At 63.5% G+C, this 111,038-nt stretch carries 116 protein-coding genes, 5 pseudogenes and 1 riboswitch (2 of these 122 running past the window's edge); of the genes and pseudogenes, 61 read left to right on the forward strand and 60 right to left on the reverse strand.

The features are described from left to right. Both E6P07_RS11540 and E6P07_RS11545 read right to left on the reverse strand, forming a co-directional pair. A protein-coding gene (locus tag E6P07_RS11540) for a type I secretion system permease/ATPase (RefSeq protein ID WP_246172837.1) crosses the window boundary here: on the reverse strand, nt 1-1,474 show its 5' portion. The gene continues 260 nt to the left of window position 1, outside the view; the window shows 1,474 of its 1,734 coding nt (coding positions 1-1,474); the start codon lies at nt 1,472-1,474; its stop codon lies off the left edge, out of view. A 203-nt stretch (nt 1,475-1,677) separates the two neighbouring features. Beyond that, entirely contained in the window at nt 1,678-2,487 is an 810-nt protein-coding gene (locus E6P07_RS11545) for a SapC family protein (protein WP_162008640.1), read from the reverse strand. 717 nt (nt 2,488-3,204) lie between these two features. Here E6P07_RS11545 and rfbB point away from each other — a divergent pair. The 4 genes from rfbB to rfbD are packed head-to-tail and all read left to right on the forward strand — an operon-like array spanning nt 3,205 to nt 6,632. After that, nucleotides 3,205-4,266 (forward strand): dTDP-glucose 4,6-dehydratase, encoded by a 1,062-nt coding sequence (gene rfbB / locus E6P07_RS11550; RefSeq protein WP_153975748.1) that lies wholly within the window; start codon nt 3,205-3,207, stop codon nt 4,264-4,266. Nucleotides 4,267-4,276: 10 nt separating this feature from the next. Continuing rightward, a complete protein-coding gene (gene rfbA, locus E6P07_RS11555) occupies nt 4,277-5,158 on the forward strand; it encodes a glucose-1-phosphate thymidylyltransferase RfbA (RefSeq protein WP_153976219.1) in 882 nt (293 codons plus the stop codon). Continuing rightward, nucleotides 5,158-5,727, forward strand: coding sequence for a dTDP-4-dehydrorhamnose 3,5-epimerase (gene rfbC, locus E6P07_RS11560; RefSeq protein ID WP_153975749.1), 570 nt, complete (start codon nt 5,158-5,160; stop codon nt 5,725-5,727). The genes rfbA and rfbC overlap by 1 nt, the downstream gene beginning before the upstream one ends. Continuing rightward, nucleotides 5,724-6,632, forward strand: a complete 909-nt coding sequence (gene rfbD / locus E6P07_RS11565; protein WP_153975750.1) for a dTDP-4-dehydrorhamnose reductase — start codon at nt 5,724-5,726, stop codon at nt 6,630-6,632. The genes rfbC and rfbD overlap by 4 nt, the downstream gene beginning before the upstream one ends. 180 nt (nt 6,633-6,812) lie before the next feature. Here rfbD and E6P07_RS11570 read toward each other — a convergent pair whose 3' ends face one another. From E6P07_RS11570 to E6P07_RS11580, 3 genes and pseudogenes are all read right to left on the reverse strand, one after another. Continuing rightward, entirely contained in the window at nt 6,813-6,977 is a 165-nt protein-coding gene (locus E6P07_RS11570; RefSeq protein WP_153975751.1) for a hypothetical protein, read from the reverse strand. Nucleotides 6,978-6,993: 16 nt separating this feature from the next. Beyond that, nucleotides 6,994-8,646, reverse strand: a complete 1,653-nt coding sequence (gene pgi / locus E6P07_RS11575) for a glucose-6-phosphate isomerase (RefSeq protein WP_153975752.1) — start codon at nt 8,644-8,646, stop codon at nt 6,994-6,996. A gap of 87 nt (nt 8,647-8,733) precedes the next feature. Beyond that, nucleotides 8,734-8,922, reverse strand: a pseudogene (locus tag E6P07_RS11580) (hypothetical protein); the annotation flags it as partial. An 88-nt stretch (nt 8,923-9,010) separates the two neighbouring features. Here E6P07_RS11580 and E6P07_RS11585 point away from each other — a divergent pair. Then, a pseudogene (locus E6P07_RS11585) lies at nt 9,011-10,369 on the forward strand (hypothetical protein); the annotation flags it as partial. A 191-nt stretch (nt 10,370-10,560) separates the two neighbouring features. Here the strand turns inward: E6P07_RS11585 and E6P07_RS14085 are convergent. The 22 genes and pseudogenes from E6P07_RS14085 to surE all read right to left on the reverse strand — a co-directional run bounded on the left by E6P07_RS14085 (nt 10,561) and on the right by surE (nt 30,653). Continuing rightward, nucleotides 10,561-10,836, reverse strand: coding sequence for a hypothetical protein (locus tag E6P07_RS14085; protein WP_343031231.1), 276 nt, complete (start codon nt 10,834-10,836; stop codon nt 10,561-10,563). Continuing rightward, nucleotides 10,805-11,260 (reverse strand): annotated as a pseudogene (locus tag E6P07_RS14030) (carboxysome shell carbonic anhydrase); the annotation flags it as partial. The pseudogene E6P07_RS14030 and the gene E6P07_RS14085, both read right to left, overlap by 32 nt. Nucleotides 11,261-11,390: 130 nt before the next feature. Next, nucleotides 11,391-11,756 (reverse strand): annotated as a pseudogene (locus E6P07_RS14035) (carboxysome shell carbonic anhydrase); the annotation flags it as partial. Next, nucleotides 11,756-12,238 (reverse strand): hypothetical protein, encoded by a 483-nt coding sequence (locus E6P07_RS13950; RefSeq protein ID WP_246172838.1) that lies wholly within the window; start codon nt 12,236-12,238, stop codon nt 11,756-11,758. The gene E6P07_RS13950 and the pseudogene E6P07_RS14035, both read right to left, overlap by 1 nt. A 60-nt stretch (nt 12,239-12,298) precedes the next feature. After that, the gene (locus E6P07_RS11595) at nt 12,299-13,801 is read right to left on the reverse strand and encodes a CsoS2 family carboxysome shell protein (protein ID WP_246172839.1); all 1,503 of its coding nucleotides are present in this window, start codon (nt 13,799-13,801) and stop codon (nt 12,299-12,301) included. Nucleotides 13,802-14,223: 422 nt separating this feature from the next. Beyond that, nucleotides 14,224-14,565 (reverse strand): ribulose bisphosphate carboxylase small subunit, encoded by a 342-nt coding sequence (locus E6P07_RS11600; protein WP_153975753.1) that lies wholly within the window; start codon nt 14,563-14,565, stop codon nt 14,224-14,226. Between the two features lie 39 nt (nt 14,566-14,604). Then, a complete protein-coding gene (locus E6P07_RS11605; protein ID WP_153975754.1) occupies nt 14,605-16,020 on the reverse strand; it encodes a form I ribulose bisphosphate carboxylase large subunit in 1,416 nt (471 codons plus the stop codon). Between the two features lie 537 nt (nt 16,021-16,557). Further along, entirely contained in the window at nt 16,558-18,171 is a 1,614-nt protein-coding gene (locus E6P07_RS11610) for an NAD+ synthase (RefSeq protein ID WP_153975755.1), read from the reverse strand. 64 nt (nt 18,172-18,235) lie between these two features. Then, nucleotides 18,236-19,165, reverse strand: coding sequence for a DHH family phosphoesterase (locus E6P07_RS11615; protein WP_153975756.1), 930 nt, complete (start codon nt 19,163-19,165; stop codon nt 18,236-18,238). Nucleotides 19,166-19,235: 70 nt separating this feature from the next. Continuing rightward, a complete protein-coding gene (locus tag E6P07_RS11620; protein WP_153975757.1) occupies nt 19,236-19,454 on the reverse strand; it encodes a DUF2835 domain-containing protein in 219 nt (72 codons plus the stop codon). A 49-nt stretch (nt 19,455-19,503) separates the two neighbouring features. Continuing rightward, nucleotides 19,504-19,791, reverse strand: a complete 288-nt coding sequence (locus E6P07_RS11625) for a PilZ domain-containing protein (RefSeq protein ID WP_153975758.1) — start codon at nt 19,789-19,791, stop codon at nt 19,504-19,506. Nucleotides 19,792-19,880: 89 nt separating this feature from the next. Then, nucleotides 19,881-20,072: a cbb3-type cytochrome oxidase assembly protein CcoS gene (ccoS, locus tag E6P07_RS11630; protein ID WP_153975759.1), complete on the reverse strand. Its 192-nt coding sequence runs from the start codon at nt 20,070-20,072 to the stop codon at nt 19,881-19,883. Nucleotides 20,073-20,086: 14 nt separating this feature from the next. Beyond that, nucleotides 20,087-22,618 (reverse strand): heavy metal translocating P-type ATPase, encoded by a 2,532-nt coding sequence (locus E6P07_RS11635; RefSeq protein WP_153975760.1) that lies wholly within the window; start codon nt 22,616-22,618, stop codon nt 20,087-20,089. Nucleotides 22,619-22,641: 23 nt separating this feature from the next. After that, entirely contained in the window at nt 22,642-23,169 is a 528-nt protein-coding gene (locus tag E6P07_RS11640) for a FixH family protein (RefSeq protein WP_153975761.1), read from the reverse strand. 37 nt (nt 23,170-23,206) lie between these two features. Continuing rightward, the gene (gene ccoG / locus E6P07_RS11645; protein ID WP_153975762.1) at nt 23,207-24,646 is read right to left on the reverse strand and encodes a cytochrome c oxidase accessory protein CcoG; all 1,440 of its coding nucleotides are present in this window, start codon (nt 24,644-24,646) and stop codon (nt 23,207-23,209) included. An 18-nt stretch (nt 24,647-24,664) separates the two neighbouring features. Continuing rightward, nucleotides 24,665-25,564 (reverse strand): cytochrome-c oxidase, cbb3-type subunit III, encoded by a 900-nt coding sequence (gene ccoP, locus E6P07_RS11650; RefSeq protein WP_153975763.1) that lies wholly within the window; start codon nt 25,562-25,564, stop codon nt 24,665-24,667. Further along, a complete protein-coding gene (locus tag E6P07_RS11655) occupies nt 25,551-25,763 on the reverse strand; it encodes a cbb3-type cytochrome c oxidase subunit 3 (protein ID WP_153975764.1) in 213 nt (70 codons plus the stop codon). The genes ccoP and E6P07_RS11655 overlap by 14 nt, the downstream gene beginning before the upstream one ends. Further along, complete coding sequence (gene ccoO / locus E6P07_RS11660; RefSeq protein WP_153975765.1) at nt 25,756-26,556, reverse strand: cytochrome-c oxidase, cbb3-type subunit II; 801 nt, start codon at nt 26,554-26,556, stop codon at nt 25,756-25,758. Before ccoO ends, E6P07_RS11655 begins: the two co-directional genes overlap by 8 nt. A gap of 15 nt (nt 26,557-26,571) precedes the next feature. Beyond that, nucleotides 26,572-28,005 carry a cytochrome-c oxidase, cbb3-type subunit I gene (gene ccoN, locus E6P07_RS11665; protein ID WP_153975766.1) on the reverse strand — a complete coding sequence of 478 codons (1,434 nt, stop codon included), beginning with the start codon at nt 28,003-28,005 and terminating at the stop codon, nt 26,572-26,574. Nucleotides 28,006-28,145: 140 nt separating this feature from the next. Further along, nucleotides 28,146-29,159 (reverse strand): RNA polymerase sigma factor RpoS, encoded by a 1,014-nt coding sequence (gene rpoS / locus E6P07_RS11670; protein ID WP_211363117.1) that lies wholly within the window; start codon nt 29,157-29,159, stop codon nt 28,146-28,148. A gap of 76 nt (nt 29,160-29,235) precedes the next feature. Next, nucleotides 29,236-29,904: a protein-L-isoaspartate(D-aspartate) O-methyltransferase gene (locus tag E6P07_RS11675; RefSeq protein WP_153975768.1), complete on the reverse strand. Its 669-nt coding sequence runs from the start codon at nt 29,902-29,904 to the stop codon at nt 29,236-29,238. Beyond that, nucleotides 29,904-30,653: a 5'/3'-nucleotidase SurE gene (surE, locus tag E6P07_RS11680; protein ID WP_153975769.1), complete on the reverse strand. Its 750-nt coding sequence runs from the start codon at nt 30,651-30,653 to the stop codon at nt 29,904-29,906. Before surE ends, E6P07_RS11675 begins: the two co-directional genes overlap by 1 nt. 137 nt (nt 30,654-30,790) lie before the next feature. Between surE and E6P07_RS11685 the strand changes: the two genes are divergently transcribed. Both E6P07_RS11685 and lgt read left to right on the forward strand, forming a co-directional pair. Further along, the gene (locus E6P07_RS11685; RefSeq protein ID WP_153975770.1) at nt 30,791-31,351 is read left to right on the forward strand and encodes a Smr/MutS family protein; all 561 of its coding nucleotides are present in this window, start codon (nt 30,791-30,793) and stop codon (nt 31,349-31,351) included. Nucleotides 31,352-31,477: 126 nt separating this feature from the next. Further along, entirely contained in the window at nt 31,478-32,305 is an 828-nt protein-coding gene (lgt, locus tag E6P07_RS11690) for a prolipoprotein diacylglyceryl transferase (protein WP_153975771.1), read from the forward strand. A 63-nt stretch (nt 32,306-32,368) separates the two neighbouring features. On the opposite strand, the gene rpsT is transcribed toward lgt, so the two are convergent. Continuing rightward, nucleotides 32,369-32,632, reverse strand: a complete 264-nt coding sequence (gene rpsT / locus E6P07_RS11695; RefSeq protein WP_153975772.1) for a 30S ribosomal protein S20 — start codon at nt 32,630-32,632, stop codon at nt 32,369-32,371. A 200-nt stretch (nt 32,633-32,832) separates the two neighbouring features. On the opposite strand from rpsT, the gene murJ reads away from it, so the two are divergent. Beyond that, nucleotides 32,833-34,368: a murein biosynthesis integral membrane protein MurJ gene (gene murJ, locus E6P07_RS11700; protein WP_153975773.1), complete on the forward strand. Its 1,536-nt coding sequence runs from the start codon at nt 32,833-32,835 to the stop codon at nt 34,366-34,368. A 52-nt stretch (nt 34,369-34,420) separates the two neighbouring features. Here murJ and parE read toward each other — a convergent pair whose 3' ends face one another. Continuing rightward, complete coding sequence (gene parE, locus E6P07_RS11705; protein WP_153975774.1) at nt 34,421-36,313, reverse strand: DNA topoisomerase IV subunit B; 1,893 nt, start codon at nt 36,311-36,313, stop codon at nt 34,421-34,423. Between the two features lie 133 nt (nt 36,314-36,446). On the opposite strand from parE, the gene E6P07_RS11710 reads away from it, so the two are divergent. The 5 genes from E6P07_RS11710 to cysZ all read left to right on the forward strand — a co-directional run bounded on the left by E6P07_RS11710 (nt 36,447) and on the right by cysZ (nt 40,561). Then, complete coding sequence (locus tag E6P07_RS11710; protein ID WP_153975775.1) at nt 36,447-36,689, forward strand: exodeoxyribonuclease VII small subunit; 243 nt, start codon at nt 36,447-36,449, stop codon at nt 36,687-36,689. Continuing rightward, nucleotides 36,682-37,575, forward strand: a complete 894-nt coding sequence (gene ispA / locus E6P07_RS11715; RefSeq protein ID WP_153975776.1) for a (2E,6E)-farnesyl diphosphate synthase — start codon at nt 36,682-36,684, stop codon at nt 37,573-37,575. The genes E6P07_RS11710 and ispA overlap by 8 nt, the downstream gene beginning before the upstream one ends. Before the next feature lie 91 nt (nt 37,576-37,666). Then, the gene (gene folE2 / locus E6P07_RS11720) at nt 37,667-38,518 is read left to right on the forward strand and encodes a GTP cyclohydrolase FolE2 (RefSeq protein WP_153975777.1); all 852 of its coding nucleotides are present in this window, start codon (nt 37,667-37,669) and stop codon (nt 38,516-38,518) included. Nucleotides 38,519-38,544: 26 nt separating this feature from the next. Further along, complete coding sequence (locus E6P07_RS11725) at nt 38,545-39,282, forward strand: alpha/beta fold hydrolase (RefSeq protein WP_246173012.1); 738 nt, start codon at nt 38,545-38,547, stop codon at nt 39,280-39,282. 82 nt (nt 39,283-39,364) lie between these two features. After that, nucleotides 39,365-40,561 carry a sulfate transporter CysZ gene (gene cysZ / locus E6P07_RS11730; RefSeq protein ID WP_153975779.1) on the forward strand — a complete coding sequence of 399 codons (1,197 nt, stop codon included), beginning with the start codon at nt 39,365-39,367 and terminating at the stop codon, nt 40,559-40,561. Here the strand turns inward: cysZ and E6P07_RS11735 are convergent. Then, complete coding sequence (locus E6P07_RS11735; RefSeq protein WP_153975780.1) at nt 40,542-41,273, reverse strand: class I SAM-dependent methyltransferase; 732 nt, start codon at nt 41,271-41,273, stop codon at nt 40,542-40,544. The genes cysZ and E6P07_RS11735 overlap by 20 nt on opposite strands. Nucleotides 41,274-41,365: 92 nt before the next feature. On the opposite strand from E6P07_RS11735, the gene E6P07_RS11740 reads away from it, so the two are divergent. After that, nucleotides 41,366-41,803: a phosphate-starvation-inducible PsiE family protein gene (locus tag E6P07_RS11740; protein ID WP_153975781.1), complete on the forward strand. Its 438-nt coding sequence runs from the start codon at nt 41,366-41,368 to the stop codon at nt 41,801-41,803. A gap of 31 nt (nt 41,804-41,834) precedes the next feature. Then, nucleotides 41,835-42,635: a sulfite exporter TauE/SafE family protein gene (locus E6P07_RS11745; protein ID WP_153975782.1), complete on the forward strand. Its 801-nt coding sequence runs from the start codon at nt 41,835-41,837 to the stop codon at nt 42,633-42,635. A gap of 12 nt (nt 42,636-42,647) precedes the next feature. Here E6P07_RS11745 and E6P07_RS11750 read toward each other — a convergent pair whose 3' ends face one another. Then, nucleotides 42,648-43,076 carry a hypothetical protein gene (locus E6P07_RS11750; RefSeq protein WP_153975783.1) on the reverse strand — a complete coding sequence of 143 codons (429 nt, stop codon included), beginning with the start codon at nt 43,074-43,076 and terminating at the stop codon, nt 42,648-42,650. Between the two features lie 604 nt (nt 43,077-43,680). Here E6P07_RS11750 and E6P07_RS13955 point away from each other — a divergent pair. From E6P07_RS13955 to E6P07_RS11775, 6 genes and pseudogenes are all read left to right on the forward strand, one after another. After that, a pseudogene (locus tag E6P07_RS13955) lies at nt 43,681-43,794 on the forward strand (molybdenum cofactor biosynthesis protein); the annotation flags it as partial. Next, a complete protein-coding gene (locus tag E6P07_RS11755; protein ID WP_425505135.1) occupies nt 43,794-45,047 on the forward strand; it encodes a molybdopterin molybdotransferase MoeA in 1,254 nt (417 codons plus the stop codon). The pseudogene E6P07_RS13955 and the gene E6P07_RS11755, both read left to right, overlap by 1 nt. 26 nt (nt 45,048-45,073) lie before the next feature. Then, on the forward strand, nt 45,074-45,328 hold the full coding sequence (gene moaD, locus E6P07_RS11760) for a molybdopterin converting factor subunit 1 (protein WP_153974628.1): 255 nt from the start codon (nt 45,074-45,076) through the stop codon (nt 45,326-45,328). A gap of 160 nt (nt 45,329-45,488) precedes the next feature. Continuing rightward, on the forward strand, nt 45,489-45,656 hold the full coding sequence (locus E6P07_RS13660) for a hypothetical protein (protein WP_170286771.1): 168 nt from the start codon (nt 45,489-45,491) through the stop codon (nt 45,654-45,656). Further along, nucleotides 45,641-45,946, forward strand: coding sequence for a type II toxin-antitoxin system RelE/ParE family toxin (locus E6P07_RS11770; protein WP_153974626.1), 306 nt, complete (start codon nt 45,641-45,643; stop codon nt 45,944-45,946). The genes E6P07_RS13660 and E6P07_RS11770 overlap by 16 nt, the downstream gene beginning before the upstream one ends. Nucleotides 45,947-46,838: 892 nt before the next feature. Next, nucleotides 46,839-47,174 (forward strand): flagellar protein FliT, encoded by a 336-nt coding sequence (locus E6P07_RS11775; RefSeq protein ID WP_153975785.1) that lies wholly within the window; start codon nt 46,839-46,841, stop codon nt 47,172-47,174. A 27-nt stretch (nt 47,175-47,201) separates the two neighbouring features. Here the strand turns inward: E6P07_RS11775 and E6P07_RS11780 are convergent, their stop codons facing one another. The 3 genes from E6P07_RS11780 to E6P07_RS11790 all read right to left on the reverse strand — a co-directional run bounded on the left by E6P07_RS11780 (nt 47,202) and on the right by E6P07_RS11790 (nt 51,090). Next, nucleotides 47,202-48,041: a competence/damage-inducible protein A gene (locus E6P07_RS11780; protein WP_153975786.1), complete on the reverse strand. Its 840-nt coding sequence runs from the start codon at nt 48,039-48,041 to the stop codon at nt 47,202-47,204. Then, on the reverse strand, nt 48,022-48,438 hold the full coding sequence (locus tag E6P07_RS11785) for a PaaI family thioesterase (protein WP_153975787.1): 417 nt from the start codon (nt 48,436-48,438) through the stop codon (nt 48,022-48,024). The genes E6P07_RS11780 and E6P07_RS11785 overlap by 20 nt, the downstream gene beginning before the upstream one ends. Before the next feature lie 273 nt (nt 48,439-48,711). Further along, on the reverse strand, nt 48,712-51,090 hold the full coding sequence (locus E6P07_RS11790; protein WP_153975788.1) for a DNA internalization-related competence protein ComEC/Rec2: 2,379 nt from the start codon (nt 51,088-51,090) through the stop codon (nt 48,712-48,714). A gap of 74 nt (nt 51,091-51,164) precedes the next feature. Between E6P07_RS11790 and E6P07_RS11795 the strand changes: the two genes are divergently transcribed. Beyond that, the gene (locus E6P07_RS11795) at nt 51,165-51,707 is read left to right on the forward strand and encodes a DUF2062 domain-containing protein (protein ID WP_246172840.1); all 543 of its coding nucleotides are present in this window, start codon (nt 51,165-51,167) and stop codon (nt 51,705-51,707) included. Here E6P07_RS11795 and lolD read toward each other — a convergent pair. The 3 genes from lolD to E6P07_RS11810 all read right to left on the reverse strand — a co-directional run bounded on the left by lolD (nt 51,650) and on the right by E6P07_RS11810 (nt 54,420). After that, nucleotides 51,650-52,351, reverse strand: coding sequence for a lipoprotein-releasing ABC transporter ATP-binding protein LolD (gene lolD / locus E6P07_RS11800; protein ID WP_153975790.1), 702 nt, complete (start codon nt 52,349-52,351; stop codon nt 51,650-51,652). The two genes, E6P07_RS11795 and lolD, sit on opposite strands and share 58 nt — an antisense overlap. After that, complete coding sequence (locus tag E6P07_RS11805) at nt 52,344-53,594, reverse strand: lipoprotein-releasing ABC transporter permease subunit (RefSeq protein ID WP_153976220.1); 1,251 nt, start codon at nt 53,592-53,594, stop codon at nt 52,344-52,346. The genes lolD and E6P07_RS11805 overlap by 8 nt, the downstream gene beginning before the upstream one ends. A gap of 241 nt (nt 53,595-53,835) precedes the next feature. Beyond that, entirely contained in the window at nt 53,836-54,420 is a 585-nt protein-coding gene (locus E6P07_RS11810) for an OmpA family protein (RefSeq protein ID WP_153975791.1), read from the reverse strand. Between the two features lie 435 nt (nt 54,421-54,855). Here E6P07_RS11810 and E6P07_RS11815 point away from each other — a divergent pair, with 435 nt between their 5' ends. Next, the gene (locus tag E6P07_RS11815) at nt 54,856-55,383 is read left to right on the forward strand and encodes a DUF7931 domain-containing protein (RefSeq protein WP_246172841.1); all 528 of its coding nucleotides are present in this window, start codon (nt 54,856-54,858) and stop codon (nt 55,381-55,383) included. 229 nt (nt 55,384-55,612) lie between these two features. On the opposite strand, the gene E6P07_RS11820 is transcribed toward E6P07_RS11815, so the two are convergent. Then, a complete protein-coding gene (locus E6P07_RS11820; RefSeq protein WP_153975792.1) occupies nt 55,613-56,407 on the reverse strand; it encodes a light harvesting protein subunit alpha in 795 nt (264 codons plus the stop codon). A 394-nt stretch (nt 56,408-56,801) separates the two neighbouring features. Between E6P07_RS11820 and ppsA the strand changes: the two genes are divergently transcribed. Next, complete coding sequence (ppsA, locus tag E6P07_RS11825) at nt 56,802-59,177, forward strand: phosphoenolpyruvate synthase (protein WP_153975793.1); 2,376 nt, start codon at nt 56,802-56,804, stop codon at nt 59,175-59,177. 373 nt (nt 59,178-59,550) lie between these two features. Here ppsA and pufA read toward each other — a convergent pair whose 3' ends face one another. The 5 genes from pufA to queC all read right to left on the reverse strand — a co-directional run bounded on the left by pufA (nt 59,551) and on the right by queC (nt 62,570). Then, entirely contained in the window at nt 59,551-59,709 is a 159-nt protein-coding gene (gene pufA, locus E6P07_RS11830; RefSeq protein WP_153975794.1) for a light-harvesting antenna LH1, alpha subunit, read from the reverse strand. Nucleotides 59,710-59,745: 36 nt separating this feature from the next. Beyond that, nucleotides 59,746-59,880: a light-harvesting antenna LH1, beta subunit gene (gene pufB, locus E6P07_RS11835; RefSeq protein WP_153976222.1), complete on the reverse strand. Its 135-nt coding sequence runs from the start codon at nt 59,878-59,880 to the stop codon at nt 59,746-59,748. 263 nt (nt 59,881-60,143) lie between these two features. Next, a complete protein-coding gene (queE, locus tag E6P07_RS11840) occupies nt 60,144-60,785 on the reverse strand; it encodes a 7-carboxy-7-deazaguanine synthase (protein ID WP_153976223.1) in 642 nt (213 codons plus the stop codon). 4 nt (nt 60,786-60,789) lie between these two features. Beyond that, nucleotides 60,790-61,875 (reverse strand): 6-pyruvoyl trahydropterin synthase family protein, encoded by a 1,086-nt coding sequence (locus E6P07_RS11845; RefSeq protein ID WP_153975795.1) that lies wholly within the window; start codon nt 61,873-61,875, stop codon nt 60,790-60,792. Further along, complete coding sequence (gene queC, locus E6P07_RS11850; RefSeq protein WP_153975796.1) at nt 61,872-62,570, reverse strand: 7-cyano-7-deazaguanine synthase QueC; 699 nt, start codon at nt 62,568-62,570, stop codon at nt 61,872-61,874. The genes E6P07_RS11845 and queC overlap by 4 nt, the downstream gene beginning before the upstream one ends. A gap of 95 nt (nt 62,571-62,665) precedes the next feature. On the opposite strand from queC, the gene E6P07_RS11855 reads away from it, so the two are divergent. Then, on the forward strand, nt 62,666-63,364 hold the full coding sequence (locus tag E6P07_RS11855) for a cytochrome b/b6 domain-containing protein (protein ID WP_153975797.1): 699 nt from the start codon (nt 62,666-62,668) through the stop codon (nt 63,362-63,364). A 59-nt stretch (nt 63,365-63,423) separates the two neighbouring features. Here E6P07_RS11855 and E6P07_RS11860 read toward each other — a convergent pair whose 3' ends face one another. Next, a complete protein-coding gene (locus E6P07_RS11860; RefSeq protein WP_153975798.1) occupies nt 63,424-63,888 on the reverse strand; it encodes a c-type cytochrome in 465 nt (154 codons plus the stop codon). 356 nt (nt 63,889-64,244) lie between these two features. Here E6P07_RS11860 and hypA point away from each other — a divergent pair, with 356 nt between their 5' ends. The 8 genes from hypA to E6P07_RS11900 all read left to right on the forward strand — a co-directional run bounded on the left by hypA (nt 64,245) and on the right by E6P07_RS11900 (nt 68,587). After that, entirely contained in the window at nt 64,245-64,595 is a 351-nt protein-coding gene (gene hypA / locus E6P07_RS11865) for a hydrogenase maturation nickel metallochaperone HypA (RefSeq protein ID WP_153975799.1), read from the forward strand. 36 nt (nt 64,596-64,631) lie between these two features. Further along, the gene (locus tag E6P07_RS11870) at nt 64,632-64,994 is read left to right on the forward strand and encodes a thioredoxin family protein (protein ID WP_153975800.1); all 363 of its coding nucleotides are present in this window, start codon (nt 64,632-64,634) and stop codon (nt 64,992-64,994) included. Beyond that, nucleotides 64,991-65,506 (forward strand): hypothetical protein, encoded by a 516-nt coding sequence (locus tag E6P07_RS11875; protein WP_153975801.1) that lies wholly within the window; start codon nt 64,991-64,993, stop codon nt 65,504-65,506. Before E6P07_RS11870 ends, E6P07_RS11875 begins: the two co-directional genes overlap by 4 nt. A gap of 93 nt (nt 65,507-65,599) precedes the next feature. Further along, a complete protein-coding gene (locus tag E6P07_RS11880; RefSeq protein ID WP_343031232.1) occupies nt 65,600-65,803 on the forward strand; it encodes a hypothetical protein in 204 nt (67 codons plus the stop codon). Further along, the gene (locus E6P07_RS11885) at nt 65,800-66,357 is read left to right on the forward strand and encodes an HPP family protein (RefSeq protein WP_153975802.1); all 558 of its coding nucleotides are present in this window, start codon (nt 65,800-65,802) and stop codon (nt 66,355-66,357) included. Before E6P07_RS11880 ends, E6P07_RS11885 begins: the two co-directional genes overlap by 4 nt. 55 nt (nt 66,358-66,412) lie before the next feature. Next, nucleotides 66,413-67,111 carry a Crp/Fnr family transcriptional regulator gene (locus E6P07_RS11890; protein ID WP_343031233.1) on the forward strand — a complete coding sequence of 233 codons (699 nt, stop codon included), beginning with the start codon at nt 66,413-66,415 and terminating at the stop codon, nt 67,109-67,111. Between the two features lie 128 nt (nt 67,112-67,239). Then, on the forward strand, nt 67,240-67,425 hold the full coding sequence (locus tag E6P07_RS11895) for a YgaP family membrane protein (RefSeq protein ID WP_153975803.1): 186 nt from the start codon (nt 67,240-67,242) through the stop codon (nt 67,423-67,425). 49 nt (nt 67,426-67,474) lie between these two features. Next, nucleotides 67,475-68,587: an SLAC1 anion channel family protein gene (locus tag E6P07_RS11900; RefSeq protein WP_153975804.1), complete on the forward strand. Its 1,113-nt coding sequence runs from the start codon at nt 67,475-67,477 to the stop codon at nt 68,585-68,587. Nucleotides 68,588-68,805: 218 nt separating this feature from the next. Here the strand turns inward: E6P07_RS11900 and E6P07_RS11905 are convergent, their stop codons facing one another. Then, nucleotides 68,806-69,153: a nitrous oxide-stimulated promoter family protein gene (locus E6P07_RS11905; protein WP_153975805.1), complete on the reverse strand. Its 348-nt coding sequence runs from the start codon at nt 69,151-69,153 to the stop codon at nt 68,806-68,808. 234 nt (nt 69,154-69,387) lie between these two features. Between E6P07_RS11905 and E6P07_RS11910 the strand changes: the two genes are divergently transcribed. From E6P07_RS11910 to E6P07_RS11955, 10 genes are all read left to right on the forward strand, one after another. Further along, a complete protein-coding gene (locus E6P07_RS11910) occupies nt 69,388-69,714 on the forward strand; it encodes a FeoA family protein (protein WP_153975806.1) in 327 nt (108 codons plus the stop codon). Beyond that, nucleotides 69,711-69,944, forward strand: coding sequence for a FeoA family protein (locus E6P07_RS11915; RefSeq protein WP_153975807.1), 234 nt, complete (start codon nt 69,711-69,713; stop codon nt 69,942-69,944). The genes E6P07_RS11910 and E6P07_RS11915 overlap by 4 nt, the downstream gene beginning before the upstream one ends. Further along, nucleotides 69,944-72,304: a Fe(2+) transporter permease subunit FeoB gene (gene feoB / locus E6P07_RS11920; RefSeq protein WP_153975808.1), complete on the forward strand. Its 2,361-nt coding sequence runs from the start codon at nt 69,944-69,946 to the stop codon at nt 72,302-72,304. The genes E6P07_RS11915 and feoB overlap by 1 nt, the downstream gene beginning before the upstream one ends. Further along, nucleotides 72,301-72,528, forward strand: a complete 228-nt coding sequence (locus tag E6P07_RS11925) for a FeoC-like transcriptional regulator (RefSeq protein WP_153975809.1) — start codon at nt 72,301-72,303, stop codon at nt 72,526-72,528. The genes feoB and E6P07_RS11925 overlap by 4 nt, the downstream gene beginning before the upstream one ends. Before the next feature lie 74 nt (nt 72,529-72,602). After that, complete coding sequence (locus E6P07_RS11930; protein WP_153975810.1) at nt 72,603-75,401, forward strand: monovalent cation/H+ antiporter subunit A; 2,799 nt, start codon at nt 72,603-72,605, stop codon at nt 75,399-75,401. Between the two features lies 1 nt (nt 75,402). Then, entirely contained in the window at nt 75,403-75,762 is a 360-nt protein-coding gene (locus E6P07_RS11935; protein WP_153975811.1) for a Na+/H+ antiporter subunit C, read from the forward strand. Next, nucleotides 75,759-77,276 (forward strand): monovalent cation/H+ antiporter subunit D, encoded by a 1,518-nt coding sequence (locus tag E6P07_RS11940; protein ID WP_153975812.1) that lies wholly within the window; start codon nt 75,759-75,761, stop codon nt 77,274-77,276. Before E6P07_RS11935 ends, E6P07_RS11940 begins: the two co-directional genes overlap by 4 nt. Beyond that, entirely contained in the window at nt 77,273-77,764 is a 492-nt protein-coding gene (locus tag E6P07_RS11945; RefSeq protein WP_153975813.1) for a Na+/H+ antiporter subunit E, read from the forward strand. Before E6P07_RS11940 ends, E6P07_RS11945 begins: the two co-directional genes overlap by 4 nt. Beyond that, complete coding sequence (locus E6P07_RS11950; RefSeq protein WP_153975814.1) at nt 77,758-78,027, forward strand: K+/H+ antiporter subunit F; 270 nt, start codon at nt 77,758-77,760, stop codon at nt 78,025-78,027. Before E6P07_RS11945 ends, E6P07_RS11950 begins: the two co-directional genes overlap by 7 nt. 8 nt (nt 78,028-78,035) lie before the next feature. Further along, nucleotides 78,036-78,437, forward strand: a complete 402-nt coding sequence (locus E6P07_RS11955; RefSeq protein ID WP_153975815.1) for a Na+/H+ antiporter subunit G — start codon at nt 78,036-78,038, stop codon at nt 78,435-78,437. Here E6P07_RS11955 and moaE read toward each other — a convergent pair. From moaE to groES, 11 genes are all read right to left on the reverse strand, one after another. Further along, nucleotides 78,370-78,819, reverse strand: a complete 450-nt coding sequence (gene moaE, locus E6P07_RS11960; protein WP_153975816.1) for a molybdopterin synthase catalytic subunit MoaE — start codon at nt 78,817-78,819, stop codon at nt 78,370-78,372. The genes E6P07_RS11955 and moaE overlap by 68 nt on opposite strands. A 184-nt stretch (nt 78,820-79,003) precedes the next feature. Continuing rightward, entirely contained in the window at nt 79,004-79,576 is a 573-nt protein-coding gene (locus tag E6P07_RS11965; RefSeq protein ID WP_153975817.1) for an NnrU family protein, read from the reverse strand. A 69-nt stretch (nt 79,577-79,645) separates the two neighbouring features. Next, nucleotides 79,646-80,149, reverse strand: a complete 504-nt coding sequence (locus E6P07_RS11970) for a SixA phosphatase family protein (protein WP_153975818.1) — start codon at nt 80,147-80,149, stop codon at nt 79,646-79,648. Nucleotides 80,150-80,279: 130 nt separating this feature from the next. After that, nucleotides 80,280-81,155 (reverse strand): fructosamine kinase family protein, encoded by an 876-nt coding sequence (locus tag E6P07_RS11975; RefSeq protein WP_153975819.1) that lies wholly within the window; start codon nt 81,153-81,155, stop codon nt 80,280-80,282. After that, a complete protein-coding gene (locus E6P07_RS11980) occupies nt 81,152-81,757 on the reverse strand; it encodes an HNH endonuclease (RefSeq protein ID WP_153975820.1) in 606 nt (201 codons plus the stop codon). The genes E6P07_RS11975 and E6P07_RS11980 overlap by 4 nt, the downstream gene beginning before the upstream one ends. Before the next feature lie 74 nt (nt 81,758-81,831). After that, entirely contained in the window at nt 81,832-82,593 is a 762-nt protein-coding gene (locus E6P07_RS11985; RefSeq protein ID WP_153975821.1) for an adenosylcobinamide-GDP ribazoletransferase, read from the reverse strand. Then, nucleotides 82,590-83,177: a histidine phosphatase family protein gene (locus E6P07_RS11990; protein ID WP_153976225.1), complete on the reverse strand. Its 588-nt coding sequence runs from the start codon at nt 83,175-83,177 to the stop codon at nt 82,590-82,592. Before E6P07_RS11990 ends, E6P07_RS11985 begins: the two co-directional genes overlap by 4 nt. A 30-nt stretch (nt 83,178-83,207) precedes the next feature. Beyond that, a complete protein-coding gene (gene cobT / locus E6P07_RS11995) occupies nt 83,208-84,269 on the reverse strand; it encodes a nicotinate-nucleotide--dimethylbenzimidazole phosphoribosyltransferase (RefSeq protein ID WP_153975822.1) in 1,062 nt (353 codons plus the stop codon). A gap of 9 nt (nt 84,270-84,278) precedes the next feature. After that, nucleotides 84,279-86,150 (reverse strand): TonB-dependent vitamin B12 receptor, encoded by a 1,872-nt coding sequence (gene btuB, locus E6P07_RS12000; RefSeq protein ID WP_153975823.1) that lies wholly within the window; start codon nt 86,148-86,150, stop codon nt 84,279-84,281. A gap of 170 nt (nt 86,151-86,320) precedes the next feature. After that, nucleotides 86,321-86,552: riboswitch (cobalamin riboswitch) on the reverse strand. A 121-nt stretch (nt 86,553-86,673) separates the two neighbouring features. Next, on the reverse strand, nt 86,674-88,308 hold the full coding sequence (gene groL / locus E6P07_RS12005; protein ID WP_153975824.1) for a chaperonin GroEL: 1,635 nt from the start codon (nt 88,306-88,308) through the stop codon (nt 86,674-86,676). A 62-nt stretch (nt 88,309-88,370) separates the two neighbouring features. Further along, nucleotides 88,371-88,658 carry a co-chaperone GroES gene (gene groES / locus E6P07_RS12010; protein WP_153975825.1) on the reverse strand — a complete coding sequence of 96 codons (288 nt, stop codon included), beginning with the start codon at nt 88,656-88,658 and terminating at the stop codon, nt 88,371-88,373. A gap of 195 nt (nt 88,659-88,853) precedes the next feature. Between groES and recJ the strand changes: the two genes are divergently transcribed. After that, the gene (recJ, locus tag E6P07_RS12015) at nt 88,854-90,599 is read left to right on the forward strand and encodes a single-stranded-DNA-specific exonuclease RecJ (RefSeq protein WP_153975826.1); all 1,746 of its coding nucleotides are present in this window, start codon (nt 88,854-88,856) and stop codon (nt 90,597-90,599) included. Nucleotides 90,600-90,657: 58 nt separating this feature from the next. Here recJ and E6P07_RS12020 read toward each other — a convergent pair whose 3' ends face one another. Together E6P07_RS12020 and tnpA are read right to left on the reverse strand one after the other, a co-directional pair. Continuing rightward, complete coding sequence (locus tag E6P07_RS12020; RefSeq protein WP_153975827.1) at nt 90,658-91,803, reverse strand: RNA-guided endonuclease InsQ/TnpB family protein; 1,146 nt, start codon at nt 91,801-91,803, stop codon at nt 90,658-90,660. Nucleotides 91,804-91,806: 3 nt separating this feature from the next. Then, entirely contained in the window at nt 91,807-92,220 is a 414-nt protein-coding gene (tnpA, locus tag E6P07_RS12025) for an IS200/IS605 family transposase (RefSeq protein ID WP_153975828.1), read from the reverse strand. A 73-nt stretch (nt 92,221-92,293) separates the two neighbouring features. Here tnpA and yjgA point away from each other — a divergent pair, with 73 nt between their 5' ends. The 13 genes from yjgA to rpmE all read left to right on the forward strand — a co-directional run bounded on the left by yjgA (nt 92,294) and on the right by rpmE (nt 105,899). Continuing rightward, complete coding sequence (gene yjgA / locus E6P07_RS12030; protein WP_246172843.1) at nt 92,294-92,797, forward strand: ribosome biogenesis factor YjgA; 504 nt, start codon at nt 92,294-92,296, stop codon at nt 92,795-92,797. 108 nt (nt 92,798-92,905) lie between these two features. Further along, a complete protein-coding gene (locus E6P07_RS12035; protein ID WP_153975830.1) occupies nt 92,906-93,325 on the forward strand; it encodes a DUF2384 domain-containing protein in 420 nt (139 codons plus the stop codon). An 84-nt stretch (nt 93,326-93,409) separates the two neighbouring features. After that, nucleotides 93,410-93,958 (forward strand): ATP-dependent protease subunit HslV, encoded by a 549-nt coding sequence (gene hslV, locus E6P07_RS12040; protein ID WP_153975831.1) that lies wholly within the window; start codon nt 93,410-93,412, stop codon nt 93,956-93,958. Nucleotides 93,959-94,054: 96 nt separating this feature from the next. Further along, nucleotides 94,055-95,383 (forward strand): ATP-dependent protease ATPase subunit HslU, encoded by a 1,329-nt coding sequence (gene hslU / locus E6P07_RS12045; RefSeq protein ID WP_153975832.1) that lies wholly within the window; start codon nt 94,055-94,057, stop codon nt 95,381-95,383. A 33-nt stretch (nt 95,384-95,416) separates the two neighbouring features. Beyond that, nucleotides 95,417-95,779 (forward strand): gamma-butyrobetaine hydroxylase family protein, encoded by a 363-nt coding sequence (locus E6P07_RS12050; protein WP_153975833.1) that lies wholly within the window; start codon nt 95,417-95,419, stop codon nt 95,777-95,779. Nucleotides 95,780-95,893: 114 nt separating this feature from the next. Beyond that, a complete protein-coding gene (gene ubiE, locus E6P07_RS12055; RefSeq protein WP_153975834.1) occupies nt 95,894-96,643 on the forward strand; it encodes a bifunctional demethylmenaquinone methyltransferase/2-methoxy-6-polyprenyl-1,4-benzoquinol methylase UbiE in 750 nt (249 codons plus the stop codon). Then, a complete protein-coding gene (locus E6P07_RS12060) occupies nt 96,640-97,284 on the forward strand; it encodes a ubiquinone biosynthesis accessory factor UbiJ (protein ID WP_153975835.1) in 645 nt (214 codons plus the stop codon). Before ubiE ends, E6P07_RS12060 begins: the two co-directional genes overlap by 4 nt. Beyond that, nucleotides 97,281-98,924 (forward strand): ubiquinone biosynthesis regulatory protein kinase UbiB, encoded by a 1,644-nt coding sequence (gene ubiB / locus E6P07_RS12065; RefSeq protein ID WP_153975836.1) that lies wholly within the window; start codon nt 97,281-97,283, stop codon nt 98,922-98,924. The genes E6P07_RS12060 and ubiB overlap by 4 nt, the downstream gene beginning before the upstream one ends. A 173-nt stretch (nt 98,925-99,097) precedes the next feature. After that, nucleotides 99,098-100,540: a putative nucleotidyltransferase substrate binding domain-containing protein gene (locus E6P07_RS12070; protein WP_153975837.1), complete on the forward strand. Its 1,443-nt coding sequence runs from the start codon at nt 99,098-99,100 to the stop codon at nt 100,538-100,540. A gap of 561 nt (nt 100,541-101,101) precedes the next feature. Continuing rightward, entirely contained in the window at nt 101,102-103,156 is a 2,055-nt protein-coding gene (gene uvrD / locus E6P07_RS12075; RefSeq protein WP_153975838.1) for a DNA helicase II, read from the forward strand. Between the two features lie 34 nt (nt 103,157-103,190). Then, nucleotides 103,191-104,387: a 30S ribosomal protein S1 gene (locus E6P07_RS12080; protein ID WP_153975839.1), complete on the forward strand. Its 1,197-nt coding sequence runs from the start codon at nt 103,191-103,193 to the stop codon at nt 104,385-104,387. A 25-nt stretch (nt 104,388-104,412) separates the two neighbouring features. Further along, the gene (gene hemW / locus E6P07_RS12085) at nt 104,413-105,585 is read left to right on the forward strand and encodes a radical SAM family heme chaperone HemW (protein ID WP_153975840.1); all 1,173 of its coding nucleotides are present in this window, start codon (nt 104,413-104,415) and stop codon (nt 105,583-105,585) included. A gap of 113 nt (nt 105,586-105,698) precedes the next feature. Then, a complete protein-coding gene (rpmE, locus tag E6P07_RS12090) occupies nt 105,699-105,899 on the forward strand; it encodes a 50S ribosomal protein L31 (protein WP_153975841.1) in 201 nt (66 codons plus the stop codon). A 45-nt stretch (nt 105,900-105,944) separates the two neighbouring features. Here the strand turns inward: rpmE and E6P07_RS12095 are convergent, their stop codons facing one another. After that, entirely contained in the window at nt 105,945-106,196 is a 252-nt protein-coding gene (locus E6P07_RS12095) for a hypothetical protein (protein WP_153975842.1), read from the reverse strand. A 56-nt stretch (nt 106,197-106,252) separates the two neighbouring features. Between E6P07_RS12095 and E6P07_RS12100 the strand changes: the two genes are divergently transcribed. After that, a complete protein-coding gene (locus E6P07_RS12100) occupies nt 106,253-107,515 on the forward strand; it encodes a malic enzyme-like NAD(P)-binding protein (RefSeq protein WP_153975843.1) in 1,263 nt (420 codons plus the stop codon). Between the two features lie 98 nt (nt 107,516-107,613). Continuing rightward, nucleotides 107,614-108,909, forward strand: a complete 1,296-nt coding sequence (locus tag E6P07_RS12105) for a citrate synthase (protein ID WP_153975844.1) — start codon at nt 107,614-107,616, stop codon at nt 108,907-108,909. A gap of 12 nt (nt 108,910-108,921) precedes the next feature. Here E6P07_RS12105 and E6P07_RS12110 read toward each other — a convergent pair whose 3' ends face one another. Then, nucleotides 108,922-109,530 (reverse strand): hypothetical protein, encoded by a 609-nt coding sequence (locus E6P07_RS12110; RefSeq protein WP_153975845.1) that lies wholly within the window; start codon nt 109,528-109,530, stop codon nt 108,922-108,924. Between the two features lie 290 nt (nt 109,531-109,820). Here E6P07_RS12110 and E6P07_RS12115 point away from each other — a divergent pair, with 290 nt between their 5' ends. Further along, nucleotides 109,821-110,882: a pilus assembly protein PilM gene (locus E6P07_RS12115; protein WP_153975846.1), complete on the forward strand. Its 1,062-nt coding sequence runs from the start codon at nt 109,821-109,823 to the stop codon at nt 110,880-110,882. Further along, nucleotides 110,882-111,038: the start of a PilN domain-containing protein gene (locus E6P07_RS12120; protein WP_153975847.1), read on the forward strand. The gene runs 428 nt beyond the window's last position; the window shows 157 of its 585 coding nt (coding positions 1-157); its start codon is at nt 110,882-110,884; the stop codon falls past the right edge of the window. Before E6P07_RS12115 ends, E6P07_RS12120 begins: the two co-directional genes overlap by 1 nt.

Here is a 111,038-nt window from a genome sequence, read left to right on the forward strand (position 1 = left end):
CGAGTACGACCAGTACCGGATTGCCGTACATGGCGCGCGCCAGGGCAATACGTTGACGCTGGCCGCCTGAGAGTACGGCACCGGCGTCGCCGATCGGGGTGTCATAGCCCTTCGGCAGGCGCAGAATCATCTCATGGACCTGGGCACGCTGGGCGGCATCGACCACTTTTTCGGGGTCGATCTCGCCGAAACGGGCGATGTTCTCGCTCACGGTGCCGTCGAACAGCTCGATGTCCTGGGGCAGATAGCCGATATAGGGGCCCAGTTCGTCGCGGTTCCAATGGCTGATGTCGGCACCGCTCAACCGCACCTTGCCGGCGGCCACCGGCCAGATGCCAAGCAGCACGCGCGCCAGGCTCGATTTGCCGGCGGCGCTCGGTCCGATGACACCGATGACCTCGCCGGGCGCGATCTCGAACTGCACACCACGCAACACAGGGATGTTCGACCCGGGCGGCGCGGCTACCACACCCTCGAGTGTGACCCGGCCATCGGGCGCGGGCAGGCTCATGTAGCGCGGACGCTCCGGGATGGCGTGCAGCAGGTCGTGCAGACGCTTGTAGGCCGAGCGCGCGGAAAGAAAGCCCTTCCAGCCGACGATGAGCTGATCGATCGGCGCCATTGCGCGGCCCATGATGATGGAGCCGGCGATCATGACACCCGCGGTGAATTCCTGCCGGATGACCAGATAGGCGCCCAGACCCAGGATTAACGACTGCATGGTAACGCGCAAGACCTTACTGGCATTGGACAGGAAGGCAGCGCGATCGCTGGCCAGGGTCTGGAGCCTGAGGACCTCGCGATGGCGCTCGAACCAACGCCGATGTACGCGCGGCAGCATGCCCATGGCCTCCAGTACCTCGACGTTGCGCAGGTTGCCCCCCAGGTATCCGCGTGCACCGATGGCCAGGGTGTTGGCCTTGGCGAGCGGCTGGCGGGTGGCAAGCTCGTTGGCGAGCGCAAGCCCAAACAGGATGAGGGCCCCGATCACCGAGAACCAACCGAGCCAGGGGTGCATGAGGAAGAGCACGGCGATATAGACCGGTATCCAGGGCACATCGAAGAAGGCAAAGAGACCGTTGCCAGTCAGGAACTGGCGCAGATTGGTGAGGTCCTCGATCGGCTGGACCCCGACACCACGTCCATCACGTAGCTTGGCATCGAAGATGGCGCCGAACAGACGCGGGTTGAGTTGCAGATCCAGACGCGCGCTGGTACGCACCAGGATGCGTGAGCGCATGACATCCAGAAGCCCCATGACCATAAAGAGCCCGATCATTAGGATGGTCAGCATGATGAGGGTCGACTCGCTGCTGCTGGCGAGCACCCGGTCATAGACCTGGAGCATGTAGATGGCCGGCGTCAGCATCAGCAGATTGATGAAGAGACTGAAAAAGCCGGCAAAAAGGAATGAATTGCGGCTCGCCTTGAGGGCTGTACGCAATTCGTCATCCGGGTGATGATTGGGTTTCACGGGTGGGTTGCCGAATGAGATCCTGTGGTCGGTACCATGAAACATCGCCCGGGAGTTTCACAAGACCCGGCGCTTAGCCCCCATCTTGATCACGCAAGGGGTGCGTCTCTGATACCTACTCGGTAAAGAGAGCGCCTGGATTGTACCCCAGACTAGGACCGACGCACCAGTATGCACGGATCGGTGTCGTCGCTGTTCAAGGGCTAATCCCAGTCAAACCTCAGGATGTCCTGATCCTCTAATGAAAATGAAAACGGAGGCGGCGTCCGGGCCGCGGTTTGAGCCGCGTTCGCCCGCAGATCGACCAGCCGCCCGAGCAGCCCGATGTGCTGCATCGCGAGCAGCTGACAATAGACCAGTGGCAGCCCTCCGGCACGGCGCAGTTCGATGAAGTGTGCGTCGGATAGCTGGTTGAGCGCGGATTCGTCGCTTCGAAACAGACCCTGGATCCGGCGTTCATTCTGGCCGACCCTGATCTGGATCGGCCAGGGTTGGATCAATCCCAACTGCGCCAGGAGGTCACAGATCCGGGTCGTATGTTGGCGACCAAGCTCGATCTGCTGTAGAAAGGCGAGGATCTGTCTCAGACCCTCGCTCGGCTCCCCCTTCTCATCAAAGAAGGACTCACCCTGACCGGCCTCGGTCAAGAGACCACTGTCTTCGTCCAGACAGAGCACCTGCTCCCCGGTTTGGGCATAAGCCAGGGCGAAGGGATGACCGCGCAGGGCCGAGGGGATATAGGCGCCGATCCAACGGCCATCGGGGGCGACAAAGAGGTTGGTGGTCGGTTCAAGACCGAGCACGGCCACCGGGACATAGTGCTCATCCTGTCGGATGAAGGCGATCGGCAGCGACATGGCCGCCTTGGGCAGCTCGGACGCGACGAGCGGCACCAAGGCGGTGTGCGCGGCGAAGGCGTAGGAGTCGAGACGTCTCCAGCCCTTACCGGCATGACGGTCGCGGGAGAGAGGGACGAGGTTTGGCATCAAGGTCAGTGCTGATGTTGGTTTCAAGCGCTCGCTTCCAGGGAGCGAGCGGTGCTTTATCCTAACATGACGCGGGGCGCTTACCCGATGGCTTGCCGTCCACCTGAACGGCTGCGGGTGACGCGGACGCCCATGCGGCAGCGCGGTTCTTCCAGGAGACTCTTGCCCGCCGCTCGGTCGCATTCGGACCGCGTCGCCCAAAAGTCCCCGGACGGGACCCTGAGCCATGGGCATGAGCCCTCGCGTTCAGCCAGCTTCGGGGAGGCCAGGATGCGCATCGGCCTGGAACAGCTATCGTGGGATCAGCTCGTACAGGCGAGTCGCACTGCAAAGCGCGAGGGTAAATGCGCATCCAGCCATGCATCGTCTTCTGCCGCCATACACCCGTGCAAGGCCGCACTTTCTCCACCGGCCCCCGTCGCCAGGGGCCGAGGGACTATTAACCCGGCCGCCAAAAAGACGTGGATCGCTCTTGAAGACTTCCCCCGCCAACGCATCCGGTAGGAGCGGCTTTAGCCGCGATTTTGGCGGTTGAGGCGGGAGAGACGCATGAATCGCACCTTACGGCGCTCCTCCATCGTGCTTTGATCAAGGTGCCTTTTCTGGTGCGAAGCCTCAACGGCATCCATCATCCGTGCGACGGCATGAACGCTCTGCCTTACCCCATTGTTGCATAGAACCTGTCAAAGATACTCTATCCCTCCACCTTGACGATTCTTAGAAAAGATTTAGATCGGGACTTCCATGCAAACCCTCTTGGTTACGGGCGGGGCCGGCTTCATCGGCGGCAACTTCGTCCATTACATCCTCGCCCACTCCGAGGTGCGGGTGGTCAACCTCGACCTTCTGACCTACGCTGGCAATCTGGATACCCTCGCCGACCTCTCCGACAATCCGCGTCACATCTTCGTCCAAGGCGACATCGCCGACGGTGCGCTGGTCGGGCGCCTGCTGCGCGAGTATGAGGTCGAGGCCGTGGTCAACTTTGCCGCCGAAAGCCATGTCGATCGTTCGATCGATGGCCCGGCGGCCTTCATCCAGACCAATGTGGTCGGTACCTTCACCCTGCTCGAATGCGCGCGTGACTACTGGTCTAGGCTCGCCCCGGCGGCACGCGCGGCCTTCCGCTTCCTGCACGTCTCGACCGACGAGGTCTATGGCTCGCTCGGCCCGACCGGGCGCTTCACCGAGACGACGCCCTATGCGCCCAACTCGCCCTATGCCGCCTCCAAGGCCGCCTCGGATCACCTGGTGCGCGCTTGGTTCCACACCTATGGGCTGCCGGCGCTCATCACCAACTGTTCCAACAACTACGGCCCCTATCAGTTCCCCGAGAAGCTGATCCCGCTGATGATCCTCAAGGCCCAGGCCGGTGAGCCGCTGCCGATCTATGGCGACGGGGGCAATGTGCGCGACTGGCTGTTTGTGGGCGATCACTGCCGTGCCCTTGCGCGCGTGCTGGAGACCGGGACGCCCGGAGAGGTCTACAACATCGGCGGCAACAGCGAGCGGACCAATCTCGAGGTCGTCGATACCCTGTGCGCCCTACTCGATGAGCGTCTGCCCGACTCGCCATACCGTCCGCATGCCCAACTCAAGACCTTTGTCCCTGACCGGCCCGGGCACGACCGTCGCTATGCCATCGACGCCGGCAAGATCCGGCGTGAACTGGGTTGGGAACCGACCGAGACCTTCGAGTCCGGGCTTGCACGTACGGTCGATTGGTATCTGACCCATCGCGACTGGTGCCGGCAGGTGATGGAGGGCCGCTATCGCGGCGAGCGCCTGGGTCGGGGGGGTGTCTAGAATGACACAGATGACACGCAAGGGGATCATCCTCGCCGGCGGCTCGGGCACCCGGCTCTATCCAGTGACCCGGGCGTTCAGCAAGCAGCTGTTGCCGGTCTATGACAAGCCGATGATCTACTATCCGCTCGCGACCCTGATGCTGGCCGGGATGCGCGAGATCCTGATCATCACCACCCCCCATGACGCCCCCCTGTTCCAGACGCTGCTCGGCGACGGGTCGCAGTGGGGGCTTGCCCTTAGCTATGCCGTCCAGCCTGAGCCGGGCGGATTGGCCCAGGCCTTTCTGATCGGGCGGGCCTTTCTGGCCGGGGCGCCCTCCTGTCTGATCCTGGGCGACAACATCTTCTACGGCCATGGACTGGTCGAGCAGCTCAAGGAGGCCGCGGCGCATAAGACCGGCGCGACCGTGTTCGGCTACTATGTCTCCGACCCTGAACGCTATGGCGTGGCCGAGTTCGACGCCTCGGGGCGGGTGCTCGGCATCGAGGAAAAGCCGCGCCATCCCAAGTCCAACTGGGCCGTGACCGGACTCTATTTCTACGACGGGCGCGCCCCGGACCTGGCGGCTGAGCTCAGACCCTCGGCGCGCGGCGAACTCGAGATCACGGATCTCAACAACCGTTATCTCAGCGAGGGCGCCTTGTCCCTGATCCGCATCGGTCGCGGCATCGCCTGGCTCGATACCGGGACCCACGACTCCTTGATGGAGGCTGCACACTTCATCGAGACCATCGAGAAACGTCAGGGTCTCAAGATCTGCTGCCCAGAAGAGATCGCCTATGCGAACGGCTGGATCGATGCCGAGCGGCTGCGCGCCCTGGGCGAGTCCTTGGGCAAGAGCAGCTACGGCCAGTATCTGCTGAGCCTGTTACAGCGGGGGCAGATCTGATGAACGTCATCGCGACCGCCATCCCCGGCGTGCTCATCCTAGAACCCAGGGTCTGGGGCGACGAGCGCGGCTATTTTCTGGAGCTTTATCGCGCCAACGGGTATGCCGAACTCGGTATCCCGACACCGCTGGTCCAGGACAACCTGTCATTCTCGCGGCGCGGCGTCCTGCGCGGGCTGCACGTCCAGCATCCGCGCGCCCAGGGCAAGCTGGTCCAGGTGTTGGCCGGCGAGGTGTTCGACGTGGCGGTAGACATCCGGCGTGGCTCGCCCCATTTCGGACACTGGGTGGGCGTGAGGCTCTCGGGTGAGAACAAACGCCAATTGTGGATCCCGCCTGGGTTTGCCCACGGCTTTCTCGTCACCGGCGAGAGCGCGCTCTTCGTCTACAAGAACACCGACTATTACAGCCCGGAGACCGAGTTCAGCCTGCGTTGGGACGACCCGGATCTGGGCATCGACTGGCCGCTCGCCGGGGTGACCCCCGAGCTGTCGGCCAAGGATCGCGACGCGGCCTGTCTGCGCGACATCCCGCTCGATCGGCTCCCCAGCCTGGAGGATTATCCATGACCCCCAAGATTCAGGCCGACCGCCGGCCCACACTCCTGCTGATCGGCGCCAATGGTCAGGTCGGTTGGGAACTGCGCCGCACGCTTGCCAGCGTCGGCGAGGTGATCGCCGCCTCACTGGAGGGCGAGTATGGCCCGACTATCGATCTGATGGACCCCCAGGCCCTGGCCCGTCTGATCGAGGACAGCCGTCCGGACGCCCTGATCAACGCGGCGGCCTACACCGCGGTCGACAAGGCCGAGCGCGACCGCGCCACCGCCCAGCGCGTCAATGCCGAGGCGGTCGGCGAGATGGGTGCGCTCCTGGCCGAGCGCGGCACCCCGATCATCCATTACTCGACCGATTTCGTGTTCTCTGGCACCCTAGGCCGCCCCTATACCGAGGACGACCAACCGGACCCGCTCAATGTCTATGGTGAAACCAAGCTCGATGGCGAGCGCGCCTTGCGCGACTCGGGCGCCCGGGCCTTGATCTTCCGCACCAGTTGGGTCTATGGGGCGCGGGGTCAGAACTTTCTGCTCACCATGCGCCGGCTGTTCCAAGAACGCGAGGAACTGCGGGTGGTGGACGACCAGATCGGTTCACCGACCTGGAGCCGGATGCTGGCCGAGGTCACGGCCCAGGTGCTCTATCGCGTGCTGAGCGGCGACCTGGATCTGGATCGGATCGGCGGTCTCTATCACCTGACCGGCAGTGGTCAGATCAGTTGGTACGGCTTCGCCCAGGCCATCCTGGAGGCGACTGGTGCCCGGACCCGACTCATCCCCATCCCCTCGTCCGAATATCAGGCCCCGGCCAGGCGCCCGGCCTTCTCGGTCCTCGACAATACCCGTTTTGAGGAGACCTTCGGGCTCAGGATGCCGGATTGGCGTCTGTCGCTGGCCCAGTGCCTCGAAGAGCTCTAGGCGCCGCCACCTCCGGTCCAGTACTTCCTCTCGCAGCGCATGCGGCAACACGCTTGCCCGTCCCCTCTCCCGCGGGCGGGAGATGGCCGGGGTGAGGGTGTCAAACCGACCACAGGCTTTCCGCGGGTGGATAGACGCCCTCATCCCAACCCTTCTCCCGCCGGCGGGAGAAGGGCTTGCTCAGATGGCCGGCGGCGGCACATCCTGAAAATCACGGATCCTCAGCCCAGGCGTGCCGCCGAAGGCGGCCTCTGCAAGGGTTGGCTCCAGGGCAGCGGCGGCCTCGATCATCTGTTCGAGGGGGCGGTCTTCTCCAACTTGTCTGGAACAGATCGAGCCGTGCACCAGCGTGATCCCCTCCTCAAGCCCTGCGCTGACGGATGAAGCGCTCCAGCAGCGCGTGCGTCGAGGCGTCGTGATTGGACGTGACCTTACCGGACTGGATCTCGGCCAGGATGACGTTGGCCAGCTGTTTGCCAAGCTCCACCCCCCATTGGTCGAACGAATTGATGCCCCAGACCACGCCTTGGGTGAAGATGCGATGTTCATAGAGGGCGATCAGGGCGCCGAGCGTATGCGGGGTGAGGCGCTCCATCAGTAGGGTATTGGTCGGGCGGTTGCCCGGAAAGGTGCGATGCTGGGCCAGCCAGCGCGCCCGCTCTTCGTCCATGCCAGCGGCGAGGAGCTCGTTCAGGGCCTCGTCATAGGTGCGACCGCGCATCAGGGCCTCGGTCTGGGCAAAAAAGTTGGCCATGAGCTTGAGGTGATGATCGCCGAGTTCATGGTGGCTATGGACCGCACCGATAAAGTCGGCTGGGATGAGCTGCGTGCCCTGATGGATGAGCTGATAAAAGGCATGCTGACCGTCGGTGCCCGGCTCGCCCCAGACCACAGGCCCAGTGGCATACTGGACGGCCAGGCCTTCGCGCGTCACCCCCTTGCCGTTGCTCTCCATGTCGAGCTGCTGCAGATAGGCCGGGAAATAGCGTAATGATTGGTCATAGGGCAGAATGGAGTGGGTCCGCGCCCCGGCAAAGTTGGTATGCCAGATCCCGATCAGGCCCAGCAGCACTGGCATGTTTTCCCGCAACTCGGCGCTGCGAAAATGCTCGTCCATGGCGTGCGCCCCTTCCAAGAGCTCGATGAAGCGGTCGAAGCCGACGGCGAGCGCGATCGGCAACCCGATCGCCGACCAGAGTGAGTAACGCCCCCCAACCCAGTCCCAGAATTCGAACATATTGGCCGGATCGATCCCGAAGGCGGCGACCTTCTCGGCATTGGTCGAGACCGCGACGAAATGGCGCGCCACCGACGACGAATCCACAAGCGCGGTGAGCAGCCAGTCGCGGGCACTCCCGGCATTGGTCAGGGTCTCCTGGGTGCTGAAGGTCTTGGAGGCGACGATGAAGAGGGTGCGAGCCGGATTCAGCCCGCGCAGGGTCTCGACCAGATGGGTGCCATCGATGTTGGAGACAAAGTGCACCCGCAGGTTCTCGCTCTGATAGGGCGCAAGCGCCGTGCACACCATCTTGGGTCCAAGGTTGGAACCCCCGATACCGATGTTGACCACATCCGTGATGCGCTCGCCGGTATGGCCGCGCCAGTCGCCCGAGCGCACCCGCCCGACGAAGGTCTCCATCCGCGTCAGCACGCCTTTGACCTGGGGCATCACGTCCTCGCCCTCGACCTGGATCGGGCGCGTGGAACGGTTGCGCAGCGCAATGTGCAATACGGCGCGCCCCTCGGTGGTGTTGATCGGCTCACCGGCGAACATCCGGTCGATCCAACCCCGGAGATCCACCGCCTCGGCCAGCTCGATCAGCAGGTCCAGGGTCTCCTGGGTGATGAGATTCTTCGAGTAATCCAGATACAGCCCTGCCGCCGCCAGGCTCATGGCCGCCGCGCGCTTGGGATCAGCGTCGAACAGGGCGCGCAGGTGCTGGCCGCGCATCGACTCCCAATGCCGTTGGAGCGCCTGCCACTGGGGTGTCTGGTTCACGAGCACGGGCGACATAAGGGTTCGAGCCTCCTCAAATCGGGGATCACGGGATGGAGGCGCATTTGACCATATTCGCGCGCAATTCTCAGCTATCGCCTCAGCTCATGGACGGTCAAGGTGCTGAATGCGGCGTTGCCGATTGTGCGGATTCTTCAGCCTGCGGGTCTTTTCCACCAGGTGGTGGGTGGAGAGATTGTTGTTGTAGCGCGGCACCAGATGCAGCGGAACCCAGATGACCTCGTGAGACTCATCGTTGCCCGGGATGGGCAGGCGGTCGTCGATCTCGATCACCTGAATCCGTGTTCGTTTGTCATAGATCAAGCATAACTTGTTGATTATTTGCGAGAATACTGCATCGCAACTCTTCACCCAACTGAACATGCCGAAATTTGGGGTGTGCCAGACAGGCAAGCTGAACCTGACCTCCACCTTCGGCCTGGCACTCATCGGCCAGTGTTGGGAGGCGGCGCACGTCGATCGGGTGGTCGTTCCTCGGCTGCGGGTCTTGCAGGGGATGAGGGGCCCAGATCTGGTGGAGGCGATGGTGGGGCGGCTGAGTCTGGGCAAGGGTGACTTTGAAGCCGTCGGGCCGTTTCGGACGGTTCGCTCCTTTAAGGGGGCATTGTGGCTGTCGAGGGTGCTCTTTAGGGTCTGGATGCGGCGGCGGTTCGATGCCCAGGCCAGCGAGTTGCGGGCGTTGTCGGGTGGGTTGTCGGTGCGGTTGCTGAGGCGCAGCGAGGCTGCGATCGTGCCGTATGAGGGGTCTGTGGGCTTCGAGGGCGACACTTTTGTTATGGACAGTGGCGATACGCGGGGTGAGGAGGTGGGCCGCAGTTGTCAAGGCGTCGATGGCTAGTGTCCGATCGCCGGCTCTTTGGGCCAGGGGGGTTGGGACGTTGGTCTGGAGTTGCGGGTCGGCGCTTGGCGTTGCGCCTGCGAGGTGGTGTGTTGCTACGGGCGTGCCTTTGCTCGGGGGGGCGTTTGGTCGGGCCGGCGGTGGCTGTTTTGATGGTCGAGGGGAGGGGCTGTGACGGGGTGCGGTTGGTGTTTGCTCAGGTCGTCGAGCGGGGGGTGTGGGTCGCTGGAGGGCGGGGCGCTGGGGTTTAGCACGCGGTGGGATCCGCGTAGGCGGGATGCCTCGGCTTGGGTGGATTAGGCTGAGGCGGTCGGGGTCTTTTAGGGGATTCGGCCGGGTAGGGGCGGTGGGCGGTTTGAGCTTGAGGTCGATCGGGTGTGGGGCGAGGAGGGGCGTTGCTTTCGTCTGTTCGTCGAGGTGGGCGAACGCGGCGGCGATCGGAGGGGCTGGTCTCTCTTGGCGTCGGGGTTCGAACTCGAGGGTTGGTGGATCGGCCGCGGCTTGCCGGCCAAGGCGGTGATCGGGTCTGACGTCGATCGCGGTATGCATGGGCCGTTCTGTGCGGGGATTGAGCCTGATTTTGAGGTGGGGCGGCTGCACTCGGGCCAGTTCGATATCCACGATTGGGTGCTGCATTTGGGGGCGTTTGCCTGTCGCTGTCTGCGTCTGTTGGGGCGGTTGGGGCTGACGGGGGAGGTTGCACCGATCCGTCATGCGGCCGAGGGGGGGCGGCTGAAGACGGTGTTGCAGGGGGTTATGTGCTGGGCGGCGGGGTTTGTGGTGCTTGCGAGGGAGCGGGTGCTGGTCTGTGGCCGCCGCTTTGTCGGTTACGTTGAGGTGTTCGTCGTGCTGCAGGGGTGGCTTGTGTGCGCTGCTTTGCCATGGGTGCGGCGCGGCGGTTGCTCTTGGCCGAGACGCTCGGTTTCGCGCCAGTGGAAGGCCGGGGCTCGTCCCGGAGCAGGAAAATGACGTAACGCCGTCCCGCCAGTGCCGACTTTCGAAGCCAAAAGGCAGTGCGCCGCCCCGGGAAAGACCATCGGCAGACAGAAATTTCGGGCTGTCAGGCGGATATTTCATGCCAGACAGCTCACAGGAGAGGTTTCAGCTTTGATGACCACGGATTCAGGATTGTGATAATCACGCACATAGTCGAGCTGCGAGATGTTGTGCTCGATCAGACGCGCCATCAGACGCTGCATCCCGGGTGCAGGCGCAAGACCGCCGTCGCTCGGGCGGGCCAAGCGCTCTCGGATCAGGGCACGCCGCCGATTCAGGATCGAGCCGTGCCGTCTCGCGCTGGAGCGCTCCGGCATCGACGAAACGATCCAGATCGGCATCACCGCGCGCATCGGGTAGGTGCAGACGCAACCGATCGGTGTCGGTATCGATGCCGGCCAGCAAGATCTCGATCGAGGCACCACAGCAGTAGGTGTTTTCGACCGCCTCGCGGAAGGCGCGCAGACGCTCGCGCCCGGCAGCGGCTGACTGACGGGTGTCACTGCCGTGGGCCGCGCAGCCGTGATGCTCGGGGTCGCCGCTGCTGTAGTGATAGATCACCACCTTGAGATAGCGGGTCTGGGCATCGGCGGTGTTGGGTACAGCCTCCCGGAAGCGTCTGAGTTCCACCTCTGACCAGCGTTCGAGTGCCTCCTCGATGTCGAAGAGGGCGCCGGCATTGGCGCGGCGCCGAAGGGCGCCCATAGGCAGCCGCAACACATAGCGGATGGCATGGGCCAGACGTCCATCCGAACAGGTCGTGACGTTCATGGGCATGGAAACCGCAGTCGATCAGAAAGCGGCCGAACGCCTCGGACTGGCCGCGATCATCGAGCGGGTCGGTTGTGAAGTAGTCATCGCTCAGGGTGCGCACGGTCTCAAAGATGGCATGTGCAAAGAGCGCACGCCGGTCGAGTCCGGCGACCCAGGCATCGGCCAGCAAGGACTCAGGCAGCCCAAAGCCGAGCATCCGATGGGCCTCGGCCTGCGCCCAGTCCTCGAAACCAGCATCCGGGACGCGGGCCGCGATGGATTTGAGCACCGGAACGATACGGTCGAAAGAGCCTTTGACCCGCTGCTCATAGGCCCACAGCCGCTGGTTCTCGTCCAGGCGGGTGAGCGGATGCGTCTCGGGCCGAGCACCCCGGCGCATCTCCGCCGCCTCAGGCTGGATCTGCACACCAGGACGGTTGGTCCAGGAGGTCGAACGGACGCGCCGGCGTGATTGGGGCTTGATGCGCATGGCGATGGTTCCGGATCCCAGTGTGTTCATCAACCGCGCGCCCCACCCGAGAGGGTGACGAGGGCGCCACGCTCGGTGCTGCCGCTACTCCCCGTGATCCGGGTCTCGGGTTTAGGGCGATCTTGCCACTGGGCAGTGCGAAACAGCCGTGCCCCAGCGAAGGCCGCGGCGGGCGAACCGCGCCAGGTCGGATTGCGCCCCTGCACCGACTGACCCTCAGTGCCCGTGACGCGCTCGTTGCGGCCCCAGTCGTCGCCCGTGATGCGTAGCCGGCCGTCCATCCCCTCGCCAGTGATCCGGGGGCGGGCCGAGGTGGAAGGATCCTGACCAGACACCTCCCCTTGGGACGGCTCTGGCTGGGACACGAGGTCGCCCGCCCGAGCCTGGCCCCCGACGCGACCCTCCTCGGCCCGACGGGCGCGAAAACTCTCGGTGCCTGTGACCCGATCACCGCCCAGGTTGAAGGGACCTGTGATACGGCTGCGTGCCTGGTCGTACTGGGTACCGGTCACGCTGGGCCTTGGACGCTGGGATTGAGCGGTGCGCGCCGGGGTCTCGATACTGAAGCCACTCTACCGACCGCCGCCGAGCGGCTGCGGAAAGTCGTCGCTACCCGGTGTGGCCGCAAACTCCTCGGTAAACGCATCAGTGCCACAGTGGGCGAAGAGATCGTCTCCCCCCAGATAGGGGGTGCCGGTCACGGGCTGACAGGCACCCTTGGAATCACCCGTCGTGACCCCGCCGACCCCAGGCTGGGTGCCGGTGAGACCAAAGCCCGGGGTGGAGCGACCCACAGGCATCCGCTCGGCGACCTGGCGGGCCATCTCTGGACCACAGTCAGCGGCGACCTGCTCGGAGCCTAGATAGGTGGTGCCTGTGACGATCTCGCAGCGCCCAGCCTCGTTGCCGGTGACCCGCGCCTTGCCTGCGACCAGGGTTCCGGTCACTGTCTGACCGCGCCAGGTGGTATCGAGTCCGACCTTGAGCGGGCCGACCGGCTCGGGTCGGGTCTTGCAGAAACTGTCGAAGTGCTCCAAGCCGAGATACTCATTGCCCGTTATCCGTTGACAGGAACCTGGTTCGACACCGGTCAAGGCCGGGGTGCGTCCGACCAGCGAGCCAGTGACGGCGCGTCCAGCCAGGGTCTGAGTCTGGCCGACCTTGGACGGCGCCCCCTCGGGACCAGGCGCGGTGTAGGGCGTTCCGGTGAGCTGGCGCCCGGCACCGGCCTCGTCGCCTGTGACCTTGGCACTACGCCCGACCTGATCGCCGGTGACGGTCTGGCCCCCACTGGTGACAGCAACCGCGCTTTGACGGTTGGGTGCAGGTTCGAGCCTGATGCTGCAGAACTCCTGAAATATCTCGGCACCCAGATATTCGGTCCCCGTAATCTGGCGACAGGCACCGGCCTCGTCGCCCGTGGTGCGCCAGCTGCGCCCAACCAGGGTGCCCGTCAGGGTCTGGCCCGAGGCCGTGGTGCTGACGCCGACCTTGGATGGCAGCGCATTGGGTGTGCGCCGGATGCGTCCCGTGGGTCGCGGTCCTGAATCGCCGCACTTGCCATGCTCGCAGCGCGCCTCGCGCACCCGCTTGGCGATCTCGCGCGAGCTGACACCTGCATTGCGCAGCAGATGGGTTGTCACCGCCTGGCTGGAGCGTCCGCTCACTGAATCAACGCCAGTCTTGCCGCGTTCGGCCAGGGCAACACGGCGCGCCATCGATACCATGCGTCCACGCGAGGGGGCCTTGGCCAGGGTCGGACCACCGCGTGGGCGACTGTTACGTTGCCGCCGGTCATTGAGCGGATTGAGCGTTGCGCGCCGCTCGGTGCCGGGCTGCAACACATTGTCCGCTTGAGCCGCGGTCACGTCGAATCGCGTATTCTGGGGTACAACCGGCTCCAAACCAGCGATGGCACGACGCCGGGCGATCGCAGCCTCGCGCCCGACCAATCCGCGCAGATCGGGCTGATCCGCCGGTGCCGGACGCCCATCGCCTAGAAGTCCGCGGGTGAGCGTCGCGCCGCGCGATCGAGCGCCGGCGCCCTTCCGCCTGGTTGACGGAACGCCGGTCACGTTCGGGCTTGGGTTGACTCTCACACCGTGCCGGTGTGGGCTCCGCGGCACTCGGACGCTCGCGGAGCGTCATGGGTGCCGCTTCGCCGGACGGAACACGCTGGGCGTTCCGCCTGTTCGGCCCCGTGTTCGCGACCGATTCAGGGTCTGGTCGCCCCGTTTTACCTCCGTTGGCGATGGCGCGGCGTTTGGCGATAGAGGCCGCGCGCCCCGTCAACTGTCGTTCTTGATCAGCCATGTCCGTGCCTGCCTCTTCGTGGATCGCTGCTGACTGCTGTCCAGGCTCTCTGGGGCCGATGACGCTCGCCTTGGTGGCCGGCCGTGCGCCGCTGGGCAAGGCATTGCCCAGCCGACGCATCCAACCCGATCCTTAAGTCCGCAACGGCCCATCCGGAGCGCACCCCTCGCCCACGCACCCGCACTCAGCGGGCGCGGTGCACGAGGAAGGAATGCCCCTTGGTCTGGGCATAGTTGTCGTAGCCGACCAGCCGGACATGGTGATCCGGGTAGCTGCGTCGGCAGGCCTCGATCTCGGCCATGATCACGTTCGGATCCTGTTCGCCGAAGAAGGGCAGCTTCCACATCGGCCAGTAGTACTCGAAGGCACGGCTCGGATGCTCGTGCTCCAACGAGGCGTTCCAGCCGTTGTCAAGGATGTAGAGGATCTGCTCCAGGATCTCCTCGCGCGTCAGCGGGGGGAGATAAGAGAAGGTCTCATAGCGACCGATGGTGGCGTGATCGCCCATGCTGCTCGCGGTACTCATGGTGTCGGCTTCCTCATCACAAACGATGGATGGCGGGCTTTAGGCGGCATCGAGCTTGTCGACGACGTCGAACTCAAACTTGATCTCCTTCCAGGTCTCCATGGCAGCGGCCAGTTCGGGGCTGTGACGCGCCGCCGCCGTGAGGATCTCCCGAGCATTCTTCTCGACCTCGACCCCCTCGTTGCGCGCCTTGACGCAGGCCTCCAGCGCCACGCGGTTGGCCGCCGCGCCGGCCGCGTTGCCCCAGGGATGGCCCTGGGTGCCGCCACCGAATTGGAACACCGCGTCGTCACCGAAGATCGAGAGCAGCGCTGGGACATGCCAGACATGGATACCGCCCGAGGCCACCGCCATCACGCCTGGCATGCCACCCCAGTCTTGATCGAAGAAGACACCGCGCGAGCGGTCCTCAGGGATGAAGGATTCGCGCAGCAGATCGACGAAACCGAGCGTCGATTGCCGGTCGCCCTCCAGCTTGCCGACCACGGTGCCAGTGTGCAGATGGTCCCCACCCGACAGACGCAGACACTTGGCCAGGACCCGGAAATGGATCCCGTGCTTGGGGTTGCGGTCGATGACGGCGTGCATGGCGCGATGGATGTGCAGCAACATGCCGTTGTCACGACACCAGTTGGCCAGGGTGGTGTTGGCCGTGAAGCCAGCCGTGAGGAAATCGTGCATGATGATGGGCGAGCCGAGCTCCTTGGCAAACTTGGCACGCTTGATCATCTCTTCACAGCTCGGCGCGGTGACGTTTAGGTAGTGACCCTTGCGCTCGCCGGTCTCTTCCTGGGCCTTGCGTACCGCCTCCATGACGAACTCGAAGCGGTTCTGCCAACGCATGAAGGGCTGGGAGTTGACGTTCTCGTCGTCCTTGGTGAAGTCGAGCCCGCCGCGCAGACACTCGTAGACCGCGCGCCCATAGTTCTTGGCCGACAGACCCAGTTTGGGTTTGATGGTACAGCCCAAGAGCGGACGACCATATTTCTCCAGACGATCGCGCTCGACCTGGATGCCATTGGGCGGGCCACCGCAGGTCTTCACATAATGCAATGGGAAACGGATGTCTTCCAGACGCAGGGCACGCACCGCCTTGAAGCCGAACACATTCCCTACCAAGGAGGTGAGCACGTTGACGACCGAGCCCTCCTCGAACAGATCGAGCGGATAGGCGACGAAGGCATAGAAGCTCTCCTTGTCACCCGGAACATCCTCGATGCGGTAGGCGCGGCCCTTGTAGTAATCGAGATCGGTCAAGAGGTCTGACCAGACCGTGGTCCAGGTGCCGGTCGAGGACTCGGCGGCGACGGCGGCCGCAGCCTCCTCGCGCGACACCTTGGGTTGTGGCGTGACCTTAAAACAGGCCAACAGGTCGGAATCGAGGGGCACATAGTCCGGGGTCCAGTAGGTGAAGGCATAGTCTTTGACGCCGGCTTCATACGTCTTCGTGCTCATGATTTACTCCGTTCGATGGGTTCGGCCCGAGATTGCGGAGACGATAAATGGGTCAAATCCCCGATACCAATCAATTAAAAGAATGTTATCCATCGATAAAAGTCGATGGACTGGGCTGAGGATGGACGACGAACCCGGTTCGCGGAGCGGGTCGGCGGGTTTGGAGGGGCGCCTTGAGGCGCGATGGTGGCGATTGCTTCCGACTCGACCGCCGGTATCGCGGCTAAGGCCGCATCCGACGGGATGCGTTGGTGGGGTAGGAGCGCCGTAAGGCGCGATCCACATCTTTGATTGAGGGCCGGGTTTAGTAAACAACCCTCGACTGAAGTCGAAGGCTTTATTGTGAGACGCAGCAAACATGGTTGACCGCATCCCCAACATTAGGCGTGTTTACAGCCGCCCTTGGCAGCGGGGCTCCGCTGCCAATCCGGGCCAGGTTTCGACTGGCGTTGCAGTCTGCGTGCGCCCGGAGACCACACTTGCGGTGCATTATACACCACATGGCGCACTTCGCGCGCCCGCCATTCCTCCCGCGACTCAAGTCGCGGGTTTCCTTGCGGAGGGTCTATGAAAACCGCTGGTGATCGGATAGCGTCGATCGCGCCCGAAAGAGCGGCGCGAGATCCGCACTCCAGGCGGGGCCTGACGGCGTTTGTACTCGTTGCGATCGACCAGCCGCGCTACGCGCCGGACCACATCGGGCGGATAGCCGCGCGCCACGATCGCGTCCACACCCTCGTCGTCTTCGATATAGTGCTTGAGGATGGCGTCGAGCAGGTCATAGGGCGGTAGGCTGTCCTGATCGGTTTGATTCGGGCGCAGCTCGGCCGAGGGCGGGCGGGCGATCACCCGCTCGGGGATCACAGGCGCGCAGCCATTGCGATACCCTGCAAGTCGATAGACCAGGGTCTTGGGGACGTCCTTGAGCGGGGCAAAACCACCGGCCATGTCGCCATAGAGTGTGGCATAGCCAACCGCCATCTCGCTCTTGTTCCCAGTGGTCAGCAAGATACGCCCGGACTTGTTGCTGATGGCCATGAGGATGAGTCCGCGACAACGCGCCTGGATGTTCTCCTCGGTGACGTCCGCGGGTTGACCGGCGAAGACGGGTTCGAGCAGATCGAGAAAGGTGCGGAAGGCCGGCTCAATCGGGATGATCCGGCTTGCGACACCAAGACGCCTGGTCTGCTCCAGGGCGTCCTCGATGCTCATGCTGGCGGTATAGCGCGAGGGCATGAGCACGGCCTCGACGCGCTCGGCGCCGAGCGCATCCACGGCAACCGTCAGGGTCAGGGCCGAGTCGATACCACCGGACAGACCCAGCACAGCCCCATCGAAGCCGTTCTTCTGCACATAGTCGCGCACACCCAGCACCAGGGCCTCGTAGATCGTCTCCTCCTCACCAGGCCAGTCGGCGAGCGGTTCGGCATCGGCTGTGTTCGGGACCCCATCGGCATCGAGCTCGAGGGCGAGCGTCGTTTCGGTAAACGCACGCGCGCGGTGTGTGATCCGGCCATCTGGTGCGACGACAAAGGAGGCGCCGTCGAACACCAATTCATCCTGACCGCCGACCAGATTGGCATAGAGGATGGTGAGTCCATGGGTGCGGGCGCGCTGGGTCACCAGGGACTCGCGCTCGGCGATCTTGCCGGCGTGGAAGGGTGAGGCGTTGAGATTGAGCAACACCTGAGCGCCGGCCGCGGCGGCCTCGCGGGTCGGTCCCTCCCACCAGATGTCCTCACAGATACTCAAACCGAAACGCAGACCAAGGTGCTCGAATAGGACAGCGGTCGCGCCGGGTTGGAAGTAGCGTTTTTCGTCGAAGACGCTGTAGTTGGGCAGATGCTGCTTGGCATATTCGGCGATCAGGGCGCCGTCGCGGATCACACCGGCGACATTGAACAGACCGCCGACCGAGGCACGCGGATAACCCAGGACCAGGGTGAGGCCCCGCACCTCGGACTGGAGACGCGCCACCGCCGTCTCGACCCGGGCGATGAACTCGGGACGCAACAGCAGATCCTCGGGCGGATAGCCGGTTAGAACCAGCTCAGGACAGAGCAATAGATCGATGCCCTGGACCCTGGCCTGTTGGGCGGCTGAAATCAGGCGCTCGGTGTTGCCAGCCACGTCGCCGACTAAGGGATTCATTTGAAGGATTGCGCTATGACAGGACACTTCGATCGCTCCAGGGATCGCCTGAGTTCTCGATGACTCAACCGTCGGCCGTGATCCGCGCGATCAGCTCGCCCAAGACCTGGTCGGCGTGCTCGTTGTCGACCTGACAGGTGCCGGCGGCCTGATGCCCGCCGCCGCCGTATTCCAGCATCAGCGCGCCGATATTGGTCTTGGAACTGCGGTCTAAGATGGATTTGCCGACGGCAAAGACCGTGTTCTGGCGCTTGAGGCCCCAGAGGACATGGATCGAGATGTTGCACTGCGGAAAGAGCGCATAGATCATGAAGCGATTTCCGGCCCAGATGGTCTCCTCGCCGCGCAGGTCCAGCACCACCAGATTGTCGTGGACGGTGGCGCAGCGTCGAATCTGTTCCTTGCATGGCTCCTCGTGCTCGAAATAGAGCTCGACCCGCTCGCGCACATCCGGCAGGGCCAGGATCTGATCGATGGTGTGATCCCGACAGTAGTCGATCAGGTCCATCATCAGGTTGTAGTTGGAGATCCGAAACTCGCGGAAGCGTCCAAGCCCGGTGCGCGCATCCATCAAAAAGTTCAGCAACACCCAGCCCGTGGGGTGCAATACCTCCTCGAGCTCGAACTGGGCCGAGTCGCCCTTGTCCACCGCCTCCATCATCTCGTCCCAGACGAGTGGAAAGGTGTCGTGTCCGCCGTAATAACGCCAGACCACACGCGCCGCCGAGGGCGCCTCTGGATCGATGATGTGATTGTCGTGCCGGCCGGTGCGCAGGGTCTCGGACAGATGGTGATCGAAGGCCAGATGCACGCCCTCGACATAGGGGAGATTGGTGGTGATGTCGCGCCCGCTGATCGCGATCTTGCCGTCCTGCATGTCCTTGGGATGGACGAAGAGGATCTCGTCGATCAGGTCCAGGTGCTTGAGCAGGACGGCGCACACCAGACCATCGAAGTCACTGCGCGTGACAAGACGGAACTTTTGCTCAGACATGAATCTCTCCGGCTGGATTGGATGGCAGTCGATCTGATGGGCATGATAGGTCATTCGGGTCGAGTCGGCCTCAATGTCGCTCCAAGGCGACCAGCCGATTGTTCTCATCGATGGCGGCGCGAAACCGGCCCTGGATGCCGGCGTGGGTGACGAATTGGCGTAGGTTGATGGCTGGAATCGACAGCGTGCGCCCATCCTGGGTACGCACCACCACGCGCGCGGCCGCACCCTGGTAATAACGCAGATACTCGGTGCTGGGGATGTTCAGGCTGAAATGGAAGTAACGCATGTTTTTGGGGCGGTGGTGGACGGCAGGGGCGCGCGCAAGTCCGCGCCCACTATTGCGACAGGAACTCGACCGCGATCAACTGCCCATCCGCGTCCTGGTCTATCCGGGTCACACGCGCGCGCCGACGCAGCGGCTCGATCCTCGGGCTCGGGCTGTTGATCAGGATCTCCAGCTCCTCGTCATCTGCGATCGCCTGCTCGGAGCGAAAGGCGCATCCGGAGGCACTCAGGTTGATCAGACCGGCAAGCATGGACTCGCCCGTCGCCAGACGGGTGACGGTGATGTCGGTCTTGGTATCCAGGCGTCTGAATCCACGACGTTCGTCATTGGTGAGCATGTGGTACCCCCGCGTGCGCAATGTCTCAAGACAAGCGTGTGCCGGATCATAGCGCCAATGCCGGATTCCAGGAATGCCTGGGACTGTGTTCAGGTATCCGACCTGTCGTCGGACTCGAGAGGTGGGTGCTCGGTGTCGATTTCGTCCTCATCGAGCAGCAGACGCTGCCCGTCGCCTTCCAGGTCGTCGAACTGACCGCTGCGCGCGGCCCAGAACAGCACGGCGACCGCCGCAAGCCCTAGGGTCAGCATGCCGGGGATCAGGCCGTAGATGACTTCCATCGAGAGGTGGCTCGCTAGGATGGGATTGGAGCCGCCGGTGAATCCGAGACCGATCGGATCGGGGGCAAGCGCTCACCGGACGACTTGAAGAGCGCGCCGAGCCGTGCCGAGTTGCCGATCACCGCCAGACTGCTCAGCGGCATGGAGATGGCCGCGATCAGGGGGGTGACGACGCCGGCCATGGCCAGAGGCACCATGATCAGATTATAAAGGATCGAAAGGGCGATGTTCTGGCGGATGACGGCCAGGGTACGGCGCGCGAGCTCGATCGCCTCCAGCACCCGCTCTAACGCGCTCGACATGAGCACGATGTCGGCGCCGGCGATCGAGACATCCGTGCCGCTGCCCATGGCGATGCCGACATCGGCACGCACCAGGGCCGGGGCGTCGTTGACGCCGTCGCCCACCATCGCGACCGGTTGGCCAGTGCGCTGAAGCTCGGTGATGACACGGGCCTTGTCCTCGGGCAGGACCTCGGCGATCAATTCGACCGGGCCGAGGCGGCGGGCGATGCGCTCGGCGGCGGCGCGGCGGTCGCCCGTCAGCAGGGTGACGCGAAGCCCCCGATCGAACAGACGCGCGACCACGGCCTCGGCCCCCGGACGCAGACGATCCTCCACACCCAGCCTTAGGCGCAGACGACCATCGATCGCACCAAGGATTCGTCCGTCCGGCGCGGCGGTCGACTCGGGCTCCGATGGTAAGGCGATACCCTGACGTGCAAGCCATTCCGCGCGCCCGATGGCGACGGCACGCCCCGCGACCCGCCCGGCGATGCCCAGGCCCGGCTCGACCTCGACCGCCTCCACCCTCAACCCACCGGGGTCGATCCCGGCTTGCTCGCACAGCCTCAACACCGCCCTGGCCGCCGGATGCTCCGACAGCCGCTCCAGTGCGCCGATCAACCGCAAATCGGCACGCTGGTCCTCGCTCAGGACCGGCGAATCGGGGTCGAGCCTGCGCCACTCGGCCTCGGCCCCGGCGATCGCCACCACCACCGGGCGCCCCTCGGTCAGGGTGCCGGTCTTGTCGAAGACCAGATGCCGGATGCTCGACAATCGCTCCAGCACGGCCCCATTCTTGATCAGGATGCCGCGCGCCGCGCCCAGGCCCGAGGCGACCGCGACCGCCATGGGCGTGGCCAGACCGAAGGCACAGGGACAGGTGATGATGAGCACGGCAGTGGCCGCGGTCAGGGCGCGCTCCAGATCGACCTGGACCCAGAGCACGAAGGTCAGGGCCGCCAACCCCAGGGTCGCGGCGACGAACCAGGGTACGCTGCGGTCGGCCAGACGTTGGATGGGCGCACGGCTGGCCTGTGCCTCCTCGACCAGCCGGATGATGCGTCCGAGCCTGGTCGCGGCAAGCAGCCCCGTGATCCGGACGCAGAGCACCCCTGCCCCATTGATGGTGCCGGCCGAGACCCGATCGCCAAGGGTCTTGGGCACCGGACGCGACTCGCCGGTCAGCATGGACTCATCGACGCTGCTCTGTCCATCCAGGATCTCGCCATCGACCGGGATGCGCTCGCCGGGGCGCACCAGCACCCAGTCACCGATGGCGAGTGCGCGGATCGGCACCAGCTCCTCACCGCCGTCGTCCTGGAGTCGGGTGGCGACCCTGGGTTGGAGATCGAACAACCGCTGGGTCGCGGCCACCGCGCGCCGGCGCGAACCGGCCTCCAGATAGCGCCCGACCAGGATCACGAACAGAAAATTGACCACTGTGTCCCAGTAGACCGCGCCGCGCTCGGGGCCACCGAGCGTCACATAGAGCGAATAGCCATAGGTGACACTGACCCCGATGGCGATCGGCAGATCCATGCTCAGATGACCCGAGCGCAGACCCGACCAGGCGCCACGGTAGAAGGGCGCGCCCGAATAGAGGATGGTTGGCGTGGCGAGCAGGAAGCCGAGCCAGTGGAAGAGCGCGCGGAACTCACCCTGATCCGCCCCGCTGTAGAGCGCGATCGAGACCCACAGCAGGTTCATCATGGCGAATCCGGCCCAGGCGAGCCGGAACAGCAGGGCGCGATTCTCGCGCGCGAGGGCGCCCTCGGCAGCGTCCGGGTCGAAGGGTGTAGCGGCATAGCCCAGATCCGCGAGCCGGCGCAGGATGCGCGAGAGCGGCAGCCGGCCATTGTCCCAACGCACCCGCAACCGGCGTCCGGTGAGATTGACCCGCGCCTCCGCGACGCCCGGGAGCGACTGGAGTCCGCGCTCGATCAGCCAGACACAGGCCGCACAGTGGATGCCCTCGACCAGCAGGTTGATCTCGCGGTCCTCGCCAGCAACGTCGGTGAATTCCTCCTGCACCGCGTCCAGATCGAAGAGGCTGAGATCCTTGGGCGGCTCGGGCGGTGGGGCGAGCAAGAGGCCTTCAGGGGTGCGGCGGTAGAAGCCCTCCAGCCCGGCGGCATGGATGGCCAGACAGACCGACTTGCAGCCGGTGCAGCAGAAGGCGCGCTCGGCGCCGGCGACCTCAGCCGTCTCGCGCGCGCCGGCGGCGATCGGCAGACCGCAGTGGAAACAGGACCCCTCATCCACCAACAGGACCCCTCATCCACCGTCTAGGGGGCCCCGACCCTGAGGCGTTCACTGATGCTGAACTCGTCTGCGCCCAGACGCGCGACGATCAGGGTGTCCCAGACGCCGATCAGCGGAAAGGCGGTCTCGACCCCATAGCGCCCGCGCCCCTCGCGGTTCATGGTCAGGCTGAAGTCGCGCGCGGCATCCGAAGGCCGGTAGGCATGGAAGGTGACGGCCTCGGGATCGACCGGCTGACCGGCGCGATCGACGAAGAAGACACGGATGGACGCGGTCTGACCGACCTGCAGCGACGCCGGGATGTCGGCCCGGATCAGCCAGCCTGGATCGCGTGCCTGACGGGTCAGGACGGTTCGCTCATAGTTTCGCCCACGCTCGTAGTAGTCGGCATTGACCAGACCCGGATTGGTCGCAAAGGCCAGATAGACCATGACCAGATTGACACCCAGCACTAGGGCGACGAGCCCGATCCAGCCGAGCACCCACGGATTGCGCAGGGCCGCGTTGGGCTGGAGATGGACCCGGAGACGGGTTTGGATGGGGGTCATCATCGACGCTAGACCTCGTGTTGCTGTGCGTTTCTGCCCCTCAGTCAGAGCGCGGTTCAGGGCCGACGAAGACGCTCTCGCGCTCGGTCACGGCCAGCTCACCCGTAGCACGTTCGGCCTCGATCCGGAAGACGATCGGCTGCTGCTCGGCTTCGAGCGCCTCACGCGGGATCCGCACGAACACGGTCGCCGGCGTCACGCCGCCCGGCCTCGCCTCGATCGGCGGCTCGGCACCGACGAGCCTCAAGTCGTCATGCCCCTTGGCGCGAATCCTCACTGCCAGCGGCTCATGGGTCTTGTTGAGGATCTTGAGGGTGTATTTGTTCTGGATCGAACCATCGCTCTGGAGCACGAACAGCGGCGCACGCTCATGCAACACCCGCAGTTCGAGCGGGTCGAGCGCGGTCAGGCCATGGAGGATGCCGAACAGCGACAGCCCCAGGATGAGGACATAGACCCAGATCCTTGGGCGCAGCCACAACCCCCGGGTCGAGCGACCCTCCAGCTCGTCGAGCGAGGCATAGCGGATGAGTCCGCGCGGACGACCGATCTTGTCCATGACCTGATCACAGGCATCGATGCAAAGCGCACAGGTGATGCAGCCCTCCTGCTGACCGCGCCGGATATCGACCCCGGTCGGACAGACGGCCACGCACTGATTGCAATCGATGCAATCGCCTGTGGTGCGCGTCCCCTCGTCCGTCCGCCTGAGCCGAGCGCGCGGTTCGCCACGCCGCCCATCATAGGTCGGCACGATGGTCGAGCGGTCGAGCATCACGCCCTGGATGCGCGCATAGGGACAGAGCCAGAAACAGGTCTGCTCGCGTAGGAATCCAGCCAGGACATAGGTCCCGACCGTGAAGAGCGCGACCGTGACATAGGCCGCGCCATTGGCCTGACCGGTGAAGAAGGTCCGCCACAGCGTCGGCGCATCGGTGAACCAGGCCACGAAGCTAAATCCGGTCAGAACGCCGATCAGGAGCCAGAGACCATGCTTGATCGTGCGAACTTTGAGCTTCTCCAGGGACATCGGCGCCGCGTCGAGCTTACGCCGTGCCGCCGGCGGACCCTCCAGCCGCTCCTCGATCCAGGTGAAGACATCGGTCCAGACCGTCTGGAAACAGAAGAACCCGCACCAGACCCGCCCGGCGAGCGCCGTCATCACCGCCAGCAGGATGGCGAAGAACAGCAGCAGCAGCGACAGCATCCAGAAGTCCTGCGGCAGCACCGTGACCGAGAACAGGTGGTATTGACGGTTGGGGATGTCAAACAGCACCGCCTGCCGACCGTCCCAACGCAGATAGGGGCCGAGCAGATAGATCAGCCACACCGAGGCCAGGGCCCACTTGATGGTCCGCCAGCGCCCCGGGATGCGTTTGGCATGGATGGTCTGGCCGCCGGCATTGACGTGCCAGTCGTCGGCCTCGGCGTAGAGCGCGTCGACTGAGACCGGCGCGGTCGATTCAGGAGGGGTGTTCAATTGGACCACACCCGGACGTCACCTCCCGCCGCCGAGCGAGTGGACATAGACGACCAGCTTCTTGATGTCCTGTGCACTGAGCTTGCCGGCAGGTTGGGCAAAGGCGGGCATCACGGCGCTACGGCTCTCGGGGACGTCCTTCTGGTTGACGCCATAGAGGATGGTGTGACGCGCACTCTCGAAACCGCCTGGCTCGAAGCGCCAGATGCCGTCGCGCAGATTGGCCGCACCCACGCCGATGAAGTCGCCATTGGGCAGATCGACCACATGCCCATTGGCGGTCTGACCATGACAGGCCACGCAGCCCTTGGAGCGGAATAGGTTCCAGCCGGCCTCGCTCCCACCCTCGCCGCCGGTCTCGGCCATCGCCACCACCCAGTGGGCGAGCGTATCGACCTCGGCCTCGGTGAGCATGGTCTGGTGCGCCGGCATCAACGACTGACGCCCGCCCGTGATGGTCTCGGTGAGCTTGGCGGTGGTACCACCATAGAGCCAGTCGTCGTCGGCAAGCACCGGATAGCCCGGATTGCCCTGCCCGCCGCTGCCGTGACAGGCGGCGCAGTTGTCGCCGAACAGCACCTTGGCCGAGGCCAGGGTGTATTGCTTCAACCCAGGATCGGCCAGGATCTGATCGGCGCTGAGGTCGCGAATCCGATCCTCGAACTCGGCGCGCTTGGCCTCGATGCGTGCGAGGCCCTGCTCGTACTCCTTGATCTGGGTCCAGCCGAGCAGTCCGCGATTGGGCCCCTCGCCGAGCGGCCAGGTCGGATAGAGGATCGAGTAACCGATGACCCAGAGGATCGACAGCCAGAACCCCTGCATCCACCAGCGCGGCGGTGGATTCTTCAGCTCGCGGATGTTGTCGTCCCAGACATGCCCGGTGTTGTTCTCGCCTGGAAAGGGGTTAGGATCGGCCATCGCGCTCTCCGGAGGGCGGATCGTCCTCGAATGGGATGTGCTTCCTGGATTCGAGCGACTCCCGGTTCTTGGGACGAAAGACCTGAAAATAGGCCAGGATCATCAGCAAGAAGATGACGACGGTCAGGAGGGTGCCGATCCAGTCATTGACCGTCATCGCCTCCCAATCGGTCGCGAAATACTCGGCGAGTCTATTCACGATAGGCCTTGGCGTCATCGAGCTTGACCATGGTACCGAGCACCTGGAGATAGGCGACCAGGGCATCCATCTCGGTCTTGCCCTCGAGCAGGAACTCGGCCGCCGCGATGTCGGCGTCGGTGTAGGGCACGCCGATGCGCCGCAGGCCTTCCATGTGGCGCTGCATCCGCGAGCCGGTACCTGCCGGCCAGAGCGTGAAGCCGAACACCCGCAGCGACATGTCCGGATCAGCCGCCGTCTCGTCGAGCCAGGGATAGCTGGGCATGACCGACTCGGGTACAAGCGAGCGCGGATCACGTAGATGCCGGCGCTGCCAGTCGTCTGAATACTTGCCACCGACCCGCGCCAGATCCGGGCCGGTGCGCTTCGAGCCCCATTGGAAGGGGTGATCGAACATGGACTCGGAGGCGAGCGAATAGTGACCGTAGCGCTCTTTCTCGTCGCGGAAGGGCCGGATCATCTGCGAATGGCAGAGATAGCAGCCCTCGCGTTGATAGATGTCGCGTCCGGCCAGCTCCAGCGCTGTATAGGGCCGGACCCCATCGCCTGGCCTCCAGTTCCACTGGACCTTGCCGGTCTCATCCCGGGTGACGATGGGTTCCTGGCCCGCCTTGTCCCAGACGATCTCGGGGAAGGCATGGTGCTCCATCGTGCCCTTCAGATAGAAGAGCGGCACGATCTCGACCAGCCCACCGACCGAGAGCACCAGGGCGGTGACGATCAGCAGGCCCCAGATGTTGACCTCCAGCCATTCCTGGACGCCCTTGACGCAAACCCTGGCCCTGTCGCTCATGCTTGGTCCCTCGCTTCAGGCCAGGGCCGGGAGGGCGCGCGCCTGTTGCAGACGACCCTCGACGATGGATTTGCGCACGGTCATGAGCACATTGAACAGCATCACCGCCGCACCGAACAGGAACAACCCGCCACCGAGGGCGCGCATGGCGTAGTAGGGATGCATGGCATCGACCGACTCGACGAAGGTATAGGCCAGGGTGCCGTACTCGTCATAGGCGCGCCACATCAGACCCTGCATGATCCCCGACACCCACATGGCGACGATGTAGATCGCGGTGCCGATGGTTGCGGTCCAGAAATGCAGATTGATCAGGCGCTCAGAGAACATCTCGGTGTGATAGAGCCGCGTCATCAGATGGTAGATGGCCCCGATCGAGATCCCGGCCACCCAGCCGAGTGCACCCGAGTGCACATGGCCGATGGTCCAGTCGGTGTAATGCGAGAGGGCGTTGACGCTCTTGAGCGCCATGACCGGCCCCTCGAAGGTCGACATGGCATAGAAGGCGAGCGCCATGATCAGGAAGCGCAGCACATAGTCCGTGCGCAGCCGATCCCAGGCACCCGAGAGCGTCATCATGCCATTCACAGCCCCACCCCAGGACGGGATGATCATGGCGAGCGAGATCGCCGCCCCCAGCGAGCCGGTCCAGTCCGGCAGCGCCGTGTATTGCAGATGATGCGCACCGAGCCAGACATAGCCGAACATCAGGGCCCAGAAGTGGATCACCGACAGTCGGTAGGAATAGACCGGGCGCCCGGCCTGCTTGGGGACGAAGTAGTACATGATGCCGAGGAAGCCGGCGGTCAGATAGAAGCCGACCGCGTTGTGCCCCCACCACCACTGGATCATGGCGTCCTGCACCCCAGAGAAGATCGAGTAGGACTTAAAGAGCCCGACCGGGATCGCCAGGCTGTTTACGACATGCAGATAGGTGATCATGATCATCATGCCGAGGAAGAACCAGTTCGACACATAGATGTGCGAGGACTTGCGGTTGGCGATGGTCATGATGAAGTTGATCGTGAAGGAGAGCCAGACGACGGCGATCAGGATATCGATCGGCCACTCCAGCTCGGCGTATTCTTTCGATTGGGTCAGACCCAGGGGCAGCGTCAACACCGCGAGCAGGATGACCGCGTTCCAGCCCCAGAAGGTAAAGCGCGCCAGCGTGTCGCTCCAGAGTCGCACCCCACAAGTGCGCTGGACCGAGTAGAAGGCGGTGGCCATCAGGGTACAGCCGCCGAAGGCAAAGATGACGGTGTTGGTGTGCAGCGGACGCAGTCGTCCGAAGGAGAGATAGGGGCTGTCGAAGTTCAGGGCCGGCCAGGCCAGTTCCGCGGCGATATAGACACCGAAGGCCGCGCCCAGCACCAGATAGACCACGGCCATGATCGTGAACCAGCGCACGATCTCGAAGTTGTACTTCTGCTCCAGACTGGTCTGCATGGACCCTCCAGAAACCATTGGATACAGCCTTGAGGCAAGGAGGCCATCCGGCCTGGAATCGGCGCGTATCGAACCGGCGGCACCGATCGGTGAATCTCAATGGATCGCGCGCAGAAAGTCAACCCGCGAATCATCAAGGTCTATTTGAAGAACGACTCGACCGAAAACCCTTCGCTTTTGAGGATATCGCGCAGTCGGCGCAGCGCATCCATCTGGATCTGACGCACCCGCTCACGGGTGACGCCCAGCTCACGCGCCACGCTTTCGAGCGTCGAGTTCTCGTAGCCGTGCAGACCGAAGCGCCGCTCGATCACCTCGCGCTGCTTGTCGTTGAGCAGACCGAGCCAATGCTCGATGTTGACCTGGATGTCCTCGTCCTGGATGCGCTCGGTGGGGTCGCTTGACCCATCGTCCTGGAGCATGTCGAGCAACGGCTTGTCGGCGTCCTTGCTATAGGGCGTATCGACCGAGGTGATGCGCTCGTTGAGGCCCAGTATGCGCTTGACCTCGTTGATCGGACGGTCGAGCAACTGGGCGATGTCCTCGGAGGTCGGATCGTGGTCCAGGCTCTGCGCGAGCTGGCGCGCGGCCTTGAGATAGAGGTTGATCTCCTTGACCACATGGATCGGCAGACGCACGGTGCGCGTCTGGTTCATGATGGCGCGCTCGATGGTCTGACGGATCCACCAGGTCGCATAGGTCGAGAAACGAAAGCCACGCTCGGGGTCGAACTTCTCGACCGCTCGGATCAACCCAAGATTGCCCTCCTCGATCAGGTCCAACAACGGTAGGCCGCGATTGAGATAACGGCGTGCGATCTTGACTACCAGCCGCAGGTTACTCACGATCATGCGTTGCCGCGCCGCGTTGTCGCCGGCCTGGGCGCGGCGGGCGAGCTGGATCTCTTCCTCGGCGGTCAGGAGCCTGGACTCGCCGATCTCATTGAGATAGATCCGGGTCGCATCGAAATCGGCCTCGGCCGCGTCGATGGGGTGTTCTCCGGAAAGGCTCGACAAGTCGCCGTCGAGCCCATTGAGATCATCGTCCGAACCATCGGGCAGGATGGAACCCAAATCCTCGTCCAGCGACGACAAGGACTCGCTGTCGATCTCGGGTAGATTATCGGGGATCTCGCGGTCTTTGGCGCTCGACATCCACATCCTCCGCAACGGGACGAAGCTAGACGATGATACGGTTTTTACTCAGGCGAGGCGTCCAGGGGCAAGCTTCTCAAGCGACCCCGGCCAGCAGGGGGACGAAGCTGGCCGGTTCCAGGATCTCGTGACCAAAACCGCCGCGCGCCAGCCGCACCAACCGTACCAGGTGTTGGCGCGGCCCCTCACCGATCGGCAGCACCATGAGGCCGCCAGGCGCAAGCTGTTCGGCGAGTGCGCGCGGGATGCCGCGCGGGGCGGCCGTCAAGATGATGGCCTGATAGGGCGCGTACTCGGGCCAACCCTGAGCACCGTCGCCGTGGCGATAGCGCACATTGCGTATCTTCAGCGCATCGAGCCGTTCCTGGGCGCGTTCAAACAGATCGCCGACGCGCTCGACGGTATAGACACGCCGCACCAGTGAGGCAAGCACGGCGGTCTGGAATCCCGAGCCGGTGCCGATCTCAAGCACGGTATCGGGTGTACCATGCTCCAGCAATGCCTGAGTCATGCGCGCCACGGTATAGGGCTGAGAGAGGGTCTGGCCATGTCCGATCGGCAACGCCAAATCCTCGTAGGCACGACTGGCGAGCGCCTCGTCGACGAACAGATGACGCGGCAGCGTGCGCATCACGCGCAACACCTCGGACGAGTCGATCCCAGCATCGATCAAACGCTGGATCAGACGCTCGCGGGCGCGTCTGGAGGTCATACCGATGCCCGGATCGAGCGTGGTCAGGGTCATCAAAGACACCCGGTCAGCCAGGAACCAAGCGACTCCAGAACAGAATGACGGGTTAGATCGATCTGAAGCGGGGTGATCGAAACGAACCCTGAGCGCACGGCGTCGAAATCCGTGCCCGGACCCGCGTCCTGCTCGGGACCGGCCGGACCGATCCAGTAGATGGTCTGGCCGCGCGGATCGCGCGCCTCGACCACGGACTCGGCCTTGTGCCGATGTCCCAGCCGCGTGGCCTTGAACCCCTGGAGCTCGGCATAGGGCCGATCCGGGACATTGACGTTAAGGATGATGCTGGATTCGAGCGGATCGCAACACAGACGCTCGACCAATCGAACCGCCACGCGCGCGGCGGTGTCGAGGTGCCGGGGCGCGCTCGTGGTCATAGAGATTGCAATCGAGGGCAGTCCCAAGAACCGCCCCTCGGTGGCGGCGGCCACTGTCCCGGAGTAAAGCACGTCGTCGCCCAAATTCGGCCCATGATTGATGCCGGAGACCACGATGTCTGGGTCGATCGCTGGTAATCCGGTGAGCGCCAGGTGCACACAGTCGGTCGGCGTGCCGTCAACCTGGATGAAGCCGTTGGGCATGCGCCGAGCGCGCAGGGGTCGGTCGAGCGTAAGTGAGTTGCTCGCTCCGCTGCGGTCGCGATCCGGGGCCACGACCACCACCTCGCCTAAGGCCGTCAGGGCCCCGGCCAACACGATCAAACCGGGTGACTGATAGCCGTCATCATTGCTGACAAGGATTTGCATTGTTTCTTTGAGCGACTCTTGATGGCCCTAGGGATCATACTCTAAGGACTTCGATCGGACATCCCGACAGTGTCGACCGACCTGGGGACGGCTATACTCGCGTTCCAAGCCTGCCCAGACAGCCCCGGATCCAGCTCATGAAAACCAGACTCCAGGACGCCGACCGCCAGCTCTTCCGTAAACAGGTCGAGGATGCCGAGCCGTTGTCGTTCGAGAGTTCCGAACCCTTTCGCCGTCGTCCACCGCCGGTACCGCGTCCACGCCCGATCGAAGCGCCGGTGGGTGACGAGCGCATCGCGCTCGCCGAATCCGAGGTCGAGACCCACGACTATCTGTTCTTCGCACGTCCAGGCGTCCAGAACAGGGTACTCGCCGATCTTCAGCGCGGGGCCTTTCCGATCGGATTGGAGGTCGACCTGCACGGACTCCAGGTCGAGCACGCGCGCCAGATCCTGGCCGAATTCCTCAGCGAATGTCTGCATCGGCGGGTGCGTTGCGCGCGCATCATCCATGGCAAGGGCCTTGGCTCCAGCGGACGCGCCCCCGTGCTCAAACGCAAGGTCAACTATTGGCTCAGGCTTTATGATCAGGTGTTGGCCTTCTGCTCGGCGACCAGCCGCGACGGCGGAACCGGGGCGGTCTATGTGCTGCTGCGTAACCCCAACAAGAACAAAGCATCCAGGGCACGCCTGGACTGAGCGGAGACGCTGACCCTGCCTGTGGCCTCGACGTATCGATGAGGCCGCTGACCCTAAGCTGCCGGACCTCGACTTCGCCGCCCTGGTCCGCTTCTTTGCCACCACGCCGTGATATCATCCGCGACCATGCTGACCTATCCCGACATCGACCCCATCGCCCTTACCCTTGGCCCGCTCAGGGTCCATTGGTATGGGCTCATGTATCTGATCGGCTTCATACTGGCCTGGTGGCTCGGGCGCTGGCGCGCGCACCGCCCCGAATCCGGCTGGACGGCGGAGATGGTCGATGACCTCATCTTCTATGGTGTCCTCGGCGTCATCGTCGGCGGGCGGCTCGGCTATATGCTGTTCTATGGCTTCGATCGCATCCTGGACAACCCGCTGAATCTGTTCAAGGTCTGGGAGGGCGGTATGTCCTTCCACGGCGGACTGATCGGCGTCATAGTGACGATTTGGTTGTTTGCCCGCCGTCATGATCGCCACTTCTTCCAGGTCTCGGATTTTCTCGCGCCCCTAGTGCCGCCCGGGCTACTGGCCGGAAGGATCGGCAATTTCATCAATGGTGAGCTCTGGGGGCATCGCACCGAGCTGCCCTGGGGCGTCCGGCTCCCCTGCGAGCGTTTTCCGCGTCAGTGTCTCGATCAGCCGCCCGACAGCCTGCTGAGTCCGGCCGTGCATGCCTCTCAGCTCTACGAGGCCGCGCTCGAAGGGCTAGCGCTGTTCGTCATCCTCTGGATCTTCTCCAGCCGTCCACGTCCGACGATGGCGGTTTCGGGTCTCTTCCTGCTCGGCTACGGCGTGTTCCGCTTCCTGGTCGAGTTCGTGCGCGAACCCGATGCGCATATCGGCTATCTGGCCTTCGGATGGCTGACCATGGGACAGCTCCTGTCGCTGCCGATGGTGGTGGGGGGCGGGCTGCTGCTCGTCCTGGCCTATCGTCCACGAGCCACCTGAATGGCTCGACGACCGAGCAGACACAAAAAACCGGCCTCAAGCCGGTTTTTTGTGTCTTCACGATCAGGGCATGGCCTTGATGTGGGCGTTCAGACGGCTCTTGTGGCGTGCGGCCTTGTTGGCATGGATCAGGCCCTTGCGTGCGGCGCGGTCGATGCGCGGCACGGCCTCTTTGAACGCCTGAACGGCCGCTTCCTTGTCCTCGGCATGGATCGCCTTGATCACCTTCTTGATGAAGGTGCGAAGGGCGCTGCGCTGAGCCATGTTACGCTGACGACGGGCTTCCGCCTGACGGGCGCGCTTGCGCGCTTGAGGTGAGTTAGCCAACTGAGTCTCCTGAGAAATTCGATGTCTGACGCGGTCGATTGTATCTAAAACCAGGAAACCGCGTTGAGGGCCGGACGCCAATTATTAAGCGGGCCATACCGAACGCAGTCTTTGAAGAGTTGAAGTATTTCTGAGCGGATCGCGATTGTCAATTACAATTGGCGTTTTTCTTAATCTTTAAGTCGCCTTATTTAAGATCCATGGCCTCGCTGATCGCCTCGTTTGCCAAGGTGGGGGGCGGAACACTGTCGTCGCGTATGCTGGGATTCGTGCGGGATCTGACCATTGCGCGTGTGTTCGGTGCCGATGCCGCGAGCGATGCCTTCTTCGTCGCCTTCAAGATCCCCAACTTCGCCCGCCGGTTGTTTGCCGAGGGCGCACTGTCGATGGCACTGGTGCCAGTGCTCAACGAGCATCGCCAGCGACAGGGGCTGCCGGCGCTCAAGTCCTTCGTCGATGACCTAACGGGTACACTGGCCGCTGCACTGCTGCTGATCACCGGACTCGGGATTCTGGCCGCACCGCTGCTGATCCTGGTCTTTGCGCCTGGCTTTGGCGCAGACACCGATCAGCTCGCGCTGGCCACGACGCTGCTGCGGCTCACCCTGCCCTATGTGTTCTTCGTCACGCTCACTGCGCTGGCTGCTGCCGTACTCAATACTTACGAGCGTTTTGGGGTGCCGGCCTTCACGCCGGCGCTGCTCAACATCGTCCTGATCAGTTGTGCGCTGTGGTTGGCACCCTTGCTGGAGATGCCAATCCTGGCGCTGGCCTGGGGCGTGCTCGTGGCCGGACTGGTGCAACTGGTGTTTCAGCTGCCCTTTTTGGCGCAAATCGGGTTGTTACCGCGACCGCGCTTCAAACCACGCGACCCAGGTGTGATCCTCGTCTTCCGACGTCTGGGGCCAGGGGTACTGGGCGTGTCCGTGGGCCAGATCAGCCTACTGCTCGATACCCTGCTCGCCTCGGTGCTTGTGACCGGCAGTATCTCCTGGCTCTATTACTCAGATCGGCTCATGGAACTGCCGCTCGGCCTACTGGGCGTGGCCTTGGGCACGGTGATCCTGCCGCGTCTATCGCAACGTGAGGCGGCGCAGGATCCCGAACGCTTCTCAGAGACGCTGGACTGGGCCTTGCGGTGGGCACTGCTGCTCGGCCTGCCGGCGGCAGTCGGACTGCTGGTGCTGGCCGAGCCGGTGATGGCGACGCTGTTTTTATCGTCCGAATTCGGCGCGGAGGATGTCACCCGGGCGGCGCACTCGCTCATGGCCTATGCGCTCGGTATCCCCGCCTTTCTGGCGATCAAGGTGCTGGTGCCCGGCTATTACGCCCGACAGGACGTGCGCACGCCGGTGCGACTGGCGCTGATCGCGCTCGGTGTCGGGCTGGTGGTGCATCTGTTGGTCATGGTGCCGATGGGACATGCCGGGCTGGCGCTTGCAACGGCCTTGACGGCGGCGCTCAATGCCGTCCTGCTGCTGCGTGGACTGAAGCGCTCGGGCATCTATCGGCGCCACCCAGGCTGGGCACGCCTGCTCGGTCAGACATCGCTCGCCAGTCTGAGTATGGGCCTGATACTCCATTGGGGTGTTGGAGCAAGGTCTGATTGGCTTCAGACGAACACCTGGACGCAGGTTCTGGATCTGACAGGCTGGATTCTAGCGGGTGGATTGGTTTATTTGATGCTTTTGCTCATCACCGGACTAAGACCAGGTGATCTGAGCGAGTGTGTCTGATGGTCAGACACCCTGTCCATTCCACGAGGCCTCTCCATCGAATCGCACCGGGTCAAGACACCTCGGCCAGATCCCCTTTCTCCTGCAACCAGGCCCGCCGATCCGCCGCGCGCTTCTTGGCCAGCAGGCGATCGAGCAGCTCGTCGGTTGCATACGCATCCTCGAGTGTGAGCTGCACCAGCCGGCGCGTATCTGGATGGATGGTGGTCTCGCGTAGCTGGGCCGGGTTCATCTCGCCCAACCCTTTGAAGCGTTGTACATTGACCCGGCCCTGGATCTTCTCGGCAGCGATGCGGTCGAGGATGCCCCGCTTTTCGTCGTCATCGAGCGCGTAATAGACCTGTTTGCCGACATCGATGCGATAGAGCGGCGGCATGGCGACATAGACATGCCCCTCGGCGACCAGGCGTCGGAAGTGCTTGACGAAGAGCGCACACAGCAGGGTGGCGATATGGGCCCCGTCCGAGTCGGCATCGGCCAGGATACAGATCTTGCCGAAGCGTAGTCGGCTCAGATCATCGCTGCCCGGATCGACCCCGATGGCCACGGCGATATCTTGGACCTCCTGGGAGGCCAATACCTCCTCCGGTGCGACCTCCCAAGTATTGAGGATCTTGCCCCTGAGCGGCAGGATGGCCTGGAACTCGCGGTCGCGCGCCTGCTTGGCCGAGCCGCCGGCCGAATCGCCCTCGACCAGGAACAACTCGGTACGCTCGGGATCGGTCGCGGTACAGTCGGCGAGCTTGCCGGGGAGCGCCGGACCGCCCTGAGTCGGCTTCTTGCGCGTGACCATCCGCTCGGTCCTTAGTCGCGCCTGGGCGGCGCTGATCGCCAGCTCGGCGATGCGCTCGCCCTCGGCCACATGCTGGTTGAGCCACAGGCTGAGCGAGTCCTTGATCACACCCGAGACGAAGGCCGCACACTCGCGCGAAGACAGCCGTTCCTTGGTCTGACCGGAGAACTGGGGGTCGAGCAGCTTGACCGAAAGGATGTAACTGACACGGCCCCAGACATCCTCCGGTGCCAGCTTGACCCCGCGCGGTAGCAGATTACGGAACTCGCAGAACTCGCGCACCGCCTCGGTCAGCCCGCTGCGCAGACCATTGACATGGGTGCCGCCCTGAATCGTTGGGATCAGATTGACATAGCTCTCGGCGATGGGTTCACCCCCCTCGGGGAGCCAGACCAGCGCCCAGCTCACCGCCTCGGTGCGTCCCTCCAGGTCGCCGACGAAGGGCGTGCTCGGCAAGGTCTCGACCCCGTTCAATGATTGGAGCAGATAGCCCTGGAGCCCGTCCTGATAGCACCACACCTGCTCCTCGCCGCTGGTCTCATCGCGAAAACGCACCTCCAGCCCCGGACAGAGCACGGCCTTGGCCTGGAGCAGATGGGTCAGTGAACGCACGGCGAATTTGGGTGAGTCAAAATACCTGGAATCGGGCCAGAACCTCAGCCGGGTGCCGGTATCATGGCGCTTGACCGTGCCGACGATATCCAGATCGCTGACCTTGTTACCATCCCTGAAGGCCATGTTGTATTCCTGGCCGCCGCGCTTGACCCAGACCTCCAGATGGCGCGAGAGGGCATTGACGACCGAGACCCCTACCCCGTGCAGACCGCCCGAGAAGCGGTAGTGGTCCGAGTTGAACTTGCCGCCGGCGTGGAGCTTGGTCAGGATGACCTCGACTCCAGGGCGCCCCTCCTGCGGATGGATGTCGACCGGCATCCCGCGTCCGTCGTCCTCGACCTCCAGCGAGCCGTCGGCATGGAGCGTCACCGAAATGCGCTTGGCATGGCCGGCCAGGGCCTCATCGACACTGTTGTCGATGACCTCCTGAGCCAGATGGTTGGGACGGCTGGTGTCGGTGTACATCCCGGGGCGCTTGCGCACCGGGTCGAGTCCCTGGAGGACCTCGATGGCTGAGGCATCGTACTGGCCGGTCATGGACGCGTGGATCTTTACTTATGCAAGAGACGGGATGGGTTGAATCCAACTGGGGTTGCCGGAGCGCTCGCCCCGGTTTGACCGTTCAGGCGGGCTAAGGTACCGTACCTGTAAACCCGGATTCAAACCCCCGATGAAACAACCCAAGACCCCGCCCCAACCCTCGTTCGAGCAGTCACTGACCGAGCTGGAAGCCATCGTCGATGCCCTGGAGCAGGGCGAGATGACGCTTGAGGACTCGCTTGCGGCCTTCGAACGCGGCATCGGTCTGACTCGCCTCTGTCAACAGGCGCTGGAGGCCGCCGAACAACGGGTGCGGATCCTCACCGACCCCCGGCCAGACGCCGAGCCAGAGCCATTCGACGCCCATGACTGATCACACCCTGGATGAATTTCGCACGCGCTGCACCGCGCGCGTCGAGAGCGCGCTCGACCAGATCCTTCCGCCTGTGAGCGTGCAGCCGTCGCGCCTGCACGAGGCCATGCGCTATACGGTGCTGGCGGGGGGCAAGCGGATCCGCCCGCTGCTCGCCTATGCCGCCGGCGAGGCGCTCGGACTCAAGACCGCCCTGCTCGACTCCCCGGCCTGCGCCCTCGAGATGATCCATGCCTATTCGCTGATCCACGACGATCTGCCGGCCATGGACGACGACGACCTGCGTCGTGGTCGTCCGACCTGTCATCGCGCCTTCGACGAGGCCACGGCGATCCTGGCCGGCGATGCCCTCCAGACCCTGGCCTTCCAAACCCTGGCCGAGGCACCTGGGCTGAGCGCCGAGGCGCGCGTCGCCATGGTCGGGGCACTCGCCCGTGCCAGCGGGGCACGCGGCATGGTCGGCGGTCAAGCGATGGACCTCGAGGCCGAGGGCAGACCGCTCGATCTGGTGCAGTTGGAGAATATCCATATCCACAAGACCGGGGCACTGATTCGCGCCTCGGTGCAGATGGGCGTGTTGGCGTATGGCGGACTCGACGCCGACCGGGCCGATCGCTTGGATCATTACGCCAAGTGTCTAGGGCTGGCGTTCCAGATCCAGGATGACGTACTCGATGTCGAGGGTGACACCGCCCAGATTGGCAAGACCGCCGGGCGCGACCAGGCGCTCAACAAGGCCACCTATCCGGCCCTGGTCGGTCTGGCCGAGGCCAAGGCCATGGCCCATCAGCTCATCACCGAGGCCATCGAGTCGGTCGCCATCTTCGGCGAACGTGCCCAGCCGTTGACCTGGATCGCCAAGGCACTCCTGGGGCGTAAGAATTGACCACTCGAACACCCTGCAGGGTCCGACTTGTCCAAGCCACTTGCTGCCCCTACCTAGCGGCCATCCGTATCACGACGATGACACAACCCTCATGGACTCACTGATCAACTCGCTTGCTTCGACCATCAAAGGCCGCGAGATCGCAGACGTCCAGCGTAGCCTGGATACCCGTCACATCGCCATCGACAAGGTTGGAATCAAGGATATCCGCCATCCGGTGCGGGTGCTCGACCGCAGCGGTACCGAACAACATACGGTGGCGACCTTCAACATGTACGTCTATCTCCCACATGACTTCAAGGGTACGCACATGTCGCGCTTCGTGGAGATCCTCAATCGCCACGAGCGCGAGATCAGCGTCTCGACCTTCAAGGTCATGCTCAGCGAGATGACCGAGCGTCTGGAGTCCGAGGCCGGCCACATCGAGATGCGCTTTCCCTTCTTTATCAACAAGAAGGCGCCGGTCTCGGGTGTCGAGAGCCTGCTCGACTATGAGGTCACTTTCATCGGCGAGATCCGCCATGGTCAGCCGCACATGGAGCTTAGGGTCACTGTGCCCGTCACCAGCCTCTGTCCCTGCTCCAAGGAGATCTCGGACTTCGGCGCCCACAATCAGCGCTCGCACGTCACGGTCCAGGTGCGCATGGAGCGCTTCATGTGGCTCGAAGAGCTGATCGAGCTGATCGAGCGCGAGGCCTCCTGTGAACTCTATGGCCTACTCAAGCGCCCGGATGAGAAGTTCGTCACCGAGCGCGCCTACAACAACCCCAAGTTTGTCGAGGACATCGTGCGCGACGTGGCCAAGCGGCTGAACGCAGACGATCGCATCCTCGCCTATCGGGTCGAGGCCGAGAACTTCGAATCGATCCACAACCATTCGGCCTATGCCATGATCGAGCGCGACAAGGCCACCGAGCTCAGCCCCTTGGGTACCGCGCCCTGAGTCCGGACGAACCCCGTTGTCTGCTGCTGCACGGCTTTACCGGCGGCGGGGCCGACTGGTCGAGCGTCTTTCCTGAGGATCCGGAGCGGCTGGCGGTCGATCTGCCGGGGCATCTGACGTGTCCGGGTCCAACCGGCGAGTATCTCGATGTGATCCGGGCACTGCTCGACAGGCTGCCGACGAGCATCGACCGGGTCATCGGCTACTCGCTCGGCGGACGGATCGCGCTCAGCCTGATCCAGCTCGCGCCCGAGCGTTTTCGTTTGGCCGCAATCATCTCGGCCCATCCCGGATTGCTTGACCCAGACCTGCGCAAACAGCGGCGCTCGGACGATCAGGTCTGGATCCGGCTGCTGCGCGACCAGGGCATCGAAGCCTTCGTTGCGGCCTGGGAGCACCAGCCGCTGTTTAAGACCCAGGCGCGGCTTGCGCCCGAGATCCTGGCACGCCAGCGCGCGCGGCGTCTGAGTCACAGCCCCGAAGGACTGGCCAGTGCGCTCGAGCGGCTCGGACTGGGCGAGATGCCCGCCACCTGGGAGGCGCTTGCGCGCTATCAAGGTCGGCTCGACTGGATCGTCGGCGGCGAGGATCGGCGCTTCCAGACAATCGCGCACGCGGTCGTGGCACATCGTCCCGCCACCCGACTCCATGTCCTGAAGGGTGTCGGCCACAATCCGCTGCTAGAGGCCCCCGAACGGCTGCGCGCCTGTCTGGAACGCTCGCTCCAACCGACGCCAGACGCGCACAGGATCTCGATCGCTTAGAATCACCAAACTCCTTTGCGCCCTGCGCATCGTCGCAGTTCAAATCCCCCAACCAACGCCTAACCTGTTTGCACTAAATCCTATGTCCAACCATCCCATCGCCGGGGTCGGTTATCTCTTGCAGGGCCTGAGCCTCATCGCCCGCCCCGGCATCAAGCGTTTCGTCCTCGTCCCGTTGCTACTGAATCTGCTGATCTTCTCGGCGGCCATCTATGTCGGCATCGGTCAATTCGAGGGACTGATGCAGCTCATGGAATCCAGACTGCCCACCTGGCTGGGATGGCTTGACTGGATCATCTGGCCGCTGTTCATCCTGCTGTTGTTCATCATCGTCTTCTATACCTTCGGTCTGGTCGCCAATCTGATCGCTGCGCCCTTCAATGGGCTGCTGGCCGAGAAGGTCGAGTTGCTGCTCACCGGGCGCCCCATCGCCCAGGAAGGCGATTACGCCCGCCTCCTGGCCGAGCTGGGTCCGACCCTGCTCGATGAGCTACGCAAGCTCGCCTATGCCCTGCTGTGGGCGATCCCCTTTCTACTGCTGCTGCTGATACCCTTGGTCGGGCCTGTACTCTGGTTCCTCTATACGGCCTGGATGCTGGCAGTCGAGTACAGCGACTATCCGATGGGCAATCACGGTCTCAGGTTCGCCGAGATGCGCCGGCGGCTAAGCGAGCGGCGCTGGCTGAGCCTGGGCTTCGGCGCGGCAGTGGCTGGGATGTCGATGGTGCCGGTGCTCAATTTTCTGCTGATGCCGGTCGCGGTGGCGGGTGCCACGGCCATGTGGGTGCGTGAATTCCGCTCGCCCAATGGGTATCAGGGGCCGCATCAGTCGCGGGTGGCCACACACTACATCCTGCTGACCATCGACCATCTCTCAGGATACATGGACGGCGAGATCCGCGCCGGGCCGCTTGCCGGGCGCACGCTCGCGGCAACCGAGACCAGCGAACTGCTCGGTCTGCTCGATCTCTGCTATCGCACCGACGCCGAGTCGGCCGAGGCCCTGGAGGTCTATCTGACCCACGAGCGCGGTCAGCGCATTCAGGGGCCGAGGCCACACCCGGGGCACGCAGGCGCGCCGCCGCCATCCGATCGACCTGGTATGGACGAAAACGAGGCGCGCGCCATCCTGGGGCTTGCGCCCGAGGCGGGTGCAGACGAGATCCAGGCCGCCCATCGGCGCCTGATCCAACGTCTCCACCCGGATCGCGGCGGCTCGGACTATCTGGCCGCCAAGGTCAACGAGGCCAAGCGGGTGCTCATGGCGTCGCGTCTCTGACGCGCAGCAGATCGACGCGATGCGGCTTGAGGAACCGCGCGCCCTCTGGGGTCAGGTGACCCTCGAAGGCGGCGCGGACCTCGGCCAGACGCGCCGCATCGAGATCGTGCTCGGTGTGGGTGACCTGGATGAAGCGCTCGGCGAAGGCCTCCCAGCTCGGATAGACGCCCTCCGATTGGTAGAATACCTGATGCTCCCAGCGGAACTGCCCCCGGGCGACCGCGCGCTCGATCGCGGCATAGGCCGCGGCGCGCACCAGGCGCTCATCATGGATGAGGCGCATGACGGCATTGAACGCCCCCCAATACACGGGTTCCGAGATATAGACATAGCCACCCGGCACCAGCACCCGCCGGATTTCAGCGAGGGCCTGATCCATGAGCGCGACCGGGACATGGTGCAGCGACTTGAACAAAAACACGCCGTCATAGGTCGCATCCGGGTCGGCGATCGACTCGGCGCCGCCGAACCGAAACTCGACATTGGGCAGGTCGCGAATGGCGAGATTCTTCTGATGCTGGATGCGATCGACCTCGGTCGCCGTCACCTGGCGTGCACCCAGCCGGGTCGCGAGCAGCCGCGTCATCCAGGCGGCGCCACAGCCCAGTTCCAGCACTCGGCGTCCCTTGACCTCGACCAGCTCCTCGACCACCTGGATCTCGTCGCAGGTGCGATAGGCACTGGGGTCGGTCTCGATCATCTGTCTCGACATGATGGCCTCGTCCAATTCTGAATTTCAGGGATACGACACCTTATTCGATGCTTATCGCACTGATCCATCCCTTATCTCTAGGAACCCAAGCCATGCATACACCGGATTCGCCTGATTCGCGTTTGGACAGAGGACTCTCGGCCCTTTTTATCTATATCGAAAAGCTGGTACTGGTCATCGTCGGTGGGCTTGCACTGATCGGGATCGGTCAGTCGATATGGGGGATCTTTCAGCTCCGCGAGATTCGGCTGGCGGATTTGCTGATGATCTTCATCTTCATCGAGATCATGGCGATGGCCAATGTCTATTTCCTCCGGCGCAGCGTCCCCTTCACCTACCCGATGTTCATCGCCGTCACCGCGCTCTCGCGTCTGATCGTGCTCCAGGGCAAGGGGAGCTCCCAGGGGCTGCTCTATGAAAGCTCGGCGATCCTGATCATCAGCCTCGCCATCCTCATCATCCGCTTCAGTCAGCAGTTCAGCACCGATACCCTGCAACGGCGCGAGGCTCAGGAGGATCATCACGAATGATCGCCATCCTGGTCCATGAAGGCGGCCCGGGGTGACCGTGATCGAACTCAGCGCCTATCTGGCAGTGGGCGCGGTCTCCGGCGTGCTGGCCGGGCTCTTCGGCATCGGCGGCGGGGCCGTCATGGTCCCGGCCCTGATCCTGCTCTTTGGCGCGTTCGGTCATGGCGGCGACTGGCTGGCCCATCTGGCGGTCGGGACCTCGCTGGCGACCATCCTCGGCACCGGCGCGGCCTCCATGCTCGCGCACCAGCGACGCGGCGGGGTGCGCTGGGACCTGGTCCGACCCCTGGCCCCTGGCATCGTCCTCGGTGCCCTGGCCGGGGCGGGTCTGGCCGGATGGCTCTCTGGTCCCTGGCTGCAACGGGTCTTTGCGCTCTTTCTCGCCACGGTCGGGGTGCGTCTGCTGCGGGGGGCGGCGACCGCCAGCCACGGCTCGCGCCCACTGCCAGGGCCACTGGGACTGGCGGGCGTGGGTGGGGTGATCGGACTGCTGTCGTCGCTGGTCGGCATCGGCGGCGGGACACTCACGGTCCCCTTCTTGACCAGCCGCGGCCTCGAGATGCGTCAGGCGGTTGGCACCTCGGCGGCGTGTGGACTGCCGATCGCTGCGGCGGGCGCGCTGGGTTTTGCCCTGGTCGGCTGGGGGCGAAGCGGGCTGCCGGACCTAAGCAGCGGTTTCGTCTACTGGCCCGCGGTACTGGCCATGCTGCTTGCCAGCCTTCCGTCCGCCCCGCTTGGCGCCCAGCTCGCACACCGCCTTCCGGTGCCCCACCTCAAGCGGCTGTTTGGCCTGCTTGTGCTCCTGATCGCGGGGCGTTTGGGCTTCTCCTGAGACGCTCGCCGGCTAGCGAGCCGTGCTCGGATTCAGGACCAGACGGCGATAGAGGTAGAGCTGGCCATTGCGGTCGCGCAGGGCCAATCGCCCCTGATCCAGGGCAAACTCGAAGGTTTGGGTAAAGTTCTCGGCGCGGTTACTCAGCTCGACCCGATCGCTCCAGACCCGGATCTCGCCCTCGATATAGCCCCGACAGGCCGCATAGAGACGATAAAACCCACCCTGGACGATCAGGAGTCCACCCTGATTGTCCTCCCAGACCCCCTCCAACACCGAGCCCGCCCAGGGGCTGGTCGCCGCGGCACCAGGCATCTGGCCCAGCATCCCCCAGGACGGCATCCCCATCGGGGCGGGCGGCGCGACCGGCGCTGGACTGCGCGGCTCGACCTGACCCGTAAACCCCATGCTCTCCATCATGCGCGCGATGGCGTGCGCCATGGCCTCAGCCGCCGTCTGCTGAGCAGTGGCCGGTTGGAATAAAAGTCTGCCTAGGAGCAGACTCAGGACCAAGATCGGGCGCAGGCGGAAATGGCGAATAGATGATCGGACGCGAATGGCTGACATGAGGTGCTGCCGGGCACACGACCCAGGGTCGTGCCTTTGGGTGAGGACTGGACACAGTGTCCCACGAACAACGCAGTTTAACAGAGCCGGGAATCCAGACTTAAAATCCTGCCAGGCTTATTGCGTCCTTCGAGGACGATATGGGTTTCCTGGCCAAGTACGATGAGCGCTATCGGTCGGCGTGGGGCCGGGTCGAACCAGGACCATCCAGTCCCTTGATCCTACGTCTGCAGGGTATTATTAAGGCTGCCTATAAAGACCATCGGGCCAAAAGGCTGCACCACGCCTCGAGCAGTCTTCCTGGAAGGCGTGAACGCTAGAACGCTTTCAAGCCCTGGCCCTGTCAAGGTAGATCTCGGAGGAGCGGGTCGGGTGATTTGTTAGGGGCGCCGTAAGGCGCGATTCATGCGTCTCTCCCGCCTCAACCGCCAAGATCGCGGCCAAAGCCGCATCCTACCGGATGCGTTGGCGGGGGAGGTCTTCAGGAGCGATCCGCGTCTTTTTGGTGGACGGGTTAATAAAACCCCAACTGGACATCCGCACCCGGCCTTGCAATTTCGCTCAACTCATCCCGCGTTTATTGGAACGATGATGGATCGACCCAACGACTGTGCACCGGTTGCAACTGGCGGCAAGACCCTGACCAAGGACCAGGCGGTCGCCATTCTGACGGCGCGTGTCTCACCCATCGCCGGCACCGAGACCCTGCCGCTCGAAGCGGCGCTTGGTCGGGTGCTGGCCGAACCCGTGGTGAGCACCCTGGATGTGCCCGGCTGGGACAACAGCGCCATGGACGGCTATGCCATCCGGCACGCCGATCTGAGCGCGCACGACGGTTGTCTTGCGGTCGCTCAGCGCATCCCGGCCGGCGCGGTCGGCAAACCGCTGGCCCCCGGCACGGCGGCACGGATCTTCACCGGTGCGCCTGTGCCTGAGGGCGCGGATACCGTGGTCGAACAGGAGGTGTGCGAGGCGTCCGACGGACAGGTGCGGATTCCGCTCGAGATCAAGGCCGGCGCCAATATCCGCCGCGCGGGCGAGGACATCCGGGCTGGCGCCGAGGTCATCGCATCCGGCACGCGGTTGACGCCGGCGCATCTAGGTCTGGCGGCTTCGGTCGGCGTGGCGAGGCTCGTCGTTCATCGGCGGCTGCGGGTGGCGCTGCTCTCCAGCGGCGACGAGCTGGCGTTGCCCGGCGAACCGCTGAAGCCCGGCCAGATCTATAACTCCAACCGTTTCGTCCTCATGGGGCTATTGCAGACCTGGGGCTGTGAGGTGGTGGATCTCGGCATCGTCGCCGACGATCTCGAATCGACCGTTGCGGCCATGGCCCGCGGCGCACGCGAGGCCGATCTGATCATCGCCAGCGGCGGGGTCTCGGTCGGCGAGGAGGATCACCTCAAGCCCGCCGTCGAGCGACTCGGTCGGATCGAGTTCCATCAGGTGAAGATCCGCCCCGGCAAGCCGCTCGTCTTTGGCGAGGTCCAGGGCAGGCCGCTGCTCGGCTGTCCTGGCAATCCGGTCTCGCTCTTTGTCACCGCCGTGCTGTTTGCGCGCCCCTTGATCCTCCGGATGCAGGGCGTGGCGGGCGAGCTAGAGGTGCGACCGCTTCGGATCCGCGCCGGTTTCGACTGGCCGCGCCCAGACCGGCGGCTCGAATTCCAGCGTGCGCGTCTGGAACGCGGGGCCGATGGCGAGCTGGAGGTCGCGGTCTATCCCAGCCGCTCCTCGGCGGTGCTGTCCTCGGTCGCCTGGGCCGATGGCCTGGTCCAGCTCCAGCCGGGACAGGTCATCGCGCGCGGTGACCCGGTCGAGTTCCTGCCCTTTGCCGAGCTGTTCTATTGATCGCACCAAGCTTCAAAGAGGACACCATGATTCGGATCCGCTATTTTGCCCGGCTGCGTGAACGGCTCGCGACCAGCGAAGAACAGCTCGACTGGTCGGCGCAGACCGCGACCGTCGCCGCACTGCGCCGGCAGCTGTGTGCGCGGGGTGGCGTCTGGGCGGAGATGCTCGGCGCCGATGCGATCGTTCTTGCCGCCGTGGAACAGGATCTGGCCCACCCCGAGACGCCGATCCTGGACGGACAGGAGGTCGCCTTCTTCCCGCCGGTCACCGGTGGCTGAGACCATTGGGCTGACTCACACCTACGACGATCCACAACCCTAGGGTCCTTGGCTTATGGAGATTCCCGACGACCTTCGCCCTGGTGTTCGCGCCCCCCTGTCTCCGCCTGTCGCGGCGACGACGGCACGAACACCAACCGCGCGCCATGCCAAGCAGATCGTGACCGAACTGCTGCGCCAATTGCCCGACGACTGCACCCTGGAAGACATCCAGTATCACCTCTATCGGCTGGAGAAGGCCGAACGTGGACGTGAGGACATCGCCCAGGGGCGCGGTTATCTCAACGACGAAGCCAGGCAGCGGCTGGATCGATGGCTGGAGAGCTGATCTGGTCGCGCGCCGCGCTCGACGACCTCGAGGCCATCGCCGCCTTCGTCGCCCGGGATTCGGCCATCCAGGCCCGGCGGCTGGTCGAGCAGGTCTTTCAGGGGGCTGAGCGGTTGCTGGTCCGGCCCAGGCTGGATCAGCCGCGCGCGCTGGGCCAAAGGGACGAGACCCGCGACTACAGCGTCCAGGGTCTGCGCGTGCTCTATGAGCGACAGGGCGATGACGTGCATCTCCTTGGCATCATGATCGGGGCACACGCGACCGAGGCGAAATCCATGCTTGCCCCCTGAGCGCAAGAAAGGGAACTCGAACACCGCGATCCTTCCTCGGCCTGAAGGCCGAGGCTTGTTGCGCAACGGGTCATAAAAATTGTCCAGCGTCTTGCTGCCGATGGAACGGGCAGCGCTGCGGGAACCGAGTGCAACCCCGCCTAGCAAGACTTCCTGCCGACGGCACAAAACGGAATTTACGGAAAGAACGATACCCAACTAGGGGCTTTGGGATGTGAGCGTTAAAAGACTTGATTCAAGCCCTAAGTTCGATATTATCGAGCGCGGCTGACACGGCCACTCTGACCCCGAAATCTGTTGTATTTTTGGTCAAAACTTGACCTAACTTTTTTGCCGACTCTCTGTGTATGCTTGAGCTTGTCTATCAGATTGATTTTTCAAGCAAAAGTTATCCACAAGGGGTTCGCATCGAGACCCGCTTTTGAGGGGATTAAGACAAGTCTAAGCCCATGTGACGGTGTTTTTCTAAAGTTCGCATCGAGACCCGCTTTTGAGGGGATTAAGACTTCGGCAGCGTGGTCGCATTCGCCGCTGTTTCCGGTTCGCATCGAGACCCGCTTTTGAGGGGATTAAGACTGGATGCCATAAATTAGATCCAGAGCCACGCTTGAGTTCGCATCGAGACCCGCTTTTGAGGGGATTAAGACTCGAGCGTCGTGCGCTGACTGGCCGAAATCACAGCGGTAGGAGCGGCTTCAGGCGCGATAACAACGCCCGCCGCCGGTTTGACCGCCCCAATCGCGGCTAAAGCCACTCCTACCGCCGCCCCTCTGGTAACGCGCCATGGCGGCAAGAGTGCCTTTGAGCGCGATGCACATCTTTTTTTAGGACCGGGTTAATAATCTTGGTAGCTGAACCTGTGACCAATTTGCGTCAGGTGTGAGCGTCTTTGATGGCCAATCTGGAACAACTCATCACTGACCTGGTCGCGGCGACGGATCAGATGAAGCTTGCCGCTCAGGGCGAGGACTGGGACATGGTCGAGCGCCTGCAAAAGCGCCGCCGCGTCCTGATCGAGTCGCTCGTCGAGCGCGCCGAGCAGGAACCCATCACCGCAGCCGATGCCGAGCGTCTGCGCGCCGTGCGCCGGCAGGAGGCGCACGTGGCCGCCCTTGCCGGGGCACAGCGGCAGGCGTTGAGCACGGCACTCGCCGAACTCCAGGGTGAGGGCCCTATCGACAGGCTCAGCCGGATGCAGCGCGCCTATCGCGACAGCGGGCATTCCTGAGCCGCGCCCCGAGGGTGGGGCCGAGGTTCAGTCCCCCGAGGTTCCATCGATCGGCGCCTCGACATACTCGATCGCGGCTGCGTCGAGTGCCTGACGCAGCTCGCCTATGGCCGCGTCCAGTCCATCGCGCCCGCGAAAGCCGAGCCGGATGTGTGGATCCTCGCCCATGTGCGGCAGACTGAAGTGCTTGAGTTCGGGATATTCCAGGGTCAGACGGCGCATCAGCGGGATCAACTGGCTCTCGGGCACGCCACGCACCAGTAGCGCCGCCTCGCGCACTTGGGCACAGCGCCCGAAGTGCCGATCCAGCACCCATTCGGCCATCGGCCAGGCCATCTTCGGGAATCCGGGCAGGAACCAGTGCCGAGCCAGACTGAACCCCGGCATCCGGTTGATCGGATTGGGCACCAGATCTGCCCCCGCCGGCAGATCGGCCATGAGGATGCGATACGGATAGGCCGACGCGCCAAAGACACCTTCGATCAGCTGGACCGCCTCGGGATGGCGCACCAGTTCGACATGGGCCGCCGCCGCTGCACACGCACGGGTGTGGTCGTCCGGGGTCGCACCGATGCCGCCGCAGACGAACACAGGCTCGGGCCGCCCCATCGAGACGCGCAGATGGGCCGTTAGCACGTCCGGATCGTCGGGGAGCATCCAGTAGCGGGCCAGGGTATGGCCGCGCTCGCCGATCAGGCGCTTGAAGGCGGGCAGATGCGCGTCGACGCGCGCGCCATTGAGCACTTCGTCACCGATGACGATCAGACCGAAGGCGACCGGCTCGCGGGCTTCGGTCTCGGTTTTCACCTCGTCTAGCGGCTCAGGTTTGGCGTCGGGCGTATATCCGTCAATGACCGATGTAGTCATCGAGCGTCTCCTGTTTGCGATAGACGGTCCCCTGCATCAGTGCTACCACTTGACTGGCCTCGTCACTGACCCGGATGACATAGGTCGCGAGCTTGGGATTGATCGACACCTCCTCGGCCTCGGCGATCAGCGGCCCGCGCCGAACCGCCCTCAGGAAGGACACCGAAACATTCACGCCGAGCGCGACCGTGCCATGCGAGTTGGAGGCAACCGCGAACACCAGGTCGGCCAGACTGAAGATGGCCGCCCCGTGCGCCACGCCGACGGCGTTCAGATGCCGGTCGTCGATCATCAACCGGGCGCGCGCCCGCCCCGGCCCGACCTCCAACAGTTCGATGCCGACATGGGCGGCGAAACGATCGTTACGGAAAAAGTCCTGGATCTGGCTTGGGTTCATGGGATGGTCAGATCACTCTCATATACGCCAAAAGCGATAGACGAGGGCGCCTATCATTTTTCAACTGAGTCCGCTCAGGGTCGGTATTGGCTTGATGCAGACCAATGGATGTTGATCGCCCAGTACAGTACAAAAAAATAGCCTCCCCTGCCTCACCTAGGACAGCGCGCAATGGCCACCCTGGCGCCGCCCGGGCCGGTCCCGGCGGCCAAGGTCGGCGAACTCAAGGGCGCTTGGGCCGGATCTGCTCTTTCTCGACGTGAACCTCAGGCATCAGCGCGATGCATCCTCTGGCCTGGCTTCGATCCCGAGTGCGCGAGCGCGTTCGGGAAGGGGCTGCGGGCGATGCGTCCACAGCCGCTCGGCCCGGCTGCGCCAACCGTGCGGCGCTTCGATCCAACCCGCTGGTCCCAGTTTGAAGCGGATGGCGCCGTCGATCGCCGTGTTCAGGGTGCGGATCCCGCGCGCCGCGACGCGGTCGCGTACCCTGGGCGCCGGATGACCGAACGGATTGGCGTATCCGGAGGAAAACAGCACCCATTCGGGTCGCACCTGATCCAGCAGTCGCTCCGAGGTGGAGGTCGCGCTCCCGTGATGACCGGCGACCAGGACCGCGACCCGCCACCCGGCACCCAAACGCTCGACCAGTCGTTCTTCCGTCCGACTCCCCACATCCCCGGTCAGCAGGATGGATCGCTCACCGGTGCGGATCTCCAGGACACAGGACGCCTCGTTGTCTGCAAGACCGGACTCGAGTTCAGCGGCGCTCGGGTGCAGCAGCCGAAAGTCCACACCGGACCAGGTCCATCCTTCACCGGCTAGACAGGGTTGGGCACCGGCCAGCCCCAATCGCCCCGGTTCGCCGCTGAGCAGGGTCAAAGCGGGCAGACGTGCCAAGAGACCCGCGGCGCCTCCGGCATGATCTCGATCGCTATGGCTGAGGATGAACCGGTCGATGCGCTCGATGCCACGCGACTGGAGAAAGGGCGCAACGACCATGGCCCCGGTGTCGAACCCTCCTCGATAGCTCGGCCCTGCGTCATAGACCAGGACGCCGCCCTGGGTCTCGACCACGGCGGCCTGTCCCTGTCCTACATCGAGCAGACTGAACCAGACCTCCCCCCAACCCGGTGACTCGGGGCGCGCGGCCAGCAGCGGCAGCATCAGGACCAGACCCTGTCTGCGCCCCGGCAGACCGGGTGGTGCCAGGAGCAGCACCGCACCCAACAGGGCCGAGGCCCAGACCCAGGTCGGGCGCGCGGGGAGGTGAATCACAGACCAAGGCTGGGCAGCGGCCCAGCTCAGCCCCTTGAGACACCAATCGAGTCCGACGGCGATCAGGCGCAACGGGAGCTCGGATCCGGGGACCGGGATCAGGCTCAGCAGACCCGTGAACAACACCGACGGCAGGATCAGCACGCTGAACAGGGGGACAGCTACGAGATTGACCAGGGGGGCGATCAGCGACGCCCGACCGAAAAATACAAACAGCAGCGGAAACAGCCCCAGGCCGACCGCCCATTGTGCCCGTCCCCACCGGGTCCAGAGAGTACGGCTCGGCAGACGCTGACCAAGATGGAGCAGCAGCACGGCGACGGCAGCAAACGACAACCAGAAACCATAGGACAGCACGGCCCCGGGATCCCAGACCAGTACACCGAACAGCGCCAGCATCAGGGCCTGAGAAGGCCGCAGCGTACGCTGCCAGAACACCGCACCTAACACCACCGCGAGCATGATGAGCGCGCGCTGGGTCGAGACCGCGAATCCGGCCAGTGCCGCATAACAGAAGGCGGCGAACAGGCCGGCGATGGCCGCCGCGCGTGGCGCGGCCAGAAACAGGGTCAGACGCGCGCTCAGCGACCAGATCCAGCGCGCCAGCCAGAAGCCCCCACCGGCGACCAACCCCACATGCAGCCCCGAGATGGCCACCAGATGATTGGTGCCGGTCCGGGTAAAGGTCTCCCAGGTCGCGCGCTCCAGTGCACCGCGCTCGCCAAGGGTCAGGGCTTGGACCAGACCGAGTTGCGGTGAACCCTCCAGGACCCGGGCCAGATGGTCGGCCAGCCGCTGGCGCAGACGGGTCAGCCAATAGGCCCCAGGCCCCGCGTCCAGACGTTCGAACGCCTCGCGACCGCGCGGAGAGCCGGTCGCTGCGATGCCCTGCGTAAACAGCCAGCGCTCATTGTCGAAACCGCCCGGATTCAGCAGACCGTGACGCGGCTTGAGTCGGACCTGGATCCGCCAGCGCTCGCCGGCCTCAAGCCGAGGACAATCCCGATAACAGGTGAGCAAGACCCGATTGCTGAAATCCAGTTCGATCCCGCGCTCATCCCAGGTGCGCTCGACCTGGAACAAAAAACGAGTGCGTCTCTCCTCGATGCTCGGAATCGAGGTCACCCAACCCTCGATCACCAGCGGGAGACGTGCCAAGGTGTCCGGGAAGGACGCCTCTAGCCGTTGGTCGGCCTGGAGCCAGGCCCAGGAGAAACCGAGGCCGCCGAACAAGACCCAGCGCAGAGCCGGTCTAAGCCAGGCCAGGACGGCAGAGGCGAACAGGACCAGCACCAAGACCCAGGCCGGCGGCAGCATGGGCAGCAGATACAGCCCACCGACACCCAGCGCGAAGCCTAATCCGACTTCAAGCCACATCCCTTAAGACTCGCCCTCGGACGTATACTCGTGACTATCCCCTGACCGTGAGGCTGTGACATGTGAGAAATTGGTTGAAACGCTATACCCCGACCCAAACAGAGATCCAAGGCCATCGCTGGCTGAGACTCTTCGGTACCCTTTTGCACGATCCCAATCTCTGGCATCTGAACCGGCGCTCGGTCTCAGGCGGGGTGGCGATCGGTCTGTTCGTGATGTATCTGCCGCCACTCGGACAGATGTTCATCGCCGCTGCCCTCGCCATCTGGTTGAGGGTCAATCTACCGATCGCGGTCGCCCTGGTCTGGATCACCAATCCGGTGACCATTCCACCGATGTACTATTTCGCCTATATGATCGGGTGCTGGGTACTCGGTCTCCCGCCCCGTGGTTTCGATCCAGCCTTCTGGCTGGATTGGCATCATTGGCTCGAGATCCTCGAACCCATGCTGATCGGCTGTCTGATCTGTGCGAGCGTCTGCGCACTCGTCGGCTACACGACGGTCCGGATCCTCTGGCGCTGGCGCGTGGCGCGCCAAGTCAAGCAGCGCCAGGCGCGCTATCGTGCGCTGTTTGAGGCGTTGGACAAGACCCCGTCGTCAAGTCGCCAGACCTGATCCATGCGTCTGGCGAGTTCGGGATCATGAGTGACGATCATCAGACTGGTGCCGATCTCGCGGTTGAGTTCGAGCATGAGCTCATAGACCGCGGCCGCCGTGTGCCGATCGAGGTTTCCGGTCGGCTCGTCGGCGAGCAGACAGGCCGGGCGCGTCACCAGGGCGCGGGCAACCGCTGCACGCTGGCGCTCCCCCCCTGAGAGTTCGCCCGGCTTGTGCGAACCTCGATGCCCCAGACCGACACGCTCCAGCAACTGCGCGGCGCGCGCCCGGGCCTCGGCGGGTCTGGCAGCACCGATCAGCAATGGCATGGCGACGTTTTCTAGCGCCGTAAACTCAGGCAGTAGATGGTGAAACTGATAGACGAAGCCTAAGTGACGGTTGCGCAACCGACTGAGCCTCGACTCATCGAGTCGCCCGATGTCCTCGCCGCCCCAGTAGATGGTCCCGGACGTCGGACGCTCCAGTCCGCCGATGGCATGGAGCAGCGTACTCTTACCCGAGCCGGAGACGCCGACGATGGCGATGCGCTCGCCGGCCTGGACCCGGAAGCTCACACCCTTGAGCACCTCCACCTCCTGCGGTCCTTGCCGGAAGGTCTGGAACAGATCTTTGGCCTCCAGTACCGGCGTCGGCTCATTCATAGCGCAGCGCCTCTGCCGGTTGGGTCTTGGCCGCGCGCCAGGCCGGATAGAGGGTCGCCAGGACCGACATCAGAAAGGCCCCACCACCGATGCCGATCACATCGCCCGGATGGACGTCGGACGGCAACGCGCTGATATAGTAGATGTCGGGATCGAGGAAATGGATACCGAACAAGGCTTCGATCCCGGTCACCACGGGTTCGACGTTGAACGCCAGGAGCACGCCTGCGACCATGCCGACGAGGGTGCCGATCAGGCCGATGGCCGTACCCTGGACCATGAAGATCCCCATCACCTCTAGAGGTGACATCCCGAGCGTGCGCATCACCGCGATGTCGGATTGTTTGTCTGTGACGACCATCACCAGGGTCGAGACGATGTTGAACGCCGCGACCGCCACGATCAGAAACAGGATGATCCCCATCATCCGTTTCTCCATCGCCAAGGCGCTGAAGAAATTGCTGTGGACCTGGGTCCAGTCGACTAGACGATAGACGCCGCCGAGCTCATAGGCAATCTCGCGCGCCAGACGCGGCGCCTGCCACAGGTCGTCGAGCTTGAGCCGCACCCCGCCGATGGCCTCGCCTAGGCCCATCAGGCGGGCGCCATCGGCCAGATGGATGAAGGCGGCGTTGCGGTCATAGTCAGCCATGCCGACGGCAAAGAGCCCGCTGATCGTGAAGCGCTTGAGACGCGGCATGATCCCAATCGGTGTCGAGCTGACCTGGGGCGTGACCAGGGTCACCTGGTCGCCCGGCCCCACCCCGAGATAGTTGGCCAGATCCTGACCTAGGATGATGTTGAATTCGCCATCGATCAGGTCATCGACCGAGCCGCTGATCATGTGTTGACGCAGATCCGCGACCTCATCCTCCTCGACCGGCTCGATGGCGCGTACCACGGCCCCACTCACCCGAGCGCCGCTGGCTAGCATCCCCTGGATCTCGACGAAGGGTGCAGCACCGACCACATGGGGGTTGGCGCGTACCTGCTCCAAGACCGCACGCCAGTCGGCGATGCCGCCACCATAGGGATCAGACAGTGTGGCATGCGAGGCCATGGCCAGGATGCGCCCCTGGATCTCCTTATGGAACCCGTTCATCACCGACAACACGACGATGAGGGCGACAATACCCAAGGCGATCCCGACCATCGAGGTGCCCGAGATGAAGGAGATGAAGTGATTGCGACGCTTGGTACGGGTGTAGCGAAGGCCGATGTAGAGAGGCAATGGATGGAACATAGAGGCGGCATTAAACCACAGGCGGAGGGTGGCCTGCATACGATCAAGAAAAAGGGTCGATCACGTACCAACATGACCGACCCTACCCTAAGCCCCAGTCGGGGGGATGAGGCTCAGTGAACCTGAAAGATTAGATGAGTAGGGCCTGGATCATAGCGATCCCTGCACACTGCCCTGGCTGAGTGACTGCCGGGCACACCGTCTGGCCCGACGATATGCCCGATCGAGGATTGAAGTACCGTCAGTATTCGGCCTTGATTCGAACGCGACGCTGCTGGACGGAGTAGATGTCAACGCCAGGCAGCATCTCGGACTTGCCACGACTCTCGACCGAGACGATGTCCTGAGGCGAGATCCCGCGGCTGATCATATAGTCTTGAACGGCCTGGGCGCGACGCAGACCGAGCTGGTAGTTGTAGGCCTCGGAACCCTTGGCATCGGTGTGACCTGTCAGCGAGATTCGCTCGCGCACGTCGGATTTCTTGACCTGCTCGATGTAGTCGTCGAGACGGCGCAGTTCGCTATCGTTAACGACGTTCTCGATCCGGTACTTATCGAACTCGAAATTCAGACGAACCGTGAACTCCTTGGGGGCCGGTGCCGCTTTAGGGGCGGCGACACAGGGCTCCAGATCGCCCGGACCATGCAGGCTCTGCCAGCACTCGCCGGAGCCGCTCACCCAGGCCGTGCCCTTGGGCTGGGCCGACCAGAAGTGCTCCATGTTGTAGTCCTTGGCGCACACCGTCGCCGGACTGGATAAAACCGCAGCCACCGCCAGTGGGGCAGCCAGTGCGGTCAGGCGTTTGAACAGAGATTGTTTGCGCATCTTTTTGCTTCCTGTTGAGGTGTGGAGATGATCGAATTGGGGAACCCATGGTCTAGCCAAACTGGGTCAGTTGCAAAGATCGCTCATGAACCCTAATGCTAAACCATCTTTCCGCCTCGGGAATCTCGCTAGCGAAATGAGCGTCGCGCGAGCGCGACTCACCCGAACCGCGCGCCTTGACACAGACATTTTAGCCCACAAAAGGAGCAAAAGTGCAACTTTTTTATGAACTCGCGACATATTTACAACGCCAGGAATAAGAACGCAACACTATTTGCCACTAGACTAAGCCGTGATTGTATGAGATGGGTTTTCATCACATCCCCTTCGTTGCATATCTGCGACAAACAGACTCGTCGCGATTGCGCACTGTCCATTTCCGGCGCTCGATCTGTATGTATCCGGCATCACTCCTGATCCTAAGGCGCACCAAACATGACTATGTCTGGAGACATCGACCGTCGGATGTTTAGGCTCGGCCAAGATGCGGGACGCCGGACGCTCGCGCGTAGTCCAGAGATCGCCGCCATCAGCGCAGACATGGCTGCCCAGGCCCGACGCGAGCTGCTGATCCATGACCCCAGGCTCGAAGCCGCGCTCTATGATCAGATCCCCTTCCTGGAGGCCGTGCGGCGTTTGGCGCTGGCGCGTCCAGGATTCTGTGTGCGCGTTCTGTTGTTTGACCCGCGTGCCGCAACTCAGGTCGGCCATCGGCTCATCGAGCTGGCGCGCCGCCTGACCTCGCGCGTCACCATCCGGCGCGTCGCCGACGAGGATCAGGAGCGTCTCGATGCCTTCCTCATCGTCGACGAGACCGGCTATGTCCATCGCCCTTTGGCCGAGCGCATGGAGGCGATCGCCGACTATGCCAACCCGCGGGACGCGCGTCGGATGCGGCAGGACTTCGAGCGGCTCTGGGAGCGCGGAAGCGTCGACGCCGAACTGCGTCAACTGTTCATCTGAACACAGTCGCTAGCGTCGGATTGAAACGCCGTTGGGATGGGGCAGCCAGGGCTCATCCAGCGAGAGAGGCCGGAGTTCAGGGACGGGAAAGTCTGGGTATGGATGTATCGAGACTCGGCCAGTCGGCGAGTTTAGGAGGTTGCGGCCTAGATCGTCCGATGGTCGGGATGGATAATGGCAACGGGCGCGCGGGTCGCGCGTCTCGAAACGCACGACCCGTAAAATGGGCCTACTTCGGCGAGGGCAGCGGTGCCATATGCAGCATCCAGGGGGGCATCGGACGTTTGATGGGGGCCGGTTCAGCCACAGGCGCGGCCTCTTCGACCGCCGGGACCGCCTCAGCGACCGGTGCAGTCTCTTCGACCGCCGGGGCCACCTCAGCGACCGGCGCGGCCTCTTCGACCGCCGGGGCCACCTCAGCGACCGGTGCAGTCTCTTCGACCGCCGGGGCCACCTCAGCGACCGGTGCAGTCTCTTCGACCGCCGGGGCCACCTCAGCGACCGGTGCAGTCTCTTCGACCGCCGGGGCCACCTCAGCGACCGGTGCAGTCTCTTCGACCGCCGGGGCCACCTCAGCGACCGGTGCAGTCTCTTCGACCGCCGGGGCCACCTCAGCGACCGGCGCGGCCTCTTCGACCGCCGGGACCGCCTCAGCGACCGGTGCAGTCTCTTCGACCGCCGGGGCCACCTCAGCGACCGGCGCGGCCTCTTCGACCGCCGGGGCCTCTTCAGCGACCGGAACGCTCGACTCGACGACAGGTGCTGTCTCAGCCGTTGGTTCATTCACGGCTGCGGCTGGCGGAGCAGGCGGTTTAGCCAGTGTTACTGTCCCGATCGGGGCGACATTGGCGGCGACCTGACTCGGTGGCAGCGGCGGTACATCACCATAGAGCGCCTCGGTGGAGACCACATAGAAGGCTCCCACCGCGACGATGATCGACATGCCCCGCACGATGAGTTGGCTGTTGTCGCTAACTCCCAGCATGGCCCGCAGCGACGCAAGGCCTGGCAACTCTTCACTCATTGGGATCCTCCTCTCGGTTCAAGTATCGACTGGATCGGTTTGGATACGGCTAGGCACGTCTAGGCTGCCTGAACAGACCCGTTGGTTCAAGACAAGAGTTCGGTGGCAAGATCGGGATCACACCCAGGGCGCGAACGGTGTCCACCGATTCAGCCTGGCTCAATGCTCAGGATTGATGGACTCTCGGGACGAGCATCATCCGGCTGGGGTATATTTTCTAGATTATGACGTGGTCATTGCAACCAATGATCACCCGCTCAGGGCGACTCGGCTCAATCTCCAACCCTGGCTCATACCAGCTCGCCCGCACGGATGGTTCCAGCCCCCCAGACCGCACCGCCCGGATACCCTGAATGAAACCCAGACCTTATCCACAGACCGGAGTAGCACAACGATGACCGACTACGTCCGCTGGCTCAGTGACCTCGGGATGGACGATGTCCCCGTCGTCGGAGGCAAGAACGCCTCTCTCGGCGAGATGATCCAGAACCTGACCCATCTCGGCGTGAACGTTCCGGGCGGCTTCGCCACCACGTCCGACGCCTATCGCGAGTTCTTGGCTCAGGATGGGCTCGATGAGCGTATCCAGGACGTGCTCGATGGATTGGACGTGGACGATGTCGCCGCGCTGGCCGAGGCCGGGGCCCGGATCCGCGGTTGGGTGATGCAGCAATCCTTCCCGGCAGGACTGGATGCTGCCATCGACGAGGCCTATGCCAAGCTGACCGCCGAGGCCGGGACCGATGATGTCTCCTGGGCTGTGCGTTCCTCGGCAACGGCCGAGGATCTACCTGACGCCTCTTTTGCTGGTCAGCAGGAGACCTTCCTCAACGTCCATGGGCTCGACACCATCAAGCACCGGGTCAAGGAGGTCTTTGCCTCGCTGTTCAACGACCGCGCCATCGCCTATCGCGTGCACCAAGGGTTCGAACATCGGCATGTTGCCCTATCGGCCGGCATCCAGCGCATGGTGCGCAGCGATCTGGCGGCCTCGGGCGTCATGTTCACGCTCGACACTGAATCGGGCTTTCGCGACGCGGTCTTCATCACCGCGAGCTATGGTCTGGGCGAGCTGGTGGTCCAGGGCGCCGTCAACCCGGACGAGTTCTATGTCCACAAACCGACCCTTCTGGCCGGACGTCCGGCGATCCTGCGCCGCACCCTCGGCGACAAGGCCAGCCGTCTCGTCTATAGCGATCCGGGTGAGGCAACGCCGGTCAAGACCGAACCCGTTCCAGAGGAGCTGCGCCAGCGCTTCTGTCTCACCGACGCCGAGGTCCAGGCGTTGGCCAAACAGGCGCTCCTGATCGAGCAGCACTATGGCCGGCCGATGGACATCGAGTGGGCCAAGGACGGGATCGACGGCAAGCTCTATATCGTCCAGGCGCGTCCCGAGACGGTCCAGAGCCGCATCGGCACCGTCATCGAGCGCTACATCCTCAAGGGCAGGGGGCCGGTGCTCACCAGCGGACGCAGTATCGGCAACCGTATCGGCGCGGGTGTCGCGCGCATCGTCACGGGCATCGCCGACATGAGCAAGGTCCAGCCGGGCGACGTGCTCGTCACCGACATGACCGATCCCGATTGGGAGCCGATCATGAAGCGCGCGGCGGCGATCGTCACCAACCGCGGGGGTAGGACATGCCATGCGGCCATCATCGCCCGCGAGCTGGGCGTTCCCGCTGTCGTCGGCTGTAACGATGCCACCGCCAAGATCGTCGACGGCCAGCCCGTCACCGTGAGCTGTGCCGAGGGCGACACCGGCTTCATCTACGACGGCCGGCTCGAGTTCGAGTACAAGACCATCGAACTCTCGGCCATGCCCGAGATCCCGGTCAAGATCATGATGAATGTCGCTAACCCAGACCGCGCCTTTGCCTTCGCGAGCCTCCCCAATGCCGGCATCGGTCTGGCGCGGCTGGAATTCATCATCAACACCATGATCGGGATCCATCCCAAGGCACTGCTCGAGTTCGACCAGTTGCCGGCAGACCTCAAGGCCGAGATCGCCCCGCGCATCGCCGCCTATGCCAACCCGCGCGAGTTCTATATCGCCAAGCTCGCCGAGGGCATCGCCACGCTCGCCGCCGCCTTCGCGCCCAAGCCGGTCATCGTGCGCCTGTCGGATTTTAAGTCCAACGAATACGCCAACCTGATCGGCGGGCCGCGCTATGAGCCGGAGGAAGAAAACCCGATGATCGGCTTCCGCGGTGCCGGACGCTATGTGGCCGAGAATTTCCGCGACTGCTTCGAGCTGGAGTGCGAGGCACTCAAGCGCGTGCGCAACGACATGGGCCTGACCAATGTCGAGATCATGATCCCCTTCGTGCGCACCCTGGGTCAGGCCAAGGCCGTGACCGAGGCGCTGGCCGCGCAGGGCTTAGCGCGAGGCAAGGATGGGCTGCGTCTGATCATGATGTGCGAACTGCCGTCCAACGCGGTACTGGCCGAGGAGTTCCTGGAATATTTCGACGGCTTCTCGATCGGCTCCAACGACATGACCCAGCTCACGCTCGGTCTGGACCGCGATTCGGGCCTGGTGGCCGAGTATTTCGACGAGCGCGACCCGGCGGTCAAGAAGATGCTGTCGATGGCGATCGCCGCCTGCCGCGCCCAGGGCAAGTATGTCGGTATCTGCGGCCAGGGACCCTCGGACCACAAGGACCTCGCCGACTGGCTCGTCAAACAGGGCATCAGCAGCCTCTCGCTCAATCCTGACACCGTGATCGACACCTGGCTCTATCTGGCCGAGCAGGCCAACACGCTCTGATCCAAGACTGGCTTCCGTAAAAGACCAAAATCCCCCGTCTGGGGGATTTTTTATGGGCTCATCTTTAACAGAGCTTCAGGCGTCGAAGGAGGACAGGACGCGATACCACCAGCACGGTTGCATCGCGAGCCGTGCGAGCCCAGCAGAGGGCAAAACGTCCCAGGGGCGCCTGGGACGCGCGTTGCGCGCAGGCGCGAGTCAGTCTGACGGACTGACGATCGCTCGTCTTGTTTCCATAAGGTGCGCGGCGACGGGATCCAGTCAGTTTTCTGCTGCGCTCCAGCGCAAGCCCAAACAAAAACGGCACCGATCGCCAAGCGATCGATGCCGTTTGATTTTCGGCGCGCTGGGATCTTACTCCTAGATCCGAGTCTTACTTCCAGCCGAGGCCGACCGAGAAGACAACCGCGTGGACGGCGATGGCCAGGACCAGCAGGGCATAGAAGATGGGCATCAACCAGGTAGCCGGGTTCACGACCAGCCAGATCTTCCAATCGTCTTCGGGGTTACGCGGCTTTGCGACGTTGCTCATTGCCTTGACTCTGTATAAGTGAGGTTTAAAACCGCTTTACCACCAAGGATTGGCGGCGATGACGAGCAGGTGAGCCAGGGCGGCCAGGCCGACGAACGCGGTGTAGGTCACCTTGAACTGCTCATGGAATTCTTTGGCTTGCTGATCGGTAAGGCCGGAAAGACTTGCCATGGACTTGGTCTCCATTGTGGGTTTAGCGCTGCTGCCCTTGGTTTGGGCAGCGGCAGCTGGTTTCTTTGGTTCAGCCACTGATGACTCCGAAGGAAATCGAGTACTACCGCCTTCGTGACGCGCGGATGGGGCGCGAATACTACATCGACACCGCCTCGGCTTCACTCGAACGGCTGGTGCTTGGTTCGAAGGGGTCTTCTGCTGCTCGGGCGATGTCATCTTAGCTTGACACCAGATAATGTCAACAGGGATTTACAAAAAACTTAGGGGATACCCAGCCATTTGTGGGTCTGGACGCTCAGACGCCAGTGCGGATGGGCCTTGCAGTAAGCCACGGCCAGGCGCGTGTTATGGGCGCGCTGCGGTCCATCCAGGGGTTGTAGAAAGAAATACCGAAAGTCCAGACCAAAGAAACGCTCCGGGTCAAGTCCAGGCTGCGGGTAGACCAGTTTGAGTTCATCACCTCGGGTCAGTCGCAGTGGGGCATCGACCTTGGGGCTGACACAGACCCAGTCGAGACCCGGGGGAGCGGGACGGGTGCCATTGGTCTCGACTGCGACCTCGAAGCCTTGCCGATGTAGGGCGTCGATCAGCGGCACGTCGAGTTGCAGCAGGGGCTCACCCCCGGTACAGACGACATAGGGACGCCCGCTCGCGTCCGCCGCACGCGACCAGAGGGCGCGGAGGTGGTTGGCCAAGGCCTCTGGTGTGGGATAGCGTCCGCCACCCTCGCCATCCGTGCCGCGAAAATCGGTGTCGCAAAAGCGACAGCGGGCCCACGCACGATCCTGCTCGCGCCCCGACCAGAGGTTACAACCGGCAAAGCGGCAGAATACGGCCGCACGTCCGGTTTGGGCGCCTTCCCCTTGTAGACTGTAAAAGCTCTCCTTGACGAGATACCCCATGCGTTCAGACCGGCAGTGCCGGACCCAGCTTACCCCAACACAGCGAAACACCATGATCTGGCGTCGGGTATAGATCGATACGATCCAGCTCGGGCAGATCCGTTTGGATGTGCTCGCGGATCCAACGGGCCAGACCCCCAGGGTCGGCGGACTCCACACCATCGAGCAGATCGAGCCGGTGATGATCGAGCCGGACATAGAGCGGTTGGAACAGGCGCTTGACCTCGCCATAGTCGAGCGTCCAGCCGAGCACCTGGTCCAGCGGCGCGGTCAGATGCAGTCGCAGCAGATAGCTGTGTCCATGCAGACGCCGCCGTGCGTCGCCGGCGGGGGCGTGTCTCAGACAGAGCGCGGCCTCGAAGCGCTGCTCCTTCCAGATCCGGTAGTGGAGTCCATCGAAGTGACAGCCGGCGGTCGCGGTCTCCTGGACCGTAACCCAGGACAGCCCCGGCAGCTCGGAGGCAAGCCGCACCCAGATCCAGCGTGCCAAGAGTTCGCTGGTCGGATTCTCCAGGCCAGGGATGTCGTTGAGACAGGTCTGATGCAGCTCGGCATGCAGCGGCGCCCAGAGCGCGGCGAGCTGGTCGCCGTCGACGCCCCTGTCGTCTCGATCCTGATCGGCGTGGAGGATGACCTCGAAACCATGGCCGTGCATTCGCCCGCAAGGGTGACCTGGGGGGACATTCGGCAGCCGATGGGCCGACTCAAAGCGAAACCGACGCCAGAGATGGGCATGACCTACCCCATCAAGATCCACCCCCTGGTCGTGTCTGCTCTGGATCCCGACGCAGGCGCGGCCGGGCAACGCGAGCCGGTCGCGTACCCAGCGCGCCAGGTTCTCGTCGCTCGGGGTCGGCAGGAGGGTATTGAGATCGCGATGGTCGAGCGGCTCGATACAGTGCGCGAGCGCGGCCTTGAGCGCATCCTCCTCCACCCCAGGGCTGGCCCAGCCAGCAGGCAGCTCGGCACGTAACCGGACCAGGAAGCCGTGACCATGGAGACGCCGTGCAGGATGTCCCTCGGGCAGGTTCGGGAGCCGTCGCGCCGCCTCGAAGTGGGCCAGGGCGAGATGAAAGACTCTGGCGGTCATAAGTCGCCCCCGAAGCGGGCCAGGAGCGGATCGGCGACCCCGGCCTCGGCAAACCCCTTGGCGCGCAATCGACAGGAATCACAGAGCCCGCAGGGCCGACCGTCGGGGCCAGGGTCATAGCAACTACTGGTCAGGCTGTAATCGACCCCGAGCGCAAGCCCGGTCCGGATGATCTCGGCCTTGGTCATCTCGATCAATGGGGCATGGATACGATAACACTGGCGTCCCTCGACACCGGCGGCTGTGGCTAGATTCGCCAAGCGCTCGAAGGCGGCGATGTATTCAGGTCTACAGTCCGGATAGCCGGAATAATCGAGCGCATTGACCCCGATGAAGATGTCGCCCGAGCCCAATGACTCAGCCCAGGCGAGTGCACAGGAGAGAAAGATGGTATTGCGTGCGGGGACATACGTCAGGGGGATCCCTAGGCCCATCTCGGCTGGATCGCGCCCCTTGGGGACCGGTAGATCCGAGGTCAAGGCCGAACCGCCGAACCGACGTAGATCGATCTCGGCGATCACATGCTCGACCACACCCTGAGAGTGAGCGATGCGCGAGGCAGACTCCAGCTCGATCGCATGGCGCTGACCATAGCGGATGGATAGGGCATGGGGCGCGAAGCCCTGGGCGCGGGCGATGGCGAGCGCCGTGGCCGAATCCAGTCCGCCGCTTAAGAGCACGATGGCGGGTTTCATCGCCCGACCCCGCGCACCGAAACGCGCCCCGACTTGGCGGCGCTCGATGGATTGAGCGACACTTGCAGCCCCATCCTCTCTTTGGTCACTGAATGATGCAGGCACATCGAATCAAACTCTGGGATCTTCCGACCCGTCTCTTTCACTGGTTGCTGGTCTTGCTGGTGGCGCTGGCCTTCGCGACTGGTCTGACGGGCGGCAGTTGGATCGGCTGGCATGGCTGGATCGGGCTGGCGATCCTTGGATTGATCGTCTTCCGGATCGTCTGGGGCTTCATCGGTTCGACCTATGTCCGTTTCAGTCAGTTCATACCTGGTCCTCACACCATCCTCAGCTATCTGCGCGGACGCTGGCACGGCATGGGGCACAATCCATTGGGTGGGATCTCGGTGCTGGTCCTGCTGACCTTGCTGCTGGTCCAGGGTCTGACCGGACTCTTTGCCAACGATGATATCGCCTTCTCAGGACCGCTCAGGTCGCTGGTCTCTAGCGAGACGAGCCGCTGGCTCAGCGGTCTGCACCGTCAGTCGATCTGGATCATCGGTGGTTTTGTCGCCTTGCATATCGCCGCGATACTGTTTCACACCTGGGTGCGCGGCGACAACCTGATTTGGCCCATGATCACCGGCTACAAGATGACACAGGAGCCGCTCGCCCACTCGGCCCGCGGCGGTGGACCCTTGGCCCTGGTCCTGGCGTTGGCGATCACAGCCGGCGCGGTCTGGATCGCCGCTGGCGGGCTGCTGCCACCACAGCCTCCCCCACCGCCAGCAGGCAGTGTACTGGATTGGTGAGAACCACGACAGGCCGCCCAGTTCCTAGGGCGGCTGTCTTTTAGGCCCTCGACGAGGGATCAGTCGGCCCGGTACTTTTGATGGCACGCCTTGCAGGCGGCGCCGACGTCGGCGAAGGCGGATTTGACGGCATTGGCCTCGCCGGTGGCAGCGGCCGCGGCGAGCGCATTGGCCGCGGTGCCCAAGTCACGCGCGAGCTTGCCAACGTCTTCCAGGTTCTGGAACAGCTCGGGCTTCGCGCGGGTCTTGACCGCTCCGACGTTCTTGTCGGTTCCCGGACCATAGAGCGCACCCATACCCGAGTTGGCGATGGCAGCAACGACATTGGCAGCGGCCCTGACCTGGTCGGCGTTATATTCGCCTTCCAGGTTGGCCTTGATCTTGCCCATATTCCAGGCCATGAACGCATAGCCGGCCTGGCGAGTCTCGATCTGCTCCTCTGGGCTGAGATCGGCAGCGAGGGCAAGGCTGGCGAGGCCGAGGGCCATGAGACCGGCGGCGGTGCTGGCGTACAGGTGTTTCATCAGACATTCTCCATTGGTTGATGGATCGGATAGGGTTGGAAAGGCTTGAATCCGACGCCCTGTTTTTCCGGAGTGCGCAGGTCGGGGCGACACCGGGCCGATTCAAGTCGAAAACCGGCAAGGGCGTCGGCCATGTGGCACGGCTGGCGCACAAAAGTTCCAGCTCGACTACCCTGACTGGAGGCTCGGGACAGCCCCAACACGCCAAGTAAGGATGGTTAAGCCGATCGATCACGCGACACGATTTCTGGCCAGGATCAAAAACCGGATCCTGGTGTGGTGTTTGACGGTGAGGCGTTGGCACCCAGGCGACATCGGTCTAGACTGCCCGCAACCAGGATGATTGCGAACAAAACATGCACGAACTCTCACTCTGTCAGGCGCTCATCGATCAGGTGACCGACATCGCCCGTGAGCACGGGGCGAGTCGTGTCGATCGCATCCGGCTCAAGGTCGGTCCGCTGTCGGGCGTCGAGCCGCTGCTGCTCCAGCAGGCCTATCCGCTGGTCGCCGCCGGTACCCTGGCTGAGGGTGCCGAACTCGTCATCGAGCCGTCCGAGATCCGGGTGCGCTGCAACCTCTGTGGCGCAGAGACCCAGGCGCTTCCGAACCGGTTGCTGTGCAAGGCCTGCGGCGCCTTCCAGACCCGACTGGTCAGCGGCGACGAACTGCTGCTCGAAAACCTCGAACTCAGGATCCCCGATTGATTTCAGGCTTTTTGCATACTCAAGGGTAACAGCCTCATGTCGTCGTCCGCGCCGCCCCATCCGCCCATCTTCGAGGTCCACTACGAGGACTTTCAAACCCAGGTCATTGCGGCCTCGTCCGAGCAGCCGATCCTGGTCGATTTCTGGGCCGACTGGTGCGGTCCCTGTCACGCGCTCACGCCGCATCTGAAGCGCGTCGTCGAGGAACACGCCGGGCGTCTGCGACTGGCCAAGGTCGAGGTCGACGCGGGCGAAAACATGCGTCTGGCCGGACACTATCGGGTGCGCGGCTTCCCGACCGTGATCCTGTTCCAACACGGCGAGGAACGCGGCCGGTTCAGTGGCGCGCGTTCGCGTATCCAGATCAACAACTGGCTCCAGGAGCATCTGCCAGAATGAGCATCAAACCCCGTGTCTCGCGTCGACTCGCGTCCATCTTCGCCGCCCTCTGTATCGGCGTCACCGGTTCGGCCCAAGCCCTTTCGCTCGTCGTCGAGGACGGCGAGATCGCGGGCGTGTCCGGGCTGGACATCCAGGGCCGACTGTACGATGTGACCTTCAGGGATGGTGCCTTCAATGCCATCTATCCGTCCGAACTCAGTGGATACGGACCGCTGGCGCGCGCCCTCGCCCAGGCGCTGCTCGCCACTAAACTGCCCATCCAGGCTGTGCCCGGCCGGCGGACCGATCTGCGACCACGCGGCTGCCAGTCGACCGATTCCTGCACGATTTTGATCCCGGAGCATTCCGACGGCACGGCCCCGAATGCACGCATGACGCACACGGTCGAAGTCATCTATACCAAGGATCGGTTCAGTAAGGTTCCCGAACCGCTCTGGCCGTTCGATGCCGACACCGACACCCAGTCCATGCCGGATATGCTGTATGCCGTCATCACCCCAGCACACTAGCCGCGCTCGGGCGACTTGATCCGGGTCAAGGTCCGAAGTGGCCTCGGTACCCTAGTCTCCAACCTGGATATAACCCGCACTAGGAGTGCCACCATGAACCCGGATGACGAAACGCCGTCCGCTTTGGACGAACTCGAACTCTCCGACGCCGATATCCTAGAGGCAATGCGCGAGATCCCCGGCTATCTCGATATCAGCACGGACGACTTCCGCGCCATCTATCACCTGGCCTATCGCCGGGCCCGCGAACGGCTCTTGAGTGGATCGGGTAAGACGCCGGGAGAGGGCCCCCGATGAACCTTGGCGCGCCTGGACATTATTTCGGCAAGATGCGCGGCATCACCCGCGGTAGCCCGCCGCGGGTGAACGGAGCCGAGATCCTCTGGTCCTGGGTCGGTGCCTTCCTGGGGATCGCCGCTGTGGCCTGCATCCATCGCTGGTTCCTCGCCGACACGGATCTGAGGCTGCTCATTGGCTCGCTCGGCGCCTCAGCGGTGCTGGTCTATGGTGCAGCGCGCAGTCCGTTGGCCCAGCCGCGCAATCTGATCGGCGGGCATGTGCTCTCGGCGCTGGTCGGCGTGACCTGTTGGCAGTGGCTCGGCTTCGTACCCTGGCTGGCGGCGGCGGCCGCAGTGGCCACGGCCATCGCGCTCATGCATCTGAGCCGAACCCTCCATCCGCCCGGCGGCGCGACGGCCTTGATCGCCGTCATCGGTTCGGACCAGGTGCACGCCATGGGCTATCTGTTCGTGGTCGTGCCGGCGCTGATCGGGCCGCTGGTGCTGTTGCTGGTGGCGCTCATCGTCAACAACATCCCCTCTGACCGGCGCTATCCCGAGTTCTGGTTCTGACGTCTCAGGCGAGCGTCCCGATGGCGTATGATGGCGTCTCATTCCAAGCGCCGCCATGCCGCTGTCTATGATCGCCGATCCCGATCGACGCCTCCGGATCCTGAAAGGCTTCGACTTTCTGCGCGCCGCCTCGTCCGAGTTCCAGCGCGAGTTCTTCGCCCGGGTCATGCACGTGCGTCTGCCCGCCGGGCAGGCCATCTGCCAGGCAGGCGCCTACTGCGCGCATTTGCCGCTGGTGCTCGCAGGCAGGGCACGGGTCTATCAGCTCGGTGAAAACGGGCGCGAGATTACCCTATACCGCGTGCATTCGGGCGAGGGCTGTGTGCTCACCGCCTCCTGTCTGCTCAGCGCGCGTCCCTTTCCGGCGTTTGCGGTCTGCGAGACCGAGGTCGAGGCCGTGGTCGTGCAGCCAGCGAGCGTGCGCCTCTGGCTGGGGAACTGCGAGCCCTGGCGCGAATATCTGTTCGGTCTCATCGCCAGCCGGCTGGTCGAGGTCTTCGGTGTGCTCGATGCCGTGCTGTTCCAGCGGCTCGACCAGCGTCTGATCGAGCATCTGCTGCGCCAGGCCGAGCACCTGGGCTCGGATGCGATCCAGGCGACCCATCAGATGCTGGCCGCCGAGCTGGGATCCTCGCGCGAAGTGATCAGCCGGTTGCTCAAGGGGTTGGAGGAACAGGGTCTGCTGCGGGCGCGGCGCGGCTGGATCGAGCTGCTCGATCGGGATGCGCTGCGACGCCGCGCACTGGACGAGTGACGCCGGAAACGACGCCGGCGTCAGTGTGACAAAGTCACCGACAGGGTCGGCGCCGACCCGTAGAGTGCGTTTCACAGTCAACGTCCAAGCGGCCTCCCGCCGCCCGCACTCGAACGGAGATCCTTAGTATGACCCAGAACCTCGGTACACTCGATCGCACCATCCGTGTCCTCATCGGCCTGGCCCTGGCCTTCTGGGCACTGAACACCCAGAACTGGCTGCTCGGCGCCCTGGCCCTGATCCCACTCGGCACCGCCCTGATCGGCTGGTGTCCGCTCTACCTGCCCCTGAAGCTCTCGACCAAGCGGGCCTAATTTATTCGTACACCCGCCCCACCCGGGACGGGTGTAATTCGGAGTCATCATGGAGAACATGTCTCACACTGAAACTCGGCTCGCCAATTTCCCCATCTCCTTCTTTTCGATGATCATGGGGCTGTCGGGTCTGACCATCGGCTGGGAGAAGGTCCAGGTGCTCCTTGGCCTGGATCTTGGACTCACGCCCTGGCTGCTGGGCACGACGGCCAGTCTCTTCGCTCTGCTCGTACTCATCTATCTGCTCAAGCTGTTACTGCATCGTGCATCTGTGGTGCGCGAGCTGCGCCATCCGGTCAAGATCAATTTCTTCCCGACCCTCTCGATGAGCCTGCTGTTGCTGGCCATCGCCTTTCTCCCAGTCTCGGCATCCGTCAGCGCCCCGCTATGGATGATCGGCAGCGGGCTGCATCTGCTGTTTACGCTCTATATCGTCAGCGTCTGGATCCATCACGAGCACTTCCAGATCCACCATATGAATCCGGCCTGGTTCATCCCAGCGGTCGGCAATGTCTTGGTACCCATCGCCGGTGTGCCCTTGGGCTATGGCGATCTGTCCTGGTTCTTCTTCAGCATCGGCATCCTGTTCTGGCTGATCCTGCTGGTGATCGTCTTCAACCGGGTACTCTTCCATCATCCGCTCGAAGCGCACCTGATGCCGACCCTCTTCATCCTGATCGCCCCGCCGGCCGTCGGCTTCATCGCCTATCTGAAGCTGGTCGGCGAGATCGACAGCTTCGGGCGCATCCTCTATTTCGCCGGACTCTTTTTGACGCTCCTGCTCTTTACCCAGATCCCGCGCTTCTTGGGGCTGCGTTTCTTTCTGTCTTGGTGGGCCTATTCCTTCCCCCTCGCCGCGATCGGGATCGCGAGCCTGACCCTGTTCGACAAGACCAAGCAGGCGTTCTATCTCCAACTCGGGACCGGATTGGTCGCGCTGCTGAGCGGGGTCGTGGTGGTTCTGTTGGTGCAGACAGCCATAGCGATCTGGCGCCGGGCGATCTGTGTCGCCGACCACGGACCGGCGCCGGCGGCACAACCGACGCATCCACCGCGCCTCTTCATCCCCTGGCTGATCGTCTTCGCCTTGCTGCTCGCCTTCGCCGCCGGGGTATGGTTGGCGATGTCTTTCGCACCGCCCTTGACATCCTCATTGGACTGAAGACCGGGGATTCCTAAGGCGCTCAGGGGTGGCTTAATACCGCCCCTGAGTCGATTCGGTGGGTTTTGGGGCCGAGCACTCCATGACAGTGCGTCTCTCCACAGGTGTGACTTCCAGCCTGCCCCGCCGTCGGCCGCCTTGGGTCTCGGCGGCAGAGACATTGCGCCCCAAACGACAAGGCGTGTCGCGCACAGGGTCAAGTCGATGTAAGACAGAGTTCACTCCGTACCCTTGTGTCGCAAGAGCCTGGGCACGGGTCGCCAGGTGTCGATCAGATGCCACAGGCTCAGGATCGGATGGGGTAAGATCATCCGCGGTCCGGCATAACGCATCACGGCCCGCACCCGCTCGCGCTGGATCGCCGAGTAGCAGTGCACCTCGCAACGGTTGCAGGCCGGTTTTTTCTCCTGGAAGGGACAGCGATCCAGCCGGCGCCGGGCGTAGTCGAGCAGTCTGGCGCAGTCCTCGCACAACTCCCGTCGTCCGCCGTGATGGTCTCGACAATAGATCGCCAGCATGGCGGCGATGGTCTTCTGCTCGCGTTCGAGTCGTTGTCCGGATGGCATCGAGATTCCTCGTATTGTGTCTTTGGCCACCGATGATCAAAGAACGAGTCTTGGTTGATTCACGACGACCAGCCTTGATCGAGGTCAAGCCACGCACGTTGCTTCAGCACTCATGCTCATCTCCCCGACCTTGTCGCACATACCCGATCTCGATGGCAAATGAGAAGTCATTGCATTCATGAGGGAGCTCACCTAGAATAAGAATTATTCTTGTTATTTCTTGAGGCATTGAACATGGATCTTGCGCCCTCACTGCATCCGGGCGATCTCAGCGATCCCCTCGACCCGGCAACTCGGGTTGATCATCGCGAGAACCAACCAGCCGTAACCAACAGCTTCCCGCTGGTGCTGGCCAGAGAGGGCCAGCGGGTGCGCATCCGGACCCTGCACGGCGGCAAGGGTCTGGCCAGGCGTCTGACCGAACTGGGCCTGAATCCGGGCACCGAGGTGCGCGTCGTAGCGCGTCAGGGCGGCGCTCTAGTCCTCGCGCGCGGTGAGACCCGCCTGGCGCTCGGGGGTGGGATGGCGGTCAAGATCCTGGTGGAGGCAGTCGAGGCATGAACGCGACCCTCAAGGACTTCAAGGCCGGTGACCAGGGGCGCGTACTCGGGTTTCGTGCCGCCGGCGGAGCCTATCGACACAAGCTCTTGGCGATGGGATTGACGCCTGGTGTCGCCCTGGAGGTGATCCGGGTCGCCCCCTTGGGTGATCCGGTCGAGATCCGGGTGCGTGGCACCGCGGTCAGTCTGCGCCGCGATGAGGCGGCGGTGCTCGAAGTGGAGCGCATCTGATGACTCAGCCCCTCTCAAAACCGCACTACTGCATCGGTGTCGTCGGCAACCCCAACTGCGGCAAGACCACGCTTTTCAATGCCCTGACCGGCGCGCGCCAGCAGGTCGGCAACTGGCCGGGGGTCACGGTCGAGCGCAAGACTGGAGGCTATCGCTTCGGCGCGGCCGAGTTCAGCCTGGTCGATCTACCCGGCACCTATTCGCTCGACGTCTCCGACCCCGCGGTCGCGCTCGACGAGCGCATCGCGCGCGACTTCGTCTATGCCCGCGAGGCCGATGTCATCCTCAACATACTCGATGCCTCCAGCCTGGAGCGCCATCTCTATCTGACCACCCAGCTGATCGAGATGGGCCGCCCGCTGGTGCTGGCGCTCAACATGATGGACATGGCCGAGTCACGCGGGCTCCGGATCGATGTCGCCGCGCTCTCCAAACGGCTCGGCTGTCCGGTAGTACCCCTGGTGGCGTCTAAAGGCCAGGGGGTGGCACAACTCAAACAGGTCCTGCTCGAACAGGCCCAGCATGCCAGCGTGCCCTCGGTCCAGATCCCGTTCGGGCCCAGGCTAGAGGCGGCGATCAGCGCGCTCGAACCGCGTCTGCGTCCGATCGCCGAGGCACAGGGTGATTCCGTGCGCTGGCTGGCGGCACGGTTGCTGGAAGGCGACGATCTGGCGCTCCGGCTGGCCGGCCCGGTGGTGGGCCGGGACGAGGTCCGCGCCCTACTCGGCGATCTGGCCGACGACGTCGATATCCTGTTCGCCGACGCGCGCTATGGCTTTGCGCACGCCCTCACCCAGGCGACGGTGAAGACATCCGGCCAAGCGTCGCGCTCGCTCTCCGACCGGGTCGACCGGATTGTGCTCAATCGAGTGTTTGGCATCCCGATCTTTCTTGCCGTGATGTATCTGATGTTCATGTTCACCATCAACATCGGCGGGGCCTTCATCGATTTCTTTGATCTCGCTGCCAGGGCCCTCTTTGTCGAGGGTGCGTCCGAGCTTTTGGGTCGGATCGGTACGCCCGAGTGGCTAATCATCGTCATCGCCAAGGGGCTCGGGGGCGGGGTGCAGGTGGTTTCGACCTTCATCCCCATCATTGCCTTTCTGTATCTGTTCATGTCGGTGCTGGAGGACTCGGGCTATATGGCGCGCGCGGCCTTTGTCATGGATCGCTTCATGCGGGCGATTGGGCTGCCGGGCAAGTCGTTTGTGCCCCTCTTGGTGGGTTTTGGCTGCAATGTGCCGGCGATCATGGCGAGTCGTACCCTGGAGAATCCACGTGATCGGGTCTTGACGGTGCTGATGACGCCCTTCATGTCGTGCGGGGCGCGGCTGCCGGTCTATGCACTCTTCGCGGCGGCCTTCTTCAGCGCCGGCGGTCAAGACGTGGTGTTTGCGCTCTATCTGATCGGCCTCCTCGCGGCGGTGCTGACCGGCTTCATCCTCAAGCACACCCTGCTCAAGGGTCAGGTCATGCCCTTCGTGATGGAACTGCCGCCTTATCATCTGCCCACCCTCAAGGGCGTGCTGCAGCGCACCCGGGACCGCACCAAGGGTTTCGTCGTGCGCGCGGGGGCCGTGATCGTGCCCATGGTGCTGGTGCTCAACCTGCTCAATACCACGGGCACCGACGGCAGCTTCGGCAACGAGGACACTGAGCAGTCGGTGCTCGCCGCCATCGGGCGCACCCTCGCCCCGGCCTTTACGCCCATGGGTCTGGACGCCGAGAACTGGCCGGCGACGGTTGGCATCTTCACTGGCCTCCTGGCCAAGGAGGCCGTAGTCGGTACGCTGGATGCGACCTATTCGCGTCTGGCCGCCGCCGAGTCCGGTGAGGGGCCCAGCGCCGAAGAGGAGGGGCCCTACAGCCTGAGTGCCGGCTTGAGCGAGGCCGTGGCGACCATCCCGGTCAATCTAGCCGATGCCTTGGGCCACTGGGCCGATCCACTGGGTCTGGGCGACGTTGCTGAGACCGCTGATCCCGAGGCCGCGGCGGAGAGACTAGAGGTCGGCAGCGGCACCTTCGGAGCCATGGCCGCGCGCTTCGATGGGCAGGCCGGGGCCTTTGCCTATCTCCTGTTCATCCTGCTCTATTCGCCCTGTGTCGCCGCGATCGGCGCCATCCAGCGCGAGATTGGCACCGGCTGGGCGGCCTTTGCGGTGCTCTGGACCACAGGACTGGGCTATGGCACAGCGACTGTGTTCTATCAGGCCGCGATCTTCAACCGTGATCCAGTCAACGCCTCGATCTGGATCGGCGTGATGTCCGGGCTGCTACTTGCCGTCGTCATCGGGATGCGTCTCTGGGCGCGGCGCGAGTCGGTGCCCGTCAAGCTGGCGACTGAGAGGGGGCTGTCATGATCCTCAGTGAACTCTCGCGCTATCTGCGCGACCACCGCCGCGCCGCCGTGCGCGATCTGGCCTATCACTTCGATGCCGAGCCGGACGCGCTGCGTGGGATGCTGGAAACACTGGAGCGCAAGGGTCAGGTGCGGAGGCTCCCGGCCAATACGCCCTGCACCGGCTGTCGTCAGTGCGATCCGACGACGATCGCGATCTATGAGTGGGTGGAGTCGCTGGACTAAGCAAGACCCTCTCGGGGCGCGACCCCTGGATTCGACTTGCCATCGCGCCGTTCCGCTGGCAGAGTCGCGAGATTATGAATCTATCGCTCGTCGTACTCCTGCCCTTCGTCGGTGCGGTTCTAGCTGGCTGGGTGTCACACCTTGGCCGCATGAAGTCTGCCTGGACGGCCGGGGCTGTGACCCTTCTGGCGCTGCTCTGTCTGGCACCCTTGGCCCCGCTGCCCTTCAGCGGTCAGACCCTGGTGTGGCGCCTGGGGTGGATCCACCAGATCGGGCTCGATCTGGTGTTCCGGCTCGATGGCCTGGGACTGCTGTTTGCGTCCATGATCCTGGGCATCGGGCTTTTGGTCATCCTCTATGCCCGCTACTACCTGCCCGAGCGCGATGGACTCGGGCGATTCTATGCCTATCTGTTGTTCTTTATGGGTGCGATGCTCGGCATCGTGCTGTCGGAGAACCTGATCCTGATGCTGATCTTCTGGGAGCTGACGAGTCTGTCGTCCTTCCTGCTGATCAGCTATTCCTACCGCAAGCCGGAGAGCCGGCGCGGGGCGCGCCTGGCGCTCGCGGTCACCGGTCTGGGTGGACTGGCGCTGCTCGGTGGCCTGTTGCTGCTCGGCAAGCTGGCCGGCAGCTACGACCTCTCGGTGATCCTGACCCAGGGCGAGGCGGTGCGCGCCGACCCGCTCTATCCCCCGATGCTGGTGCTGATCCTGATTGGGGCCTTCACCAAGTCGGCCCAGTTTCCCTTCCATTTCTGGCTTCCGCACGCCATGGCCGCACCGACCCCGGTCTCGGCCTATCTGCATTCGGCAACCATGGTCAAGGCCGGGGTCTTTCTCCTGGCCAGATTGTTCCCGGTGCTCGCCGGCACGCCGGAATGGACCTGGCTGGTGATCGGCGCCGGTCTGGCGACCCTCTTGATCGGGGCCGGGATCGCGCTCTTTAAGCATGACCTCAAGGGGCTCCTGGCCTATTCGACCGTCAGCCATCTGGGACTGATCACGCTCCTGTTCGGACTCGGCACCCCGCTGGCGGCGGTCGCGGGCGTCTTTCACATCTTCAATCACGCCACCTTCAAGGCGTCGCTGTTCATGGCCGCCGGGATCATCGACCACGAATGCGGCACGCGCGACATGCGCCGTATCAACGGACTCTGGAGGTTCATGCCCTATACCGCAACCCTGGCCATGGTCGCGGCGGCCTCGATGGCGGGTGTACCGCTGTTCAATGGCTTTTTGTCCAAGGAGATGTTCTTTGCCGAGACCGCGGATTTTGCGACCGGCTTCGAATACGGCTGGCTGTTGCCGGCCTTGGTGGTGCTCGCGGGGGTGATGGCGGTGGCCTATTCGTTGCGCTTCATCCACGATGTCTTCTTCAATGGTGAGCCGATCGATCTGCCGCGCACCCCGCACGAGCCGCCGTTCTGGATGAAGGCGCCGGTGGCGGTATTGGTGGCCATCTGTCTCTTGGTCGGCATCCTCCCGGCGCTTACGGTCGATCCGATTCTGCGCACGACCGTGACCAGCGTCCTCCAGGCCCCGGCGCCTGAGTTCGATCTGGCCATCTGGCACGGGTTTGGGCTGCCGGTGGTCATGAGTCTGACGGCCTTGGTCGGGGGCGTTTTGGTCTATGGGGCGCGTCGACCGCTGTTTCGGCTCGCGACGCGCCTGGAGGGGCGGCTCGAGGCGCGGGCCCTGTATGACGGGCTGCTGGCCGAGCTCACCCTGTTTGCAGCCTGGCTCACCCGGCGGCTGGATCCCGGCTCGCTGCCGTGGCGGGTGCTGGTGCTGCTGCTGACGGTGTTGGTGTTCGGCGTGCTCGGATCCATCGGTTCCGGCTCGCCGCTAACCGGGACGCGCGCCCTGTTGCCGGTCGATGGCGTCAGCCTGACCCTGACCGCCGGGCTGATCCTGGTGACCCTGGTGACGGTCGCGCTGCATCGACGCCGGTTCACGGCGCTGGTCGTGGTCGGGGCGCTCGGGTTGCTGGTGGCGCTGATCTTCGTCAAGTTCTCGGCACCCGATCTGGCACTGACCCAGCTCTCAGTGGAGATCGTGACCATCGTGCTGCTGCTGCTTGCACTCTATTTCCTGCCCCAACGCGGGCCGGATGAGTCGAGTACCGCGCGGCGTTGGCATGATGGTATGGTCGCGGGTCTGGCCGGACTCGGCGCCGGTGTCCTGACCTGGGCTATCCTCACCCGCCCGTTGGAGTCGATCTCGGACTACTTCATCGCCAACAGTCTGCCAGGTGGAGGTGGGGCGAACGTGGTCAACGTCATCCTGGTCGATTTTCGTGGCTTCGACACCCTGGGCGAGATCACGGTGCTGGCGCTCGCCGGACTCGGCATCCATGCCATGCTCTATGGCCTGCGGCTACCTGGGATGACCCAGGATGCCGATGGTCGTCGCTGGAACTGGGACGTCCATCCGGCAATCATGGCGGCGCTGGCGCGACTGCTGCTGCCGTTGGCGCTCTTGGTGTCGGTCTTCATCTTCCTGCGCGGACACAACGCGCCGGGCGGCGGTTTCATCGCCGGGCTGATCACGGCGGTGGCGCTCATCATGCAGTATCTGGCCAATGGCGTGGCCTGGACCCATCGGCGGTTGTCAAACAACATGTTGCCTTTGATCGGCGCGGGTCTGCTGATCGCGACCCTGACCGGGCTGGGGAGCCTGGTGTTCGGCTATCCCTTCCTGACCTCAAGCTTCACTCATCTCAACTGGCCGATCATTGGCGACCTCGAGCTGGCCACAGCCATGTTGTTCGACCTGGGTGTCTATCTGGTGGTGGTCAGTACAACGCTCCTGATCCTGATTCATCTAGGTCTGATGCATCGCGCCACCCATCCCGGCGAGGAATCGGCCTGACATGGAGGCCCTGATGAGTCTGATCATTGGTGTGCTAACCGCCGGTGGCGTCTATCTGCTGCTGCGCGCGCGCACCTTCTCGGTGGTCCTGGGGCTGGCCCTGCTGACCTATGCGGTCAATCTGTTCCTGTTTGCCAGCGGTCGCCTGACGATCGGCGCGCCACCGATCCTCGCCCCTGGGGTGAGTCGCTCTACCGATCCCCTGCCCCAGGCGCTGGTGCTCACGGCCATCGTCATCAGCTTCGCCATGACCGCCTTCGTCATCATGCTCGCGCTCAGAGCGCGAGCCGAGCTGGGCAATGATCATGTCGACGGTCGCGATCCTGATGATGTCAGGAACCGCGAGGGATCGGAGGCATGAATCACCTCGTGATCGCCCCCTTACTCCTGCCGCTGCTGGTCGGGACCCTGTTGCTGGTGTCGCGCCGGACGCTGTCGCTCGCCGCGCGCCGTAGCCTGAGTCTGGCCGCGATCTTTGGCCAGATCCTGTTTGCGATCGAGCTGGGGTTCTTGGTCGGGGACGGCACCATCCTCACCTATCACCTCGGCCACTGGCCTGCGCCCTGGGGCATCGTGCTGGTGGCCGACCGGCTGGCGGTATGGATGCTGTTGGTCACCTCACTGCTGGCCGGCTGCGCCCTGCTGCACGCCATGCACGGCACCGACCAATGCAGCCGCCATTTCCATCCGCTGTTCCAGCTCCAGTTGTTCGGTCTCAACGGCGCCTTCCTGACCGGGGATCTGTTCAACCTATTCGTCTTCTTCGAGATCCTGCTGCTGGCCTCCTATGGCCTGCTGGTGCATGGTGGCGGGGCGGCGCGGGTACGCGCTGGGCTCCAGTTCGTCGTCATCAATCTGGTCGGCTCGACGCTGTTTCTGTTCGCGGCCGGGGCCTTCTATGGTCTGGTCGGCACGCTCAATCTGGCCGATCTGGCGCTCAAGGTCGCGCGACTACCGCCCGAGGCTCTGGGACCGGCGCAGGTGGCGGCACTGCTGTTGCTGATGGTGTTCGCGCTCAAGGCGGCCCTGGTGCCGCTACATCTGTGGCTGCCCTCGGCCTATGCCGCGACCTCGGCGCCGGTGGCGGCGCTGTTTGCGATCATGACCAAGGTCGGTGCCTATGCCCTGCTGCGGGTCGAGACCTTGATGTTCGGCAAGCAAGCGGGTATCCTGGCCGGTCTCTATACCACCTGGCTCCTACCGCTGGGCCTGCTGACCCTGGTGCTCGGCGCCTTGGGGGCATTGGCGGCAACCGAGCTGCGCCTGCAGGTCGCCTATCTGGTGGTGGTCTCGGTTGGACTGCTGATTTCGGCCTTCGGGCTCGGGACGGCGGATGGGATCGCGGCCGGACTCTATTATCTGGTCCATACCACCTTCGCGACGGCGGCCTTCTTTCTGGTCGCCGATCTCATCCTGCGCACGCGCGGCTGGGCCGCCGATCGACTGGTGCCCGGACCGGCGCTGCCCAATGCAGGGCTGCTCGGCGGGCTGTTCTTCGTCACGGCGCTGCTGGTGGCGGGTCTGCCGCCGCTCTCGGGCTTTGTCGGCAAGGTCCTCATCCTGCGCGCGGCACTTGAGCAGCCGGTCTGGCCCTGGATCCTGGGGGTGGTGCTGATCGGCGGTCTGCTCGGGCTCATCGCCTTGGCGCGCTCGGGCAGCCTGCTCTTTTTCAATGTCCGGGGCGGGGGCGCCAGCGCCCATCTTGAGGCGGGCGCAACCCTGCCGACCCTTGGGCTGCTTTCGCTCTGTCTTGCGCTCCTGATCGGCTCGGGTCCGGTGTTCGATCTGGCCCGGGCGACGGCCGACCAGCTGCTCGATCCCTCGGATTATATTCATGCCGTGCTCAGGCCGATTGGAACCGGGTTTGAACCATGAAACGCTGGCTGCCGCATCCGCTCCTCACCCTGCTGCTCGCCCTGATCTGGATGGTGCTGACCAACAGCCTCACGCCCGGCTCACTCCTGCTCGGGCTGGGGCTCGGTTGGCTCATCCCCATCTTCACCCGGCCCTTCTGGCCGGATCCGCTGCCCGTGCGTCGTCCGCTGACCCTGATGCGCTTTCTGATCCTGGTGGGCTATGACATCCTGGTTGCCAACCTCGCTGTGGCCTGGCTGATCCTGCGCGGACCCCGTCACATCCGCCCGGCGTTCGTGATGGTGCCGCTCGAGCTGCGCTCAGAGCTCGCCATCAGTCTGCTCGCCAACATGGTCTCGTTGACACCGGGGACAGTGTCATCCTGGCTGAGTCCGGACCGGCGCATCCTGGTGGTCCAGGGGTTGAATGTGGCCGATCCCGAGGCCCTGGTCGACACCATCAAGCGCCGTTACGAGGCACCGATCCGCGAGGTCTTCGAGCCATGCTGAACATCGCGCTCTCTATCGCCTTTGCCCTGGTCACGGGCGCCCTCGGCCTGACCTTCTGGCGTCTGTTGACCGGACCAGACGATCCAGACCGCATCCTGGCCCTCGACACCCTCTATGTGAACACGATCGCACTCCTGGTGCTCCTGGGGATCCATCTGGACTCGGCGCTCTATTTCGAGGCCGCGATCCTGATCGCCATGATGGGGTTCATTGGCACCGTCGCCCTGTGTAAATATCTGCTGCGCGGCGACATCATCGAATAGGTGGCACCATGCTGGAGATCGCGCTTGCCCTCCTGGTCCTGATCGGGGCCGGTTTCACCTTCATCGGCTCGCTGGGTCTGGTGAGGATGCCGGACTTCTTCACCCGCCTGCATGGCCCGACCAAGGCCACGACCCTCGGCGTCGGGAGCCTTTTGATTGCCTCCATGCTCCATTTCAGCGCCCAGGGCCAGGGGCTGAGCCTGCACGAGGTGCTGGTGACCCTGTTTCTCTTCATCACCGCACCGGTGAGCGCGCACCTGCTGTCCAAGGCGGCGCTGCATCTGCGCACCCGATCGCTGGCCGAGCCGCCGCCGCTGATCGATTCAGCCGATCAGGTCGCACTCACCAGCGACGCGCCGCTTCCTCATCCGTCGCCCGCGCCTCGACCCAGCGCTCACCCGCCTCCGTGACCTCCTTCTTCCAGAAGGGGGCACGGGTCTTGAGGGAGTCGATCAGGAACTCACAGGCGCGAAAGGCCTCACCCCGGTGTCGGCTCGCGACCCCAACGAAGACGATGGGGTCGAGTGGTTCCAGCGTCCCGACCCGATGCACGAGGCGCACGCCCTCCAGCGTCCAGCGTTCACTGGCCTCCGCCACGAGCGCGCCGAGTGCCTTCTCGGTCATACCCGGATAGTGCTCCAGGGTCATCCGCACGACACCCATTCCGGCGTTGAGATCGCGCATCAGCCCGACGAAGGTGACGAGCGCGCCGACCCTGGGGTTGTCTCGGCACAGCGCCTCCTGCTCGGCGTGGATATCGAAAGGCTCGGTTTGAACTCGGACTAGACGCATGGCATTGACATCCTCCCCGGCCTTCCGGACGGAGATTCTTAAGGCGCCTTGAGGCATTGATCCACCCCTTAAGTCGCTTGCGGTGGGTTCCTGGACCGAAGGCCTCACGGCAGCTCCTCTCCACAGGCGTGATTCCCGGCGCGCCCGATCCCGCCCCAAACGGCAAGGCTTGGCGCGCCCAGGGTCAACCGATCGGCGCCACACCTAGCATGGCGCGATGCAGCCAGAACATGAACAGCAGATAGAACCCCAGTCCACCGACAATAGCGATGGCATCGTTGATCGGACCCGGCGGTGCGCCCTGGACCGGCGGCGCGGTGCGATACCTGAGCGAGATCCGATCCGCCACTGCCCAGACGAGAAAGGCGCCAAACAGCAGCACGTCCGCCAGCATCCCGTTGGCGAGCAGATGGGCAAAGGCCCAGATCTTGACGGCGCCGAGCATCGGATGCTTGACGGCGTCCTGGATACGCCCCGGCAGATAGGCAGCGAACAGCAGCGGAAAGACAGGGAGCATCAAGAGCAGCGTGATGTGTCTGAGCCAGGTCGGCGGCTCGTAGAGCACGACCGGCGCGAGTCGAGCCTGACCATAGCCCTGGAGGATCAGAACGAAGCCGATCAGCGAGATCAGAGCATAGACGGCCTGCCAGGGCACGACTCCGAAGCGGGCAACGACCGTGGCGCGCAGGTTGGGCTTGAAGATCGAGATCGAGTGTGTCCCGAGAAAGAGGAGAAGTCCAAGGATGAGGACGACCATTGGGTGGATCCTTGAGTGGAAACGAAGACCGGGATTGTAGGTATCCAGGCGGACGTTTCAACGTGGATTTCAACGTGGACGGGTGATCGAGATCAGGTGCGCACTGCCCGGATCAAGTCGGCTCCAGTCATCTGGCATCTCCAGACGCGCGACCGTGGCCGTGGGTAGGAGCTTGCCGTCGGCGGATCGCTCGATCTCTTCGCCGACCAGATACAGCAGCAGCTCTTCTAGTCCTGGATTGTGCCCGACCAACAGCACGATCGCGGCCTCGTTCGGACAGCGGGCGAGTACATCGAGCAGGTTCGTAACGCCGGCCTCATAGATCTCGGCGTCCCAGACAATGCGTCTCTTCTTGAAATCCAGACGTTTGCAGACCTTGATCGCGGTTTGACGCGCGCGCGTCGCCGGGGAACTCACCACATGGTCGGGCACCAGCCCCTCGCGATAGAGCCAGGAACCGACCTTAGGCGCGTCGTTTTTGCCGCGCTTGGCCAACGGACGCTCAAAATCACTCGCCACGTCTGAATCCCAGTCCGATTTGGCATGACGCAGTAACAACAGCTCGCGTGGCATGTGAAAAAATGGATCGGTGTATCTCAAGGGAGGGATGTAAACGCCGGGTCTCGCGCCGGCAATGGGTCGCGAGATTGGACATCATTCGGATGAAGCGCGTTTTTAACACATTTGTAATCTTTGCGTCACCTCAAGCTGTCTCGGCGAGCAACCGTTCGATCATGGATTGCGACTGTTGGAGATAACCGCCACCAAAGAGATTCAGATGATTGAGGACGTGATAGAGGTTATAGAGGATGCGGCGCACGGCATAGGCGGGATCGAGCGGCCAGGTCTCGCGATAGGCGGCCTGGAAGCGGGCGTCAAAGCCACCAAAGAGTTCGGTCATGGCCAGATCGGCCTCGCGGTCGCCATGATAGACAGCTGGATCGAAGATGACCGGCTCACCTTCAGGTGTCGCGCCGATGTTGCCGCCCCAGAGGTCGCCGTGCAGAAGCGATGGGGGCGGGTGATGGCCGATGAGTGTCTCGAGCCTGGACAGGAGGCGCTCACCGTCCGACTGGAGGCGCCCGCGATAGCCATTGGCGGCGGCGAGTTTGAGCTGCGGGCCCAATCGACACTCGCGCCAAAAGCTGACCCAATCGTCATGGGGCGTGTTGAGCTGGTGGGTGGAGCCGATGGTGTTGTCACGATGCCAGCCGAAGCGTTCGGCGGTGGCGCGATGTAGCTGGGCCAATTGACGCCCGGCGCGTTCGCTGTCGAGCCGTCCGCTCAGATCCAGACGCTCCATGGCTAGGAAGCTCGTGTCGCCGGCGAGCCCGACACAGATCGGCTCGGGCACCCGGATGGCCCGCGCCGCAGCCAATGCCGCGAGTCCCTCGGACTCGGCCTCGAACATGTCGAGCCGCTCTGGGGTATTGAGTTTGACGAAGTAGGCGCGTTGATCGTCCTCAACGACAACGGCGCGATTGATACAGCCGCCACCAACCGGACGCTGTCGCTGGATCTTGAAAGGCTTGCCTGTCGCCGCGCTGATGCGCTCGGCGATGAGATCCCAGCGCGTCATGCACGCCCTCCCTCTACGAGACGCCGCAGCAGGGGACTGGAACGTGGGAAGTGCGCGCGCAGGAACTCCATCTGGTCGGCCAGGACATGGCGTCCCATCAGATAGACATACTCGGCATGGGTCGGAGTGAAGGGCACGGCGAGCAGTTCCATCCCGGCATCCTCGGGCGTGCGGCCAGCCTTGTAATTATTGCAACGCACGCAAGCCGTGACGACGTTGCTCCAGACATCCGCCCCACCCTGGCTGATGGGGCGGACATGGTCGCGCGAGAGCTGGCGCCCCGGGAAGCGCTGACCGCAGTAAAGACACATGTGGTCGTCGCGCTGAAAGAGTGTGCGGTTGGAGAGCGGGGGTGAGTAGTCGGCGCGCCGCTGTTCGAGCGCGTGATGCAGGCCGTGAGTGGCGATGATGGAGTGGATCCGAAGTTGGCTCTGACGGCGCGTGCCGGCGTTGATGCCGCCGCGCAGCAAGAAGAGCGGATCGCCACAGGAATAGGCCACCTGACCGAGGACATGGAGTCGCGCGGCGTCGCGATAGTCGATCCACTCCAGCGGCATACCCGCTAGATCCGTTCGCAGTACCTGTTGAGTCAGTGCAGACATAGTGGTGGATACGGCTCGGAATATCTGGCCATCATACAGGCTCGCCCGGGTCGTGCAACCGCCCTCGACCAGGCTCAGCTGTCGAATGTCTCGACGCCAACGAGCGCACAGAGGGCCAGCGCCAGGGTCTCGGTCAGCTCGACCAGGGCGCCAGCGGTATCACCGGTGAAGCCAGAGATCCGCGCGAGCATGGCGCGCCGCGCGAACCAGTAAAGCGTCAGCACCGCCAGGATCAGCGCAGCCCCGATCCAGCCAGCGACGACCAGGGTAGCGAGCCCGGACAAGACCAGGCTCAACCAGGCCATCCGCCGGGGTAGATGATGGAACTGATCACTGGCCATCCCCTGGGTGCGGGCATAGTGGGTGGTCAGGAGCAAGAGTGGTAGCTGCGCCCGCGCCAGCAGGGGTACGATCAGCAGGGGCCAGAGCACCCCGGTCGCGACCAGGGTCTTGAGCGCCGACCATTTGAGAAGTAGCGTCAAGACGATGGCCGTCACCGCCGCTGGACCGCTGCGCGGATCCTTCATGATCTCCAGGGTCCGTTCGCGGCTGCCGAGCCCGCCGATCCAGGCGTCCGCACTGTCGGCCAATCCATCCAGATGCAGCCCACCGCTCGACCAGACCCAGAGGATCAGCACCAGGGCCGCGGCAAGGTCGGACGGGGTGTCTGCAAGCAGGAGCGCGGCCAGGGCGGCAGGCAGGCCCATCAGGAGCCCGACCAGCGGATACCAGGGCACGGAGCGCCCGACCTCGGTCGGGGCGGTGGGCCCTGGGTCGGGGAAGGGCAGCCGGGACAGGAAGCGTCCGGCGATCCAGAACGGGCGCAGTCGCGTCATGGGCACAAAGAGCCGTGCGCCACCAGACTCGGACGACCTGGTGGCGGATGGATGCGCACTCGGGTACGGCAGGCATAAGGGACCTCCAAGAGCAACAGACCGGCATCGGTCATACCCAGCACCTCGGCGACCAGGACGCGGATCACCCCGCCATGGGTGATCAGGAGCGTCTGGGGCGCACGGCCATCGAGCAGGCCTCGCCAGGCCTCCAACACGCGCGCACGAAATGCGCTGAAGGGTTCGGCACCCGGGGGCGTATAGCCGACCGGGTCGGACCAGAAACGCTGTAGCTCGACCAGCGGGATCTCAGCGCAGGTCAAGCCCTCCCAGGTGCCGAAGGCACGCTCGCGAAGGCCGTCCATCAGGGTCAGGGTGAGTCCCTGCCGCTGCGCCAATTCGCGCGCAAACTCAGCGCAGCGGCGTGCCGGGGAGCTGACGACCTGCGCCCAGCCTGGGCAAACAGAGGTCGCGCGCTGCATCTGTTCCCAGCCGAGCGCGCTCAGAGGATCATCGCGCTCGCCGCGAAAGCGCGCCCCCCCCTCCACCTCGCCGTGACGCAACAGATCGACGAAGGACTCGGACATGAAGCCCCCGGGGCCGGTCGGACCCATCGGTCACGCCAGGGCCTCGCTCACCCCCGCCTCATCGAAGGTCGCCATCTCCTGGTGGATGACACAGGCCAGGCGCAACAGGGGCACCAAGGCCGCGCCGCCCGTGGCCTCGCCGAGGCGCATCCTGAGGTCGAGATAGGGGTTGGCAGCGAGCGCCTCCAGCATGGATCCATGCCCAGGCTCGGCCGAGCCGTGGGCGAACAGCATCCAGTCGCGCACGCCGGGATTGATGCGGGTGGCGACCAGGGCAGCCGAGCTGATGATGAAACCATCGACCAGGATCGGCAACCCGAGCTGGGCGGCGCGGATGAAGGCCCCGGTACTGGCGGCGATGTCGAATCCACCGAGACGGCGCAACAGCTCGAGCGGTCCGTGTTCGGGTCGGGCGTGGAGTTCCAGGGCCGTCGCGATGACTTGGGCCTTGTGCGCGACCCCCTGGACATCGAGCCCAGTCCCGGGTCCGGTCAGGCGTGCCGGTGCGAGATCGAGCAGGGCGCAGGCGAGTGCGGTCGCCGGGGTGGTGTTGCCGATCCCCATCTCGCCGCAGATCAGGAGCCGTGCGCCCTCCTCGACCGCGCGTTCGACCGCCGTACGCCCGATGGCGAGCGCGCGCTCGAGCTGATCCTCGGTCATGGCCGGTTCGCGGGCGATATTGCCCGTGCCTGGACCGATCCGTTCAGAACGCACGCCGGGCACCGGGCCTGGATCGGTGGCGACCCCGAGGTCGAAGATCTCCATCACGGCGCCGATCGCCTTGGCCATCACCGAGACGGCCGCGCCACCGCGCGCGATGTTATAGAGCATCTGAAGGGTCACCTCGCGCGGAAAGAGCGAGACGCCCTCGACGGCCACGCCGTGGTCCGAGATGAATTGCAGGATCCGCACCGGATCTGGTGTAGGCCGGTCCGTGCCCTGCATCCCGGCGAGCTGGATCGCCATCTCTTCCAGACGTCCAAGCGAGCCGCGGGGTTTGGTGAGCCGATCCTGACGGGCCTGGGCCGCGGCAGCGGCCTGTTGGTCGATTGGACGACAAGGGGCTTGGAGCCAAGCGAGTGTCGGGTTCATTAAGTGACCTCAGGGTTGGTAGTGAAACGTCAGATAGACTGAACGTCCGAGCTGATTGTAGAGATAGGCGGTCTCGTACTCTGTATCGAGCGCGTTTTCGAGGCTGACCTGCAGGCGCAGTTTGGGGTCGAGGCGGTACTCGGCGCGCAGATCGAGCAGCACATAGCCGTCGAGCCGGTTGCGATTGGCAAGGTCATCGTAACGGCGTCCGGCGACGAACACCCTCCCACCCAGCGACCAGCGCCCGAGGTCTCGCTCCAGGTCGAGCGCCAGGCTCTGCTCGGGACGCCGCGGCAACAGGTTGCCTTGATTGGCGCCAGGCGAGCGGTTCTCGGGATCGAGCAGGGTCAGGCTGGTCTCGATGCGCCAGTCGCGCCAGGTGGCGCTCGTCGTCGCCTCGAGCCCGCAGATGCGCGCGCGCCGGACGTTGGCGACGGACGCGCTCGCTGCATCATAGGCGATGAGATCATCGATCGCGGTGTGATAGAGGCTAAGATCCCAGCGTCCATCGATCGCTGGGGCGAGCGGCAGCGCATCCGTCAACCTCAATTCCCAGCTACGGGCGCGCTCTGGGTCGAGGTCGGGGTTGCCGTAGTCGGGATAATAGAGATCGTTGAAGCTCGGGGCCTTGAAGGCCGTCCCATAGTTCAGCGCGACTCGGGTGCCGGTCTCGAACAGATAACCCAGGGCGACATCGCCACTGTTGTGTCCACCCAGTTCGCCGTCATCGTCTCGGCGCAGGCTGAGCTTGAGATCCGCCGCACCGAGACGGGCCTGATATTCGCCGAAGACACCTAGGTTGTCGCGGGTGTCGCGATCGTAGTGGATGCTGCCCTCGACATGATCGACGCGATAGTCCAGACCCAGGGTGGCTAACTGGCCCAACATGAGACGCCAGTCGTTTTGCAGCGACAGGCTATCGCGGGTGGTCGCAAAGCGCGCGACGAAGCGCTCGCCGTCGTCTCCATCCGGGTCATCGAAAAACGCCCGATACTCATCTTGGCTCTGACCGACCGTCAGGGTCAGGGTCCAGGGGTCAAGCGGGGCCAGGACCGCCTTGGCGCTCAGCACCTGTTGTTCGGGGCGTGCGATATTGCCGGCGAAGGCCGAGCCGTCGAACTCGAGTCGGCCCTCGGTGCGTAGGGCACGGAGATCCAGCTCGGCCCGATCGCTGAGCCTATAGCCGGCGCTCAGACTCAGACCTAGGTTGCGATAAGGGTCGCGATCGTCTTGTTCGACACCGCAACCAGCGAAGGGAGTAGCGCGTCCCGCGCAGGCATTGATGCCGTCGGTACGATCGAAGCTCACACCCAGATCGAACCAGCCCCGCTCGCCGCCGCCCGAGAGTCCAGCCGCGGTCCGTGCGGTGCCGAGCGTACCACCACCCAGGATCAGACGCGGCGACCAGTCGCCACCGCCGCGTCGGGTGAAGATCTGAATCACACCTCCGATCGCCTCCGAGCCGTAGAGGCTGGAACGCGGTCCACGCACGATCTCGATACGCTCGATCTGTTCGAGCGGCAGATCCTCCAACGCCGCCCGGCCCGTGGTCGCCGAACCGATCCTGATGCCGTCGACCAGCACCAGGACATGGTCCGAATTGGTGCCACGCACAAAGAGCGAGGATTGCTGGCCCGGGCCACCGGTCCGGGCGAGGCTGAGACCAGGCAATCCACGCAACAGATCCGGGAGCGAGCGCGCCTGCCGGCGTTCGATCTCGGCGCGGTCGATGACGGTGACTGCGGCCAGTGACTCGGTCTCGGGCTCATTGGTGCGAGTAGCCGTGACCACCATGGGTTCCAATTGGACCGGTGGCCCGTCGGCCAGGGCAAGACCGGCCAGCGGCACGCCCAGCGCCGCCAGCATCCAGGGATGAGACATGGTCCTTCGACTCCGTACATTGAGTCAGGCACACCCGCCTGACCCGACAGGGGAGGGTCTTGTTAGGGGAAACGAATGGACGCGCGCAGGGGAGCTGCCGACGCATCGGCAGCGCAAACGCACGGTCGTCGCCCCACGCAACCCCGTACATGGAATCGGCCTTTTGCTGGCACGATTCCGATCCCCTGGCCGGTCTCCGGGCTTGCAAGCGGGGCCCTGACACCCCGACGCGACGCCTTCCCATGGGCCTTAAGCTCACAGTGGCTGATATGTCGCGTCTTGACTCGCCTACCGTTGCGGGGGCAGCGCCGGCTTTCCTCGTTCGCGATGGACGAGGGCACCGGCTTCCCGTTTAACCGCTTGAGAGACCTCCCAAGCGGCACCGAGGGATCGCGGCTATTAAACCGCATTTGAGGGAGAAATGGCCAGTTTGGACACCGCTCGCTCAAAAAAGACGAGACCCGGCCGAGCCTTACTCGACCGGGCCTTTCTTACTTTTTTAGCCCGCTAGGGGCGGATCGACTCAGTAGTCCATGTCGTCCATGCCGCCGCCGGCGGGCGCGGCCGGGGCCTTTTCCTTCTTCGGCTCCTCGGCGACCATGGCCTCGGTGGTGATCATCAGGCCCGCGACCGAGCAGGCGTTTTGCAGCGCCGAGCGCGTGACCTTGGTCGGGTCGATGACACCCATCTCCATCATGTCGCCGTATTCGCCGGTGGCAGCGTTATAGCCGAAGCTGCCCGAACCCTCAGAAACCCTGTGTAGCACGACCGACGGCTCCTCGCCCGCGTTGGCGACGATCTGACGCAGCGGCTCTTCCATGGCGCGCCGGGCGATGGCGATCCCAACGTCCTGATCGCGGTTGGCGCCCTTGAGGTCCTTGATCGCATTGAGTGCGCGCACCAGGGCCACACCGCCGCCGGGCACGATGCCCTCCTCGACCGCCGCCCGGGTGGCATGCAAGGCGTCCTCGACCCGCGCCTTCTTCTCCTTCATCTCGATCTCGGTCGCCGCCCCGACCTTGATCACCGCCACACCACCGGCGAGCTTGGCCAACCGCTCCTGGAGCTTCTCGCGGTCATAATCAGAGGTCGTCTCCTCGATCTGGGCCCGGATCTGGTCACAACGGGCCTTGATGGCCTCGTGCGAGCCCGCACCATCGATGATGGTGGTGTCGTCCTTGCCGACCTGGACCTTCTTGGCCTGACCCAGATCGTTCAGGCTGGCCTTCTCCAGCGACAGACCAAGCTCCTCGGAGATCACGGTCGCACCGGTCAGGATGGCGATGTCTTGCAGCATCGCCTTGCGCCGATCGCCAAAGCCCGGGGCCTTGACCGCGCAGACCTTGAGGATGCCGCGCAGGTTGTTGACCACCAGGGTCGCGAGCGCCTCACCCTCGACGTCCTCGGCAATGATCAGGAGCGGCTTGCCGGCCTTGGCCACGGCCTCGAGCACCGGGAGCAGGTCACGGATGTTAGAGATCTTCTTGTCGTGGAGCAGGATGTAGGGCTGATCCAGCTCAGCGCTCTGGCTCTGCTGGTTGTTGATGAAGTAGGGCGACAGATAGCCACGGTCGAACTGCATGCCCTCGACCACATCCAGTTCGTTCTGCAGTGAATTACCTTCCTCGACCGTGATGACGCCTTCCTTGCCGACCTTCTCCATGGCCTCGGCGATGATGTTGCCGATCGATTCGTCGGAGTTGGCCGAGATGGTGCCGACCTGGGCAATGGCCTTGCTTTCAGTACAGGGCTTAGAGAGTGCCTTGAGTTCGGTCACAGCGGCCTCGACCGCCTTGTCAATACCGCGCTTCAGGTCCATCGGGTTCATGCCGGCGGCAACCGCCTTCAGACCCTCGCGGACCATGGCCTGGGCCAGCACGGTCGCGGTGGTGGTGCCGTCACCGGCGACATCAGAGGTCTTGGAGGCGACCTCCTTGACCATCTGGGCACCCATGTTCTCGAACTTGTCCTTGAGTTCGATCGCCTTGGCGACCGAGACGCCGTCCTTGGTGACGGTCGGGGCGCCCCAGGACTTTTCGATCACGACATTGCGACCCTTCGGGCCCAGGGTGACCTTGACCGCATTGGCCAGGATGTCGACGCCGTGCAGCATCCGGGCACGGGCGTTTTCACTGAAGAAGATCTGCTTGGCAGTCATTGCTCGATAAGCCTCTTAACTTGAGTGTGGGATGTTTTTGGAAGCGAAATGCGAACCTGGGCTTATTCGATGACGCCCATGATGTCGTCTTCGCGCATCACTAGGAGCTTCTCGTCGCCGACCTTGACCTCGGTGCCGGAGTACTTGCCAAACAGCACCCGGTCCCCGACCTTGACGTCGAGCGGACGCACATCGCCGTTGTCAAGGATCTTGCCCTTGCCGACGGCGATGACCTCGCCTTGGCTCGGCTTTTCAGTCGCGGTATCTGGGATCAGGATACCGCCGGCGGAGGTGCGCTCCTCCTCATGGCGACGGATGACGACACGATCATGCAAAGGACGAAGCTTCATGGATCTCCCTCGGAAAGAAGTTCAGTGTGGATTGGTTTTATTAGCACTCTTTCTTTGCGAGTGCTAACACTGTAGCCGTAAAAATGGCGCTGTCAAGGGGGCTCTATAACAGCGACTTGATGTCCTGGCTGTTTAGCGCGCACACTGCCGTGCGTGCTCGACGTCCGAGCCATTCCCACCTAAAAACATGGATCCATGTCCGAAATCCGAACCACCATCCGTATCCGGCGCGTCCCAGACCTGGACACCCCTATCCAGGCCGACACCCCAGACGAACTCTTGCGTCTACTCTATGCCAACCGCGGTCTGAGCAACCCAGATGAGGTCGCGCCTGGGCTGGAGGCGCTGGCGCCCCTGACTTCGCTGCATGGCCTAGAGGCCGCCCTGGACCGGCTGGTCGCGGCGATCCGCTCCGACCAGTTCATCCTGGTGGTCGGCGACTATGACGCCGACGGTGCCACCGGCAGCGCGCTCGCGGTGCGCGGGCTGCGCGCCCTAGGGGCGCGCCAGGTGTCCTTTCTGGTCCCGAGCCGCTTTTCCAATGGCTATGGTCTGAGTCCAACCTTGGTCGAGGCGGCACATGCCCAGGGCGCGGAGGTCATCCTGACGGTCGACAACGGGATCTCCAGCCATACTGCGATCGCGCGCGCCCACGCGCTGGGGTTGAGTGTGGTCGTGACCGACCATCACCTGCCGGGCGACGCGCTGCCCAAGGCTGAGGCCATCGTCAATCCCAATCAGCCAGGCTGCACCTTTCCAAGCAAGCATCTGGCCGGAGTCGGGGTGGTCTTCTATCTGCTCGCCGCGCTGCGCAGACGGCTGCGCGAGAGCGGCTGGTTCGGGCCCGGACGGCCCGAACCCAATCTGGCTGAACGACTCGATCTGGTTGCGCTCGGTACGGTCGCCGATGTGGTCAGCCTGGATCGCAACAACCGGATCCTGGTCGATCAGGGGCTCAGACGCATCCGGGCCGGTCGCGCCTGCGCCGGGGTGCTGGCCCTGCTTCAAGTGGCCGGACGCGATCCGGCGCGCGCGACCGCGACCGATCTCGGCTTCTTTGTGGCGCCCCGGCTCAATGCCGCCGGACGGCTGACCGAGATGTCGCTCGGGGTCGAGTGTCTCTTGACCGATGACCCGGCTCGGGCGCTGGAGATGGCCAACCAACTCGACGCACTCAACCGCGAGCGTCGGTCGATCGAGGACAGCATGAAGGAGGCCGCCGAGTCGGTGCTCGATGCCCTCATCCTGGATGGCGAGTCGCTGCCGCCCGGACTCTGTCTGTTCGGCGAGGATTGGCATCAGGGTGTGTCCGGGATCGTCGCTGCCCGGATCCGGGAACGTTATCACCGCCCGACCATCGCCTTTGCCGACGCCGGTGATGGTCGGTTGCGCGGCTCGGGGCGTTCGATCGAGGGGCTGCATCTGCGCGATGCCATCGATTGGGTCGATCGGCGCCACCCGGGGCTGATCGAGCACTTCGGCGGACACGCGATGGCGGCAGGCCTGACGTTGCGTCCAGGGTGCCTGGAGTCGTTTCGAGACGCCTTCGTCGAGGCCGTCCGAGTACAGCTCGGCGACATTCCGCCGACCCCCGAGATCCGCTCCGACGGGGCGCTGCCGGTTAGGCTCCTGACCTTGGAGACCGCCGAGGCGTTGCGGTTCGCTGGACCCTGGGGTAAGGATTTCCCCGAGCCCCGCTTCGATGACCTATTCGAGGTCATAGAGGCGCGCTGTGTGGGCGACGACCGACGGCATCTGAAACTCAGGGTCGCGCCGTCGGGCGGTTCTGCGATCGAGGCCATCGCTTTTGGTCTCGGCGAGCGGATCGCGTCCGTGCGTGGGATGGTGCGTCTGGTCTATCGACTGGACATCAACAGCTATCGCGGTCAGAACGCACTGCAACTGTTGGTCGATCATCTGGCCGAGACGGTGGATATGTGACAAGACGGGTCGAATCGAATGCATCCATGTAAACAACCCTCGACTGAAGTCGAAGGCTTTATTGTGAGACGCAGCAAACATGGTTGACCGCATCCCCAACATTGGGCGTGTTTACAGCCGCCCTTGGCAGCGGGGCTCCACTGCCAATCCGGGCCAGGTTTCGACTGGCGTTACAGTCGGCGTGCGCCCGGAGACCACACTTGTCGCACACGAAACGATGCTTGACGCGCCGACCCAACGCCCCGCAGCAAGAACACGTCTGGCTGGTGTAGGCCGGATTGACGTATTCGACCGCGATTCCGGCAGCCTTACCCTTGTATTCGACAAAGGTCTGAAGTTGCCGGAAAGCCCAGCGATGCAGTCTCGCTCTCACGCGCTTGCCAGCCCGGATGCGGTCGCGGATATGGCACAAGTCTTCCATCACGATCTTGGAAGCACCAATGCGCCGCGCTTCGGCAACGATCGCTTTGCTCGTTTCGTGGTTGATGTGCGTCACACGTCGCCGCTCTTTGCCAGAGACCTGCCGCAGCTTCTGTTTGGCGCTTTGGCTGCCGTTGGACTGCAAACGACGACGAAGGGCAAGGTGGCAGTTGCGCTTGTGGCGCAGTTGCCCGCCGCCCCATACCTTGCCCGTGCTGGTGGCAGCGAGATTGTTTTCTCCGACATCCACGCCCATGACGGGGCTGGATGCAATGGGGTCCGCATCGTCGGACTCGACGACGAGGTTGAAATACCAGCGACCCTTGCGACAAACCAACTCGGCTTCTTTGGCCTTGCCCGAGGCCATGATGCGGCGCTGATGCTCTCCAAGCACCATCGGGACGGCGATGCGGCCAGAAAGGGTGTAGAGACTCAGGCACTCCCCTTTAATGGAGTACGTTCGCTTGTCGAAATGGACACTGGCGCGGTCGAAGTGCACTACAGGTGCGGGCTCGTCCTTCTTGATGCGACCGAGTTCCTTTTGCGCCTTGTAGGACTTACAGACCGAGAAGATGGCGTTGCAGACCATTTGCGAGCCCAGCGGTGTTTCCTCGCGCAGCCGGGCATAGGCCAACTGGTGCAGCGCCACGCGGTTCCAGCAGCGATGTTCGATCACCGTCGGCACCAAGCGGTTGCAGGCATCGGCATAAGCCGATTGCAGAGCCCCCAAGGCCGCCACTTGGTCCGGGCGAACATTCAGGCGAATCGAGGCGGTGCGCAGCATGGGTTATCGCCGCTTGGTGACGTGTTCGGATCGTTCGATGTAGCGCCGGATCGTCTCGGCGCTGACGTTACCTGCCGTGCCGACATAGTAGGAGGGCGACCACAGATGCCCGTCCAAAAGGCGGTTCTTGAGCCACGGAAACCGCTGAAACAGCTTGCGCGCCGTTGTCCCTTTCAGGATTTTTACGGCATCGGCCACAGCAAGGGCTGGCGGGATGCTGACAAACAGGTGGACGTGATCGGGCTGAATCTCTTTGGAGATCATCGGCCAGCCGCGCTCCGCGCAAATCGCATCCAGCATCGCCCCCATTTCCTCTGCCACCAGTCCCGTTAGTATATCATGCCGATACTTCGGACACCAGATCACATGGTATGCCGTTTGATAGACGCAGTTCCTTTTGGTTACTATGTCAACCATGCGGTGTATTATACGCCACATGGCGCGCTTCGCGCGCCCGCCATTCCTCCCGCGACTCAAGTCGCGGGTTTCCTTGCGGAGGGTCTATGAACCGGACGATCGGACGCAAGGGCCAAGCAAGGGCCAGATCAAGCGCGACAAGCTGGCGCTCCAGGTGCTCGCCGAGCGGATGGCCTTAAGACCGCGCCCTGAATTGGAGCGGCTGAATCTCAGCGAGGCGACCTGGGCCGCGCTCGCCGAGACACCGCGTATCAAGGATCTACGTGCGCGCAGGCGTCACTGGAAGCACATCGCCAATCTGCTCGAACGCGAGGACAGGGCGGCTATTCATGCGCTCATGGATGGAGCCGAGGGGCACGAACGTGCCGCCACCGCGCGCCATCAGGCGCTGGAGCGCTGGCGCGAGCGTCTGATCAGCGAGGGTGATGTGGCCCTGGCTGCATTCATCGCCGAGTACCCAGAGGTCGATCGCCAGCACCTGCGTGCACTGGTCCGGGCCGCCCAGCGTGACAGCGTGCGCGGCAAGCCAGATGCGCCACGCAAGCTGTTTCGGTTCTTGCGCGAATCCCTGGACTGATCGAACCGGGAACGCGCGCAGGATCCCGAGCTTGGAACTCGGTCATATCGACGCCATTCTGAATCCTTGAATCGCGTCCACGACCCTAACCCCATCCAGAGGCCCACCATGACTGATCTCACACTCGATGAACGTCTATTGCTGACCCGGCGCACCATGCAGCTCTTGGAAGACTGGGGAGTGGCCGCGCGCGACATCCTCGATCTGCTGCAACTTCCGGAGACGATCAAGGTGCGCCACATTGGGCGCTTCCACGATCAGGAGGCCTTTCCCGATGACCCGGCGGTCAACCGACGCCTGGCCTATCTGAATCGTATCGAACAGGCGCTCCATACCTATTTCCCGCGTAATCCCGAGATGCGCAAGCTCTGGGTACGGCGCGCCAACAAGCAGTTCGGGCATCGCGCCCCGGTGGCAGTCATGATCGAGGATGGCGAGAGCGGGCTGATCTCGGTACTGTCGCATCTGGACTGTACCTTCGCCTGGGACCTGACCGGCTCGCGCGCCGATTATCGGCGCGCCTCCTAGCCAGGATCACCAAGGATCGCGTTTCGGGATCGCGGCGCTTTTCGATTAAGATGTCCGTAACCCAGCGTTCGGCAGTCAAGTTCAATGGAAAATCTTCGTGGTACGACAATCCTCTCGGTACGACGCGGCGACAGGGTCGTGATCGGCGGCGATGGTCAGGTCTCGCTCGGTCCGACCGTGATGAAGGGCAATGCGCGCAAGGTGCGTCGGCTCTACAAGGGTCAGGTACTGGCCGGTTTTGCCGGGGCCACCGCCGATGCCTTCACCCTGTTCGAGCGCTTCGAGGGTAAGCTCGAAAAGCATCAGGGTCATCTGACCCGCGCCGCGGTCGAGATGGCCAAGGACTGGCGCACGGATCGCCTGCTGCGTCGGCTCGAAGCCATGCTGTGCATCGCCGACGCCACCACCTCGCTCATCCTCTCAGGCACGGGGGACGTCATCGAGCCCGAGCAGGACATCATGGCCATCGGTTCGGGCGGTTCATTCGCGCTCGCGGCCGCGCGCGCCCTGGTCGCCAATACCGAGCTCTCAGCGCGCGAGATCGTCGAAAAGAGTCTACACATCGCCGCTGATATCTGTATCTATACCAACCATAGCCTCGTCATCGAGGAGTTGGAGGCCAAGACGGATTGACCGGACGTCCACTCCAGCCCTCGCACAAATCACTGTGTTCACCAAACCGCAAGACACCCGAGAATGCCCGCCCGTCCCAATCGATCCACCGATTCCATGTCTGAAATCACCCCCCAACGCATCGTCGCCGAGCTCGACAAACACATCGTCGGCCAGAACGAGGCCAAGCGCGCCGTGGCCATTGCGCTGCGCAACCGCTGGCGCCGTGCTCGGATCCCCGAGCCGATGCGCTCCGAGATCACACCCAAGAACATCCTCATGATCGGCCCGACCGGGGTCGGCAAGACCGAGATCGCGCGCCGCCTGGCCAAGCTCGCCAATGCCCCCTTCATCAAGGTCGAGGCGACCAAGTTCACCGAGGTCGGGTATGTCGGACGTGATGTCGATTCGATCATCCGCGATCTAGCGGACATCGGTTTGAAGATGGCGCGTGAACAGGAGATGGCCAAGCTCGCCAATCTCGCGGAGGCGGCGGCCGAGGAGCGCATCCTCGACGTGCTGTTACCGCCGCCGTCCGGCTTCGAGGAGGAGAGCCGCTCGACGGTGACTTCGGCCACGCGCGAAAAAATGCGTGCCAAACTGCGCTCCGGCGAACTGGACGATCGCGAGATCGAGATCCAGGTCGCGGCCGCGCCGCTCGGGGTCGAGATCATGGCCCCACCCGGTATGGAAGAGATGTCAAACCAGCTCCAGGGCCTGTTCCAGAGCCTGGGCCAGGGCCGGATGAAGCGGCGCAAGCTACGCATCCGTGATGCGCGCAGGCTGCTCAAGGACGAAGAGGCCGCCAAGCGCGTCAACGACGAAGAGCTAAAATTGCGCGCCCTGGAGAATGTCGAGCAGAACGGGATCGTCTTCATCGACGAGATCGACAAGGTGGCCAAGCGCGAAGGCACCACGGGTGTGGACGTCTCGCGCGAAGGGGTGCAGCGCGACCTGCTACCCTTGGTCGAAGGCTGCACGGTCTCGACCAAGCATGGCGCGGTACGCACCGACCATATCCTGTTCATCGCCTCGGGCGCCTTCCACCTGGCCAAGCCCTCGGACCTGATCCCCGAGCTCCAGGGCCGGCTGCCGATCCGGGTCGAATTGAAGGCCCTGACCACGGACGACTTCGTGCGCATCCTCACCGAACCCGACGCCTCGCTCACCGATCAATACAAGGCCCTGCTGGCCACTGAAGGCGTGAACCTGGTGTTCACGGAGGACGGCATCCGCCGCATCGCCGAGATCGCCTGGCAGGTCAATGAGAAGACCGAGAACATCGGCGCACGGCGTCTACACACGGTCATGGAGCGTCTGCTGGAGGATGTCTCCTTCAATGCCTCCGAACTCGACCGCGTGACCATTACCATCAATGCCGCCTATGTCGATCAGAACATGGCCGATCTGGCCGCCGACGAGGATCTGTCGCGTTATATCCTGTAATTCCAGACCACCGATCACGGACCCTAGACCATCATGCCAATACCCACCGAGCTGAATCTGCACCGTCAATCCCGGGTGCTCGAAATCGCCTATGAGGACGGCACCCGCTTCAAGCTGCCGTGTGAATATCTGCGCGTCTATTCGCCTTCTGCGGAAGTCCAGGGCCATAGCCCGGACGAGCGCGTGCTCCAGGTCGGCAAAGAAGACGTCGGCATCGACCGCATCGAGCCGGTTGGCCACTATGCCGTCTGTCTGCACTTCGACGATGAGCACAACACGGGTATCTACTCCTGGGACTATCTCTACCGTCTCGGCACCGAGTACGAGCAGCGCTGGAATGCCTATCTTGAAGAACTCAAACGGGCCGGCTATACACGCAAGACGCTTCAGTCCTGATCGGCGCTCGGTGCCAATCATCCAAGGTCAGCCGCAACGGTTTAGGACAGGCGGCGCCATCACCTGGGGCGCGTGTCCGTGCCCATGAACCCCAATTCGCCACCGAGATAGAGCATGTCCGATCAGAACACCACCCATTTCGGCTATCAGCAAGTGCCGGTCGAGGAAAAGGCCAAACGTGTGCGTGCGGTCTTCGACTCGGTCGCCACACGCTACGATGTGATGAACGACCTGATGTCGTTCGGCATCCATCGGCTGTGGAAGCGTCATACCATCGAACTCTCGGGGGTGCGCCGGGGGCACTGGGTACTGGATCTGGCCTCGGGAACCGGCGATCTGGCCTATCGTTTCTCAGGGCTGGTCGGTCCCGACGGACTGGTGGTGATGACCGACATCAACGCCAAGATGCTCGGCGAGGGCCGAACCCGGATGCTCGATCGCGGTCGGGTCGGCAATGTCTGCTATTGTTTGACCAATGCCGAGCAGGTCCCCTTCAAGAGCGACCTGTTCGACTGCGTCACCATCGGTTTCGGTCTGCGCAACGTCACCCACAAAGAGAAGGCGCTCGACGAGATGTTCCGCGTGCTCAAGCCCGGCGGCCGTGCGCTGGTTTTGGAGTTCTCGCACCCGACCATCAAGTCGCTGAGCAAGGTCTATGATGCCTACTCCTTCTCGGTGCTGCCGATGCTCGGGAAGCTGGTGACGCATGACGCAGACAGCTACCGCTATCTGGCCGAGTCGATCCGCATGCATCCAGATCAGGAGACGCTGCGTTCGATGATGGAGGCCTCCGGTTTCGAGCGGTGCGAATACTTCAATCATACCGGCGGCATCGTCGCCATCCATCGCGGGTACAAGCTATGAGTGTGGCTGGCCTCCAGATCCCGGATGCCCTGCTTGCGGTCCTCGAGCAGGCGATCAACCGCTTTCTCGCGCTCGACCCCGAGGGGGCCGCCGCACTTGAACCACTCGCCGGACGCGTCATCGCCATCGAGGTCAAGGGCTTCGGCACCCGCATCACCGTCATCCCAGGCGCGCGCGGTCTGCAACTCTTCGGGGCCTATGACGCCGAGCCGGACTGTCTGATCCAGGGATCGCCGCTGGGGCTAGTACGGCTGGGGATGGCTGGGCGCAAGGAGTCCGCACTCGTCTCCGGCGAGGTCGAGATCTCGGGCGACACCGCCCTCGCTCAGGCATTCAGCGCGGCGCTGGCGGGATTGAATGTGGATTGGGAGGAGCAGCTGGCGCGCGTCATCGGCGATCCCTTCGCGCATCAGGTCGGCAACCAGGTGCGCGCGGCCGAGCGCTGGGGCCAGCGCACCTCGGCCACGCTGGCGGCCAATCTCACTGAATATCTGCAAGAGGAGCGCCGCCTGCTGCCGAGCCGTTACGAGGTCGAGGCGTTCCTGAATCAGGTCGATACCCTGCGCGACGATGTCGAGCGGCTGGCCGCCCGGATCGAGCGCCTCGCCAGACAGGTCCACGGGCCCGGTCACCGCTCATGATGGGTGTACGTCAGGCGTTGCGCCTGCTCCGGATCAACTGGGTACTGCTGCGTCATGGGCTGGACGAGGTCATCCTCGCCACCCATCTGTTCCGTCCGTTGCGCTGGATCAAATACCTCTTGCCCTGGTATTGGATCCGGCGCGACCTGCCACCCTACCCGGTGCGGATCCGCTTGGCGTTGGAGGACTTAGGGCCGATCTTCGTCAAGTTTGGACAGATCCTTTCCACCCGGCGCGACCTGCTACCGGATAACCTGGCGGTGGAACTGGCCCGGCTCCAGGATCAGGTCCCACCCTTCGATGGCGAGACGGCGCGCGCCCTGATCGAGAAGGCCTGGGGCCGACCGATCGAGGAGGTCCTCGACCAATTCGACCCGGTGCCGCTCGCCTCGGCCTCGATCGCCCAGGTCCATACCGCCCGGCTCAAGGACGGGACCGAGGTGGTGGTCAAGGTCTTGCGCCCCGGCATCGAGCGCACCATCCGACAGGATCTAAGCCTGATGTATACCGTGGCACATCTGGCCCAAAAATACTGGAAAGATGGCCGCCGGCTGCGTCCGGTCGAGGTGGTGCGCGAATACGAGAAGACCATCTACGATGAGCTCGACCTCCAGCGCGAGGCGGCCAATGCCTCACAGCTGCGCCGCAACTGGTTCGGGAGCGAGATGCTCTATATCCCCGAGGTCTACTGGGACTGGACCCGGCCCAATGTCATGGTGATGGAGCGCATCTATGGCACCCCGGTCAGCGAGGTGGAGCGGCTCAAGGCCCAGGGCGTGAGCATGAAGGTGCTCGGCGAGCGCGGGGTGGAGATCTTCTTTACCCAGGTCTTCCGCGACAATTTCTTTCACGCCGACATGCACCCGGGCAACATCTTCGTCGAGCCCTCGGGGCGCTATATCTCGATCGACTTCGGCATCGTCGGCTCGCTCACCACCGAGGACCAGCGCTATCTGGCGGAGAACCTGCTAGCCTTCTTCGAGCGCGACTATCGGCGCGTGGCCGAGCTGCATGTCGAGTCCGGTTGGGTGCCGCCCGGGACCCGGGTCGATGAGTTCGAGGCGGCGATCCGCACCGTCAGTGAGCCGATCTTCGAAAAGCCCCTGGCCGAGATCTCGTTTGGCCACTTCTTGGTGCGGCTGTTTCAGACCGCACGCCGTTTCGATATGGAGATCCAGCCGCAGCTCGTGCTCCTAGAGAAGACCCTGCTCAACATCGAGGGTCTGGGGCGTCAGCTCTATCCCGAGCTCGATCTCTGGACCACGGCCAAACCCTACATGGAGCGCTGGATGAAGGATCAGGTCGGGCTGAAGGGGCTGTTCGATCGCACCAGGCGCAACCTCTACTCGGTTGCCGATCAGGTGCCTGAGCTACCCCTGGTCGCCTATCGGATGCTCATGGCCTACGACAAACAGGTGCGCAGTGCCAAGTTCGATCAGGCCCGGGTCCGGGAGGATCAGACCGCGGCCTCGGAGGCCATGCTCAAGTCTATCGGAGGCGCGACCCTGCTGATCTGTGCGACCCTGGTGTTGCTGCTCGGTCCGGGTCACTGGCTGCCCGAGCAAGCCGCCGCCGGCGTGATCGTGGCGGCCTACCTGGCCGGAGCCTGGCTGTTCATCTCGGCGGCGCGGGTGGACTGAGGTCAGTGGGCGCTCTACGAGCGCGCCATATCGGCCATCGATCCTGACAATAGACAAGGTCGATACGATCTTCGGGATTGACGGGATTAAACTTCCCGCCAGTGCATCACCCCATTTTCAAATCGGTCGATCCTGACGATTCGGATCCCAAGCGATAGAACACGAAGGCCAGCATGTCCGCTGAAAACGTCTTCTTCACCCCAGTCAGCCAGATCTGCCAGACGGATGTCGTGACCTGCAACCCGGATCTGCCGCTGACCGAGCTCGCCAAGCAGATGCGTGCACACAATATCTCTAGCCTCCTGGTGCGCGACGGCGAGGAACCGATCGGCATCGTCACCGACCGTGATCTGCGCAACAAGGTGGTGGCGCCTGGGATCGATCCGCGCGCCTACTGCGCGCGCGACGTCATGAGTAGCCCGCTCGTCACCATCCGCGAGAGCGACTATCTGTTTGAGGCGCTCTATCTGATGAGCCGGCGGCGCATCCATCGATTGTGCGTGGTCGATGCCGAGGGGCGGTTGCGCGGCATCGTCACCGACACCGATGCGCTGCGTCTGCACAGCCGCTCGCCCCAACAGCTCATGAAGGAGATCGAGGAGGCCGAGACCCCCGCCGAACTCAAGACGCTGCGCGAGCGCATGGAGCATCTGGTGCACCATCTCCGCAGCACCGGTGTGGCGACCCGCGACCTGGTCCAGACCGTAGCCCTGCTCAACGACCGGCTGCTGATCCGGCTCATCGAGCTGATCCGCGCAGCACGCTATCCTGATCTCACCGACCGTTTTGCCTTCCTGGTGCTCGGCAGCGAGGGCCGGCGCGAGCAGACCCTGGCCACGGATCAGGACAACGCCATCGTCTATGCCGACGAACTCTCCGCCGCTGCGCTGGAGCAGCTACGCGCCTTTAGTATCGATTTGATCGACAATCTGATCGGCATCGGTGTGCCTGCCTGCTCGGGTGGGATCATGGCCAAGAACCCCGAATGGCGGCGCAGTCTGACTGGCTGGAAACAGGTGCTCGACACCTGGCTGCGCACTCCGACGCCTGCCAACATCCTCTCAGGCAGTATGTTCTTCGATCTACGCACCCTCTATGGCGACGCCTCGTTTGAGCAGGAACTCAAGTCCGAGATCATCGCCAAGCTGCGTGACAATACACTGTTCCTGGTCCACAGCGTGGCCAATGCCGTGGCCTTCCGCCCGCCGCTCGACTGGTTCGGGCGCATCAAGACCGAGCGACGCGGTTCGCATCGGGGTTGCATCGAGGTCAAGAAGGCCGGTGTCTTCGCCATCACCGAGGGCTTGAAGGCGATGGCGCTCCAGGCCGGGATCGGCGAGGGTCGTACCCATGATCGGGTGCGCGGACTCCAACAGGCCGGCATCCTGGAGACGCAGCAGGCCGACAGTCTGTTGGCGGCCTTCGACTTCCTGATCGACTTACGCCTCCGCGCCCAATTGCTGAGGCTCGAGCACGGCAAGCCCATGACCAACTATCTACCGCTTGACCATCTCAACCGCATCGAGGTCGGACGCCTGAAGCTGGCGCTGGAAGAGGTCAGACATTTCCAGAATTTTCTGCGCCATCGTTTCCATCTCCATCAGGTCAGTCGTTAGCAACGACTCGAAAACCGCTGAACCTGCCCCGCCCGCCATCCTCTTGGCTCGGCAACCCATTGTCCAATGACCTAGGCCGAGTTCAAGGCCATAGCTCAGGACGCTGGTCGGCAAGGGCTTGAACTGGCGTCTCAAAAAACTGGGCCTCATCTCGCCTTAAAGCCTGCCGGTCTTAGGCTGTTCAGAAGGCCGCCTGAGCGGCCACTCAGCGTCCAATCAATACTGGGCGGACCTAGTGGAGCCGGGGGTGTCAGCCCGCCTAGCGACTCGGCGGCTGTTGACAACCGTCTCTGTGAAAAGCGCTTAATGCTTCTAAATCAGTCACTTGGCATTGAATATATTGTGAATAAGCCTGTGGATAACCTGTGGCCGAACTGTTGGTAAAAGTTCGGCGCTGGTTTCATGCACATTCTACTAACAAATTATCCACAGACAGCTTAAGGCATAAATCATTGATCATAAAAACAAATATCGATTTATCCACTTATCCACAGGCACTATAATCACTAAACAAGATATCTATCTATATAGTTATGTTAGGCGCAGGCCTAAAATTGACCCGTGGACACCCTCAACCTACTCGACTCACTCAATGCGGCCCAACGTGAGGCCGTCTCAGCCGATCCTGGTCATCTGCTGATCCTTGCTGGTGCCGGATCGGGCAAGACACGTGTGCTCGTACATCGCATCGCTTGGTTGCTTCAGGTTCAGCAGGTGCAACCCTGGTCGATCCTAGCCGTCACCTTCACCAACAAGGCCGCACGCGAGATACGCGGTCGACTTGACACCATGCTCGGCAATCCAGTCGGTGGTATGTGGGTCGGCACCTTCCATGGTCTGGCCCATCGCTTTCTGCGTGCGCATTGGCAGGATGCCGGTTTACACCAGCACTTCCAGATCCTCGACTCCGAGGATCAGCTCAGGCTCATCAAACGTCTGCTCAAGGAGATGCAGATCGATGAGGCCCGCTGGCCGCCGCGTCAGATCCAGGGCTTCATCAATCGCCAGAAGGACGAGGGACTGCGTCCACACCATCTGTCCGAGACTGGCGACTTTTTTCGCGACAAGATGATCGCGGTCTATCGCGAATACGAAGCCGCACGTCTCCGGGCTGGATCGCTCGATTTTGCCGATCTGTTGCTGTACACACTAGAACTGTTGCGCGAGCGCGCGGACATCCTCAGTCACTATCAGCGCCGCTTTAACCATATCCTGGTCGATGAGTTCCAGGATACCAGCGCCATCCAGTATGCCTGGTTACGTCTGCTTGCAGGTCGCGACAACCATCTGTTCGTTGTGGGCGACGATGATCAATCCATCTATGGCTGGCGCGGTGCCAGGGTCGAGCACATCCAGTCGTTCCAGAAGGACTATCCAACAACGCGCACCATCCGGCTGGAACAGAACTACCGTTCGACAGGAAATATCCTGGCCGCGGCCAACGCGCTGATCGCTAACAACCCCACGCGGCTGGGCAAGAACCTCTGGACCCAGGGCGGCGCCGGCGAGCCGATCCGCTGCTACAACGCCTTCAACGAGGTCGAGGAGGCGCGCTTCGTCGTCGATCGCATCCGCCGCTTCATCCAGGACGGCCATCGGCACGATGAATGCGCCATCCTCTACCGCACCACGGCACAATCCCGGCTGTTCGAGGAGGCCCTGATCCAGGCCGGCATCCCCTATCGGGTCTATGGCGGACTGCGTTTCTTCGAGCGCGCCGAGATCCGCGACGCCTTGGCCTATCTGCGTCTGATCGCCAATCCAGACGACGATGCCGCATTCGAGCGCGTGGTGAATCTACCCACGCGCGGTATCGGCGAGCACACGGTCGATCTGGTGCGCGAACAGGCACGCGCAGCCGGCGTTTCGCTGTGGCGGACAGCGCGCGATCTCAGTGCCAGCGGTGCACTGGGTCCAAGGGCGAGCAAGGCGCTGCGCGGATTTCTCGACCTGATCGAAAGTCAGCGTGAAATGCGCGTCCGTTACATGCTCAACGAGCTCACCGAACGCATGATCGAGGAAGTCGGACTGATTGAGCACTTCAAGAAGAGCAAGGACGGCAAGGGCCAGGATCGGATCGAAAACCTGGAGCAATTGGTCGAGACCGTCTACCGGTTCGAGCAGGATCTACCCGAAGATGCAGACGACCCGCTCGGTGCCTTTCTCGCCCATGCCGCGTTAGAGGCCGGCGAGACCGAAGCCGATCCATTCGAAGACAGTGTGCAGCTCATGACGCTGCACAGCGCCAAGGGTCTGGAGTTTCCCCTGGTGTTTCTCGTCGGACTCGAAGAGGGCCTGTTTCCGCACAGTCTGTCCCTGGATGATGAGATCAAGCTGGAGGAAGAACGTCGGCTGTGCTATGTCGGCCTGACGCGCGCCATGCGCTGGCTTTATCTCACCTATGCCGAGACCCGACGGATCTATGGACGCGACAACTATCCGGCACCGTCCCGTTTCCTGCGCGAGATCCCACCCGCGTTGATCGAAGAGGTGCGCGGCGGCGGCGCCCGACCGGCGTTCACCGGAGGTCCCACCAAGAGCCAAACGGGCGCCCAGACGCTGGAGGGCTACAGACTCAAGCAGGCGCGATCTCGAGCACGATCCCCCCTACAATAACCGCTTTATCCATTACCACGGCATTCGACCCACCATGTCCGAGTCCCTTAGTTTCGAAGACCTGCTCAACGAGTTCGACCAGACCCAGGCCCAGAAAGGCGAGCCGGCCTTGGGCGACAAGGTCAGAGGCACCCTGATCGCGATCGGCGAGGAATTCGCCTTCGTCGACCTGGGGGCCAAGTGCGAGGGTCGGCTCGATCTGGCTGCGATCCGTGACGCCGACGGACGGCTCAGATATGCCGTCGGCGACACCGTCGAGACCCAGGTCACCGGCAAGGACGAAGAGAGCGGGATGCTGCTGCTCGGCAGCCAGCACGGGCACAGGTATCACGGTCTCGACGCGCTCGAACGCGCCTATCGCCAGGGACTTCCGGTGCAGGGGCAGGTGACGAACGTGGTCAAGGGCGGATGCGAGGTCCAGATGGCCGGTGTTCGCGCCTTCTGTCCGGCCTCACAGATCGACGTTCGCTTTATCGAGGATCTGTCTGAGTTCGTCGGTCAGAAGCTCGACTTCCGGATTACCAAGTTCGAGGGCGGACGCCGACCCACTTTGGTGGTCTCACGCCGTGCGCTGCTCGAAGAGGAGCAGCGCCTCAAGGCCGAAGAACTGCGCGCCCGGCTCACGGAGGGCGCGGTCCTCACCGGCACCGTGACCTCGCTCAAGGACTATGGCGCCTTCGTCGATCTCGGCGGGTTGGAGGGCATGATCCACATCAGCGAGCTCGCCTTCGGCCACGTCAAACACCCCAGTGAGGTGTTACAGGTCGGCCAGCAGGTCGAGGTTAGCGTGCTGCGCATCGAGCCGGCGATCGAAGGCAAGAGACGCGAGCGGATCGCGCTCTCCATCCGCGCCCTGAGTCGCGATCCCTGGCTCGATGCCGTCGAACAATTTCCGGTCGGCACGCGCGTTCAGGGCCGTGTCGTACGCCTGCAACCGTTCGGCGCCTTCATCGAACTGGCCCCCGGTGTCGACGGCCTCGTTCATCTCAGCGAGCTGGGTGCCGGGCGGCGCATCCAGCATCCAAGCGAGGTACTCAAAGAAGGCGACGAGGTCAGGGCGACCGTACTCGGCATCGATCTAGAGCGGCGGCGCATCAGTCTCTCGCTCGATGAGAACCGCGAGGTCGATCCTTCGGCAGCGGTGGTCGTTGCAGTGGCCAGGAAGCCGGCTGAACAGGGCATAGGCAGCTTCGGTGCTTTGCTCCAGGAGCGCCTCAACAAGGGACGTTGATCGCCTCAGGTGCGCACACCAGCCCGTGGCTTCGTTCGAGCATCCACAGCCCCCCCTAGCGCTTTACATCCATCTGCCCTGGTGTGTGCGCAAATGTCCCTATTGTGACTTCAACTCGCACCCGGGCGATCCTGCATCACTGCCCTTCGATGCCTATGTCGAGCGGCTGTTGCTGGATCTTGACCTAGAGCTTTGCGAGCCGGCGGCGCGTCGCCCCATCAGTTCGATCTTCATCGGCGGCGGCACGCCGAGTCTGTTTCCAGGGCCGGCGATCCGGAATCTGCTCGATGGCATCCGCGCGCGCGTCGAACTGATCCCAGACGCCGAGATCACCCTGGAGGCCAATCCGGGCAGGGTCGAGTCCCGCTGCCTAGCCGAGTATCGCGCCGCCGGCGTTAATCGGCTCTCGATCGGGGTACAGAGCCTCTCGGAAGAGTATCTGGAACGGCTCGGACGCATCCACACGCCCCAACAGGCACGCGCGGCGGTGCGGATGGCGCGCGCTCAGGGCTTCGATAACCTTAACCTAGATCTGATGTTCGGTCTCCCCGGTCAGACACTGGAGGCTGCCCAGGCAGATCTAGATGCACTGCTCGACCTCGAACCCGAGCACATCTCCTACTATCAGCTGACCCTCGAACCTGGAACGGTTTTCGGCGCGTGTCCCCCCGAGCTGCCGGATCTGGACCTGATTGCAGACATCGGGCACCAGGGGGCCGAACGTCTGGAATCCGCCGGCTATGGACGCTATGAGGTCTCGGCCTATTCCCGCCCCGGATATGGATGTCGGCACAATCTGAATTACTGGCACTTCGGCGACTATCTGGGCCTTGGTGCCGGGGCGCACGGCAAACAGACCGTACAGGCGGCGGACGGTACTCCTTACGCCTGGCGCACCGAAAAACCGGCATCTCCATTCCGATATCTAAACGCCGATCCCGGTCGAAGGATCGGAACCCGGCGCGATCTGAGCGAATCGGACCTGGTGCTCGAATTTGCGCTGAATGCGCTCCGGCTCGTTCAAGGGTTCGATCTGGAGTTGTTCACGGCGACCACCGGACTCCCCCGATCGCGGATTACGCCTACACTGGAGGCGGCCGTCCGTGACGGACTGCTGGAGATCGAACAGGAATGCTGCGTCCCGACACCGCTCGGACGCGACTTTCTCGACGATCTGATCGCGCGTTTCGTCGCCTGAGCCTGCCTGCTACGCGGGCCACTACGACTTTGCAATGCTTGCACGCACGGATGCTGACTGGTATAATCTCTTGTTATTCAAAAATTTTTAACCGCCAATGGGGCGAATAGGCCATGAAAAAAGGAATCCACCCCGATTATTTTGATGTGAGGGTCGTTTGCAGCTGCGGCAACGAATTCATGACGCGCTCGACCAAGGGCAAGGAGATGCATGTGGAGATCTGTTCTGCTTGTCATCCTTTCTATACCGGAAAACAGAAGGTGGTCGACACCGCCGGGCGTGTCGATAGGTTCCGTCGCAAATACGCTCGTTGAGGGTCCTTTGGATCCCTCGGCCTTTTTGGATCCCTCGGCCTGGGCTTACCACCCATCGATCATCCGGCGCGGTACCTTCGCTGACAGGTGCCGCGTCGTCTCGGCGCTGGCGCGAATTACCCTGAAAGTCCGGCGTTTGTGTTCATCCATCATCGGAATCTCCGATATACCGGCTGATTCGATATCTCCCCGATCTATCGCTTCAGCTTCATCCATTTGACTCGCCGTCCGCGCGCGACGATCATGAATTCCCTTGTCGTCTGCCCGCGCGCGCTCCGCCATGTCGTCCAGCGACATTGACTCGGAAGCTCGTCGCCCCTGGGCGATCTCCACCTCATCATGCGGAGACCACCGTGACCGATCCCGAGAACCAGGCCCATCATCCGGACGCCGACCTCAACCGCCAGGCGCTCGACTTCCACGCCCAGCCAAGACCGGGCAAGATCGGCACCCTGATCACCAAGCCGGCGGTGACCCAACACGATCTCTCGCTGGCCTATACGCCAGGCGTCGCCGAGCCGGTACGCCGGATCCACGCCGAGCCGGATCTTGCCTATAGCTACACCAACAAGGGTAATCTGGTGGCGGTCATCACCGACGGCAGTGCCGTGCTCGGTCTGGGCAATGTCGGTGCACTGGCCGGCAAGCCGGTGATGGAGGGCAAGGCCGTGCTCTTCAAGCGCTTCGCCGACATCGATTGCTTCGATATCGAGGTCGATGCCGAGAGCCCACAGGCCTTCATCGAGACCGTGGTACGCATCGCCCCGACCTTCGGTGGCATCAATCTGGAAGACATTGCTGCGCCGCATTGCTTCGAGATCGAACAGGCGTTGATCGAGCGACTCGACATCCCGGTCTTCCACGACGATCAGCATGGTACCGCCATTATCATCGCTGCTGGTCTGCTCAACGCCCTGGAACTGCAGGGTAAGACCCTGGCCGAGTCGCGCCTCGTTGTGCTGGGGGCCGGCGCGGCCGGGATCGCCGGCGTCCATTTGCTGCTGGCGCTTGGTGCCCAGCCCGACAACATCCTTTGTGTCGACCGCCTGGGTATCATCCACACCGGACGCGAGGATTTAAGCCCCTACAAACGTGGCGTGGCGGTCGCCACCGACAAGCGCACCCTCGCTGAGGCCATGGTAGGCGCCGACGTCTTCATCGGCGTCTCGGGACCAGATCTGGTCACACCCGAGATGATCGCCGCCATGGCGCCGCGTCCGGTCGTCTTCGCCCTCTCTAATCCTGTGCCTGAGATTCGTCCGGACGTGGCGCTGGCGGTGCGCGACGATCTGGTGATGGCCACTGGGCGTTCGGACTATCCGAACCAGATCAACAACGTGCTCGGTTTTCCCTTTATCTTCCGAGGCGCACTCGATGTGCGCGCCTCGCGCATCAACCAGGCCATGCAGATCGCGGCTGTCGAGGCGCTACGCGCACTCGCCCGCGAGCCGGTGCCGGGAGATGTGTTGGACGCCTATGGACTGAAGGAATTGCACTTCGGCTCGGATTACATCATTCCCAAACCGTTCGACCCGCGTCTGCGCGAGCGGGTACCAGTGGCGGTCGCGCGCGCCGCCATCGACAGCGGTGTCGCCCGGCTTTCGTCCGATCACTGAAATTGACCCAGCCAGAGGTATCGATTCGGATCTATGGATCCACTGACCGGCAGGGGTGAGGCGCATCGGTGTCGAACGACCTGCCCAGGAGCGAGCCCATGACGAACGAAACTATCACAGTGACCAACAACCTTACCGGCGAGCGCTATGACTTCCCGCTGCGCCAGGGCACACTTGGACCGCCAGCGGTCGACATCTCCTCGCTGTACAGGGAGGCCGGATTTTTCACCTATGACCCGGGCTTTATGTCCACGGCCAGCTGCAACAGCGCTATTACCTACATCGACGGCGAGCAAGGGATCTTACTCTATCGCGGTTACCCCATTGAACAGCTGGCCACCAAGGCGAGTTTCCTGGAAGTAGCCTATCTGTTGCTGTACGGTGAGCTGCCGTGCGAGAGCGAACTCGTCAGCTTCGAGCGGTTGATCATGCGTCACACCATGCTCAACGAGAACCTGAAAAACTTCTTCAATGGATTTCATTACGACGCCCATCCCATGGCCATGCTCATAGGCGTCGTCGGCTCGCTCTCGGCCTTCTATCATGACTCACTGAGCGTGAATGACCCGCACCACCGCGAGATCTCGGCGCATCGCCTGATCGCCAAGGTACCCACCATCGCGGCGGCGGCCTACAAGCACAGCATCGGCGAACCGATCATCTATCCGCGTAACAATTTACGTTACTGCGCCAACTTCTTGCACATGATGTTCGCCACGCCCTGCGAGGACTACAAACCGACCCCGCTTGCCGAAAAGGCGATGAACCTGCTGTTCATCCTGCATGCTGATCACGAACAAAACGCCAGCACCTCGACCGTGCGGCTCGCCGGTAGTTCGGGTGCCAATCCCTTCGCCTGCGTCGCCGCTGGCATCGCCTCGCTGTGGGGACCGGCACATGGTGGGGCCAATGAGGCCGTTCTCGACATGCTCTTGGAGATCGGCGACGTCAAGAACGTCCCCAAATACATCGAGAAGGCCAAGGACAAGGATGATCCCTTCCGTCTGATGGGTTTCGGCCATCGGGTCTACAAGAACTACGACCCACGCGCCAAGATCATCCGCGAGGTCTGCCATCAGGTGCTCAACGAGCTGGCCGATACCAACAACCCGCTGTTCGAGTTGGCGATGAGACTGGAAGAGATCGCGCTCAACGACGCCTACTTCGTCGAACGCCGACTCTATCCGAACGTCGATTTTTACTCCGGCATTATCTATCAGGCGCTCGGCATCCCGCGCAACATGTTCACCGTGATGTTCGCCGTGGCACGCACCGTCGGCTGGGTCGCGCACTGGATGGAGATGATGAACGACCCCAACAACCGCATCGGACGTCCGCGCCAGATCTACCGTGGGCCGGCACAGCGCGACTATCAGCCGATCTCAAAGCGCTGATTCCACCGCGATTCAGGTCTCGTCGTTTAGCATCTGCTCCAAGTCTGCGAGGTCCGCACCCGGATTGGGTCGGTCGGTGATCGGGTCGAGCGGCGGCTGACGTCGAGCCTGCGGCGGCAGCACGATCAAGGCAAACGGAATCTCCCCGGCCATGAACGCAAAGACGGGATGTGATACCCGCTGTCCGCCGGCATAGCGTAGGGTGCGCTCCCCCTCGCGCCAGGGGATGCCATGATCGGCGAGTTTAAAGAGCACGTCTTCCGGTCGGTCGGCAAACAGCAATAGCTCCACGCCTTGCTGCCGGCTCGTTACGCCATGAAGCGCCAGGCCGATCAGTCTTGGCTCAAACTCCAACAGCATCCGCATCGCCCGCATCGCCTCACGCTTGAGCAAGCGGTTTTGCTCATCGTGCTCTGTCCCCATGAACAGCCGACGTTGCACGAGGACCGCCTTTTTGAGGGCCTCGTTCGAAGGCCATTGGCGCCGATCCGAGATGCCTATGCGCGCTGCGGCCTTGCGCCGTGCCGACTCAAAGTCGGTCAAGCCCTGCTCGATCATAATGCGCGCCGCCTCATAGGCCAGGTGTTCGCGTTGACTGTTCACGCGATCAGGATTGGACATCGGGGTGTTCCAGTTTGTATTTTTTTAGCAACAATTGGTGTTTTCGTCGAGGCGTGTGAGGCGTATCGCGGCGAAACAATTACACGAGCCCTCGTCGAGAACGCCTAACTATCTGATGGGACAAGTGTAACCTAACTTAGAGGTTGGCTTCGACAACAGAATCGACATTAGGGCGAATGTGTCTATAATGAGTCGTGGTATTTCTCAAACTTTGGTCTCTCCAACCCCGTTTACGCCTCTGCTACGATACGATCATCCACTTCGCGACGGATACGACCAGCGAGATCACTATGTTTGGCCTCACGCGCAAAAACAGTCCGCTCTTGGGGATCGACATCAGTACGACAGCCATCAAGTTGATCGAACTGTCGCGGACCGCCACCACGCCCGCCCCCCGCTTTCGGGTCGAGCACTATGCGATCGAGCCGTTACCGAGCACGGCCATCGTAGAGAAAAAGATCGTCGAGCACGAGATGGTCAGCGAGGGTATCCGTCGCGCCTTGACCAGGTCGGGCACCAAGACCAAGCGAGCGGCCGTCGCCCTCGCGGGGGCCTTGGTCATTACCAAGGTTATCAATCTACCTGCCACCCTGAAGGATGCCGAGATGGAAGCCCAGATCCAACTCGACGCCGATCAGTACATTCCCTATCCGCTCGAAGAGGTCAATCTCGATTTTAACGTCATCGGGCCCTCACCGAGCGATCCGGCGCTCGTCGAGGTACTGCTGGCTGCCTCGCGGCACGAGAACGTCGACGATCGGGTCAATGTTCTGGAGATGGCCGGGCTGACACCCCAGGTGGTCGATGTCGAGGCCTATGCCATAAAGCACGCCTGTTCAAGGTTACTAGGCCTCAAGGAGGCCGATATCCTGGGGATCGTCGACGTAGGGGCTTCTACCACCACGCTCCATGTGTTTAGCGCCGAGCGTATCGTCTACGCACGCGAGCAAAACTTCGGCGGACGGCAACTCAGAGAGGAGGTGCAGCGCCGTTATGGTTTAACAGAAGAACAAGCCACGCAGAAGATCCGCGACGGCAATGTCGCCGATACCTACGAGATCGATGTGCTCAACCCCTTCAAGGAGGCCCTGGTCCAGCAGATCGGACGCGCGCTCCAGTTTTTCTATTCCGGGACAACCTTCAGCCATGTCGACCGGATACTCCTGGTCGGCGGTTCGGCTGGTATTCCGGGAGTCGATACCCTGGTGGAGGAGCGCCTCAAGATCCCCACCACGGTCGCCAATCCATTCAGCCAGATGTCGTTTGCGCCGCGCGTCGATTCCAAGTCGCTCATGCGAGAGGCCCCTGGGATGATGGTGGCCGTCGGCCTGGCCTTGCGAGGGTTCGACTGATGGTACGCCTGAATCTACTTCCCTGGCGTGAGGCGGCACGTCAGCAACGCCGACAGGAATTCCTGACGGCCTTGGGGATCGCGCTTGCTCTGACCGGCGTGGTCATCGCACTGGTGCATTTCTATTTTGAGGATCGGATCAGTGGCCAGCAGGCGC

Source organism: Thermochromatium tepidum ATCC 43061, assembly GCF_009664085.1.
In the GTDB taxonomy this organism is placed as follows: domain Bacteria; phylum Pseudomonadota; class Gammaproteobacteria; order Chromatiales; family Chromatiaceae; genus Thermochromatium; species Thermochromatium tepidum.

Bases quoted from the DNA above. Each gene is read 5' to 3' on its own strand.
- rfbB (WP_153975748.1), top strand. From the start codon at position 3,205: ATGCAAACCCTCTTGGTTACGGGCGGGGCCGGCTTCATCGGCGGCAAC.
- rfbA (WP_153976219.1), top strand. From the start codon at position 4,277: ATGACACGCAAGGGGATCATCCTCGCCGGCGGCTCGGGCACCCGGCTC.
- rfbC (WP_153975749.1), top strand. From the start codon at position 5,158: ATGAACGTCATCGCGACCGCCATCCCCGGCGTGCTCATCCTAGAACCC.
- rfbD (WP_153975750.1), top strand. From the start codon at position 5,724: ATGACCCCCAAGATTCAGGCCGACCGCCGGCCCACACTCCTGCTGATC.
- pgi (WP_153975752.1), bottom strand. From the start codon at position 8,646: ATGTCGCCCGTGCTCGTGAACCAGACACCCCAGTGGCAGGCGCTCCAA.
- E6P07_RS14085 (WP_343031231.1), bottom strand. From the start codon at position 10,836: ATGCGCGCGGTGATGCCGATCTGGATCGTTTCGTCGATGCCGGAGCGC.
- E6P07_RS11600 (WP_153975753.1), bottom strand. From the start codon at position 14,565: ATGAGTACCGCGAGCAGCATGGGCGATCACGCCACCATCGGTCGCTAT.
- E6P07_RS11605 (WP_153975754.1), bottom strand. From the start codon at position 16,020: ATGAGCACGAAGACGTATGAAGCCGGCGTCAAAGACTATGCCTTCACC.
- E6P07_RS11610 (WP_153975755.1), bottom strand. From the start codon at position 18,171: ATGAATCCCTTAGTCGGCGACGTGGCTGGCAACACCGAGCGCCTGATT.
- E6P07_RS11615 (WP_153975756.1), bottom strand. From the start codon at position 19,165: ATGTCTGAGCAAAAGTTCCGTCTTGTCACGCGCAGTGACTTCGATGGT.
- E6P07_RS11620 (WP_153975757.1), bottom strand. From the start codon at position 19,454: ATGCGTTACTTCCATTTCAGCCTGAACATCCCCAGCACCGAGTATCTG.
- E6P07_RS11625 (WP_153975758.1), bottom strand. From the start codon at position 19,791: ATGCTCACCAATGACGAACGTCGTGGATTCAGACGCCTGGATACCAAG.
- ccoS (WP_153975759.1), bottom strand. From the start codon at position 20,072: ATGGAAGTCATCTACGGCCTGATCCCCGGCATGCTGACCCTAGGGCTT.
- E6P07_RS11640 (WP_153975761.1), bottom strand. From the start codon at position 23,169: ATGATGACCCCCATCCAAACCCGTCTCCGGGTCCATCTCCAGCCCAAC.
- ccoP (WP_153975763.1), bottom strand. From the start codon at position 25,564: ATGGCCGATCCTAACCCCTTTCCAGGCGAGAACAACACCGGGCATGTC.
- ccoO (WP_153975765.1), bottom strand. From the start codon at position 26,556: ATGAGCGACAGGGCCAGGGTTTGCGTCAAGGGCGTCCAGGAATGGCTG.
- ccoN (WP_153975766.1), bottom strand. From the start codon at position 28,005: ATGCAGACCAGTCTGGAGCAGAAGTACAACTTCGAGATCGTGCGCTGG.
- rpoS (WP_211363117.1), bottom strand. From the start codon at position 29,159: ATGTCGAGCGCCAAAGACCGCGAGATCCCCGATAATCTACCCGAGATC.
- E6P07_RS11675 (WP_153975768.1), bottom strand. From the start codon at position 29,904: ATGACCCTGACCACGCTCGATCCGGGCATCGGTATGACCTCCAGACGC.
- surE (WP_153975769.1), bottom strand. From the start codon at position 30,653: ATGCAAATCCTTGTCAGCAATGATGACGGCTATCAGTCACCCGGTTTG.
- E6P07_RS11685 (WP_153975770.1), top strand. From the start codon at position 30,791: ATGAAAACCAGACTCCAGGACGCCGACCGCCAGCTCTTCCGTAAACAG.
- lgt (WP_153975771.1), top strand. From the start codon at position 31,478: ATGCTGACCTATCCCGACATCGACCCCATCGCCCTTACCCTTGGCCCG.
- murJ (WP_153975773.1), top strand. From the start codon at position 32,833: ATGGCCTCGCTGATCGCCTCGTTTGCCAAGGTGGGGGGCGGAACACTG.
- parE (WP_153975774.1), bottom strand. From the start codon at position 36,313: ATGACCGGCCAGTACGATGCCTCAGCCATCGAGGTCCTCCAGGGACTC.
- E6P07_RS11710 (WP_153975775.1), top strand. From the start codon at position 36,447: ATGAAACAACCCAAGACCCCGCCCCAACCCTCGTTCGAGCAGTCACTG.
- ispA (WP_153975776.1), top strand. From the start codon at position 36,682: ATGACTGATCACACCCTGGATGAATTTCGCACGCGCTGCACCGCGCGC.
- folE2 (WP_153975777.1), top strand. From the start codon at position 37,667: ATGGACTCACTGATCAACTCGCTTGCTTCGACCATCAAAGGCCGCGAG.
- cysZ (WP_153975779.1), top strand. From the start codon at position 39,365: ATGTCCAACCATCCCATCGCCGGGGTCGGTTATCTCTTGCAGGGCCTG.
- E6P07_RS11735 (WP_153975780.1), bottom strand. From the start codon at position 41,273: ATGTCGAGACAGATGATCGAGACCGACCCCAGTGCCTATCGCACCTGC.
- E6P07_RS11740 (WP_153975781.1), top strand. From the start codon at position 41,366: ATGCATACACCGGATTCGCCTGATTCGCGTTTGGACAGAGGACTCTCG.
- E6P07_RS11750 (WP_153975783.1), bottom strand. From the start codon at position 43,076: ATGGCGCACGCCATCGCGCGCATGATGGAGAGCATGGGGTTTACGGGT.
- E6P07_RS11755 (WP_425505135.1), top strand. From the start codon at position 43,794: ATGGATCGACCCAACGACTGTGCACCGGTTGCAACTGGCGGCAAGACC.
- moaD (WP_153974628.1), top strand. From the start codon at position 45,074: ATGATTCGGATCCGCTATTTTGCCCGGCTGCGTGAACGGCTCGCGACC.
- E6P07_RS11770 (WP_153974626.1), top strand. From the start codon at position 45,641: ATGGCTGGAGAGCTGATCTGGTCGCGCGCCGCGCTCGACGACCTCGAG.
- E6P07_RS11775 (WP_153975785.1), top strand. From the start codon at position 46,839: ATGGCCAATCTGGAACAACTCATCACTGACCTGGTCGCGGCGACGGAT.
- E6P07_RS11780 (WP_153975786.1), bottom strand. From the start codon at position 48,041: ATGACTACATCGGTCATTGACGGATATACGCCCGACGCCAAACCTGAG.
- E6P07_RS11785 (WP_153975787.1), bottom strand. From the start codon at position 48,438: ATGAACCCAAGCCAGATCCAGGACTTTTTCCGTAACGATCGTTTCGCC.
- E6P07_RS11790 (WP_153975788.1), bottom strand. From the start codon at position 51,090: ATGTGGCTTGAAGTCGGATTAGGCTTCGCGCTGGGTGTCGGTGGGCTG.
- lolD (WP_153975790.1), bottom strand. From the start codon at position 52,351: ATGAATGAGCCGACGCCGGTACTGGAGGCCAAAGATCTGTTCCAGACC.
- E6P07_RS11805 (WP_153976220.1), bottom strand. From the start codon at position 53,594: ATGTTCCATCCATTGCCTCTCTACATCGGCCTTCGCTACACCCGTACC.
- E6P07_RS11810 (WP_153975791.1), bottom strand. From the start codon at position 54,420: ATGCGCAAACAATCTCTGTTCAAACGCCTGACCGCACTGGCTGCCCCA.
- E6P07_RS11815 (WP_246172841.1), top strand. From the start codon at position 54,856: ATGACTATGTCTGGAGACATCGACCGTCGGATGTTTAGGCTCGGCCAA.
- E6P07_RS11820 (WP_153975792.1), bottom strand. From the start codon at position 56,407: ATGAGTGAAGAGTTGCCAGGCCTTGCGTCGCTGCGGGCCATGCTGGGA.
- ppsA (WP_153975793.1), top strand. From the start codon at position 56,802: ATGACCGACTACGTCCGCTGGCTCAGTGACCTCGGGATGGACGATGTC.
- pufA (WP_153975794.1), bottom strand. From the start codon at position 59,709: ATGAGCAACGTCGCAAAGCCGCGTAACCCCGAAGACGATTGGAAGATC.
- pufB (WP_153976222.1), bottom strand. From the start codon at position 59,880: ATGGCAAGTCTTTCCGGCCTTACCGATCAGCAAGCCAAAGAATTCCAT.
- queE (WP_153976223.1), bottom strand. From the start codon at position 60,785: ATGGGGTATCTCGTCAAGGAGAGCTTTTACAGTCTACAAGGGGAAGGC.
- E6P07_RS11845 (WP_153975795.1), bottom strand. From the start codon at position 61,875: ATGACCGCCAGAGTCTTTCATCTCGCCCTGGCCCACTTCGAGGCGGCG.
- queC (WP_153975796.1), bottom strand. From the start codon at position 62,570: ATGAAACCCGCCATCGTGCTCTTAAGCGGCGGACTGGATTCGGCCACG.
- E6P07_RS11855 (WP_153975797.1), top strand. From the start codon at position 62,666: ATGCAGGCACATCGAATCAAACTCTGGGATCTTCCGACCCGTCTCTTT.
- E6P07_RS11860 (WP_153975798.1), bottom strand. From the start codon at position 63,888: ATGAAACACCTGTACGCCAGCACCGCCGCCGGTCTCATGGCCCTCGGC.
- hypA (WP_153975799.1), top strand. From the start codon at position 64,245: ATGCACGAACTCTCACTCTGTCAGGCGCTCATCGATCAGGTGACCGAC.
- E6P07_RS11870 (WP_153975800.1), top strand. From the start codon at position 64,632: ATGTCGTCGTCCGCGCCGCCCCATCCGCCCATCTTCGAGGTCCACTAC.
- E6P07_RS11875 (WP_153975801.1), top strand. From the start codon at position 64,991: ATGAGCATCAAACCCCGTGTCTCGCGTCGACTCGCGTCCATCTTCGCC.
- E6P07_RS11880 (WP_343031232.1), top strand. From the start codon at position 65,600: ATGAACCCGGATGACGAAACGCCGTCCGCTTTGGACGAACTCGAACTC.
- E6P07_RS11885 (WP_153975802.1), top strand. From the start codon at position 65,800: ATGAACCTTGGCGCGCCTGGACATTATTTCGGCAAGATGCGCGGCATC.
- E6P07_RS11890 (WP_343031233.1), top strand. From the start codon at position 66,413: ATGCCGCTGTCTATGATCGCCGATCCCGATCGACGCCTCCGGATCCTG.
- E6P07_RS11895 (WP_153975803.1), top strand. From the start codon at position 67,240: ATGACCCAGAACCTCGGTACACTCGATCGCACCATCCGTGTCCTCATC.
- E6P07_RS11900 (WP_153975804.1), top strand. From the start codon at position 67,475: ATGGAGAACATGTCTCACACTGAAACTCGGCTCGCCAATTTCCCCATC.
- E6P07_RS11905 (WP_153975805.1), bottom strand. From the start codon at position 69,153: ATGCCATCCGGACAACGACTCGAACGCGAGCAGAAGACCATCGCCGCC.
- E6P07_RS11910 (WP_153975806.1), top strand. From the start codon at position 69,388: ATGGATCTTGCGCCCTCACTGCATCCGGGCGATCTCAGCGATCCCCTC.
- E6P07_RS11915 (WP_153975807.1), top strand. From the start codon at position 69,711: ATGAACGCGACCCTCAAGGACTTCAAGGCCGGTGACCAGGGGCGCGTA.
- feoB (WP_153975808.1), top strand. From the start codon at position 69,944: ATGACTCAGCCCCTCTCAAAACCGCACTACTGCATCGGTGTCGTCGGC.
- E6P07_RS11925 (WP_153975809.1), top strand. From the start codon at position 72,301: ATGATCCTCAGTGAACTCTCGCGCTATCTGCGCGACCACCGCCGCGCC.
- E6P07_RS11930 (WP_153975810.1), top strand. From the start codon at position 72,603: ATGAATCTATCGCTCGTCGTACTCCTGCCCTTCGTCGGTGCGGTTCTA.
- E6P07_RS11935 (WP_153975811.1), top strand. From the start codon at position 75,403: ATGGAGGCCCTGATGAGTCTGATCATTGGTGTGCTAACCGCCGGTGGC.
- E6P07_RS11940 (WP_153975812.1), top strand. From the start codon at position 75,759: ATGAATCACCTCGTGATCGCCCCCTTACTCCTGCCGCTGCTGGTCGGG.
- E6P07_RS11945 (WP_153975813.1), top strand. From the start codon at position 77,273: ATGAAACGCTGGCTGCCGCATCCGCTCCTCACCCTGCTGCTCGCCCTG.
- E6P07_RS11950 (WP_153975814.1), top strand. From the start codon at position 77,758: ATGCTGAACATCGCGCTCTCTATCGCCTTTGCCCTGGTCACGGGCGCC.
- E6P07_RS11955 (WP_153975815.1), top strand. From the start codon at position 78,036: ATGCTGGAGATCGCGCTTGCCCTCCTGGTCCTGATCGGGGCCGGTTTC.
- moaE (WP_153975816.1), bottom strand. From the start codon at position 78,819: ATGCGTCTAGTCCGAGTTCAAACCGAGCCTTTCGATATCCACGCCGAG.
- E6P07_RS11965 (WP_153975817.1), bottom strand. From the start codon at position 79,576: ATGGTCGTCCTCATCCTTGGACTTCTCCTCTTTCTCGGGACACACTCG.
- E6P07_RS11970 (WP_153975818.1), bottom strand. From the start codon at position 80,149: ATGCCACGCGAGCTGTTGTTACTGCGTCATGCCAAATCGGACTGGGAT.
- E6P07_RS11975 (WP_153975819.1), bottom strand. From the start codon at position 81,155: ATGACGCGCTGGGATCTCATCGCCGAGCGCATCAGCGCGGCGACAGGC.
- E6P07_RS11980 (WP_153975820.1), bottom strand. From the start codon at position 81,757: ATGTCTGCACTGACTCAACAGGTACTGCGAACGGATCTAGCGGGTATG.
- E6P07_RS11985 (WP_153975821.1), bottom strand. From the start codon at position 82,593: ATGACGCGACTGCGCCCGTTCTGGATCGCCGGACGCTTCCTGTCCCGG.
- E6P07_RS11990 (WP_153976225.1), bottom strand. From the start codon at position 83,177: ATGTCCGAGTCCTTCGTCGATCTGTTGCGTCACGGCGAGGTGGAGGGG.
- cobT (WP_153975822.1), bottom strand. From the start codon at position 84,269: ATGAACCCGACACTCGCTTGGCTCCAAGCCCCTTGTCGTCCAATCGAC.
- btuB (WP_153975823.1), bottom strand. From the start codon at position 86,150: ATGTCTCATCCCTGGATGCTGGCGGCGCTGGGCGTGCCGCTGGCCGGT.
- groL (WP_153975824.1), bottom strand. From the start codon at position 88,308: ATGACTGCCAAGCAGATCTTCTTCAGTGAAAACGCCCGTGCCCGGATG.
- groES (WP_153975825.1), bottom strand. From the start codon at position 88,658: ATGAAGCTTCGTCCTTTGCATGATCGTGTCGTCATCCGTCGCCATGAG.
- recJ (WP_153975826.1), top strand. From the start codon at position 88,854: ATGTCCGAAATCCGAACCACCATCCGTATCCGGCGCGTCCCAGACCTG.
- E6P07_RS12020 (WP_153975827.1), bottom strand. From the start codon at position 91,803: ATGCTGCGCACCGCCTCGATTCGCCTGAATGTTCGCCCGGACCAAGTG.
- tnpA (WP_153975828.1), bottom strand. From the start codon at position 92,220: ATGGTTGACATAGTAACCAAAAGGAACTGCGTCTATCAAACGGCATAC.
- E6P07_RS12035 (WP_153975830.1), top strand. From the start codon at position 92,906: ATGACTGATCTCACACTCGATGAACGTCTATTGCTGACCCGGCGCACC.
- hslV (WP_153975831.1), top strand. From the start codon at position 93,410: ATGGAAAATCTTCGTGGTACGACAATCCTCTCGGTACGACGCGGCGAC.
- hslU (WP_153975832.1), top strand. From the start codon at position 94,055: ATGTCTGAAATCACCCCCCAACGCATCGTCGCCGAGCTCGACAAACAC.
- E6P07_RS12050 (WP_153975833.1), top strand. From the start codon at position 95,417: ATGCCAATACCCACCGAGCTGAATCTGCACCGTCAATCCCGGGTGCTC.
- ubiE (WP_153975834.1), top strand. From the start codon at position 95,894: ATGTCCGATCAGAACACCACCCATTTCGGCTATCAGCAAGTGCCGGTC.
- E6P07_RS12060 (WP_153975835.1), top strand. From the start codon at position 96,640: ATGAGTGTGGCTGGCCTCCAGATCCCGGATGCCCTGCTTGCGGTCCTC.
- ubiB (WP_153975836.1), top strand. From the start codon at position 97,281: ATGATGGGTGTACGTCAGGCGTTGCGCCTGCTCCGGATCAACTGGGTA.
- E6P07_RS12070 (WP_153975837.1), top strand. From the start codon at position 99,098: ATGTCCGCTGAAAACGTCTTCTTCACCCCAGTCAGCCAGATCTGCCAG.
- E6P07_RS12080 (WP_153975839.1), top strand. From the start codon at position 103,191: ATGTCCGAGTCCCTTAGTTTCGAAGACCTGCTCAACGAGTTCGACCAG.
- rpmE (WP_153975841.1), top strand. From the start codon at position 105,699: ATGAAAAAAGGAATCCACCCCGATTATTTTGATGTGAGGGTCGTTTGC.
- E6P07_RS12095 (WP_153975842.1), bottom strand. From the start codon at position 106,196: ATGTCGCTGGACGACATGGCGGAGCGCGCGCGGGCAGACGACAAGGGA.
- E6P07_RS12105 (WP_153975844.1), top strand. From the start codon at position 107,614: ATGACGAACGAAACTATCACAGTGACCAACAACCTTACCGGCGAGCGC.
- E6P07_RS12110 (WP_153975845.1), bottom strand. From the start codon at position 109,530: ATGTCCAATCCTGATCGCGTGAACAGTCAACGCGAACACCTGGCCTAT.
- E6P07_RS12115 (WP_153975846.1), top strand. From the start codon at position 109,821: ATGTTTGGCCTCACGCGCAAAAACAGTCCGCTCTTGGGGATCGACATC.